A 114216-nucleotide genomic window follows, 5' to 3' on the forward strand; every position below is an offset into this window, starting at 1 on the left:
CTCGATAGCGGAGCTATCGGGGCGTTTCGGCAACGCGGCGAGGCGCCGTGCCAGGCGCCACGGCCCCGGCCATGATCCGCCGGACAGGCCCTAGCGGTCGACACGCCTGAGGACCTCGCCAGGGCCGACCGGTTCCTCCGTTCTCGGCAGCTTCCATGACTGCCCCGGCACCAGTCGCTGCAGTAATTGCATCGTGCCGCTCACACGCGTACCTGTGCGTCCCGCGCCGGATGCGCTGACCTGCGGAAGGCCATCGAGTCGCCTCGGGGATAGTCGGCCGCGCGCGTTCCGCTGGGTCGAGCGGCGCTCCCAGCTCCCCCGCCACCGACGGTTCCAAAGCGCTCACAATTGGATGATCTTGACGCGTCCTGGTTCCGCAGGGGACCGGGGACCGTTCGGCCCCAGCGAGATGCCCGGCCTTGGACGAGACTGATGGTGTCGGATCTGGGAGGTTCACATGAATGCCCAGCCGAGTGTCGCCACGACAGGCGAGCCCCTCTTGCTCGACACGGCCCTGCCCGAGTTCCGGTTCTCCCGCCTCGAGTGTGCCGTGATCGCCGCTGCGCCGGACGTCGTGTACGGCGCAGCCCGAGATCTGGACATGCTGTCCATCCACTCGCCACTGTTCGACGCGGTCATGTGGGCACGTGGAGTTCCGGACCGCGTACGACGCCGGCCCGTGGTCACACCGCCTTCGATGCGAGTGTCCGACCTGTTCGAAACCGCCGTAGGTGGCGATCAGGGGGACCTGGACGCCCAGCCCTGGGTTGCGCTGGGTGAGCGCGCGGGGCGCGAGATCGCCTTCGGGGCGGTCGGCAAGGTATGGAAGCCCACCATCGAGTGGCGCCGTGTCGAATCCAGTGACTACGCAGGCTTCGATGAGCCCGGCTGGGCGAAGATGGCCGCCGCCTTCGTCGTCCACCCCTACGGGGCACGGCGGTCCCTCCTGACCTATGAAGCGCGTACCGCGTGCACCGACCCGGCGTCCACCACGCAGTTCGGCCGCTACTGGACGCTGGTCTCCCCGGGCGTCGGCATCGTCCTGCGCGGAGCGCTGCGGGCGATCGAAGCGGCAGCGGAGGCCGGAGAAGGAAATACCTGAGGAGATGAGTCGTGATGCGCGCTGTGATCGTGTACGAGAGCCTGTTCGGCAACACGCGCGAGATCGCTGACGCGATTGGAGAAGGTGTGAAGGAGACGCACCCGGACGCCGAGGTCGAGTGCGTGGCAGTGGTCGACGCGCTGCCGGAGCGCATCGGCCCCACCGACCTGCTGGTCGTCGGCGGTCCGACCCATATGCGGGGCATGACCACCGGGATGAGCCGGAAGATGGGGCTGAAGGCCGAGAAGCAAGAAGCCGAGAACAGAGAGCGTCCCTTCACTCCCGAGGAGGGCGCCGAGGGCCCCGGAGTCCGAAACTGGTTCCACGACACACTCCCGAAGGCCCACACCGGTACCCATGCCGCCGCAGCCTTCGACACCAGAGCGGACATGCGCCTGGCCGGCGCCGCCGCGAACGGCATCGCCCGTCGGCTGCGCGGTCATGGCTACGAACTCGTCGCGGAACCCGAGGGCTTTGTCATCGAGGACACCGAAGGACCGCTGCGCGCCGGTGAACGAGACCGCGCGAAGGCATGGGGGGCGGCTCTCCAGGTCGCTTGACTGATCCAGCTGGGAACCGCCACTGGCAAGCATGGGGGGCACGTCGAGCAGGACCCGCTTCCGTCGCGGATCCCGCCATGAACAGGCATGTGCCCCCCCTGCCCGTGGAGGTGCTGGTCAAGCTCCCAGGACCAGAGGGTCATGCGTACCGCACCCGGCGGGACGCCACAGGCGGGTTGACGCACCTCGTACGGGCCGACCAGGCCCCCCGAGGGGGCCGTCCGGCCCTCCTCACCCCTCACGCAGCGAGGCCAGACTGGGAGTGGACACCGCCGAGGAGGCCCTCCGATGAGCACACCTCCCAACCCACGGCTCACAGCCGCTCTCTCCGCCGACCAGCGTGACCGGCTGTTGAAGTGCGCCCGCCCGGTGGACTTCCCTGAAGGAACCCGGCTGTTCGAGGAAGGCGGGTACGCCGACCGGTTCTGGATCATCAAGACCGGGACGGTCACCCTGGACGTCCGCGTGCCCGGCAAGCGGGCCGCCGTGGTCGACAGTGTCAACGCCGGGGAGCTGCTCGGCTGGTCGTGGCTCTTCGAGCCGTACCGCTGGCATTTCGGCGCCGAGGCCATGACACGGGTACGCGCGGACGAGTTCGACGCGGCGACCGTGCGCATGCTGATGGACACCGATCCGAGCTTCGGCTTCGCCCTGGACCACTTCGTGGGACAGATGCTCGCCCACCGTCTCTTCTCCGCTCGTGTGCGGTTGCTGGATCTCTACGCCCCGCACGGGAGCGGCCTGTAGGCCCTCATCCCGCTGGGAGAACGTGATGCCCGCCTCTCGCTACGCCGTCAGCGACGTCATGACTCACACCGCCATCGCCATCGGACGGGACGCGCCGTACAAGGAGATCGTCGCGCTCATGGACCAGTGGAAGGTGAGCGCCTTGCCCGTTCTGGAGGGGGAGGGACGGGTGATCGGGGTCGTGTCGGAGGCCGATCTGCTGCCGAAGGAGGAGTTCCGCACGGAGGAGCCCCGTCCGGACGAGTTCGCCGCCGCGTCCAAGGCCGGAGCCGTACGGGCCGGGGAACTCATGTCCAGCCCGGCCGTGACCGTCCATCCTGACGCGACGCTCGCGGAGGCCGCACGGATCATGGCGACGCGGAGGGTGAAGCGCCTGCCCGTGGTGAACGGCGTCGGCATGCTGGAGGGTGTGGTCAGCCGGAGCGATCTGCTGAAGGTGTTCCTCCGTACGGACGCCGAGATCGAGGAGGACATCCGCCATTCCGTCCTCGGGGAGCCGGCCGCCCCCGTGGGGCTGGACGTGACGGTCACGGACGGCGTGGCGACGATCCGTGGCCCGCTGTCCGACCGGTCGCTGGTGCCGCTGGTCGCCCGCGCCGTGCGGGCCGTGGAGGGCGTCGTCGACGTCCGGATGGATCTCGGTGCGACCTGAGACGCTCCGTTGACGGACAATCCATAGGGGGGTGCCCAGCCGATCGACCACAAGGATCGCCATGACGGACCTGCCGGCAGCCACCGCACTCACACGGGTGTTCCTCGTCGACGATCACGAGGTCGTCCGCCGGGGTCTCCGTGACCTGATCGACGACGAGCCCGACATGGAAGTGGTGGGCGAGGCGGCGACCGCCGACCAGGCACTGGCCCGCGGCCCCGCCCTGCGGCCGGACGTGGCGGTTCTCGACGTCCGGCTGCCGGACGGCGACGGGATCTCCGTGTGCAGGGAGCTGCGGTCCCGGATGCCCGAGCTGGCCTGCCTGATGCTGACGTCGTTCGACGACGAGGACGCTCTCCTCGACGCGATCATGGCCGGCGCGGCCGGGTACGTCCTCAAGCAGATCAAGGGGTCGGACCTCGTCTCGGCCGTGCGGACCGTGGCCACTGGGCAGTCGATGCTGGACCCGGCCACCACAGCGCGGCTGATGCACTCGCTCCGAGACCCGGAAACGGCGAAGCCGGAGGACGAACGGCTCGCGGTGCTGTCCGAGCGGGAGCGGTCCGTGCTCGACCTCATCGGCGAAGGGCTCACCAACCGGCAGATCGCCAAGCGGCTCTACCTGTCGGAGAAGACCGTCAAGAACCACATCTCGCGGCTGCTCGGCAAGCTCGGTGTGGAACGCCGGGTACAGGCCGCCGTCATCGCCGCGCAGGCACACGAGCACGACTCCGAGGAGAAGTAGGCATCCGGACCTCACGTCCGCCCTTCCGGCAGCGGGATCCTCCATTCCAGTACCGTCCCGCTCTGCGGCTCCGCTCTCGCACGCACCGACAGGGTCCCGCCCAGCCGCTCGGCCCGTTCGGAGAGGTTGCGCAGTCCGCTGCGGCTGCCGCCCTGCGGGATGCCGGTACCGTCGTCGCGCACCGTCACTGCCAATACGCCGTCCTCGGCCACGACCGACACCTCCGCCCTGTGGGCCCGTGCGTGCCGGGCCACGTTGGTGAGCGCCTCGCCGATGACCGCGATCACCTCCTCGGCCGCCTCATGGGGCACGTCCGTGTCGAGGAGACCCTCCATACGCAGCGCCGGAGCGAATCCGAGCGTGGTCGCGATCTCGTCGACCGCCTTGACCACACGGCTTCTGAGCCTCGGCGCCCCGGCGCTCTCGTGTTCCCGTAGACCGAAGATGGTCGATCGGATGATCTTGATGGTGGCGTCCAGGTCGTCGATCGCCCGGGTCAAGCGATCCACGGCCTCCGGGTGCTCGACGAACCGACGGGCGCTCTGCAGCGTCATGCCGGTGGCGAACAGCCGCTGGATCGCAAGGTCGTGCAGGTCACGGGCAATCCGGTCGCGGTCCTCAAGGAGGACCACCTGTTCGGCGTCCCGGCGGCGGTCGGCCAGCTCGAGTGCCAAGGCTGCATGCCCTGCGAATCCCGGGAGAGCAGTGATCTCCAAGCCGGTGAACGGGGGCCGCCCGTGCTTCCGGGCGAGGATCAGCACCCCGCTCAGTCGCTCCTTGGTGCCGACCGTGACGGCCACCGCCGGCCCGAATCCCCTCCACCGTTCGGGCTGCACCCGGATGCGCGACTCGTTCTCGACGTCGGCGACCGTGAGCAGGCCCTCCTGCGCGAGGGCTGCCTCGGCAAGGGTTCCCTCGCTGGACGGCAGGACGACGCCCCGGTGCGCCTCGGCCCCCTCACCACGAGCGAGCGAGCCCCGCAGCTCACCGCCTGCACCCACCAGGTAGAAGACACCCACATCGGCGCCCGCGATGTCCACGGCCTGCTCCAGCAACCCGTCGAGCACCGTGGTCTCCTCCGCCCCGGACAAGAGGGCACTGGTCAGGTCGGAGCTCGCAGCCAGCCACCGTTGCCTGAGGCGGCCCTCTTCGTAGAGGCGGGCGTTCTCGATGGCGATGCCGGCCGCGACGGACAGCGTCGTCACGACGGCTTCGTCCTCGGCGTCGAATTCAGCCCCTCCGCGCTTCTCGGTGAGGTACAGGTTCCCGAAGACCTCGTCGCGGACCCGGATGGGCACGCCCAGGAAGCTGTGCATCGGAGGGTGGTGGGGCGGGAACCCGTACGAGGCGGGATGCCCGGACAACTCGGAGAGCCGCAGAGGCTTGGGGTTTCGGATCAGCTCGCCGAGCAGTCCGTGCCCCGAGGGCAAGTCGCCGATCTGCGCCCGCAGGTCGTCTCCGATGCCGACGGGGAGGAACTCCGAGAGCTTCCTGTCGTCCCCGATGACGCCCAGAGCGCCGTACTCTGCGTCCACGAGGGTGACGGCCGCCTCCACGATGTCCCTCAGCACCTGGGGAAGGTCGAGTTCCCTGCCTATGGACATGACGGCTTCGAGAAGCCCGTTGAGCCGGTCCCTGGTGCCCCGCACCTCGTCGATGCGCACTTGGACCTCGTCGAGCAGCTCGTCGAGTCGCAGCCGCGGGACCTTGCGGTTCGCAGGCCCCAGTCCCTCCGACACCATCGTCACCTCCGGCCACGCCGAAAACCGGTCCACGCCTGAAGCGCGTCTTCACGGTAGTTCCGATGCCCTGGACCCTCCAGCCGGACGCGTCCCTCGGAAGGCGGTGCGGACGAGTCGTGCGGCCAGGAAGCCGGCGGGTGCGCAGGCTACGGCGATCCCGGCGCCGGCCCAGCCGAGCGCTTCGGTCTCCAGGACCGAACTCAGGAACGGCACGTTGAGCGCCGCCGCAGCCAGGAGGCCGGAGGCGAGGACGGACAGGGGTAGGAACGGGTTCTTCCGGGTGAACAGCCGCGAGCGGAGTCCCAGTACGACTCCTAGCTGCGCGGCGAGCAGGGCGAGGAAGAGGACGCTCTGCCAGGCCAGGTCGAATGTCCTGGCGGCTAGCCCTGCGCCGAGGGAAGCCGCCGTAACGACGGCGGCGAGGACGAGCAGACGCTGCCAGGCACCGCCACCGAGGATGTGCTGGTCCGGCGGCCGTGGCGGCCGTCGCATCGCTCCCGGGGACGCTGGTTCGGCGCCCATGGCCACGCCGGTGAGGCCGTGCGTCAGGAGGTTGATCCACAGGATCTGGCCCGCCCGCAGGGGCAGTGGCAGCCCGAGCAGCGGGCCAATGATCATGACGAGGATCTCGGCGGCTCCGCCGGCCATCCCGTAGACCAGGAAGCGGCGGATGTTGTCGTAGACGCGCCGTCCCTCGTCGACGGCCGCCACGACCGTCGACAGCTCGTCGTCGGTGAGGACAAGGTCGGCGGCCTGACGGGCGACCTCGGTGCCGCGTGCGCCCATGGCGACACCGATGTCGGCCCTGTGTAGCGCGGGGCCGTCGTTGACTCCGTCGCCGGTCATGGCGGTGACCGCGCCCCGGGAGCGCCACGCCTCCACGATGTCCAGCTTCTGCTGGGGGTCCGTACGGGCGAAGACCCGCACCGAGGTGAGGTCGGCGACGCGGCCCGCGGCCACGTCCGCCCCCGTGACGACGTGGCCTTCCGTCTCGCCGCCGTCGCCCAGGAGGGCGACGTGGGACGCGACCGCCCGAGCCGTCGCCGGATGGTCCCCGGTGATGAGGACGGGTGTGATGCCGGCCGCCCGGCAGGCGGCGAGGGTAGCTGCCGCGTGCGGCTTGGGCGGGTCGCTGAGCGCGACGAGCCCGAGGAGAGCGAGCCCCGACTCCGCCGCGGTGATCGGGATCGGGGTGTCGTTCCGCACGCCCGATGCCACGGCGAGCACGCGGTAACCCCGGGCCGCCAGGCTCGCGGCCTCTTGGCGGGCCGCCGCGAGCGCGTCCGGGGGATCGAGCAGGACGGCCGGGTCGAGAACGGCTTCGGGAGCCCCCTTCAGGCAGACGAGCACTCTGTCTCCGCCCGTCTCGTGGAGCGTGGTCATGCGTCTGCGGAGGCTGTCGAAGGGTGCTTCTCCGATCCGCGGCCGGGTCATCGCCAGTTCTGCGGCATCCGGGCAGCCGGTCTTGGCCGCGGCCGTGAGCAGGGCGGCTTCCATGGGGTCGCCCAGGGCCGTCCAGCGGGCGTCGGACGCTTTGCTGTCCGCGGGGCGCAGCGTGGCGTCATTACAGAGCGCAGTCACCGTCAGCAGCTCACGCAGCGACTCGAGCTCGTCCGACGCCGCCGGCCTTCCGTCGACCAGGGCCTCGCCCACGGGCTCGTACCCCACACCCGAGAGCACGGCGCTCACCTGCGGTGTCCAGACGTGGTGGACGACCATGCGGCCCTCGGTCAGGGTGCCGGTCTTGTCCGTGGCGAGTACGGACACCGAGCCGAGCGTCTCCACCGCGGGAAGTCTGCGCACCAGGGCGTGCCGGGTGACCATGCGCCGGGCTCCGAGCGCGAGTGCCAGGGTGACGACGGCGGGAAGGGATTCGGGTACAGCCGCCACGGCCAGGCTGATGGCGGTGACGGCCATCGTGCCGAGCGGGAGCCCCCGCATCAGGCCGAGCGCGAAGACCAGAACGCACAGGGCGAGCGTCACGCCTGCAAGGACGCGTCCCAAGGCGGCGAGGCGGCGCTGCAGCGGGGTGGGCTCGCGGCGCTCGTCGAGAAGGGCCGCGATGCGGCCGAGCGCGCTGGATGCTCCGGTTTCCGTGACAACGGCGACGCCCCGGCCCCGGACGACGACCGTGCCTGCGCTCAGCGTCGCACCGGGGTCCTTGTCGACGGGCACGGACTCCCCGGTGAGCATGGACTCGTCCACCAGTACTGCGGACGCCTCGGCGAGTTCTGCGTCGGCGGCGACGATGTCACCTTCACCGACGAGGAGGACGTCACCAGGGACGACCACCGCAGCGGGGAGGTCGACAACGGCACCGTCGCGCCGCACGCGCGCGTGCGGGGCGGTGAGGGCCGAGAGTGCGGCGACGGCGTTGTCTGCGCGGATCTCCTGCGCCACGCCGACGGTCGTGTTCACGAGGACGACCAGGCCGATCACGATCGCGTCGGGATGGTCTCCGATCGCGAGAGTCAGCACGACGGCCCCGAGGAGCACCATGATCAGCGGGTCTGTCAGCTGGGCCAGGATCCGCTTGTGGAGCCGCACTGGCCTGCTTGCCGTCACCTCATTGGGGCCTGTGTCGGCGAGCCGGCGGGCCGCCTCCTCTTGGGTGAGTCCCGTCGTCTCCCGCACCTGTGCAGGAGCCCGGTCCGGTGCTGACCTCGCCATGGCCCGCTCACACCGCGGGCACCGTGATCACCGGGCAGTGGGCACGATGCAGCAGTCCGTGCACGACGGAGCCGACGCGCATCCCGGTGTATCCGCCCCGGCCTCGACGGCCGACGACGACGGCGAGGGCGTGCTCGGCGGCGTTCGCGAGCGTCTCGACGGGGGAACCGATCAACACCTCGTGGGTGATCCGGACGTCGGGATACTTCTCCGCCCAGCCTGCGGTGGTCTCCGAGAGCATGCGGCGCTCGGCGTGGAACAGTGTGTCACCGCTGTGCAGGGAGAACACCGGAGGCTGCCAGACAGCGATGGCCCGGAGCGCGCAACGCCGGAGGTCCGCTTCCTCGAAGGCCCAGGCCAGGGCTGCTCGCGAGGACTCGCTGCCGTCGACGCCGACGACGAGGTACGGCGCCTCCTGAGTGACATGCTCCGCGTCGCCCACGACGGCCACCGGGCAGTGCGCCTGCGCGGTGACCGGGACCACCAGAGAGCCGGCGCTGAGGAACTCCTCTGTACGGCTGAGGTGCCGGGAACCGAGCACGATCATTCCGGCCTCGGATGACAGACCGTTCAGGACTCCTGCCGGGAAACCGTCGAAGAGGGCGGAGGTGGCGTTCACGGCGGGCTGCCGGGAGTGCGCCCAGGCAATTGCTGTGCGGAGTGCTTCCGTGCCGGTCTGCCGCTGTGCCAGGTGGCGAGGTGTGTCGTCGACGTGCTGGGTGTCGTGCTGCGGTGGAACCGCGACCACGAGCCGCAGTCCCATGCCTCGCAACCGGGCCTCGTCCACGGCCCAGGCAAGGGCCAGGTGCCAGTTCTTGACCGGGTCGATGCCGACGACGATGTCATGGCGATCCGTGGTGCGTGTCATGACGTACTCCCGTGTCCAGGGCCTCGCCGGGGGATGAGCTCCACGGGACAGTGGGCGTGCTGCAGCAGAGTGAGCGTGGTTCGCCCGATACTGGGTCCGAGGTATCCGGGCGACCGTCTCCCTCCGACGACCACGAGGTCGGCGTGGTGTGACGCGTCGACGAGAGCCCCTGGCACGCTGTGGCTCTTCTGGCCGTCGGCCTGCACCGTCAGTTCCGGGAATTCGTTCTGGACCCGGTCGGTGACTTCGGCCAGCGCGTGTACGTGCTCGCTGGCGATCTCCTCGCCTCTGTTGTGCAACAGAGCGCGTGGGCCCGCGGACAGTCCCGCATTCCAGATGTGCAGGAGCCGCAGGGGCACCTTGCGCAGCACGGCCTCACGGGCCGCCGCGAGGGCGCAGCCCACATCGGCCGCGTCCCGGACCGCTGCCAGGACAACGCCCGTCTCGGCAGGCTCGGTGGCCCCGCGAACCACGACCACGGGCGTGGTGGCGGCAGCCACCACGCCAAGCCCGACCGAGCCGAGCAACAACGAGGAGAACCCGCCCAGGCCCCGGTGCCCGACGACGATCGTTCCGGTGACGGCAGCGGCCCGTCGCAGACTGTCAGGGGCAGCGCCGTCGTCGAGTTCTGTGAGAACCGTGAGCTCGGGGTGACGCGTCGCGATCTCCTCGGCAGTCCTGTCGAGCAGTTCCAGCCCTGCTCGCCGACTCGCGACGATCTCCGCCTGGGACAGAAACGGGACCGGTGCGTCCGTGTTCGCCGCGTGGACGACGCAGAGAGAGCTACCCCGCAGGGCCGCCTCCTCCGCCGCCCACATCACCGCCATACGCGCGGATGGTGATCCGTCGACGCCGACAACGACACTGCCGAGGCCCGGACGGGACGTGGATGCCGCCATGGCTCCTCCTCACACAGTCCGAAGGACTCCTTCCACTTTCCCATTCGGTCGCAGGCGAACGGAGGGCCGCTGGGGCCAACGACGGGACCAAAGGGCCCACCACCTGGTCGGGGAAGACCACGGGCCATGCCGAGAGACCGTTCGGTCCTGAGGGTGGACCGTTCGGCCCTCCCCTGCACGCATCCGGAAGGGAAGGGTGATGAAGCAGGACAGCACCGCCGAACCCCTGAACAGGAGGCGTGGCGATGAAGCACATGAAGGTCGGCGGCCTGATGACCGACGACGTGGTTTCCGCCCTCCCTGCGATGTCGTTTCGGGACGCGGCGAAGGCCCTCGCCGAACACGACATCAGCGGACTTCCTGTCGTGGACGAAGACGACCATGTCGTCGGAGTCGTGTCGGAGAGCGATCTCCTGGCCCGCCACGAGCTGACCGTGAAAGACATGATGACGCAGCCGGCCATCACCGTTCACGCCGAGGAGACGGTGGCTGACGCGGCGCGCCTGATGGTACGGCGGGGCGTCGAACGCCTTCCCGTCGTCGACGAGGAGGAACGGCTGGTGGGCATCGTGACCCGCCGCGATCTGCTCTACGTCTATCTCCGACCCGACGCCGAGATACGACGACGCATCCATGAGGACGTCCTCTCGGACGCCATGGACCTGCCGGCCGACGCGGTGGACGTCCACGTCCTCGACGGCGTGGCGACGCTCGCCGGCCGCGTCCGGCGACGCGCTCAGGCCCGGATGCTCGTCGAACTTACCGAGAGGGTGGACGGTGTCGTCGCCGTCGTGGACCGACTGTCCTCCCAGGAGGACGACACGCGGCTCTCGTCCTCCACTCGGACTCCGCACGACAGCCTCTGGTGACTCACCGCAGACAGGACTCACCGTGTCCACCACCCCTCTGACCCGACCGCTCGTGACGTCGCTGATCGAAGACGCCGTCACCGCTCCCTCGATGCACAACGCACAGCCGTGGAAGTTCGTCGCCCGCACTGACATCGGCGTCATCGAGCTGCACGGCGATCCGCTGCGCGGCATGCCGCACGAGGACCCCGATCACCGCGCTCTCCACCTCGGTTGCGGCGCGGCCCTGTTCGGTCTGCGAGTCGGCGCCGCGCACCGGGCCCTGAAGCCGGTGGTACGGCTGCTGCCCACCCCCGACGATCCCTGGCACCTCGCAGACGTACGGTTCGACGGTCCGGACGACGCCGACAGCGACCTGGGGGAGTTCCACGCCGCCCTGCCGCATCGGCACACCAGCCGATTCCCCTTCACCGAGGAGAAGATCCCCTCCGAGGTGATCGACGAGCTCCGCGCCGCGGCTCTGCTGGAGGGCTGCCGGCTGGTCGTACCCGGGGCCTGGCACACCGACACCGTCATGAACCTCGTCCACGCCTCCGAACTGTTCGAAGCGGCGGACGAGGCCGTCCGCGCGGAGATCGCCGCTTGGACGCGCACAGGCGCGGCAGGAGAAGGCTCCGACACCGAGGGCATCCCCTCATACGCCTTCGGTCCACGGCAGTACGACGTGACGTCTCCCGTCAGGGACTTCGGCGCTCCCCGCCAGGTACCCGGACGTGTCTCGGCGCGCTTCGAGAAGAGGCCGCAGATCGCGCTGCTCGGCACGGTCGGGGACACGCCGGAGGAATGGCTGAAGGCCGGCCAGGCCATGCAGCGGGTGCTGCTCCAGGCCACGCTGGACGGTCTCGCCACCTCCCTGATGTCCCAGCCGCTGGAATGGCCCGAACTCCGGTCCGACGCACGCGATCCCGGCTCGGCGATCGGCTTCGTCCATATGGTGTTCCGCCTGGGCTACGGCCCCCAGGGGCGGGCCACGCCGCGCCGGCCCGTCGCCGAGGTGCTCACCTTCGACTGAAGCCGCGCTCAGAGCCGGAACCACCGCTCCTGCCCAGGTGCGACGCTGAGCTTCCGGTCACCGGGAAGCACGACGGCGAGCGGGCCCTCGGGCGAGTCAGGAACCGTGATGGCGAGCCGCCCGGGGAACATCCTCAGCCGCACTCCGCGATGACGGCCGCAGCACAGAGTGAAAGTGAACCGTGGGATCGCCGCCAGTGGCACCGGAGTCACTCGCAGACCTTCCGGTCCCGTCTCCAGGCCGGTGATCCCGCGCTCGACGAGGTCGATCGTGCCGGCCATCGCTCCGAGATGGACGCCTTCCCCGGTCGTACCGCCCTGGACGTCGGCCACGTCGGCGAGCAGGGCCTCCTCGCAGTACCGCCAGGCGTCCGCGCCCTTCTGCCGGGCCAGCACCCAGCCGTGGACGAGGCTGCTGAGCGTCGACCCGTGGCTGGTGCGCCGGAGGTAGTACGAGACGGTCGCCCGCCACACCTCGTCGTCCAGCGCGTAGCCGAGCCGGCCGAACAGGTCGGCCAGCTCCTCGGGCCGGAACAGGTAGCCGAGCATGAGGGTGTCGGCCTGTTTCGACGCCTGGTAGCGGTTGACCGTGTCGCCCTCGGCCTCCAGGATCCGGTCGAGTCTGCGGATGTCGCCGTACAGGTCGCGGTAGCGGTCCCAGTCCAGCTCCGCCAGATCGCCGTACCCCTGGAACTGGCTGACGACGCCTCGGTGGAACGGCACGTACAGGCGGCGGGAGACGTCCTGCCAGCGAGCGAGTTCACCGTCGTCGAGCGACAGTTGCTCCCGGAGCTCCGAGCGGCGGGCCTCGGGCAGTTCGCCGAGGAGGTCGAGGCCGCGAGCGAGTACCCAGGCGGCGGTCGCGTTGGTGTAGGCGTTGTCGTCGATCCCCGGGTTCGCGGCGTCGGGGTAGGCGTCGTGGTACTCGTCGGGTCCTACGACCCCGCGAATGCGGTGACGACCGAGGACCGGGTCGAACACGGCGGCCGTGGACCAGTAGCGGGCGACCTCCAGGAGGATCTCCGCACCGGCGGAGTGCAGGAACCCCCGGTCACCGGTGGCCTGTGCGTACCGCCACACGTTGTAGGCGATGGCGGAGTTCACATGGTGCTGAAGCCTGGAGTGGTCGGGGAGCCAGCGTCCTGATCGCGGGTTGAGGTGTAGGGCCTGGGTCTCCTCCCGGCCCGAACTCGCGCTCTGCCAGGGATACATGGCTCCTCGGCGACCGGCGAGACGAGCGGCCTCGCGCGCGGCCGGCAGTCGACGGTGCCGGTACATGAGCAGGGCCCGGGCCACCTCGGGGAAGTGAAGGTTGAGATAGGGCAGGACGAAGAGCTCGTCCCAGAAGACGTGCCCCCGGTATGCCTCCCCGTGCAGTCCGCGCGCGGGCACGCCCACGTCGAGTTCCGCCGTGTGCGGGGAGAGCGTCTGCAGCAGGTGGAACACGTGCAGCCGCAGGATGCGGCCCACCTCCCCCGGCACCTGCAACTCGCCCTGATCCCAGACGCGCTGCCAGGCCGCCTTGTGGGCGGAGAGCAGCCGGGGGAAGTCGGGAGCGCGGCCGATCGCGTCGACGGCTGCGCAGTGCGGGTCGGCGGCGGGCCAGTCCATCGAGGTGTGGAGGGCCAAGGTCTTCACGACCGTCGCCGAACGGCGGGGGACGACGGGCAGGTGGTACGTCTGCACGGTGCGGGTCACCGTGACCTCCTCCGTCGCGGGCCGGACAGGGCTGGTGACCGTGCGCACGGCGGCTGTGATCCCGATGCCGGGGTCGGCCGTGCGGCAGGTGAGCCAGGCGACGCCGCCAGGCTCGAATCCGGCCCGGTGGCCGGTGAGATGCCGCCCCCGCAAGTGCCGGTATCGGTCGACTCCGGAGTTGGTCACGGCGCCGTCGAGGATGGACTGCACCTCGATGTCACCGCTCCAGCCGTAGGCGCGGAACAGAGTGCACTGGGCCGCCAGTCCGGGGTCTCCCATGTGAACGAGGCGGAGGTGGCTCACGCGCAGGCCGCGCCCAGGGGCGTCCTCGAAGAAGAGGCGCCGGGTGAGAACCCCCGCGCGCAGGTCGAGATGGACGTCGTAGTGGCGCAGTTTCTCGTTGTCGGGCGTCAGCCAGTCGCCGGCCGGACCGTCGTCCGGAAGGCAGCGGTAGCGCAGCAGCGTCCAGTTCGGAAGGTTGACGAGGTCCTCGTTCTCGACCCGCTCCCCCGCGACGAGCGAGGTGAGCCGGTCGTAGCAGCCGGCCAGATAGGTGCCCGGGTAATGCGCGCCACCGGCCGTGCACTCGGGCGCGGAGCCCCGGGTCGCGAACCGGCCGTTTCCGAGGGTGCACAGTGCCTCGACCAACGGCTCGTGTTCCGCGTCGTACCGGTCGTACCTCCATGTCCAGCTCGAGGTCATCCGCGCTCACCCCACACGCTCCGGACCAGTGTCGTGAGATCGGGGACCACCAGGTCGGCGCCCTGCTCGCTCAGCGGGGCGGCGGTACGCCGCAGCGCGGTGCGATCGACGCCGACGACCAGGCCGAAGCCGCCGCGACGCGCCGCCTCCACCCCGGCGAGTGCGTCCTCGGCGACCGCGGTCTCCTGCGGGCGGGCGCCGAGGAGAGCGGCCGCCCGCAGGAAGAGCGCGGGATCGGGCTTGCCGGCGAGGCCGAGGCGGGCGGCGTCCTCGCCGTCCACGATCACGGCAAGGAGATCTGCGAGACCTGCCGCACGGATCAGTTGCCGAGCGTGTCGGGAGGCCGACACGGCAGCGCACGGCACGTCCGCCGCGCGCAGGCCCAGGAGAGCCGGCCGGCTGTCGCCGAAGGCCGCGACTCCTTCGTCACGAAGCAGGTCGACGAACGCCAGCTCTTTGCGGGCGGCTACCGCCCAAATCGTGGCGCGGCCCGGCGGGTCGCCGGGAGTACCCGCCGGGAGTGCGAGGCCCCGGGCTGTGAGGAAGGCCGCCGCGCCCTCGTAGCGGGGTCTTCCATCGACGAACCGCCGGTACTCCTCGTCGGCGTCGAAGGGCGGCTCCTCCTCGCCGGCGACCGCTGCCATGCAGGCGTCCAGCGCGGTCTTCCAGGCCGCCGCGTGGAGGCCGGCCGAGTCGAGGAGCACCCCGTCCGTGTCAAGGACGAGGGCGCGGGGCGAGCGGGTTCCTGGGCCTCGGTCGTCCCCTGCACCGCTGCCTGCCGGGCGAGGGTCGGTGCCGCTCACCGGCGTGCCCTAGGCCCCGCCGAGCGCGACCTTGAGGGCCCCTGTCTCTGCCGCACGCCCGAAGACGTCGTACGCCTCTTCCATCTGCCCCAGGTCGAAACGGTGGGTGATCAGCGACGAGGACGGCAGTCGGCCCGCGGCCATCATGCGCAGCAGCAGAGGTGTGGACGAGGTGTCCACCAGCCCCGTGGTGATGGTGACGTCCTTGATCCACAGGTCTTCGAGGTGGAGCGCCGCCGGCTTGCCATGGACACCGATGTTGGCGACCCTCCCCCCGGGCCGCACCATCCGCGTGCACATCTCGAACGCCTCGGGAACGCCGACGGCCTCCATGACGACGTCGGCGCCCAGGCCGTCGGTCAGATCCGCGACCAGCTGTTCCGGTTCCTCCGTGGCGTGGGCCGTGGCGTGCGCGCCGAGGGCGCGGGCGGCGTCCAGCCGCGACTCGGCCAGGTCGACGGCGACGATGTTCCCCGGGCTGTAGAACGCGGCGGTGGCGACGGCAGCGAGCCCCACGGGTCCCACGCCGACCACGACCACCGTGTCGGCGGGGCTCACGGCACCGTTCAGCACACCGACCTCGTAGGCGGTGGGGAAGATGTCGGCGAGCAGGACGGCGTCAAGTCCGTCCGTGGAGTCGGGCAGTGCGTGGACGGACAGATCGGCGAAGGGCACCCGGACGTACTCCGCCTGAGTTCCGTCGATGGTGTGCCCGAGGACCCAGCCTCCCCCTCCCCTGCACTGGCCGTAGCGGCTCTCGCGGCAGAAACGGCAGCGGCCGCAGGCCGAGATGCAGGAGATCAGGACGCGGTCACCGGGACGGACGGTACGCACGTCACCGCCGGTCTCGACCACCGTGCCCACCGCCTCGTGACCGAGCACGCGGCCCGGCGTCACCTCCGGCACGTCCCCCTTGAGTATGTGCAGGTCCGTGCCGCAGATGGTGACGACGTCGACCCGCACGATCGCGTCGCCGGAGTCCTTGACGACCGGGTCGGGCACGTCCTGCCAGCCCATACGGCCCGGCCCCTGGAAGACGAGTCCCTTCATGGCGTGCACCCACTCTTCATCGCGCGTCGTTGCGGTCTTCGGCACCAGGCTCCGCGGAGTCCCCCTGCGGCGCATGAGCCGGTCGGTCCCAAGACGGGTCCGATTGGACCCTCAAGATCGGATCGGCCGGATGCGAAGGTGGAGACCGGCCCCCACCGAAGGAGGGCTGGCCATGTCCGAAGCAGCCCCGAACCCGGCTCCCACCACCCCTCGCCCGGCACTCCTGAGCTTCCTGGGCGCAGTGGGGACGGTCACCGGCAGCAAGTTCCTCGTCGAGAGCGACCATGCCCGCATCCTCCTCGACTGCGGTCTCTTCCAGGGTTTCGCGACCCTGCGGCGGCGCAACTGGGAGCGTTTCGCCCGCGACGCCGCGGACGTCGACGCCGTGGTCGTCACCCACGCCCACCTCGACCACTGCGGCTACCTGCCCCGCCTGGTCCGGCAAGGATTCCGGGGCCCGATCCTCACCACCGCCCACACCGCCCGGCTCGCCGGAATCGTGCTGCGCGACAGTGCCCGCCTCCAGATGGAGGCCGCCCGGCATGCCGACGAGCACGGCTGGTCCAAGCACCGCCCGGCCAAGCCGCTCTACGACGACTCCGACGTCGAGAAGACGCTGGCGTTCTTCGACCCCGTCCCGGTCGGCGCGGACGTCGAGATCATGGCCGGCAACCGGCTGAGGCTCCACCACGGCGGGCACATCCTCGGGTCGGCCTGGGCGCACCTCACCCTGGAGGACGGCCACACACTGGCCGTCTCCGGAGACCTGGGCCGGCCCGGACATCCGCTCCTGCTGCCACCCGAGCCGTTCTCAGGCGCGGACGCGCTGCTCATGGAGTCGACGTACGGAGACCGCCGCCACGACCAGGAGTCCGCCCGGTCGGAGTTCGCCTCAGTGATCGCGCGGGCCCTCGCACGCAGTGGCACCGTCGTCATCCCGGCCTTCGCGATCGACCGGACCGAGGTCGTCCTGCACGAACTAGGTCTGTTGCGCGACAAGGGCGTCCTGCCTCGGTCTGTGCCCGTGTACGTGGACAGCCCCATGGCCCTGGCCGCCCTCGACGTCTACCGGGACGCCGTACGCGAGCGCTCGGACGAGTTGAGGCCGGAGATCCTCGCCGAAGGAGAGGCCGCGCTGAGCCCCGAACCGTTCCTCGCCGCCCGGACGGTCCAGGAATCCATCGACATCAACAGCGCGCACGGACCCGCCGTCATCGTCTCCTCGGCCGGCATGGCGACCGGCGGCCGCGTCCTGCACCACCTGCACCGGCTGCTCCCCGATCCGCGAAACGCAGTCGTCATCGTCGGATTCGCCGCGGCGGGCACCCGGGCGCGGGACCTGGTGGACGGGGCCCGGGCGCTCAAGATGTTCGGCGAGTACGTGCCCGTACGAGCCGAGGTCGCCGACGTACCCCACTTCTCGGCCCACGCCGACGCCGGCCAGATCATCGACTGGCTGCGCGGCGCCCCTCCCCCGCACACCACCTACCTCGTGCACGGCGAACCGGCCGCGTCCGAGGCCCTGCGCGACCGCATCGACCACGAACTGGGCTGGACAGCCGTCGTACCCCGCTCCGGGGAAGCCGTCCTGGTCCGCTGAGGCGGGGCCCTTCGGGCCCCCAGTGTGACCCGTACGGCCCTCCCGATGCCCACCCGCCGCGCGGAAGTCTGTGGGGAAAGGCGGGAGGCAGATCATGAGCACTATGAGGATGCTGTTGAACGATCTCGCTCCGGCGGCGCGCGACCAGCTCCTGCGACAGGCGCGTCAGGTCCGCTTCGCCGCGGACACGCGCATTTTCCGCGAGGAGGAGCATGCCGACCGCTTCTGGATCATCGAGTCCGGGCGAGTCGAACTGAACAAGCACGTCCCCGGTCCCGGCCCCGCTCTCGTGGACACGCTGGTGGCCGGAGATCTCCTCGGCTGTTCCTGGATGATCCCTCCGTACCAGTGGCTCTTCGGCGCCACAGCCACCACCGAGGTGCACGCCCTGGAGTTCGACGGGAGGACGCTCAGGGGTCGCTGCGCACAGGACATCTCGATCGGCGAGGCGGTGTCCGCGGCCGTCGCCGCGGCGCAGGAGCGCCGACTCCTCGCGTGAGGAACGAGCCATGACACCTCAGCCGTTCACAGTCGCCGACGTCATGACCAAGAAGGTCGTCGCCGTCCTCCCCGGCGCGGAGTTCAAGGAGATCGTCGCCACCATGGAGCGGTGGAAGGTGACGGCCATGCCCGTGGTCGAGGGCGAGGGCCGTGTCGTCGGAGTGGTCTCCGAGGCGGATCTGCTCCACAAGGAGGAGTTCCACGACCACCGCCTCGGCATCGTCGAACAGATGCGCCGTCTCGACTCCACCGCCAAAGCCGGCCTTCACAGGGCCGAGGACCTGATGACCTCGCCCGCCGTCACCGTCGATTCCAAGGCGTCACTGCCTCGGGCCGCGCGTCTCATGGCCGCCCATCGCGTGAAGCGGCTGCCGGTCGTCGACGCCGACGGCACGATCCAGGGGATCGTGAGCCGCTCCGACCTCCTCAAGGTCTTCCTCCGTCCGGACGAGGATCTCGCCGCCGAGGTGCGCCACGACGTCATCGATCACTTGTTCCCGCTCTCCCACCACCAGGTCGACGTCCGTGTCGACGCCGGAGTCGTCACCCTGGCCGGGGAAGTCCGCGACAGCGCACGCATCCCACTCGCAGCCCGCCTGGCCCGCGCTGTCGAAGGCGTGGTGGACGTGCGGTGCGAGCTCACCGCCCAGGGCCGGACGTAGCCATGTCCGGTCCTTCCGACACGGGTCACGGGGGCACCGCGCATTCCCGCAGCATGTCTCAGGTGACCTGCACCGACCTGTACGAGGTCACGATGGCGCTCTCGTACCTGCGGGAGGGCATGCGGGCCCCGGCCACCTTCAGCCTCTTCGTCCGCGACCTACCCCCGGGCCGCGGATTCCTCGTCGCGGCGGGGCTCGAACCGGGCCTCGACTACCTTTCCCGGTTCCGGGTGAGCCGCTCCGACGTCCTGGAGTTCGCCGAGGCGCTGCGTCGGCCGGTCGAGGACCTGGAACCGCTGCACGGCCTGTCATTCGACGGCCAGGTCCGCGCCGTACCCGAAGGGCGGCTCGTCCTCGCGGGTGAGCCGCTCCTGGAGGTCACCGCGCCCCTGCCACAGGCCCAGCTCGTGGAGACGTACCTGCTGTCCCTCGTCTGCCACCAGACGGCGGTCGCCTCCAAAGCGGCGCGGTGTGTGCTCGCCGCCGCCGGGCGGCCCCTGGTGGACTTCTCTCTGCGCCGCGACCACGGACCCGAGGCCGGCATGCAGGCCGCGCGCCTCTGCGCCCTGGTCGGGTTCGCAGGCACCAGCAACGTCGCCGCCGCCACCCGGTACGGCATTCCCGTATCCGGCACCATGGCCCACTCCTACGTCGAGACCTTCGCCTCGGAAGAGGACGCCTTTCGAGCGTTTGCCCGAACCCATCCGGGCCCCGTGACCCTCCTGGTCGACACCTACGACACCGACCGCGGGGTCGCGACGGCCGCGCGCGTCCTGAACGACTTGCGGCTCGGCCCGGGGTGCGGAATCCGCCTCGACAGCGGCGACCTCGGCGCCCTCTCCCGACGCGCCCGTTCCGCACTCGACGCGGCAGGGCTGAGAGACGTGCAGATCATCGCGAGTGGCGGCCTCGACGAGTACGCCGTCGCCGCACTCGTGAGGGACAGGGCACCCATCGACGTCTTCGCCGTGGGGACGAAAGTCGGCACGACCGCCGACGCCCCGTATCTGGACGCGGCGTACAAGCTGGTCGAGTACGACGGCCGGCCCGTCATGAAGCTCTCGCCGGCGAAGGTGACGGCTCCGGCCTCGAAACAGGTGTTCCGCGGCCCCGGCTTCCGCGATGTCATCGGCCTGGCGCACGAGCAGCCACCCGAGGCCACGGAGCCACTGCTGCAGACCATGATGCACGGCGGGCTCCGCACGGAACGGCCCGACACCCTGGCCGCCGCCCGCGCCCGATTCGATGCGGATCTCGCCGCACTGCCGGAGGTGGCGCGCCGCATCGAGGACCCCGTGGCCCCGGTGTCTGTGATGTCGAACCGGCTGTCGGCTCTGACGACCGTCGTACGAGGCCGCATCGAGGCCCGGACACAAGTTGGGCTGTAAAAACAGGGACACGCGGGCGGAGACGGCGCGCCCGATGGAGCGAGCGGGCACGGCCAGTGGCCTGAGATCGAAGCCCGTCGCCGGGACGCCGTCGCCGGTCGTGGGAAGGATGCGGGGATGACGTGGCTTGCGACGCCGGTGGGTGCTGTCCTGGTGCTGTTCATCCTCCGGGACGTGTTCCACACGCTCTGGCACCCGACCCGTCACGGAGGTCTGAGCAGGTTGGTGATGGTGTCCCTTTGGTGGCTGTCCGCACGCCTCGGGGGGCGGAGGCGGCCGGCCGGTCTAGCGGGCCCGCTCGGCATGGTGGTGGTCGTCGCCGCGTGGGCGCTGACGGTGGCCGTGGGGTGGGGGCTCATCTACTGGCCCCACATGCCGGAGGACTTCTCGTACACGACGGGGCTCGTCCCGTCCGAACACGCGGGCCCGCTCGACGCCCTCTACATCTCGCTGGTCACCCTGGCCACGCTCGGACTGGGCGACATCGCGCCGGCCTCCGGATGGCTGCGGGTCCTCGCTCCCATGGAGGCCCTCGTGGGCTTCGTCCTGCTGTCGGCGACCGTCGCCTGGGTCCTCGGCATCTACCCGGCGCTCGCCCGCCGCAGATCGCTGGCCCTGCGGCTGTCCCACGTGCGCCGCAGCAGCGCCACCGCCCAGGCCCTCGACTCCGACGGCGGCGCCGCGCTCCTGGACGGACTCGCCTCCGCCCTCTCCACCATCACCGTCGACTTCCTTCAGTACGCCGAGTCGTACTACTTCCACGACGGGGACGAGAACACGTCCCTGCCCCGGCAGATCCGCTACGCCCTGCGCCTCGCGGACCAAGCCGACGGGGCGCACCACCCGGACGTCAGGCTTTCCGCGTCGGTCCTGCGCAGGGCACTGGAAGACCTGGCCGTGGTGCTCGACGAGAGCTTCCTGCACACGGCCGGGGGACCCGAGCGGGTCTTCGCGGCCTATGCCGGCGACCACGGGCATCCCCAGGGGCCGGACGGCCCTCCCCAGGACGGCGGCAGCGGGCGATCCTGAACGTGGGGGCGCCGGTCGAACGCGTGAGAAGGTGACGAGCGATGAGGCACCGCAGCGTCGCGGATCTCATGACACCCACGGCAGTCAGCGTCGTTCGGGGCACGACGTTCAAAGAGGTCGCACGGCTCCTGGACGAATTCGACATCACCGCGGTGTGCGTGGTGGACGAGTCGAACCGGCCACTCGGCGTGGTCTCGGAGGCGGACCTGGTCCGCCGCCGTGCTTCCGGGGCCGGGCTCGACACCGCAGGCGCCCTCATGTCGAGTCCCGCTGTCGTCGCCCGACCCGAGTGGAGCGTGGTGCGCGCCGCACGCGTGATGGACCGGGCCGGCGTCAAGCGCCTGCCCGTGGTCGACGACGACGGGCGGCTCGTGGGCGTGCTCAGCCGCAGCGACCTCGTCCGGCTGTTTCTACGCAGGGACCGGGCGATCCAGGAGGAGATCGTCGAGGACGTGATCACCCACACCCTGAGGCTGAGCCCGTCCGCCCTGTCGGTCGAGGTGGTGGACGGCCGGGTCACCCTCAGTGGCACGGTCCGCCGCCGCAGCCTCGTTCCGGTGCTCCTCAAGCTCTGCAACAGCGTCGACGGCGTCGTGGGGGTCGTCGACCGACTCACGTACGAAGACGACGACCTGACGAGGAAGTGACGATCATGGTCACCCCGAGTGCCCCGTACGTTCCCGTGAACGTGACGGCCGAGCTGGACAAGGAGCTGTCCCGCTGGCTGTGGCTGGTGAAATGGGTCCTGGTGATCCCCCACTGGATCGTGCTGTTCTTCCTCTGGATCGCCTTCCTCGTCGTGACGGTGATCGCGTTCTTCGCCATCCTGTTCACCGAACGCTTCCCACGGGGCCTGTTCGACTTCAACCTCGGCGTCCTCCGCTGGTCCTGGCGCGTGTCGTACTACTCGTACGGCGCCCTCGGCACCGACCGTTACCCGCCCTTCAGCCTGGGCCCCGAGCCGGACTACCCCGCCCGGCTGGACATCGCCTACCCGGAGCGCCTCTCCCGCTCGCAGGTCCTGGTCAAATGGTGGCTGCTCGCCATCCCCCACTACCTCGTGATCGCCTTCTTCACCAGCGGCATGCACGCAGGATGGTGGAGCAGCGGACTGATCACGCTCCTCACGCTCATCGCGGGCTTCGCCGTGGCCTTCACGGATCGGTATCCGCGCGACCTGTTCGCCCTGATCGTCGGCCTGAACCGCTGGGTCCTGCGCGTCGCCGCATACGCGAGCCTCATGACGGACGCCTACCCGCCCTTCCGTCTCGATCAGGGCGGCACGGAGCCGGGCTGGACCGAGCGCACCGTCGCCGGCCGCTGACGGCGCCGCCTTGCACGCCGCAGTTCGTCCGTGCCCCACACCAGGACCGGGAACGTCGCGATGATCAGGACGACGTCCAGGGGCAGGGCGGCCGTGCCGAAGAGGTGCTGGAGCGGGGGCGCGTAGACGAGGGCGGCTGTGAACGCGAGCTCGAAGGCGATACCGGCCAGCAGCAAGGGGTTCGAGAACAACCCGATGTCGCGCAGCGCCGCGTGGTCGGTGCGGGCCGCGAGGGCTGTGCCGACCTGGCAGGTGACGATGCCGGCGAAGGTGGCCGTGGTGGCCGTCACGTAGTCGTGGTGGAGAGGGCTGCCCGTACCCGTGGGATCGCCCGGCTGCCAACCCGCGCGCCACAGCACGTAGAAGTAGCCACCCATGACGAGGGCTGCCGACACCAGGCCCAGGTAGCCCCAGCTGCGGACCAGCATGTCGCGGGAGATCACACCCTGGTGCCGTGGCCTGGGCGGCCGCTGCATGATGCCGGGCTCGGAGCGTTCCCGGCCGAGAGCGAGTGCGGGCAGTGTTTCCGTGCCGAGGTCGATGGCGAGGATCTGCAGCACGGTGAGCGGGAGTGGGACGGCACCGGCGGACAGTGCGAAGACGAGGAAGGGAACGATCTCCGGGGTCGCGTGGGCAAAGATGTAGACGATGAACTTGCGTACGTTGTCGTAGACGCGACGCCCGGACTCGACAGCGGTCACGATGGTGGCGAAGTCGTCGTCGGTGAGCACCATGGTGGCGGCCTCGCGGGCCACGTCGGTGCCGGAGCGTCCCATGGCCACCCCGATATGGGCGCGGTGCAGCGCCGGGGCGTCGTTGACGCCGTCACCCGTCATCGCGACGATCCGACCGTGGGCCCGCAGGGTGTCGGCCACCTTGAGCTTCGTCTCGGGCGAGGAGCGGGCGAAGACGATCTCGGCGTCCCCCTCCACCAGGAGCCGGTCGAGCTCGTCGTCGCCCAGCGACTCGGAAGCCGCGACGACGTGCAGGCCGGGCACTCCGATGCCCACCTCCCGGGCCACCGCCGCGGCGGTGGCTCCGCTGTCCCCCGTCACGATGTGCACGCGCATCCCGGCCTCGTGGCAGCGGCGGACCGCCTCCGCCACCTCGGGGCGCGGCGGGTCGTACAGGCCGACAAGACCGAGCAGTGTCAGTCCCGATTCGGCTTCCTGACGGTCCGACGGCGACTCCGCGCCCGACGGCAGGTCGCGCACGGCAACGGCGAGGACCCGCATGCCACCCTGGGCCAGCTCCTCCGCCGCCGAGCGGGCCGCCTCCGTGGCGGAGTCGGGACGCACGCGGGTCAGGACGGCTTCAGCCGCCCCCTTGGTGACGATCCGCGGGCGACCCGTCGCCTCGTCGTCCTGCACGACCGACATCAGCCGCAGCCGCGGGTCGAAGCGGAACAGTCTGCGCCGTCCCTTGTCGCGCCGCGTGAGATCCACCGGGACCCCGCGGTCGGCGGACCCGGTGACGAGGGCGGCCTCGGTCGGATCACCGTGCAGCTCACCGTCCTCGTCACCGGTGACCGTGGTGCACAGCGCGCTCGCCCGTGCCAGCTCCCGGGCCCAGGGGCCGGGTTCCGTTCCATGACCCGCAGTCCACAGCACCCTCAGGCTCATGCGGTTGCGGGTCAGCGTGCCGGTCTTGTCCGTGCAGATGACGCTCGTGGAACCGAGTGTCTCCACCGCACTGAGCCGCTTCACCAGGGCACCCTCACGCGCCAGCGCGCGGACGCCGACGGCGAGGGCCAGGGTGATGGTCGGAAGCAGCCCCTCGGGGACGTTGGCGACGAGGAGTCCGATGGCGAACATGAGGGAGTCGGTCACCGGCAGCCCGACAGCCACTCCCAGGACCAGGAACACGCCCCCCATGCCCGTTGCGACGCCGGCAATGAGCCAGGCCACCTTCTTGACCTGCCGCTCCAGGGGGCTGGCCTCGCGCCGGGTTCGCTGACTGAGAGCGGCGATCCGGCCGAGCTCGGTGTGGTTGCCAGTGGCGAACACGACCGCACGAGCCTGTCCTTCGACACAGGTCGTCCCGCTGAACACGAGGTTCGGCTCCTCCAGTAGCGGGGCCCCGAGGAGCCCGGCCGCGGCCATGCGCTCGGCGGGGACCGACTCCCCCGTGAGCATCGACAGATCGACTTCCACTCCGCCTTCGGAGACACGCGCGTCGGCAGGGACCTTGTCGCCCTCCTCCAGGACGATCACATCGCCCGGCACCAGGTCGCGGGCCTCCACGGTGAGCGGCCGGCCGTCGCGTACGACGAGGGCGTGTTCGGGCAGATAGCGCGCGAGGGTCTCCACCGCCCGCTCCGCCTGGCGTTCCTGAAGCAGCGCGAAGGCCGCATTGACGGCGATGACCGCGAGGATCGCCCAACCAAGCACCGCGAGGTCCGCGACGAAGGCCAGCACGGCTGCGGCCCACAGCAGCAGGGCGAGGGGGTGGATCAACTGCCCCACCAGCTCCCTCACGAAAGAGGAGCGAGCCTTGCGCCGTACCTCGTTGGGACCGTGAACGGCGAGCCGGCGGGCAGCCTCGCGAGCGGACAGTCCGTCTGGTCCTGTGGCCAGTTCCCTGCGCAGTCTGGGCAGGGGTTCACTGGGGTCGAAGGGCAGAGCCGGGGCAGGGGTGGTGCTCGCCTCCGCCGCTGCGGCTCGGCCAGCGGCACGATCAGTCATCGTCACCCCCGGCATCGCTGCCCCGGTGCAGGCGGCCTGACCAGACGGGTTCCACCTGCTCCCACTCCCGCTCCCAGGCCGCGAGCCGGTGACCTTCGCCCTGCCGCCGCACGAGGAGCACCACGCCGGCCCCCGTCACCCCGACGGCACCTGCCGCCGCGATACCGCCCGAGAGGGAGGTGAATGCTCGGTCCGCAGCGCTACCCGGGGGCCGGGCAGGGGCCCCTGCGTCGTCCACCCAGATCGTCACGGTGCGGCCCTGGGGAGTCCGGGGCGGGACGTGGATGGTCCCGGATCGGCTGACGTGCTCTGGCTGTTCCCACACTGCCGGTGCGAGGGCCTGCGGCTGCGTGCCGTACCTGGCGGCGGCAGAGGGGTCCTTGGCCGGCCCTGTGGTCGTCGCCTGCACCTGATGACGGTGGGCGGCGAGTTCGCGATCGATCCTGGCTCCGGCGTTCCACAGCATTCCGGCGGCCACGGCGCCGCAGACCAGGGCGACGATCAGGACGAGGACGTAGGCGGCACGCCCGCGGGATCCTTTCGCCAGCGGGATGGACCCGTCGCTCGAAGACTCCGGGTGAGACATGCAGCACCTCCCGTCGGGTGTGGCCGGCTGAAAGATCCGGGACGCCGTTCAGGGGGCGGCGTCGAGTTCCGTTCCGATGTGGTGGGCCCACGCCCGGCTCCGTTCCGGATTACGGAAGTCGCCGCCCTTGCCTCGCTCCACCATGTGCCGGGCGACGGGATCCGACGTCTCGGCCGTCACGGCGCCGCCGAAGGTCATGTGCTCACGAGCACCGAGCTTCTTCATCCGCCGGGCGACCCCTCGCACGGGCGGAATGTCACGCTCGTCCGCGGAGCTGTCGACGGGGCCGCTGCTGAAGAGCCAAAGCGGCCGTTGTCTGAGCTGGTCGGCGTTGCGCCGGGCGCACCGGCGGGCCTTGCCGGTCCAGTGCCCGGCGTAGAGGGCTCCACCGAGGACGACGCCGTCGTAGCCGTTCACGTCGGTGACGGCGTCGGCCGGCAGGACGACGGCGTCGAAACCGTCGTCCCGGAGCGTCTTGCCGATCTCCTCGGCGATGCCGGCGGTCGAGCCGGCCTTGCTGCCGTAGGCGACCAGGACTCGCTTGGGGTTCACGATGTGGCTCCTTCGGGCGGGGTGCCGCCTCGCTTCACCGGGATGGTGCGTACGGCGTCGGCTTTCTCCTCGGGCATCGGGACGCGGATGGTGAGGATGCCGTCCTCGTACGACGCCTCGACGTCATCGGCCGGGATGGTGCCGGGAAGTCGCACGGTCCTGCGGAACGATCCGTAGCGGAACTCCGAGTGCTCTTTGTCCTCCTCGCTCTCGCTGTGCTCCGCACTCACCGTGATCAGGTTGTCGTCGACGGTGATGGTGAAATCGTCGGGGTCCATCCCGGGAAGTTCGGCCCGCAACACGTACATGCCTTCTCCGCCGGTCACCTCGACGGGAATGGAGTGAGCAGCCGTCGCGGGTCGCCACCCGGGCAGCCCCGGGAACTCTCGGTTGAACCAGTCGTTGAAGTCGGGGAAGAGGCTGTGCCTGCGTTCCACCTTGCCTCCGGCCATTGCTCTACTCCTCGTTCGGGGGCCCAGGGCGGTCGCGAGGGACCCGAGTCGGTACGGACGAGCTGCGGACCGGGTTACGGGGCCGGTCCGACTCCGTAACCCCATCGTCCGCCCGCGCGGTCACGCTGCGCAGCATCCAAGGGGGCTGTCCGACGGGGCCGAACGGACCGCACCTGGACCGACCGGCCCATGGCGCCACGGCTCCGTTGCTGTCAGCGGCAGATCTCCTCGACGAAGTGGCCCACCCGTTCCTCCGGAAGGTGCCGGGCCACGTCCGCCTCGCTGATCATGCCCACCAGGCGATGGTCGTCGATCACGGGCACGCGGCGGATGCGGTGGTCCTGCATCGTGCGCAGGACCTGTTCGCTGTCGGCGTCCACGTCCACGGTGATCGGCTTGCCCTGAGCGAGGTGCCCGGCCGTCATGTGATGGGGGTCCTTGCCCTTGGCGAGGCACTTCACCACGATGTCCCGGTCGGTGATGATGCCGTGCAGCCGGTCGTCCGGCCCGCAGATGGGCAGGGCGCCGACATCCAGTTCGCTCATGCGCCGCGCGGCGTCCATCAGCGTCTCGTTCTCCTGCACGCAGCTCGCACCGGCGTGCATCATTTCCCTTGCGGTCGTCATGGCCGCGGCCTCCTTTCGGGCCCCCTACTCTCGATCCGGCCGATTCGCCGTTCATTCAGAGGAAGAGCGTCGACGCCCTGATGGTGTGTACCGGGCGGAGGGGACGCTTCACTCCCCCTGAGGGCGGCTGGGCCTCGTCGGAGCGCCCGCGCCGCGTGTCCGTGGAAGCCGGTCGACCGAGCTTGGCCGTCGGCACGGTGTCCCGGGCAAGTTGCTGCCGTGTCTTCCTGGGCATGGTCACTCCTCCGTTCGTCCGGCGCCGCTCTCGAGCGTCGCCTCCGCTGCGGCCACGTGCCGTTTGACGGCGGCGAAGCTGTCCGGCGCCACGGAGATGGAGTCGAGGCCCGCGTCGACCAGGATCGCGGTGAACGCCGGATCGTCGCTGGGCCGCTGCCCGCACAGCCCGACCGGGCGGCCCGCCGCGTGGGCGCGGGCGGCGAGGGTCTGGATGCTGCGGACGACGGCGGGATCCCGCTCGTCGAAGACGTGGGCGAGGGCCTCGGAGTCACGGTCGACGCCGAGCGTGAGCTGGGTGAGGTCATTGCTGCCGATCGAGAACCCGTCGAAGCGTTCCGCGAAGTCCTGGGCGAGGATGATGTTGGCCGGTATCTCCGCCATGACGTAGACGCGCAAGCCGTTCTCACCTCGTGCGAGTCCCTCCTGCGCCATCACCGCGAGGACCTGGTCCGCCTCGCCGAGAGTCCGGCAGAACGGGATCATGACGACCACGTTCGTCAGTCCCATCCCCTCACGGACCCGGCGCAGCGCACGGCATTCGAGGACGAATCCCTCGCGGTAGCCGTCGCTGTAGTAACGGCTCGCACCGCGCCAGCCGATCATGGGGTTGGCCTCATCAGGTTCGAAGGGCCGACCGCCAAGCAGCTTGGCGTACTCGTTGGTCTTGAAGTCGCTGGTCCGCACGACGACGGGGGTCGGCCAGCGGGAAGCGGCGATCCGGGCGATCCCGTTGGCCAGGCGATCGACGAAGTACTGTCCGCGGTCCAGGTACCCCTCGGTGAGCCGGTCGATCACATCACGGTCATGTGCATCGAGCCGCTCCGGGTGCAGCAGGGCCATCGGGTGGACCTTCACCTGGTGGGCGACGATGAACTCAAGACGCGCGAGGCCCACTCCGTCGGCGGGGAGCCTCCACCAGCGGAACGCGGCCGACGGGTCTGCCAGGTTGAGCATGACTCGGGTGCGCGTGACGGGCAGCTCCGCGAGGTCGGTCAGGATCTCCTCGTACGCGAGCAGCCCGTCGTAGACGCGTCCGCGTTCGCCCTCGGCACACGAGACGGTCACCTGCCTGCTCTCCTGCAGAACCTGGGTGCCGGTGCCCGTGCCGACGACGGCGGGGACGCCGAGTTCGCGGCTGACGATGGCGGCGTGCGAGGTGCGGCCGCCGTGGTCGGTGACGATCGCCGACGCCCTCTTCATGACCGGTTCCCAGTCGGGGTCCGTGATTCGGGTGACGAGAACCCCGCCCTTCGGGAACCGGTCGAGATCCACGGGGGCATCGAGGGCGACGACGGGGCCCTGGCCGATCGCCTCGCCGACCGCGATGCCCTCCACGAGGGCTTCACCGGGGACGGCGGTCAGCCGGCAGCGACGGAGGGTCGTGGACCGACGGCGCGACTGCACGGTCTCAGGACGCGCCTGGACGATCCAGAGTTCGCCCGTGAGCCCGTCCTTGGCCCATTCCAGATCCATCGGGCAGCCGTAGTGCTCCTCGACAGCGGCCGCCCATGCGGCGAGCTCGCGGATCTCCGCGTCACTGAGTACCCGCTGGCTCCGCTCGGCGTCGGGGGTGTCGACCGTGTGCGTCAGCCCGGTGTCCGCGTACACGGTCTTCAGCCGCTTCGTGCCGATCCGCACATCGATCACGGGATTGAGGGAGGGGTCCTTCATGCTGGGCTTGAACACCGTGTACTCGTCGGGGTCGACCTGGCCGCTGACGACGGTCTCGCCCAGGCCCCAGGCGGCACTCACCACGATCACCTCGGGGAAGCCGCTCTCCGGGTCGAGGGTGAAGGCCACGCCGGCGCCGGCGAGGTCGGAGCGGACCATGAGCTGGACGCCGACGGAGAGGGCGACGGCGAGGTGGTCGAAGCCCATCCGCTCGCGATAGTCGATCGCCCTATCGGTGTACAGGGAGGCATAGCAGCGTCGGCACGCCTCCAGGAGCGCCTCGGGTCCTCGTACGTTCAGATAGGTCTCCTGCTGCCCGGCGAAGCTCGCCTCGGGCAGGTCCTCGGCTGTCGCGCTGCTGCGCACGGCCACCTCCGGCACCTCCCGGCCGCTCTCCTCGGCCAGCTGCTCGTACGCGGTCAGGATGGCGTCCCGCAGGGGTTGGGGCAGTGGCTGCGCCAGGAAGGACGAACGGATGGCCGCCCCGACCTCGTCGAGCGGGGCCCCTTGGTGCAGGCGGCCGATCTGCTCCTCGACGGAGTGGCGCAGTCCGTGGCCCGCGAAAAACTCCTCGTACGCCTCGGCGGTGGTGGCGAAGCCCGGCGGTACACGTACGCCCGCAGCGCCGAGCCGGTTGGTCATCTCGCCCAGCGAGGCGTTCTTGCCTCCCACCCGACCGACGTCCGAGCGGCTCAGCTCACTGAACGGTACGACGCGTCGCGTCGGCTCCATGACATCCTCCGTGGCTCGCAGGCTTCCTCAGTACGGGAGCGGTCGGCCGGACGGCGTGCGCAGATCGAGGGTGCTCGGCCGGCGGGGCTGTCGGGGCCGGTGGCTGATCCGGATGCGCTGCATGGTGCTCACCTCTCCGGGGAACCGGAGGACGGACCGGGGTCGTCCTCGCGTCCCACCGTCCCGTGTGGAGGCCGTCGCGCCCCAGTGCCGAGCGGGTCAGCCCGGCGGGGCCGGTCGGTCGTCCTGGAACGGGACCGGTCGGCCCATGCCGGGTCGCCGACACGCTCCTCGCGCTGTGGAAGGGGGACGGTGATCACGGGGCACATGGCGCGGTGCAACACGCCGTGGACCGTCGAACCCAGCCGCATGCCGGAGTAGCCGCCGCGGCCTCTGCGGCCGACGATCAGGGCGAGGGACTCCTGTGACGCCAGGGCGAGTTGCTCGACCGGGTGTCCTCGAAGGACCTCTTGGGAGATGGCGACGTCCGGATACCTCTGCGCCCACCCGGCCACCGACTCGGCCAGCAGCCTACGGCGCTCGGCCAGCCCCTCGTCCACGTCGTCGTGGGCGAGGATGGCAGGGGGCCAGACCCAGACGGCACGAAGTCGTGCCTCGCGCAGGCTCGCCTCCTCGAAGGCGAAGGCGACCGCGGCCCGCGAGGACTCGCTTCCGTCCACGCCGACGACGAGGGTCGGTGGGTGCACGGCACTGTGTTCGGGTTCTCGGACCACGACGACGGGGCATTCGGCCCGGGCGGCGAGCGGGGCGACCACGGAGCTCTCGCTGAAGACTTCGGCCGCCCGGCCGAGACGGCGCGAGCCGATGACGACGAGCGCGGCGTGCGCCGCCAGGTCGCGGAGCACGGTCGCCGGCACACCGTTCACGCGTTCCGTCGCGATACGCAGACCTTCGTGGAGTTCCCGCACGAGGTCCTCCGCATTGGCGATCGCCGACTCCGCGCGGAGTCGCAGGGCGCTCTGGTGGGCAAGCGCGTCGTAACGAAGCCAGTCGTGAGCGGGCGGTACGGCGACGACCAGGCGAAGCGCCAGTCCTCTTCGTACGGCCTCGTCGGCGGCCCAGACGAGAGCGGGGATCGACTGCTCCCGGGGGTCGATTCCGAGCAGTATCTCGTTCACGTCTCTTCGACCCGGGTGGCGAAGGCGGGTGGGACGATCTCCACCGGGCAATGGGAGTGGTGGAGCAGGACGTGGGCGACGCGCCCCAGAGACGGGCCTGCGCCCAGAACTCGGTGTTCTCTGCCCATCACGAGCAGATCGGTGTGGGCTGTCGCCTCCACCAGGATCCCGGGCGTGCTCGTGCCCGTTTCCACGTGATGGCTGACGTTGAGTCCGGGGTAGAAGTCGTGCACGAGGTCAGCGAGCGTCTTGATCTCGTGCACACGCTGCCGCGCGATCTCGTCGAGGTCGTCCAACATCGTCGCGACGCTGCCGACGTGGGTGAGCACGTTCCAGACACTCACCAGGCGCAGCACCGCCTTGCGGGCGTCCGCCTCGGCAGCCGCGACGAGCAGCCAGCCGATGTCCGAGGCACCGTGCACGGCTGCCGTCACCGAGCCCGACTCGGGGCGGTCGCTCTCACCACGGACGACGATCACCGGCACCTCGGCACGGGCTGCCACCCCCAGACCCACGGAGCCGAGCATGAGCGCGGAGAATCCGCCCAGGCCGCGGTTGCCCACCACGATCGTGCCCCGGTGGCCTGCGGCTGCCCGGAGACCGGCGACCGGCTCCTGGCGGCTCAGTTCCCTCGTGACGGAAAGGTCCGGAAAGCGCTCTTGGACCGCGCCCTCGGTCTCGATCAGCAGGTCGCGGCCCGCTTCGCGCACCGCCTGGATCGTCTCGGCATTGGCGAAGAGGGCCCGGCGGTCGGTGTCGGCGGCGTGGACGAGACGCAGCGGCCGTCCGCGTCGGTCCGCTTCGGCGGCGGCCCAGAGTACGGCCGTGCGCCCGGAAGGAGACCCGTCGACGCCCACGACGACGTTGCCGAGCTCCGGTCGAGCGGGGGTCTCGCTGGTCATGGCTCCTCCTGCGGGTACGCCCGGCGCTCGGGAGCATCTCCCGAGGGGCGACACCTCCCACGCTGACACCCTGGCGGGCCTTCTTGGGATGGGCCGTTCGGCCCCGATCGAGACCTGACCGGCCCTGCTGCCGAGAGACACGGGACCACCAGCCTGAAAGTCGGGATGTCCTCTCCGATCCGTATCACGCACGGAACGGAGCGGAGCGGACACGACTGAGGAGGCTCTCCATGACGGCCCAGGTCACCGTCGGTCTGGACGGCTCGGAGGAAAGCCTCGCCGCTGTGGGCTGGGCGGCGACGGCAGCGGTGTTGCGCGAAGAGCCCCTTCGGCTGGTGCACGTGGAGGAGTGGCCGAACACCCCTGAGGTGCCCCTGCCGTACGCACGCACCTTGGCCGAGCGGGCCGAGCATCTCCTGCGGGACGAGGCGGACCGTGTGCGGAAGGACCATCCCGGCCTCGAAGTGCTCACGGAGCGTGCGCGTGGCCGGGCGGCCGACGAACTGACGGCCGCCGCGAACGACGCGGAGCTGACGGTGCTCGGATCGCGTGGGCTCGGTGGGTTCCGGGGCTTCTTCGTCGGTTCGGTCTCCCTTGCCGTCGTCGGCGCGGCCCGCCGGCCGGTCGTCCTCGTACGCGCAGAGGGCACCCCCGGGGCCCCCGAAGGCGGAATCGTGGTGGGCGTCGACATCTTCCACCCGTGCGAAGCTCTGCTCGCGTTCTCGTTCAACGAAGCCGCGCGCAGGGGCCTGCCCCTGCGGTTCCTGCACAGCTGGACGCTTCCCGCCTCGTACGGCTACGCGGCCGTCATGGACCCGGGAATCGGTGAGGAGCTGGGCGGCCGACTCCTCGGAGGTCTGGACGACCTCCTGGAACCGTGGCGGAAGCGCTACGCGGGCGTGGAGGTCGCGGCCAAAGCCATCGTGGGCTCGCCTGCGTACCAGCTGGTCGAGGCGTCACGGACGGCGCAACTCGTCATCGTGGGACGGCGGAACCGGAAGGTCCCCCTCGGCGCACATCTCGGCCATGTCGCCCACGCGGTCATCCACCACAGCCCCGCGCCGGTCGCGGTCATCCCGTTGGTGTGAGCGGGCGTTGATGTGAGCGGACGCGATTGTCGATCCCCTGCCCCATCGGCACAGGGGACTGAGCTGCGCCTCGTCCTCGGCCGTGTCAGCCGTGTGTACCAGGCGCCGCGCGGGCGGGCGGCCGGGCACGCCCGCCGCAGCAGTTTTCGAGCCCGCCCAGCACTCAGGGATCACGTACGCGACCACTCAGGGATCACGAACGCGACGGCCCTCGGTCAGCAGACCCGGACGGAGTGCCGGGCGCGCCCGGCACCCGGATGCGGCGGCCGGTCACCCGGCGCGGCGAGAGCGTCACCAGGGTGTCGCGCCCGTCTCCGGCCCACGGCTCCGGGCTGCCGGCGTCCTTGATCCTCCGTACCGAGGTCTCGTCCGGCACCGTGCGTGCCGGGCCGACCAGAAGCACGCTCCAACCCTGGCTGAACGCCTCGTCCAACCGGTCCTCCTCGAAGGCGACCTCTGAGCCGGACGCCGAGGCGCGCGCGAGGGACGAGTCCGCTGCTGTCATGAAGACAATCTCCCTGTCGACGACCCGGTAGTTCACAGGGAACACCGCCGGCCCTTCCGGCCCCTCGATGGCGACCCGGCCGACGCCATGGCCGCCGAGCAGCTCCCAGCACTCCGCCTCACCTATCTCCTCCATCCGCGCCCGGTACCCAGCACGGGCTGCTCCGGGCGCGAGCTCCACCGTGTACCCGGTGAGATCCTGGACGGTGGTCTCCAGGGCATTCGCAAGCCGGACCAGGAATTCGACACCTGGGGTGGGCACCTGCTGCTCCACGTAGGCGACGTAGCCGGGCGTGGAGCCGGCTCTCTCGGCCACGTCCTCCCAGGACAGGCCGAGTTGTGCACGCCTGGCCGCAACACGGCGGCCGAGGTCGCTCGTGGCATGCGGGGCGTTCCGGTCGCCGTCCCTGTTCATCGCTGCTCTCCTTCCGTGGTCTCGGGACGCCTCTGAGGAACGACCGCGACCGGGCACGAGGCGTGGTGCAGAGCGCGGTGAGCCACCCTGCCGAGTTCCATGCCGACGAGCCCATCCCTGCGTCGAGCCCCGACGACCAGCAGGTCGGCGGCGGCGGAGCGCTCGGTCAGCACTCTGTGGGCGGAGCCCTCGGCCGAGGTCCTGCGCAGGCGTACCTGGGGATGCTCGGACGCCGCGGCCTCAAGGGCCTTGTCGAGCAGTTCGGAGGACCGCTCCGCGAAGTAGGCTCCCTCGTCACCCCTCATCAGCGGGTGGTCGATCGGTTCACGGGCCGGCCGTCGCCAGGTGCGGACGACATCGAGTTCCGCGTCGCGGACGGCCGCCTCTCGGAAGGCGAACCGTACGGCCGGCGAGTCGACGTCGTGGTCTCCGACGCCGAGCAGGACGCGCCCGTGGCGTGCCTCCAGGGCATGACGGTCTCCGCGGACGACGACGACCGGGCAGTGGGCCCGGGCGGCCACGATGAGGCTGACGGATCCGAGCAGAAGGTCGGCGAACTCACCGCGCCCCCTGGACCCGACGACGAGAAACGAGCCCTCCCGCCCCTCCCTGAGCAGCCCGCTGGCGGCGTCCTCGGCGAGGACCTCAGTGGTGAGAGGGAGGTCGGGTGCGCGGCGTCGCGCGCGTTCGGCCGCGGTGCCGACGATGTTCTCGGCGAGGACCTGGCCCGAGGGCCGGTTCGTGGCCCAGGTCGGGACGACTCCTTCGTACCGTTCCCACATCGAGGCGTGGACGATCCGCAGGGAAAACCCGTGCCGTACCGCTTCGTCGACGGCCCAGTCCAAAGCCGTGAAGCTGGCGTCGGAGCCGTCGACCCCTACCACCAGGGGCGCTTCCATCGTGCTCACCGCCTTCCGGGTCGAGTGATGGCCTGCTCCCACGCTCGCACCGGCTGCGGGGGCTGGGTAGGGCCGGTCGGTCCCGGGCACGGTCCGCCCGGACCACGCGGGGAGCGGTGCCGCGACACGACGGGAGGAGGGGCCCATCCGCTTCTCGCGGATCCTGATCGCGCGGTGCGCGGCTCGAAGCCGCTTCCCCGCGTCCTTGGGGCGGGCCCCTCCTCACTTTCAGGAAAGCACCGGTCGACGGTCCGTGCCAGGGCTGCCCGGGTCCGGGCGTGCCCCTTTCGGCCCTTGCCGCTGCCGCCCGGCGGCGACACGCTCTCAGCAACAGGACTCGGGGCGCAGGAGTACTGGAGGCCGGTCATGAAGCACCCACGTACCGTCGACGACGTGATGACCCATGCGGTGGTCTCCGCCAGGCTCGATGCGCCGGTCAAGGAGATCGTCCAGTCCATGCGGCGCTGGGGCGTGAGCGCGGTTCCCGTGCTGTCGGCCGAGGGGCGGGTGGTCGGCGTGGTGTCCGAGGCGGACATTCTCGGCAAGGTTCCGGGAGAGGACCGGGACAGCGTGGGATCGGTGACGGCGGGCAGCTTGATGTCGGCGCCGGCGGTCACCGTGTCGCGCGGTGCCACGATCGCCGGGGCCGCTCGCCTGATGGGTCGGGGCCGTCTCAAGCGACTTCCCGTGGTGGACGAGGACGGCCGCCCGGTCGGCGTCGTCAGCAGGGGCGACCTGCTCAAGGTCTACCTGCGCTCCGACGCCGAACTCGCCGAGGACGTGAGGCACGAACTCCTCACGCACCTGATCCCGGAGGGCGACGCTGCACTCACCGTACGGGTCGCGGACGGCGTGGTGACGTTCACCGGACATCTGCCCCAGTCCGTACCTACGGATCTGGCTCTGCGGCTCACCCGGGCCGTGCCCGGCGTGGTCGACGCAGCGGCGGAGTTCACGACCGCGTAGCGGCGTTCACGACCGCGCAGCGGCCCTCATGTCATGCGGCGGAAAGTGCTGGACCCGCGCGTCCGGGCCCGGGAACACCAGAGTGACCCGGCCCGTGTCCGACCACCGGACGTCGAAGGGGGGAGTGCCGTCCACGTGGTGCAGCCCGACGATCTCACCGTCACGCCCCTCGTCCCCGACCGTGGCACCACCCACGATCAGCCGGTCGCCGATGCGAGCCCACAACCCGGCGCGTGGCTTCACCGCACCCTTCCGTGTTCCGGTCGCAGTCATTGTTCTCGCCTCCCGACCCGCGCGCCTGGCCGCGGCCCTCCCGAGACCGGCGCTCTCGCCATCCAGCGTGCGTCTCGGACGGTGGACCGTCATAGGGGCGAACAGTCCCGGAAGGGGACCATTCGGCACTGCCCGAGGGTGAGCCTCGCACAGCAGGGTGAGAAGTACCGGGGCCGCTTCCCCGCGAAGGAGGACCGTCATGCAGCACCGCACGGTTTTCGAGGTGATGACCCACGACGTGGTCACCGCCGCCCCTGAGACCTCGTTCAAGCAGATCGCCCGTCTCTTCGCCGACAACGACGTCTCGGCGGTTCCGGTCGTCGACCCGGACCGACGCCTGCTCGGAGTGGTCTCGGAGGCCGACCTACTGCGGACCACCGCCGAGCTCCCCGATCTGGAGGGCCGCGCGGCGGGCGTCCGACTGCTGTCCCAGGAACGAGGGCTGCCCGACGCGGAGACGGCCGCCCAGCTGATGACCTCGCCCGCTGTCACGGCCCAGCCGACCTGGAACCTCGTCGAGACGGCCCGAACGATGCACCGCAAGAGGGTGAAGCGGCTTCCCGTCATCGACGAGACAGGTCGGCTCGTCGGGATCATCAGCCGCAGTGACTTGCTGCGTCCCTTCCTGCGCGGCGACACCGCGATCCGTGACGAGATCGAGCACGACGTCCTGGCCGGCACCCTGCGCCTCGCCCCGGACGCAATCCGTGTGACCGTGGACGACGGAGTCGTCAGGCTGACGGGCCGGGTCGACGAGCGCGCCGACATCCCCGTGATCGTTCGGCTCTGCCGCTCGGTCGACGGCGTCGTCGCCCTGCACGAATCGATCGAGTACACCTACGACAACCTCGCGCTCGACGTGGAGTCACCGCAATGAACGTCCGATGGGTGTCACCGGTCATGCCCGACTACGACAGCGCGCGGGCCACGTTCTCCTGGCGACGCGAGCGGTCCCGGCTCGCCGGGCTGCCGGACGGCGGCGTCAACATCGGGTACGAGGCCGTCGACCGCCACCTGCGCGAGGGCCACGGCGAACACGCCGCGCTGCGCTGCGTCGCCCGCGACGGATCCGTCCAGACGGTGACTTTCACCCAGCTCGCGGCCGCGAGCTCCCGCTTCGCGCACGTGCTGGAATCGCTGGGCGTGGAACGCGGCGAGCGAGTGTTCACCCTGCTCGGCCGCCGCTTCGAGCTGTACAGCACCGTCCTCGGAACGCTGCGTGCCGGACGGGTCCTGTGCCCGCTGTTCACCGCCTTCGGCCCCGAACCCGTCTCACTGCGTATGGAGCTGGGCAACGCCCGGGCGCTGGTCACGACCCGGGAGCTGTACGAGCGCAAGGTGGTCCCGGTACGGTCCCGGCTTCCGCACCTGCGCCACGTGCTGCTCCTCGACCCCGGGACCGACCCGCCCCCGGACACCCTCTCCTTCCCGGCTCTCACGTCGGCCGCGCCGGACGGGTACACCGTGGGGCCGACCGATCCGGCCGAGCCGGCGCTGCTGCACTTCACCAGCGGCACGACGGGCACCCCCAAGGGCGCGATCCACGTGCACGAGGCGGTCCTCGCCCACCATGTCACCGCCGCCTACGCCCTGGACCTGCACGACGGCGACGTCTTCTGGTGCACCGCCGACGCCGGCTGGGTCACCGGCATGTCGTACGGCATCATCGCCCCGCTCACCCACGCCGTGACGACCGTCGTCGACGAAGGGGACTTCGCCCCCGCCCGCTGGTACGGGATCCTCGCCGACCAGCGCGTCACCGTCTGGTACACGGCCCCCACCGCACTGCGCATGCTCATGCGGGCCGCACCACGCAGCGGCGACGCGACGCCTGCCACGCGCCACGACCTCTCCGCGCTCCGGTTCGTCGCGAGCGTCGGCGAGCCGCTCAACCCCGAGGCCGTGCACTGGGGACGGGAAACACTCGGGCTACCGGTCCACGACACCTGGTGGCAGACCGAGACGGGGGCGATCATGATTGCCAACTTCGCCGCCGATCCGGTGCGGCCCGGTTCGATGGGCCGACCGCTTCCCGGTGTCGAGGCCACTGTGCTGGCATGCGGCGAGGACGGCCGGGCAGCGGTCACCAGCGGGCACGTCCAGATCGTTGAGAAGCCGGGCGCCCAGGGCGAGCTCGCCCTGCGGGCGGGCTGGCCGTCGATGTTCCGCGGCTACCTTCACGAGCCGAGCCGGTACGAGGCGTGCTTCGCGGACGGGTGGTACCTGACCGGCGACCTGGTGAGCCGCGACGCCGACGGCTGGTATTGGTTCGTGGGCCGGGCCGACGACGTCATCAAGTCGGCAGGGCACCTCATCGGACCGTTCGAGGTGGAGAGCGCGCTCATGGAGCACCCGGCAGTCGCCGAAGCCGGTGTCATCGGACGCCCCGACCCGCTGGCCGGCGCGATCGTCAAGGCGTTCGTGCTGCCGCGCCCCGAGTATCCGCCCGACACCGAACTGCGGCGCGATGTCCTGGCGTTCGCCCGACGGCGTCTCGGCCCGGCCGTCGCTCCCCGGGAGATCGAGTTCGTCGAGGATCTGCCCCACACGCGCAGCGGAAAGGTGATGCGCCGCCTGCTGCGGGCCCGCGAACTGGGCCTGCCCGAGGGTGATGTGTCGACGTTGGAGACACCCGAACCGGCCGGGACGGCCGGCACGTCCGGGAAGGAGCCGTGATGGCCACCGCACGCGGCGGCATGTCTGCCGGGACACCAAAGACGAAGCGCCCCCGTCGTGCTCGTGGCACCCCGACCGCGACACCCTCCCGCACTCCTGCGAACGCCCACGACCTGGATCTCCTGCGGCAGATGCTGCTCATCCGGCGGTTCGAGGAGCGGTGCGTCGAGCTGTACAGCGCGGCGGCGATCCGCGGCTTCGTCCACCTCTACATCGGCGAGGAGGCAGTGGCGGTAGGCGTCCATCAGGCGCTCGACGAGCGGGACGCGGTCGTCTCGACGTACCGCGAGCACGGCCATGCCCTGGCCCGCGGAGTGCCGCCCGAGGCCGTGATGGCGGAGATGTACGGGAAGACCACCGGGTGCAGCCATGGTCGCGGCGGCTCCATGCACCTCTTCGACGCCGCGCGCCGCTTCTACGGCGGCAACGCGATCGTGGGAGGCGGCCTGCCACTCGCGGCCGGCCTGGCGCTCTCCGACCGGATGCGTGGCGAGTCCGGGGTGACCTGCTGCTTCTTCGGTGACGGGGCCTTCGCCGAGGGCGAGTTCCACGAGACCGCCAACCTGGCGGCGCTCTGGGGACTGCCGGTGCTCTTTGTCTGCGAGAACAACCTGTACGCGATGGGGACGGCCCTCGTCCGCGAACACGCCCAGACCGACCTGGCGATGCGGGCAGCCTCGTACGGCATGGCGGCCTGGGCCGTCGACGGCATGGACGTGCACGCCGTGGAGAAGGCGGCGCGCGGGGCGGTCGAGTCCATCCGCGCCGGCAACGGACCGCACTTCCTGGAGATGCGGACGTATCGGTTCCGAGCGCACTCGATGTACGACCCGGACCGATACCGGCCGAAGGACGAGATCGAGGAGTGGAAGCGGCACGACCCTGTCACGGGCCTCGCCGATGGCATGCGTGCCGCCGGTCTCCTCGACGACGCCAAGCTGGAGGCTCTGGACCACGGCGTCATGGAGGAGATCGACGGCGCCGTCCAGGCGGCCGAACGGGCTCCCGAGGAGCCTGCCGAAGACCTGCTGCTCCATGTCACCGGCCTGCACGAGGAGGCTCCGTCATGAGCACGCGTACGCGACCGCGGGCGCATCCCGACGACGGCACCAGGACATACAGGGAGGCCCTGCGGGAGGGTCTGCGCGAGGCCCTGGCCGCGGATGACCGGGTCTTCCTGATGGGCGAGGACGTCGGCCGTTACGGCGGCTGCTTCGGGGTGAGCCTCGGTCTCCTGGAGGAGTTCGGGCCCGAGCGTGTCCGGGACACGCCTCTGTCGGAGTCCGCGTTCGTCGGAGCCGGTATCGGCGCTGCCTTGGCCGGGATGAGGCCGGTCGTCGAGATCATGACGGTCAACTTCAGCCTGCTGGCCCTGGACCAGATCCTCAACAACGCCGCCACCCTTCGGCACATGTCCGGCGGGCAGCTCGGTGTGCCGCTGGTGATCCGCATGACGACGGGCGCGGGACGGCAGCTGGCTGCTCAGCACTCCCACAGCCTCGAAGGCTGGTACGCGCACATCCCCGGCCTCCGTGTCCTGGCGCCTGCCACGGTCGACGACGCCCGCCACATGCTGGCGGCCGCGCTTGCCGACCCCGACCCTGTGCTGATCTTCGAGCACGGCAGCCTCTACAACACGGCCGGCATGCTCGATCCGGCGGTCCATGATGTCGACCTGGACCGCGCGGCCGTCCGCCGCGAGGGCAGCGACGTCACGGTCGTCGCGTACGGCGGTTGTGTGTCCAAGGCCCTCGAAGCCGCAGAGACACTGGCGGGGGAAGGGATCGACGCGGAGGTCGTCGACCTGCGGACGCTGCGGCCCCTGGACGACGCCACGATCGTCGGCTCGGTCCAGCGGACCCACCGGGCGGTCGTGGTAGACGAGGGCTGGCGCAGTGGCAGTCTGTCGGCCGAGATCGAGTCGCGTATCTACGAGCAGGCGTTCTTCGAACTCGACACACCCGTCGAGAGGGTGTGCAGCGCGGAGGTCCCCATTCCGTACGCCCGCCGGCTGGAGGAGGCCGCTCTCCCCCAGCCGGCCGGAATCGTGGCCGCGGCACACCGGGTGGTGAGCTGACATGGCCGAGTTCACCATGCCGTCACTCGGCGCCGACATGGACGAGGGCATGCTCTCCGAGTGGCTGGTGCACCCAGGTGACCAGGTGGCGCGGGGCGACGTCATCGCCGTGGTCGAGACCGCCAAGTCCGCAATCGAGGTGGAATGTTTCGACAGCGGTACGGTCGAGGCCCTCCTCGTCGACGAGGGCACCACCGTGCCGGTGGGCACCCCGCTGGCACATATCGGAACGACCGCCGAGCGCCGGCCCACCGAAAGGCAGCCCACCCGAGGACAGCCCGTCGAAAGCCAGCCCCCGTCGACGCCTCTGGTCCGCCGCCTCGCCGAGGACCGGCACGTCGACCTCGCTGCCGTCCATGGTTCGGGCCCGGGAGGCAGGGTCACGCGCGCGGACGTGGAGCAAGCGGAACCGGAGCCGGCCCGAGCGCCGGAAGCGGAGACGACCGCAGGCCCGGAAGAGCCCACTCGCCCCACGGCCAGACGGCAACGGGGTACGGAGCCGACGACACGGAAGCGCAGTGGATCCAAGGCCACGGCGAAGACTGCGCCGACGCCACGGCCGGCGAAGCCGGTGCGCAGCGACGACTCGGCCGGGAAGCGTCCCGCTCCGGGGCGTGTGAAGTCCTCACCGCTCGCGCGGAGGCTGGCCACGGAACTCGGCGTCGACCTCTCAGAGGTGACCGGCACGGGCCGGGGAGGGACCGTCCGTGCGGAGGATATCCGTTCGGCCGCGGCCGCCGGGAGCGCCCGGCGGCCAGCCGTCCCGGATGCGGCTCGGGCGGCGACCGCCCGGCTCATGAGCCGGTCCAAGCGGGAGATCCCGCACTTCTACCTCTCCACGACCGTGGACATGACAGCAGCCCTGGAATGGATGCACGCTCGCAACCGCGAACTGCCGCTGTCCGCCCGCCTGGTGCCCGCCGCACTCACCTTCAAGGCCGTCGCGATGGCAGCACGCAAAGTGCCCGAACTCAACGGGCACTGGGGTGGCGACGGATTCGTTCCGGCGGACGAGGTACGGCTGGGCGTTGCCGTTTCCTTGCGGGGCGGTGGCCTCGTCGCCCCAGCCCTCGCCCACGCCGACATACTCTCTGTGGCCGAAGTGATGGCCGCGCTCAAGGACCTGGTGGCACGGGCACGGGGCGGTCGGCTCCGAGCGTCGGAGACCGCCGATCCCAGTCTTACCGTCACGAACCTCGGCGACCAGGGCGTCGAGGCGGTCTTCGGCGTCGTCTACCCGCCGCAGGTCGCGCTCGTCGGCCTGGGCAGGATCGGCGAGCGGCCCGTGGCCGTGAACGGGCTGCTGGGAGTGCGTCCCGTGCTGACGGCGACGTTGTCCGCCGATCACCGAGCAGCCGACGGCGCCACCGGAGCGCGCCTCCTCACCAGCATGGACCGGCTCCTGCAACGACCGGAGGAACTGTGAACCACGAACAGGCAAAGGCGTTCGTTCGGCAAGCAGTGCAGCGTGTCGTCCCCGGCGCCGAGTTCACCGGGCTCGATCCGGGTGCCTCCTTGCGGGACACGTTCGAGATGGATTCGTTGGACTTCCTCGAGTTCGTCGAGGCGCTCGCCGAACTCAGCGGGACGGAACTCACCGAGGACGACTATCCGGCACTCGACACCTGGGACGGCTGCGCCGCTCACCTCGTGGGCGAGGCACGTACGTCCGTACAGGGAAGGAGAGGCTGATGCATCACCGCAGGATCAGTCGGCTGATGACCCGTAAGGTGGTGAGCGTCCGCGGCGACGCCTCGTTCAAGGAGATCGCCCGCACGCTCTCGCAACACCAAGTGACCGCGGTTCCCGTGCTGAACGGCGGGGGCCGGGTGGTCGGGGTGGTGTCGGAGGGGGATCTCCTGCGCAAGACAGCCGACCAAGCCGCCACACCGGGTGGCCTGCCGGCCGTCCCGGACCTGGAGGCGTGGGAGCGAGCAAAGGCCGAGGGGACACGGGCCGAGGAACTGATGACCGCCCCCGCCGTGTGCGCCCGCCCCGACTGGACCGTCGCGGAAGCGGCACGGCTGATGGAGGTCCAGGGCGTCAAGCGGCTCGTCGTCGTCGACGAAGAGGACCGCCTGGTGGGCATCGTGAGCCGCCGCGACCTGGTGGGCATCTTCCTCCGCGAGGACGAAGACATCCGCCGGGAGATCGTCGAAGACGTGCTCGGCGACACGTTGCGACTCGAACCGGCCGCCCTCGGCGTCGAGGTGCACGACGGACGGGTGGACCTCAGCGGCAGGCTGCCCTTCCGAGGCATGATCCCGGCGATCGAGCGCATGTGCGCGACGGTGGACGGCGTGGTCTCGGTCTCCTGTACTCGTCTCACGTACGACGTCGATGACACCGCACGAGGAGGTGGACGGTCATGACGCGGAGCATCGTGGTCGGCCTGGACGGAACAGAACAAGCGAAGGCCGCCGCGGAGTGGGCGGCCGAGGAGGCGCTTCTGCGCGGCACAGACGTGCATCTGGTGTATGCGAAGGAACGAGCACCGGGGTCCGCTCTGTCTCTCGTGGAGTGGGAGTCCGAGGAGCCGTGGGTGAGGGAGATGATGGCCCGCACCGCCGGTGAGCTGCGCGAGCGCCATCCCGGCCTGTCGGTGACCTCCCGGGTGCTGTCCGCGGTCCCCGTGCCTGGTCTCGTCGCCGCGGCCGAGGAAGGCGAGCTGCTGGTCCTCGGCTCCCGGGCGCTCGGCAGCGTGGCCGGCTACCTCCTCGGCTCGGTTGGCCTGACGGTCGCCGGTGCCGTCGAGCGACCCGTCGTACTGGTAAGGGCCGTCAGCGCGGCGAGCACTCCACGGGGCCCTATCGTGGTCGGGGCAGACGTGCGGCAGCCCGTGGACTCCGTGCTGGGCTTCGCCTTCGAAGAAGCCGCGCGACGGCTCACCCAGGTCCTCGTCGTGTACGTACAGCAGCTCCCGCTGCACGCGGGAATGGGGCCCGCAATGGTCCCGGACTTCAGGCTTTCCATGGTGCCGGAGATCAAGCGTTCGGTGGAGGCCATGCTGGAACCCTGGCGGGCGAAGTATTCCGACGTCGAGGCGGTCGCCCGCGTAGCGGTCGGATCGGCCGGACTCGAACTGGTCTCGGTCGCCAGGGAAGCCTCCCTCGTGGTGCTGGGGCGGCGTACCCGCCATTCGACGCTCGGCGCGCACATCGGCAGCGTGGCCCACGCCGTCCTGCACCACAGCCCGGTGCCCGTGGTCCTCGTTCCCCACGACTGATCGGTGCCGCTCAGTCGTCGAACACCGTCGGACGCAGCCGTACCGCCGTGACCTTGTACTCCGGGCACGAGGTCACGATGTCGGCGTGCTCCGAGGTGAGGGAGTTGACTCCGCTGGCAGGGAAGTGGAAGGCGCAGAAGACCTGCCCGGGAGCGAGTTCCCTCCCGACGCGGGCGACGAGTCGGGCCTGTCCGTGGCGGCTCTCGACGGTGACGCGGGTGCCGTCCCGGACTCCGAACCGGGCGGCGTCCTCGGGGTGCAGGTCCAGGTGGTCGGAGGCGTCGAGGAGGAGGTTGCCGCCGCGCCGGGTCATGCTCCCGGAGTTGTAGTGGGCCCATCGGCGCCCCGTGACGAGCACCAGCGGATAGTCCTGGTCCGGTTCTTCGCCGGGCGGGAGGTAGGGGGCCGCCGACAGGTGCGCACGCCCGTCGGGCGTGGCGAACCCATCAGCGTACAAGGTGCGTTCGCCGGGTCGGTCCGGCGCGGTACAGGGCCAGGGTACGGCCCCCTCCCGGTCGAGCCGCTCGTGTGAGAGGCCCGCGAAGAGAGGCGTGACACGTCCGCATTCGGCGAGTGCCGCCGCTGGGGTGGGGCAGCCGAGGTCTGCGCCGAGGGCATCGGCGATGGCATGGACGACCTCGAAGTCGGAGCGCGCCGTGCCCGGTGGAGTCACCGCAGCCCGTACGCGCTGGAAGCGGCGGTCGAAGTTGACGAAGGTCCCGTCCTTCTCCAGCCAGGAGGCCACGGGCAGGACGACATCCGCGTGGTGGGCGGTCTCGCCGAGGAAGAGCTCGTTGACGACGACGAGGGGGCAGGCGTCGAGGGCCTCGGCGACGCGTCGGCTGTCGGGGTCGGTCGCGCAGACGTCCTCTCCGATGATCCACAACGCCCGCAGCCTGCCTTCTCGGGCTGCCGCGAACATCTCGGGGATACGCATGCCCGGCTGTTCGGGGACCGGCCGGCCCCACACCGCCTCGGCGCGGGCGCGGGCTTCCGGGTCGGTGACCCGGCCGTACCCCGGGAGCAGATCGGGCAGGGCTCCCATGTCGGAGGCGCCCTGGACGTTGTTCTGCCCGCGCAGGGGGCTGATGCCGAACCCACGGCCGGTGCCTCCGACGGCGCCGCGCAGGATAGGGAGGTTCGCCAGGGTCCGGACGCCGTCGGTGCCGTGCAGATGCTCGGTGACGCCGAGTCCGTACACGACGGCCGGCCGCTCCGCGTGGCCGTAGAGCCGGGCGGCCCTCCTGATGTCGTCGACGGGAACCCCGGTGATCTCGCCGACCCGTTCGGGCGTGTAGTCGGCCAGCAGCTCGGCGAGTTCGTCCAGTCCGGTGGCGCGATCGCGGAGGAAGTCCGCATCGGTCATGCCTTCCTCGACGAGGACGTGGGCGAGGCCGTGGAAGAGGGCCACATTCGTGCCGGGGCGGGGGCGCAAGTGCGCGTCGGCATGGCGGGCGAGTCCGACGGTTCGGGGGTCGGCCACGATCAGGGACGCGCCTGCGAGCGCCCGCTGGAGGAGACGGGCACCGACGACGGGGTGGGCTTCGACGGGGTTGGCCCCGACGACCAGGAGGCAGTCGGCGGTCTCGACGCCGTCGAAAGGGTCGGTGCCCCCGGCACGTCCGAAGGATGCGGTGAGGCCGGCAGCGGAAGGGGCGTGGCAGAGGCGGGAGCAGTTGTCGACGTTGTTGGTGCCGATGACGGTCCGCAGGAACTTCTGGACGAGGTAGTTCTCCTCGTTGGTGGCGCGGGCTGAGGAGATCGCGGCGACCGCGTCGGGGCCGCCGTCACGCACTGCCGCGCGCAGGCCGTCCGCGACCCGGGCGATCGCTTCGCCCCAACTCGCTGACCGCAGAGCTCCGTTCTCCCTGACGAGAGGCTCGGTGAGACGTTCGGCGGAGCTGAGGTACCCGTACGCGAAGCGGCCCTTGACGCAGGCGTGGCCCCGGTTGACCGGCCCGTCCCGGGCGGGGAGGACAGCGGCGACACGGTCCTCGCGGACGACGACGTCGAGGGCACAGCCTACGCCGCAGTAGCCGCAGGTGGTGCGCACGCGATCAGCGGGCGCCTGTCCTGAGGTGAGGCCCTGCCCGGGGCCGGGCTGGGTGATCGCGCCCGTGGGGCAGGTGTCGACACAGCCGCCGCAGGACACGCAGTCGGATGCGGCCCAGGCGCCGCCAGTTCCCGGGGCGACGACCGTGTCGGCGCCGCGCCCGGTGAGGGTGAGCGCGAACGTGCCCTGGACGTCGGAGCACATCCGGACGCAGCGCCCGCAGGCGATACACAGGTCGGGGTCGAGGTGAACGTATGGGTGACTCTCGTCCGGTCCGCGCGTGGAGTCACCGGCGGCCGCATCCGCAGAGATCCCCAAGGCCCGGCACACCTCGGCAAGTTCACTGTGCGCACCATCGGCGAGCGCGCGCGACGGAAGTGCCGAGGCGATCAGGGCGACCGCGTCCCGGCGCAGGTTCCGCACCTCCTCCTCGGTCGTGTCGACGGTGAGGCCCGGTGTCGCGGGTGTGACGCAGGCGGCGACGGTCCGGCCGTCGGCGCGGACCAGGCAGGTCCGGCAGGAGCCGGCCGGCCGGAGGCGGTCGTCGTGGCAGAGGGTGGGCAGATCGGCTCCCGTGGCACGCACCGCGTCGAGCAGCGAGGCCCCTGCGGGCAGTTCGACCGGGACTCCGTCGACCTGGAGCCGTGTCATCGGGCCCACCCTTCCAGGGCCGGCCCGAAGGCTCGGGCCAGGCTGCGGACGGCGGCGGGGACGCGCCTGCCGAAGGCGCAGAGACTCGCCTCGCCCATCAGTCGCGCCAGCCGTTCGTAGGACTCCCCCGGCCCGTCCCGGCCCTGTGCTCGTTCGCGTCCTCGTCGGGTACCGATCCGGCAGGGAGAGCAGGCCCCGCAGCTCTCGTCGGCGGCGAACTCCCAGACATGTCGCAGGAGTTCGTACGGATCAGTGTCGGCGTCGAAGGCGACCATGCCGGCGTGACCGAGGGCCGCGCCGTGCTCGGCGAGCGCTGCCGTGGTGAGGGGGACGTCGAGCGCGTGCCCTGCGAGGAAGCCGCCGAGGGGCCCGCCGATCTGGAGGGCGACGAGCTCACGCCCGTCCTTGAGGCCGCCGCCGAACCGGGTGACGATCTCGTCCACGGGAGTGCCGAGTTCGACCTCGTAGGCTCCGGGCCGGGCGAAGCGTTCGGAGAGGCACACCAGTTTGGTGCCGGTCTCGTCCGGTACGCCGCGTCGGGCGTAGGACGCTCCGCCGTGGGCGACGATCCATGGCAGGGCGGCCAGGGTCTCCACATTGTTGACCACCGTCGGCGTGTCCCACAGGCCGTGGTCCGTGGGGTAGGGGGGCCGCGGTCGCGCACAGCCACGAGCGCCTTCCAGTCGGGCGATGAGGGCGGTCTCCTCGCCGGAGACATAGGAGCCGGCTCCTTCGACGATCTCGACGAACGGCCGCAGACCGGCTGCCCCGACCGAAGGAGCCAGGTCGCCCGCCTCCGTCGCGCGCTCCACCGCCAGGCGCAGCCGGGCCATGGCCTTCGGATACTCGGAGCGCACCAGGACGATCCCGCGCCCGGCGCCGCAGGCGAAGCAGGCCAGGGCGAGGCCCGTGAGGACGCGCTCGGGGTCCTCCTCCATGAGCAGCCGGTCGGCGTACGAGCCGGGGTCGCCCTCGTCCCCGTTCGCGACGACGACCGCGCCCGGCTTTCCCGCCGCAGCGGCCCACTTGTCGGCCACCGGGAATCCGGCGCCGCCGCGCCCGCGCAGCCCTGAGGCGGCGGTCTCCTGCCGTACCTCCTCGGGCCGCAGCCCGGCCACCGCCCGGCGCCACACGTCCCAGGCGTCCTGCCCTCCCACGATGCCGGCGAGCAGGACAGGCGCCCCGGTGGTGTCGGCCGCGGGGATGCCCGGCGTGCGCGGTTCGGCCCGCCCGCGGAGTTGGTCGGCCAGGTCCGGTCCCGTACGGGGAAGGGTGCCGTCGAGGGCGGCTGGGCCCGCGTAGCAGTAGCCGAGGCAGTGCACGGTCTGCAACGAGGTCACGCCCGCCTCGTCGACCGTGCCCGCCGTCACTCCGAGCGCCCGTTCGACCTCCGCCAGATGCCGTCCGCCCCGCGCGGCGAAGCACGCCGTCGCGGTGCAGACGCGCACGTGCCGCTCGCCGCGCGGGGCGGCGAGATCGGCGAAAAAGGTGGCGGGGCCGAGCCCCGCTGCGGCCGGCAGTCCGGCTGCCTCCGCGACCTGGGGCGCCCACGCCCCGGGCCCTTCGGCAGTACCCGCCCTGGCACGCTCCAGCGCGGCCGGCAACAGCCCCCCGCGCCTTCCGTGCCGGGCGGACAGCTCACGGAGCGCGTCTGAGCGTGGGCCCGGCTCCCCGGACATCCTCATGCTCCCAGGGTGACCGGCCGGTTCCCTGCCCGCATCCCAGCCGGCCAAGAGACTCACGGCTCCACGCCGCGCAGGGCGGTCAGGCGCCGACGGTACTCTTCCTCGTCGATCTCACCGCGCGCCAGTCGTTCGCCCAGGATCTGCTCGGCCGACGTGGCGGGCAGAGTCCCCGGCGGCCGTTGCGAGGCGCGATCCAGTGTGCGGAAGAGCATCACCGCGACGGTGATGAGCAGGCCCCAGAACAGCACCATGCCGGCCGACATGGCGAACCAGCCCCATCCGTTCATGCCATCGCCGTACCAGAACATCATCGCCACTCACGCTCCCGGCGGCGGACCGGCAGGAGCGGACGCCCTGGCTCTGGTCCGTTCGCCACTCCCACCGTGCATTGCCCCAGGACGCCCGTACAGGGCCGACCGGCCCACGGCAGGGGTCCGGTCGGCCACGGATGGGAACGAGCGGCCCATGGAGCCGGGATCCCGACGGCCGGAGGGTGGGAAGGAGCGGGGCTCACGTGGCCCCTGCGGATCGCTGCCGGGAGGCCACCATGGTCCGGAACTCGGGGAGCCCACCCGTCACGGATGCACCGCGGCCCTGGCAGATGCTGTTCCTCGCCACCACCGGGTTCGCACTCTGCTTCTGGGCGTGGGCGCTGCTTGCCCCGCTCGGCCCGCGGCTCCGGGACGACCTCGGCCTCAGCTCGTTCGAGCAGTCGCTCGTGGTCGCCGTGCCCGTCGTGGTGGGCGCGCTCGGCCGGATCCCGGCAGGGGCGCTGACAGACCGCTGGGGCGCACGCCGCGTCTTCCCGCTCGTCGCGGCCCTGACGATCCTGCCCGTGCTGTACCTGGGTCACCTGGCCGACTCGTTGGCCGAGGTGCTCGCGGGCGGTTTCCTGCTCGGGCTCGGGGGAACGGCCTTCGCCGTCGGTGTGCCGTTCGTCAACGCCTGGTATCCACCCGCACGGCGGGGCGTCGCCCTCGGAATCTTCGGCATCGGCACCGGTGGAACGGCCCTGTCGGCCTTCACCACCGTCCAGCTCACCGACGCCGTCGGACGGGCCTTCCCCTTCGATCTCGTGGCCGCCTGCCTCGCCGTGTACGCCGCAGTGGCCTGGTTCCTGCTCCTCGACCGTCCAGGGCGTGCGACGGCGGCGGGGTCGATGTTCTCGCGCACGGCGCTTGCCGTGCGTACGCCCGCCACCTGGCAGCTGGCCGTCCTGTACGCCGTGTCCTTCGGCGGATTCGTCGCCTTCAGCGTCTACCTGCCGACCTACCTCACCCGGGCCTACGAGCTCGACCGCTCCGACGCGGCACTGAGAACCGCAGGATTCGTCGTCCTCGCCGTGGCCATGCGGCCCGTGGGCGGCTGGCTTTCGGACCGCGTCCATCCCGTGCCCGTGCTGACGGCTTCGTACGGGCTCGTTTCGACGTGCGCCCTGGTCGCGGCGTTCGAGACGGAACTGGTCCCCGTAGGAACGGTGGCCTTCCTCGGCATGGCCGCGGGCCTGGGCGCCGGGTCCGGGGCTGTCTTCGCGCTCGTCGCACGACTGGTCCCGGCCGAGCGGGTCGGCTCGGTGACGGGAGTGGTCGGTGCGGCGGGCGGCCTCGGCGGCTTCTTCCCACCCCTCGTGATGGGGGCGGTCGACGGCATCGCGCACGACTACACCTGGGGGTTCGCCCTGCTCGCCGTCACTGCGGCGGGCGCGGGGACCCTGTCCGCCACCGCCGTCCGGCGACGCGCGCGAGCGGCAGCGGATGCCTGACCACGACGGCGAACGCGCTCGCGCGGAGCTCAAGGTGAACCGACGATTAGGCCCTTCGGCCCCTCCTCCGGACCTGGATGGCCGTAGCCTTCACTTCCTTCCGGCGGTTGGTATGGACAGCATGAACACCGACCGGGCGCTCCTCGTCGCCACCGGGGTACGCAAGATCTACCGGACGGGCTCCGTGGAGGTCACCGCCCTGCGCGACCTGGATCTCCTCGTGCGCCACGGAGAGATGGTGGGCGTGATGGGACCGTCCGGTTCCGGGAAGACCACGCTGCTGAACTGCCTCTCGGGGCTCGACGACATCGACGGAGGCCGGGTGGAGGTCGACGGCCACGACCTGTTCGCCATGTCGGACGCCGCGCGCACGGAGCACCGCGCTCACACGATGGGCTTCGTCTTCCAGGCGTTCAACCTCATCCCGGTCTTCTCCGCGGTGGAGAACGTCGAACTGCCCCTGCTGCTCGTGGGCACGCGGCCGCGTGAAGCGCGTCGCAGGGCTCTGGACATGCTCGACCGGGTGGGCCTCAACCATCGGGTCGAGCACCGGCCGAGCGAGCTGTCCGGAGGCGAGCAACAGCGGGTGACCATCGCCCGTGCCCTGGCCGGCCGCCCGGCCATCGTCTGGGCCGACGAACCCACCGGCAACCTGGACAGCGCGATGGCCGACCAGGTCATGGACCTGCTGTGCGAGCTCAACCAGGACGAGGGCCAGACGATCGTCCTGGTCACCCATGACAGCGCCATCGGCGCGCGCGTCCCCCGACTGATCCGGATGCGCGACGGGCAACTGGTCGACGACATCCGCCAGGCCGTCACCGCCCCGCCCGCGGTCCCCGACTTCCCTCCGGGCTGACCATGTACCCGAACCTCCTCATCCCGCTGCTCACCGCCCTGGCGCTCGCCCTAGTGGCCCTGGTGCTGGTCGCCGTCCGGCAGCCGGTGTCACGGCGGCTGGCCTTCCGGCAGGTCGCCCGCCGGCGCACCGAGGCTGCGCTGGTGATCGGCGGATCGATGCTCGGAACGGCCATCGTCATCGGGGCCCTGGTCGTCGGCGACACCTTGAACTTCTCCGTACGACAGGAGGCGTACCGCACGCTGGGACCGGTGGACGAGCGCGTCGTCGCACCCCCGGGACCGGCCGGCCGCGCCGTCACCGATCGTCTGGCCGGCCTGGCCGACAACCCCGACATCGACGGAGTGCTCAACGCCCAAGCCACTCAGGCAGCGGTCATCAGCGGCTCCGCCGACCACGAGGTCGCCGAACCGCGCGTCCTGGCCTGGCAGATGGACTTCGGCGAGGCGTCACGCTTCGGCTCCGCGGGCGGAGACTCCGGTCTCGGCGGACCGAACCCGAAGCCCGGCCAGGTCGTGGTCAACGAACCGCTGGCCCGGTCGCTGAGCGTGGGAGCCGGCGATCCGGTCACGGTGTACCTGTTCGGGACACCGCAGACGTACCGGATCGAGCGTGTGGTGCCGGAGCAGGGCCTCGCCGGTGTGGGCCTCGGCGGCAGGCTCAACCGCGACGTCTTCCTGCCGCCGCAGGCCCTGGACTCCGCCGCCCGGGCCGCCGGTGCGGAGCCGCGCTCGGTCACCTTCGTCTCCAACCGGGGCGGCGTCGAAAGCGGCGAAGCCCTGACCGACCGCGTGACCGCCGACATCCGGCAGACTCTGGGACCGCTCGCCGACCAGACGGCGATCGACACACCGAAGCACACCGTCCTGCGGGACGCGAAGCAGGCCGGGGACTCCCTCGGAGCCCTGTTCCTCATGATCGGCAGCTTCAGCATCATCGCGGGCGCCCTGCTCCTCGTGAACATCTTCGTCATGCTCGGCGAGGAGCGGAAGTCCCAGATGGGCATGGTGCGGGCGGTGGGAATGAAGCGCTCGCGCCTCGTTGGGTCCTTCACCCTCGAAGGCGCGGCCTACGCGTTGTTGTCCGCGTTGCCGGGCGTGGCCATCGGGGTCGCCGTCGGCTGGGGCGTCGCCGTGGTCGCAGCGCAGATCTTCCAGGGCTGGTCGGTCGGCGGCAGCAGCATCCGCATCACGTTCGCCATCACCCCCACCAGCGTCCTCAACGGACTCTCCATGGGCCTGCTCATCGCCTTCGCCGCGATCCTCGCGACCAGCGTGCGCATCAGCAGGTTCAACATCATCGCCGCAATCCGCGACCTCCCGACGACACCCGGTCAGCGACCGCGCCGCCGCCTGCTCGCAGTCTCCACCGCCCTGGCGATCCTGTGCGCGTTCGCGGCCGTTCCTGCCGTGGCACGCAGCCAGCCCGACGCCACGTACCTCCTCCCGGCGCTCGCCCTCGCCTTCGCCACCCCGGCGCTGCTGCGCGTCCTCCCCCGCCACACGGTAACGACCCTGGTGGCAGGAGCCGTCCTGGCCTGGACGCTCTTGGCACCTGTCATCCGCCCCCGGATCTTCGACACGCCCTCGATGTCCGTGTACGTCATCCAGGGCACCCTGGCCGCCTTCTCCGCGGTGGTGCTCGTCAGCGACAACCAGAAGACATTGCTCCGCCCCGTACGGCGACTCCTCCAGCGCCCGACGGAAGGCGGCCTGGCGGCGCGCCTCGCGGTCGCGTACCCCTTGGCCAAACGGTTCAGGACCGGCGCGACACTGGTGATGTACACCCTGATCGTGTTCGTCCTCGTACTGCTGACGGAGATCTCGGGCATCCTCCGCGCCGGAGTCGACGGAGTCGTCGCCGACGCCACCGCCGGATACTCCCTGCGACTGGACTACAACCCCCAGGTCGCTGGCGACCGACTCGTCCACGATCTGCGCGGCGGCCCGTCGGCCGCCGGGATCTCCGCCGTGTCACCGCTGCTCAACGCCACAGGGCGGGCCACCGATCCGGGTGGACGCAGCCCCCAACCTCTGGACACCGCCGTCGTCGGCGTACCCGACGGAGCGATCACCGGCATCACCTTCCGCGAACGGCTGCCCGGCCTGGCCGACGACCCCGCGGTATGGCGGGCCCTCGCCTCCGACCCCCGCTACGTCGTGCTCGACGGCTTCTTCGGCAGCACCGGCGGCCCGGCCGGCGACTACTACGACCCCGGCGACACCCTCACCCTGACGGATCCCCGCACAGGCCGCAGCGAACAGAAGGTCATCGCCGGTGTGCTCAGCAACGGGCTGGTCTTCTACCCGGGAACCGGCGCCAGTTCCACCACGTACCCCGTGGTGATGAGCGAGCGGGCGACGCGCGAACTCTTCGGCACCCAGGCACAGAACGCCTCCGCACTGGTGAGGACCAGCCCCGGCACCGCACCCGACGCGCTGGCGACCCGACTGCAGGGCGAGCAACTCTCCTCCAGCCTGGTCGCCACACCCATCGAGTCGGACATCCGCCAACAGTTCGACTCCAGCACCGCCTTCTTCCGCCTCATGCAGGGCTTCCTCGTCCTGGGCCTCGGCGTGGGCATCACCGGCCTCGGAGTGGTCATGGTCCGAGCCGTACGAGAACGCCGACGCACCATCGGCATCCTCCGGGCCCTCGGCTTCCGGGCGCGGACCGTCCAGCGGTCCTTCCTGTGGGAGAGCACCTTCGTCGCCGTGGAAGGAATCGTGCTCGGATCACTCCTCGGCGTGCTCACCACGTGGCTCATGTACAGCAACAGCGCCGCGTTCGAGGGCCTCGAAGGAGGGTTCCCCGTCGAATGGGCCAGCATCTGCGGCCTGGCCGCAGCCACCTTCGCCGCGTCGCTCCTGGCCACAATCGGCCCAGCCCGCCGCGCGGCCGCCATCCGCCCCGCGCTCGCTGTCCGCGTCGCAGAATGACCGGCCTCAGCAGCGGCAACACCCTTGCCTCCGCCAGGTAGTGCTCGCTTTCCAGGTGGAACCCGCGATCGGGGCCCTCGGCGACAGCACCGCCAAGGGCCCCGCCCTCGTGCAGGAACGCACGGAGCCGGTGTCGGGGCTCGGCGCTACTTCAGGTACGGTCCGTCCGCGCCGATCTTGCCGGGTGCCGCGTTGGCCCCGGCGAGGTCGAGGACGTAGACCCGCAGGTTGCCCTTACCGGAGGCGGGGGCGGTGAGGGTGCCGTTGGTGACGGTGACGGTCTGGCCGGTGACGGCCTCCTTGTAGGTGCCGTTGAGGACCCCGCTGAAGGTCGCGCCGTTGCCGACGGAGACCAGGGCGTAGCTGTCGACGCCCGTGGCCGTGTCGGTGTAGCGGCGCTTGAAGGCCATGCCACCGCTGACGCCTTCGGTGGAGTACTGGCCCATCTGGAGGGCGGGGACGGCCCGGCGGATCTGGTTGAGTCGCTGGAGGTGCTTGACGAGAGGCTGCTGGAGGGTCGTGGCGACGGCGCCGCTTGCGCTGGTGACCTGCGAGAAGTCGCCGGCCGTGACGTCCCCCGCGATCCTGTCGCCGTAGTACGCGCGCCCCGTGGTGGCCAGTGGACAGGTGGGCCCGCAGTCGATCTCCTTGCCGGCCTGGAACTCGATCTCCGATCCGTAGTACAGGGTGGGGATGCCGCGGAAGGTCCACATCAGCGACATGTTCTCGGCCCAGGCGTCGGTGCCGCCCGTGTAGCGCTCCTTGGACTTGTTGGGTCCGTAGTCGTGGCTGTCGACGTAGACGACGTTGTAGGTGGCGTCGTTGACGCTGTCGTCGGAGTCCTTGCCGTTGTCGAAGGCGTTGGACGCGTAGCCGAAGTTCATGTGCATGCGCATGTCGATGATGTTCATGCCGCTGAACCGGCTGCGGTCCGGGGTGTGGTAGCTGTTGCCGGCGAGGAAGGCGTTGTTCGAGGTGGGCTGGTTGCCGGTGCCCTGCTGCTGCTCGTAGTCGTACATCTCCAGGGCGGCCCCGGTGTCGTCGGCGTCGTACTCCTTGCGCTCCTTCCAGGTGAAGAACTGCGCGGAGTGGTTGACCGAGCCTCGGTTCCACTTGTCGTTGACAAAGGCCCCGACTTCACCGAAGACGAAGAAGTCCCGCGCCTTCTGCGCGCCGAACCTGCTCGTGACCCGGTCCTGGACGGCGGGCAGGAAGCGGCGGTTGAAGGTGGTGCGGGGGATGTGGACGGCGGTGTCGACACGGAAACCGTCGACGCCCATGTCGATGTACTTGTTGTACGCGCCGATCAGGTAGTTCTGCACCGGAGTGCTCTCGGTGTCGAAGTCCGCCAGGTCGTCGTGCAGCCAGCAGGAACGCGAGTCCTCGCCCTCCCAGTTGCCGAGCCAGCACTGGTGGTAGTACGCCGACGGGAACATCTTCGACGTGGGGCTGGGCCACTGGCAGTTGTAGATCGTGTAGCCCTCAGGGCTCTTGGCGCCGGTCGGCACGCCCCAGTTCAGACACGTGTTGCCGCTGGGTTCGGCCGTCGACCAGAGGTCGCCGTTGTAGTACGACTTCCCGGAGACGGGCTCGACGGTCAGCCCGTCGTACTCGAAGCCGGAGTTCGGCTGGTCGTAGTACCAGCTCCACTGGGCGTCCCGGACGCCGTACACCTTCGGCGTGAACAGGCCCTTGGCGCCCCAGCGGGACGAGTGGTTGTAGACCACGTCCTGGTAGATCTTCATGCCCTTGGCGTGGGCGGCGTTGATGAGGTCCTGGTAGCTCGCCCCGGCGGACTCCAGGCGGGGGTCGACCTTGTAGAAGTCGTAGCCGTGGTAGCCGTGGTAGTCATAGTCCGAGCGGTTGAGGACGACCGGGGTGATCCACACGGCGGAGAAGCCGAGGCCCTTGATGTAGTCCAGCTTCTGCACCAGCCCCTTGAAGTCGCCCCGGAACATGGGGTCGTTGTTGGCCGCGTTGCCGGACTTCGTGTGCTGGCTGCCGCCGCGGTTGTTGGAGCTGTCGCCGTCGTTGAAGCGGGCGGTGAGCACGAAGTAGATCGGGTCCTTGCGCGGATCGCCGCCGAGCGGGGTGCCGGGGGAGGCGGGTGGCGGGGCGTCGCCGGTGGTGGCGCACTTCTGCGCGCTCGCGGCGGAGATGTTGCCGGCCGCGTCCAGGGCCTTGACGGTCCAGCAGTACGCGGTGTGCGCCGCCAGGCCGGTGACGGAAAGCACGGTGGAGGAGGTGTTCACCACCGACGTGCCCTGACCGCCACCGGTGCGGGTGACCTGATAGCCGGTGACGCCCTCGTCGTCGGTGGACGCGTTCCAGCTCAGCACGGCGGAGGTGTCGGTGACGCTCGCGTCCAGGCCCGAGGGCACGGTGGGTGCCGTGGTGTCCGGCACCACGGCCGCGCAGGGGTCGGTGGCGCTCGCCGTCACCACCCTGTCCTTGACGGTGGAGTTTCCCGTGCCGAGCGGGTAGTTGGCGCCGTTGTTGTTGTCCCAGACGCCGTTGCCGTTGTTGAAGGTGGCCTGCCAGGTCGTGGCCGTGCCGATGTCGACCGTCTTCCTCACCCACCCGGCGCAGGCGGGTTCCATACCGGTGCCCGGCGCGGTGGTCCAGGTGCCTCCGGTGGGCGCCCAGTGCAGGTTGACGGTGGTCCACCCGACGGTGGCGGTGGAGTACCAGACGGTCGCGGCGTTGCCCTGCGGTGGCTGCGTCGAGCCGCACGGGTCGCTGTGGGCGATCACACCGTCCCTGACGGTGATCGTGCCGGTGCCGAGCTGGTGGTTGGCGCCGTTGTTGCTGTCCCAGGTGCCGGAGCCGTCGGTGAAGGCGGCCTGCCAGCCGGTGGCCCTGCCCAGGTCGACGGTCAGCTTGACCCAGTCGGTGCATGCGGCGGTCATCCGCGTACCCGGGGCCGTCGTCCAGCTGCCGCCCGCGGGTGCCCAGTGCAGGTAGTACGCCGACCAGTTCCGCGTCGGCGTGTAGTAGTACACGGTTGCGGAGGCGGGCTCGGCGGCGGCGCACGGGTCGATGGTGGTCACCGCGCCGTTGTCGACGGCCGAGATCCCGCTGCCGAGCTGGTAGTTGGCGCCGCCGTGGTTGTCCCACGTGCCGGAGCCGTTGTTGAACGTGACGGCCAGGCCGGAGGCCGTTCCCAGGTCGATCGACTTCTTGTACCAACCGGCGCAGGCTGCCGTCATGGGCAGACCGGGAGCGGTGGTCCAGCTGCCGCCGGTCGGGGCGTAGTGGATGTTGACGGTGGTCCAGCTCGCGGCCGGCTTGTAGTACACGGTGGCGGTCGTCGCCGCGTGAGCGGTCACGGCCGGCAGCAGCGCTGCCAGCATGCCGAGCAGCGCGACGAGAAGGCCGAGGCCGGTCAGGGGGCGGGCTTCCCCGCGTGGCGGATTGCTCATGAGGGCGGCTCCTGAGGGGAGAGGGGAGGCGTGCGGGTGCCCGCCTCCCCGACAGCTACTTGGCGATCAGCAGGAGGGTGGAGCGGCCGTTCAGGCGGTAGACGGTCCCGGCGCCGCCGATCAGCGCCTCGCCACCCGGTTGGGCGAACTGACCCGCGCCCTCGGCCCAGGTGGACGTGTCGGTGACGCGGTACCAGTTCTTGCCCGCGCCCGGGGAGGGGAGTGTGAAGTCGACAGCCCCGGACCAGCCGTTGTAGCCGACATAGACCGCGCTGTTCGGGTCGCCGAGTTCGGTGCCGTCGTAACGCCAGGCCAGAGCGTGGTTGTTGACATTGCTCCAGTACGCGCCGTCGGGCGCCGCCCCTGCCGGGGTGAACCAGTCGAGCTGGCCCATGCCGTTGCCGTTGCCGTCCGAGGCGTTGTAGAAGGCGGCCGGGCGGAGAGCGGGGTGGGCCTTGCGGAAGGCGATCAGGCGCTGTGCGTAGGTGCGGAACGTGGACTGGTCCGATGTCCAGGACGTGCTCAGCCAGTTGGCGGACGAGTCCAGGTTGTAGGGGTTGTTGTTGCAGTTGACCGAGCGCAGGTACTCGTCGCCGCCGGTCATCATCGGGGTTCCGGCGGACAGCATCAGCAGGGCCAGGCCGTTGCGGGCGGCCTTGCGCTGGTCGGCGGCGATGCCGGCCTGGTCCCAGGAGAGGTTGTGGTCGGAGCCGCCGTCGGACGGTCCGTACGGCCAGGCCTGACCGTTGTTCTTGGCGTTGCAGCGGTACAGGTCGGCGAGGGTGAACCCGTCGTGCGCGACCACGAAGTTGACCGAGTTCCAGGGCGCCCGACCGCTCGATGCGTACAGGTCGGAGGAACCGGCGAAGCGGGTCGCGAGGTCGCCGGGGGTGACGTTCTCGTTGCCCATGGCGTTCTGGTCGCGGCGCACGGTGTCGCGGAACTTGTCGTTCCACTCCGACCATCCCGCGGGGAAGTTGCCGACCTGGTACGTGCCGCTGCCCAGAGCCCAGGGCTCGGCGATCCAGTCGGTGCCGGAGCCGCCGCCCGCGGGCCGCGGGGGCATCAGGGCGGTGATGCGGTTCAGGGCGGTGTTCGGGTCGGTGCGGCTGTACTGGAAGCAGCCGTGCTCGCAGGTGTTGCCGAGGACGGGAGCAAGGTCGAAGCGGAAGCCGTCGACGCCCAGGGTGTCCTTCCAGTGGGCGAGCGAGTCGGTGATCAGGTTCCTGGTGACGGGGTTGTACGTGTTGAGGTTGCCGTTGACGCCCGTGTTGTCCCAGGACGCCTGCCTGTCGCTGGTCAGCGAGTAGTAGGTGGGGTTGTCCAGGCCGCGCAGGTTGAACAGGCTGTAGGTGTTCTTGTCGCCCGCGGTCCACGGCCCGCCCTCGGCGGCGTGGTTGTACACGACGTCGGTGAAGACCTTGATCCCGGCGTCGTGATAGGCCTTCACCATCTCCTTGAACTCGCGGGTCGGTCCGCCGGGGCTCTTGTCGGCGGCGTAACGGCGGTCCGGGGCAAAGAAGTTGAGGGTTTCGTAGCCCCAGTAGTTGTCGCCCGCGGTACCGGTGGAGTCGACGTCGTTGGTGTCGTTCTGGGCCTCCTGGAGGGGCAGAAACTCCACCGCGGTCACCCCGAGGGCCGCGAGGCCGGCGGCCTTGAGGCCCGCGCCCTTGTAGGTGCCCTGATAGGGGGCAGGCACGGATGGGTCGTTCCTGGTCAGCCCCCTGACATGCACTTCGTAGACGATGTCGTCCTTCAGCGCCCGGGTCGGTCTGCTTCCCGTGCTCGTCGCGTCGGCCGCCAGCACGATGCCCTTGGGTGCCTGCGTCCCGTTGTCGACCGCGCGGTGCGCGGGGCCGGTGCCGTAGACGGTCTTCGAGGGGCCGCCCGGGGTGAGCGGGTCGTGGCTGAGTTCCAGCGCGTACGGATCGGTGAGCAGCTTGTTCGGGTTGAACCGGTTGCCCGCGCCGTCCACATCCGAGACGAAGCCCACCGTGGAGCCCTTGGTCCACGCCGCGTCGTACGGCCAGTTCGGGCCCCAGGCGCGGTAGCCGTAGTGGACCGGGCCGGTGATGCCGTACTGCTGGCGGATCGTGGCGACCGGCACGGTCACGGACCAGACGCCCGTGCCGGAGTCCTTGGTGAGCGTGAGCGCGGCGGCCTCGTGGACTCCGGTGGCCGCCGTGTAGAGGTACAGCTGGATGCGGGTGGCGCGCGAGGAGTGGATCCGGAACTCCACATTGGCGCCGGTCGCGTCGTACCGCGCACCCAGCGGACCGCCGACGGCGGCCGCGGCGGGCGTGACGAGGGGCACGGGGACGACTGCGCCGGTGAACGCGGCCGTCGCCGCGAGGCCGACCGTCGCAGCGCGCAGAACCGTGCGGTGCTTTCTCCGGGGGCGGGCAGGGTGGAACGCGGACATGGCGGCTCCTGAGGGCAGGCAACGGGAAGCCTTCGGCGTCGTCCCGGACGCCGCTGGCTGAAATCCCTTGCTGAATCTTGCCGAAAATTAGTGCAGCCATCTGCGCGCGTAAAGACCCGCCGCACAGCTTGTTCCAGCGCGACAGCGCCAACCCCCGCCCACTCTCCAGAAGGCGCCTCCCTGCCCACCCCTTGCAACCGAGGCGGTCCTTGCAATACCGAACCGCTCGGTTTAGATTTCAGGAGCACGATGCCTACTGTCGTGTCTCATCACTCCCGGAAGGACCTCTCCCGTGCGCTACGCAGTTCTCGGCACCGGCATCGTCGGCCGGACCATCGCAGCAAAGCTGGCTTCCCTCGGCCACGAGGTCGTCATCGGCACCCGCGACCCGAAGGCGACGCTCGCGCGCACCGAGCCCGACGGCTACGGAAACCCGCCGTTCGCCCAGTGGCTTGCCCTGCATGACCGGATCCGCTTGGAGGCCTTCGCCGACGCCGCCTCCTGGGGCGAGACGGCCGTCAACACCACCGCGGGCGCCGGCAGCCTGCAGGCCCTGGAAGCGGCCGGTGCGACGAACCTGGCGGGGAAGGTGCTCATCGACATCGCCAACCCGCTGGACTTCTCCCAGGGCGTGCCCCCGTCGCTGAAGCCGGTCAACACCGACAGCCTCGGCGAGCAGATCCAGCGCGCATTCCCCGACTCCAGGGTCGTGAAGACCCTCAACACGATGAACTCGCAGATCATGGTCGATCCGACGCGCGTCCCGGGCGACCACAGCGTGTTCGTCTCCGGTGACGACCCGGGCGCCAAGCAGGCCGTCACCGACCTGCTCGTCTCCTTCGGCTGGCCCGAGAGTAGCGTCCTCGACCTCGGTGACATCAGCACCGCCCGCGGCGCGGAGATGCTGCTGCCGATCTGGCTGCGCCTGTGGGGTTCGCTCGGCCACGCCGACTTCAACTTCCACATCGCCGGCGCCTGACGAGGAGCTGATCGGCCGCCGGAAATCCGTACCGAACCGCTCGGTGCGGATTTCGCCTTATCCTGACGGGATGGGTGATACGGAGAGCAAAAGTGCCGGGCGGCCGCGATCGGCCGAGAAGGACGCCGCCATCCTCCAGGCGGCGCTGGAGCTGCTGGCCTCGCACGGCTACACGCGCATGAGCCTCAGCCAGGTCGCCGCCGCCGCGCAGGTCAGCAAGTCCACCATCCACCTGCGCTGGAAGACCAAGGCCGACCTGCTCACCGCCGCCCTCGCCGCTCTGCGCATGGCCGACGCCCCGCCCACGAGCGGGGACACCCGCTCCGACCTGATCGCCATCCTGCAGGACTTCGCCGCTACCGTCGAACGCGTGCGCGGCATGGCTCTCATCGGCACCTGCCTCGCCGAGGAGGCCCACACCCCCGAACTCCTCACTCTTCTGCGTGAACGGACCGTCCTGCCCAGGCGCGCCCTGTTGCGCGAGGTCCTCGAACAGGCCCGCGACCGAGGCGAGATCCGCTTCGGGACCGACCTCGAAGCAGCCGTCTCCGCGCTTCTCGGCCCCTTCTACGCCGACTACATGGCCGGACGTGGCGGTCGTGCCGACTGGGCAGAGGCCGCCGTCGACCTTGTCCTGGCCGGCCTGCCCCCGACGAGCAGTCAGGGCCCTTCCTCCGGCACAACGGAGTGACGTCGTCATCGGCGGGAGGTCCGCCACGGCAGGCGCGCTCGTCGCGGCCCGCGTGCGCGATGGAACAACCTGAGGTACTTCTCTGAGGGGAAGCGGTGCGCTCCCCTGCGGATACGCCCGCACGCCCGTCCGTCCCGTCATCGCACGGTTAAGGAGGCGGTCGCCATGGAGCCAGCCCTCGAACCGGCATGCGTCCCTTCGGAGTTCGTCCGGAAACCACGGAAGAGCGCGGCCGAGGAGCGTCCGGGTGACTGAACCGGACGACACAAGGGGGCAGGCCACGGCGGGCCGTCCGGATCACGAGGACGCGCTTGGGGCGGGCACCGGGCTCGACACCGGCTCGCTCCCGCGGGCCGAGGTGATCGAGACCCACACGGCAGTCGTACTCTTCGTCGGCGATCGCGCCTACAAGCTCAAGAAGCCGGTCGACCTCACGTTCCTGAACTACACCGCCGTGGCGGCACGGCGGACCGCGTGTGAACGTGAGGTCGCGCTCAACCGGCGCTTCGCGCCCGACGTCTACCTGGGCGTGGGCGAGATCCGTGCCCCACACACAGAGGCACCTGAACCTCTCGTGGTGATGCGCCGTATGCCGGCGGACCGCCGTCTGTCCCGGCTCGTGCGAGAAGGGGCGGACGTCGGCGACTGCCTGCGGGCAGTGGCCCGCCTCCTCGCCACCCGGCACGCGGACGCACCCCGCACAGCGGACGTCGACGCCCAGGGCACGCGGGACGCCCTGTCGTCGCGCTGGGAAGCGAGCTTCGCACAGGTGCGCGACCTGGTGGCCGAAGGCATGGCCCTGCCCGACGGCTTGGAGGAGATCGAGAAGCTGGTCCGAAAGTACCTCACCGGCCGGGACCCGCTGTTCGACATGCGCGTCGGGCAGGGCCGTATCGTCGACGGGCACGGCGACCTGCTCGCCGAGGACATCTTCTGTCTCGACGACGGCCCGCGCGTCCTGGACTGTCTGGAATTCGACGACCACCTCCGCTACGTCGACGGTCTCGACGACGCCGCCTTCCTGGCCATGGACCTCGAACAGCTCGACGCACCGGAGTCGGCGGCCTCTTTCCTCACCTGGTACAGCGAGTACTCCGGCGATCCCGCGCCCCCCTCCCTGCGCCACCACTACGTCGCCTACCGTGCCTTCGTCCGCGCCAAGGTCTCCCTGATCCAGGCACGCCAGGGTGCTCCCGGCGCGGAGTTCGCGGCGCGGCGACTGATCGCGGCGACCCTGCGCCATCTGCGCACGTCCGCCGTCGGCCTGACCCTTGTCGGCGGCCTCCCCGGCAGCGGCAAGTCCACGCTCTCCGGAGCGCTGGCCGACCGCCTGGGTGTCACGCTGCTCAGCAGCGACCGCGTACGCAAGGAACTCGCCGGCATCCCGGCGGACCAGCCCGCCGCCGCCCCGTACGGCGAGGGCCTGTACACACCGGAGTGGACCACCAGGACGTATGCGGCCCTGCTCGATCGCGCATCCGCCCTGCTGTCTTGCGGCGAGTCCGTCGTACTGGACGCCACCTGGTCGAACGCCGCACAGCGCGAGGCCGCACAGCGCATGGCCGAACGCACCAGAGCCGACCTCGTGGCCCTGCACTGTCACGCCCCGGAGGCGACGGCGGCTGCGCGCCTGGAAGCCCGCACGACCGGACCGTCCGACGCGGACTTCGACGTGGCGATCGCCATGGCGGAGCGCGAGTCGCCGTGGACCGAGGCCGTCTCGGTCGACACCAGCGGCCCTCTGGAGGCCGCGGTCGACCGTGCGCTGGCCGCGGTACGCCCGTACGGCACGGGCCCTCTGGTCTTCCGCCGCCCCTACCTGGAGGCGGGATGAAGGTCTCCGAGGTCATGAGCCGTCCGGCGGTCTCCGTTCCTGCGGGGACACTCCTGGGCCAGGCCGCCCGGGAGATGGCCGGGTACGAGGTCGGCTCAGTCCTGGTCACGGAAGGCGGAACGCTCCGCGGCATCGTCACCGACCGGGACCTCGCGGTGCGCGCTGTCGCCCGTGGATGGGACGCCGACGAGAGGGTGGACTCGGTGATGACCTCACCCGTGATCACGGTCGACGTCACCGACGACATCCACGTCGCCTACCAAACCTTCCGCAGGTCCGGGTTCCGCCGCCTGCCCGTCCTCGACGGTCACCGGATCGTCGGTGTCCTGACCGTGGACGACATGCTCATCGACGTCTTCCAGCGCCTGGCGGACCTGCTGGGTCCGATCGCGTGGAGCGTCCTCGAGGAACCGCCCGAGCCGCCCTCGGCGAGCACGGGACCGAGCGGGACCTGACGATCCGGTCGGCCACCGTCCTCGTGGCCCCCTGGGCGCCTGGCGTCACAGAACGTCACGGCCAAGAAGCGAGCGGACGGGGAAGCACACTGCTCGACCGCCCGCCTCCCCGCCCCCAAGGGGCGCGGGGGGTCCGAGACCTGCGGGTTCCATGTGTGAGTCAGCCTCGTCCAGGACCGAGATGGAGCGCGGCCAGCCGTGGCGGACGTCGGCGCATCTGCGAAGTCGCAGCTCTGATCGAAGAGTTGGATCGAGGCGTGCGCCGTGGAGGCCTGTTGGCCCGCCACTCGTTTGCGTGTCGGCTCGCCGCCGCCACGGGCCATCGGTCAAGGAGCCCAACCCGTGACCAAAATCCGGGCCATTCGCGGACCAGCCGCCTGCGGCCTGGCCGAATCGAGGTCGTTTCCGCTGGTCAGCGGCCATACGAGGCGTGCACCACCAGTACCCGAAGAAGGTGCTGGGAGGCGACACCACGAGCATCCGCGGCAGGGTCCACGATCACGGCCTCCATGGTGGGTCCAGACGCGCCCGCCTACGCAAGCAGACGGGCGCCGGATCGTCCGCCATGGCCCCCTTGGCATTCGCGTCCCGCAGGATCGTCTTGAGTACCCGGAAGATGTTGACCTGGTTGCCCCGGCCGACCCCGTCGCCCTCCATTTCGTCCAGGAACCGTTCGACCACCATCGGGTTGACTGAGTTCAGCTTCCGCGCTCTCAGACGCGGAGCGATGTGGACGTTGATCGAGCTGTCGACGTGCTCCCCCGTGGAATAGTCCGTCATCCGGCGCTGCCGCGGCCGCCACTGCCTGGCGTACTCCTCGACGGTTAGTTGCCCCAGTTCGCGGCGGGCCGCCGCCACGGACGGCGCCGTGGTCTTCTTCTCCGCATACAGATGCGTGAGGCGTTCAATCGCGTCGTTCTGCGTGGCGTAGCCGGACTCCTCACGCTGCTTGCCGAGCGCGTCGCGGAAACAGATCGAGTACGGGTGGGGGCAGCGGGTGGGCTTGGAGCAGCCGCAGTCCTTGAAGAAGGACCCCATGCCGCGGGCGAGCTGTCGGGCCATGTACGCACCATCCGTTCCAGCCCAAGAACCCACTCAGGCGCCGCACTGTAGGTCGCAGGTCAGCAAGCGGGGACACGTCCGGGACGCATGCTGACCGTTTACTGACCTGAGGGGGGGCACATGATGCCCCTGACCTGCGACAACACCAAATAGTCAGATCTTGGACTTGCACAGCTCTGCCCGCCGCAGGTCAGGTCACGCCGTGCTGGGCTCGCGAACCACGACGGCACAGAACAGAAGCAGCGCGTCTCACGCCAAGCCCACGGGCGACCGGTGGCAGGACGCGATGGCTTGTATTTCGTCGGCCACTGCTGCAACCCCGGCGGTCATGAGGGGCCGCACGGAGCTCGCTTCGCGAGCGTCCCTCCAAACGCCGGTGTTGGGAGTCACGAAGGGCACAACGCTCAATCCATGTACGTCGAACGGCGCGGTGGCCAGGTAGCGCATTCCACCGGGTCCGCACAGGTAGCCGCGCGCGCCCGTGACGGCGGCGAGGTCTGCGAGCCGCTCCGAGCGCTCCGCCCGGGCCGGCAGGCGGCTGCTCCGCAGAATGCGCCCCTTCCACCCCAACAAGCTGAGCAAGAGCCTCGTGGACTCCTCGGCGACATCGGCCACGCTCCCGCCCCCGAACCGGTGAAGCACCGGGTCCAGCCCGTAGCGGAGCATCGGCCAGTCGGGACTCTTCGCGTAGTACTGCGTCAGCATGTGGGTGACGCGCCGACGAGCCAGCTGCGGGTCGACCACCACCGCGTCCTTGATGAGGGTGGACCGGCCGTGTGGCAGGTGGGTGGGAACGGAGAGCCACTGGAGCCGGGACGGGCTGGACATGCTCCCGAGGCGGGCACGGTGCTGAAGAGGAAGGGGTTGGTGCCGTTCTGTTCGCCGCACACGGCGAGACCGTGATCGTCGCGCACACCCTGCTCCTGGTGCTCCCGATCGGTTCACCGGCCGGGTTCGCGGTCTCCCATGGGTCCATCACCCGCTGGCAGTACCACCTCAACCGACTCGGGCAGGGACGGTGGATGCTCGACCGCCACAACGACACCGAGCACCTGGCCGCCTTAGCGCAGGAGGCCGCCTCGTGATCACGTTGTTCGACGACCCGCGTCTGAACCTGGCCCGTGGCGCGCTCGGAGCCGTTCGGGTCGTGCACGACCCGCTCCTCCCGTCCCGAGTCCTGCGCCTGGTCGACGCCGAGGGCAACGAGTTCTTCGCCAAGCAGCACAGCGAGCGCGACCGGTACGTCCGAGAGCTCCGGGCCTATCTCGCCTGGGGAGCCCACTTGGTCGGCCACACCCCCCATGTCGTGGGTCAGCAGGACATGACGTGCACGCTGCTGCTCACCGCCGTTCCCGGCATACGGGCGGACACACTCGCACCGGGATCGCCCGAGGACGAACTGGCCCACTACGAGGCCGGTCGCGTGCTGGGCAAGCTGCACCGCGCCACCTCGGTGCCGCCCAGCGGAGCCGTCGGCACGGAACTCGCCCAGCGACTGCGCGACTGGATCGCCCGTGCGGACCGGGCCGGCCTCATCTCCGCGGTCGAACGCAACGGCCTGAGCCACAGCGCCGACGACCTGGCGAACACGCCCATGGACAGCGCGGCATGCCACCTCGACTACCAACCGCGGAACTGGCTCGTCGGTGACACCTTCGGGCTGTGCGACTTCGAGCACATGCGCCGCGACGCCCGCATCCGCGACTTCGCCCGGCTCGAGTTCCGCCGCTGGCAGGCAGCACCCAACCTCCGCACGGCCTTCTTCGCCGGGTACGGACAGCCGCTGAACGACACCGAACAGCGGCTGCTGGAGTCCTTCGGCGCGATCGAAGCCGTCACCGCCCTGGTGCGTGGACACGAGCAGGACGACCCCGCCCTCAGCACCCACGGCCGCACCGTGCTGGCCCGCCTCTCCTGAACGTCTCCCTTCGCCACCTTCTGGAGATTCCCGTGTCACAGAACTCGCCCGTCCACCTGACCACCACCGTCCCGCGTCGGGCCGTCGTAACCGGCGCCGCCGGCTTCATCGGCTCCCACCTCGCGCGCGCCCTCGTCCAGGCCGGCGCCATCGTCATCGGCGTCGACCGGCGCGACCCGGCGACCGACCCCACGGCCGCCGCCAACCTCGCCGCTCTGCAGGGGATCCCGGGATACATGCACGTCACCGCCGACCTCCTCAGCTGTGCGATCGAGCCGCTTCTCGTGGAAGCGAACGCCGTCTTCCACCTGGCCGGTATCCCTGGGGTACGCCCCTCCTGGGGACCGAAGTTCAGCGACTACGTCGCCTCGAACATCCTCGCAACCCATCGCGTCATGGACGCCGTCGCCCGCATGGGCGTGCCCAGACTCGTGGTGGCTTCGTCCTCCAGCGTCTACGGCGCCACGGACGGCGGTGCGAGCCTGGAGACCGACAGGCCCCAGCCGACGTCCCCGTACGCGGTCACCAAGCTCGCCGAGGAGCAGCTCTGCCTCGCGCACTCCACACAGGCCCACTGCCCGACCAGCGTCGTCGCCTTGCGGTACTTCACCGTCTACGGACCCCGGCAGCGGCAGGACATGTTCACACGCCGTGCCCTCACGGCGGCCCTGACCGGTCAACCACTCCGTCTGTACGGTGACGGTCACCAGCGCCGGGACTTCACGTACGTCGACGACGCAGTCTCGGCCACCATCGCCGCGGCCACCGTCCCGACGGCGCAGGGTGTGATCAACGTGGGCGGCGGTTCGGGCGCCTCCCTTCTCGAAGTGATCAGCATTGCGCGCAGCCTCACCGGGCACGAGGTCCAGGTTCACCAGGAGCACCCTCGCAGCGGCGACGTCCTCACCACTCGTGCCAACCGGGGCCGCGCCCAGGAGGTCCTGGGCTGGAAGCCCCAGATCGACCTTCACAACGGCATGCACGCCCACATGCAGGCTCTGGCCTCCGAGCTGCACGCGGCAGAGCCGAGGAGCCATGGGTTGCGCTCGCTCGACGACTCCGCCGCCCCGACCACCCGAGCCGACCTGGCCCTCCTCCCTCGCCCCACCCATTCCTGACACTCACGAACGGGAGTACGCCGTGGCCGCCACCACGACCGCACCACCGAATACCGCACGGCGCCATCATGTGGCGTTTCCGGGAAAGCCCCTCGCTCAGCTCGGGGACAAGCCGCTCTGGCACGTCCACCAGCGCTGTCTGGAGGCCGAGCGTCTCGACGGCGTGGTGGTCGCCACTGATGACGAGCGCATCGAGAGGGTGTGCCACGAGCTGGGCATCGAGTGCATGCGCACGGACCAGCACCTCACCGGTACGGGCCGCGTCGCGGAGTGCGCGGCGCGCCTGCCGGCAGACGCGTACATCAACGTCCAGGGCGACGAACCGTTCATCTCCCCTGCCGCTATCGACGCAGTCTCCGAAGCCCTGGAACACCTCGTACCTCGCGGTGAACGCGTACACGGTGTTGGACGACGGCGGGATGCCCTGGGCATCGGACAGCACGTAAGGCTTGCTGCCCTTATTGCCACGATCGACCGGGTTCGGCACGGTCAGCGATCCCCCGTTACCGTCTGCGTGGCCTCGCAATGAGGCTCCCGGCCTTCGGTCCCGGTATGACTTGAGCCCCCAGCCGGGCGCGGCGGGTTCGGGGCTTGCCATCGCCAGCGCGGACTATGCGGCGGTCCCGGCGACGGTGTGATGGTGAAGGTCGCGGCGAGAGTGGCCGGTGCAACACGGGTGAGGAGCATGCCGCGCGCGGCGAGGATCGGACCGAGCAGAGAGCCGCGGGCGGGGCACAGGGTGCGCAGGCACAGCCACGCCCCGAGTGGCAGCAGCAGGGCCGCGACCAGCATCCGGAAGGTGCCCGGGCCAGGGAGATGAGACGGCGAAGCGGCCCGTGCCAAGGCCGGCAGTACCTCCCCAGCCTGTGCGCAGCGTGGTGTGGTGGAACCCTATGCACACGTCGTTCGACGCAGCCGGTGACCTCGACGAGCTGAGCGAACTGTTGGACGAGGGAGCCCTGCACGCCGGGTTCCTCCTCACCCGACGCGCGGTCGCGGTCGGCGACCTGCGCGAGCTGCAACGGATCTCCGACGCCGGGTACGACGAGGCCGGGAGCGAGCTGGAGCGGCTGCTGGAGGCATCGGCTGACAAGAACCGGGACTGACCCCGGCCCGCCCGTGTCAGGTGGTCGTCTCGGCCGCCAGGTCCGGGAGGGACGGTGGGGAGCCGTCGACCATCCGCAGGCTCACCGTCATGGTCAGGCCGCCGCCGGGGGTGTCCTCCGCCGTCAGGGTGCCGCCCATCGCTTCCACGAAGCCCCGCGCCACTGCCAGGCCGAGACCTACGCCCGATCCGCGTGGGACGTCGCCGTAGCGCTGGAAGGCGCCGCAGATGCGGTCCTTGGCCTCGTCGGGGACTCCGGGCCCGCGGTCGACGACCCTCAGTTCGACCCGGACACCGAAGCGAACAGGCCCACCACGACGCCGCCCTGGCCACCCGGCCAACAGGCGGAGTTCCCGGAGACGCTGGGGTGGTTCAGCGCGCTACCTGCGCGGAGCCGCGTCCTGCGGATCCGGCTGCATGACACCTGCCTGCGGGCGCTGCGCAGGCGTGTCACCGGCACAGCGCCGTGGCGGTCCGCCCCCGTCGCCCAGCCACAGACGTCTCCGGCGGCGGAGACCTTGACTGACCCGCCGTCTCAGGAGCCCCGACACGGTCAGGAGTACCAGTCGGCCTCCGTCGGCCGCGCCCGCCGGGGCACCTCCCGGGCGGCCATGGGCATGCGTTCGCCACCCGCAAGCAGGGTGCTTGCCGGATCGTCGCCAAGAGCGCCCGGGAGCGTCACCTCGACCTCGATGCCGCGAGGCGGCTCGGTGGGCAGGATCGTGGTCATCACCGCCTTCTGGGCGTGGTGGCCATGGGCGCGGGCGGCGGCGACCTGCTTCCCGTCCACGAGGAGCTCCAGCTCCCGCCTCCCACCTATCCGCAAGCCCACGGTGACCGAGCAGCCGGCATGCTCGCAATGAAAGTGATACTCGCGGCCCATGATCGCCTCCCTGAAGTGCCCTGCAGCAAAGCCCTTCCCTCCAGCGTGGCACCGGACGGTGGCTACGTCAGCCCTAAATCTCGCTCCCGCGGTCGCCACCGCTACGCCACCTCTCCCAACGACCGCATCACCGTCGCCGAGCACCGGAGGGCCTGGCGTCGTTCCTCTCGGACACTGAGCCCCCGCCAACTTGAAGTAGCAGGTCAAAGGGCTGGTGTGATCGGCGCTCAGGGTGCTCACGCTGGTCATGGGCGGCTGTCTGCGCAGTAGATCGTCCGTCAGCGGTTGGTTGCCGGTTTTCCGATGCTCGAAATCGGTGGCGGACGTGCGCTTCCCGACCAGTGACAGGCGTGACTCCGACGCCGTGGTGTTCCGCCGCAGAGCCTCCTCAAAAACCCGTTGGCGGAACCACGGCAGCCACTGCTACGTTTCCGGAGGCCGTGCAAGAGAGCGAGGAGGTGGTACCCGTGAACGTATCGACATGGGTGCTCCCCTCCGGGGTCACGGTCGGGCGGTAGGTCGTCCGGGAGCGCCGTTCCATGGCACTCCCGAAAGGCATGACCATGCAATTCACTTCTGAACAGCGTCTCGACGACGCTGTCCTTGAGCGCGAATTCACCCTCGGCGAGATCCCCGGCATCCTGTGGACGCCCGGATCTGCATCCGCATCCGCACCGGCGCCGCTGATCCTGCTCAGCCCCCCTCCTCTCGGGCTGCGCAAGATGTACCCCCGGCTGCTGGCCCGGGCCCGGCACTCCGCGGCGGACGGCTTCGCCACGGCCACCATCGAGCTCCCCGGAAGCGGCGACCGGCCCCGCCTGCCCGCAGCCGAGCAGGCCGTCGCCGACCTGCGCCGGGCTATGGAGGCCGGCGGCCCGGTCAGCGACGAGATCATCGACGCCCTTATCCTCCCCCTGGTCGACAAGGCGGTCCCGGAATGGCAGGCCGCCCTGGACGCCCTCCTGTCGCTGCCCGAGATCGGCGGCCCGGTCGGGTACTCGGGGGGAGTGATCTCCATCGGGACCCGGCTGGCGGTGGTCGAGCCGCGTATCTCGGCCGCTGTTCTGTTCGCCGGGAGTTTCGTCCCTCGCGCCATGTTCGAGGAGGCCCGCCAGGTCACCATCCCTCTGCACGTCCTGCTGCAGTGGGACGACGAAGGGAACGACCGGCAGGCGGCCCTGGACCTGTTCGACGCCTTCGGCTCCCAGGAGAAGACGCTGCACGCCAATATGGGCGGGCACACCGGCGTCCCGCAGTTCGCGGGGGACGCCGCGGCCCAGTTCTTCACCCGACACCTGAAGTGACGCCGGGCCGTCAGGCCACCAGCAGACGGTAGCCGTGTTGGCCAGGATGCTGCTCATCTAGGGACGGGTCCCAGCCCCCCTCGGCTCCCTACACCACGGGCCCCTGCCAGACTCTTGGCAGGGACCCGTGCTGCCCGAAGCCATGAATTGCTCGACGTCTGCAGAGCTTCGAGTGCTGCCCAAACCCGTGTACAGGCGCTGTCGGCTCGTGAACAAAGCCACTCGATCACACCCATTTCCGGAAAACCCCATCAACGGGCTTCTACGATCTGTGCATGCTGGATCCCGAGCTGCTGGAACGGATCACCGCGCGGCGCGCGGAACTGGACGAACTCGAAGAACGGCTGGCCAAGGAGCTGGCGGAGGTGCGGGCTGAGCGGGATGAGCTCGCTGTCGCCGAACGGGTCCTTGAACGGGTGTCCGGGCAGCTCGCCGAGGAACGCGCCTCAAACCTGCCGGCGCCCGGGCAGGTGGCCGGACGAGCGGTGATGCTGATCCCGCACCGCGAACCGGGCGTGGAGGAGAGCACGCTGCCGCCGGACTATCAGCGCATTCTCACCGTTGTGCGGCAGGCCGCGGGACCGGTCATGGCCCGCGAGGTCGGCGAGGCGGTGGGCGTCGACATCCGTGTGCGGGCCAAGCTGGAACCGCTACGCGGCAAGCTGGTCAGACTCGTCGATCGCGGCTGGCTGCGGAAACGCCCCGACGGCCGGTTCACCACGCGCCTGTGACCAGGGGCACCGCCGCCCGGAGCGGTGCGGCACGGGCGTAACCAGGTTGCCCCCGGCGGCCGTTGGAATTGTGTGACGAATACCAAGAAGCACGCCGAGGACACCTGCCCGATTGTCTACCAGTGCCGTCTGTCGCTGTCCACGCGCACCGTCAACCACCTCGCCGATCTGCTCAGGCGCCATCTGAAGGCGATCAGGTCCCGGTGGCGGATCCTGCCACCGGGGAAGATCGCGGTGATCGTCCTGGCCGTACTTCGCCACGACGAACGTCTGGCCGACATGGCAGGCGGCAACGACGTGTCCGAGTCCACCGTCCAACGCCGGCGGGACGAGCTGATCGCCCTGCTCGCCGCCCAGGCGCCGCGCCTGGACCGCGCCCTGAAGAAGGTCGTCAATCAGGGCGGGGAGGTGGTTCTGATCGACGGCACCCTCATCCGCACCAGCGCCGCACCGGACCGGCCGACCGTCGCAACTACTCCGGCAAGCACCGCAGCCACGGCCTGCACTTCCTCGCCCTGACCGACGAGAACGGCCGCCTGATCTGGATCTCCGCCGCCCGGCCCGGCCGCACCCACGACAACACCGCCGCCCGCCACGACCACATCCTGGCCCACCTACGTGCCGCCGGCCTCGGCGCTCTGGCCGACCTCGGCTTCCGCGGCCTGGACAACGACATCCGCGACCCCGTGATCGTCACCGGCTACACCGCCAGCCGCACCCACAAAGTCACCGCCGGTCAGAAGGAAGCCAACCGCGTCCTCGCCGTCGGACGCGCACCGGTCGAGCACGGCTTCGCCCACCTCAAGAACTGGCGGATCCTCACCAAACTCCGTACCGATCCCGCCCACGCCACCCAACTCCTGCGTGCTCTGCTCGTCCTGACGAACCCTCAACCGCCAGGGACACCACCGCGACGCTCTTCCCGAGACGTTTCACCTCGCCCGGCTCGGCCGCTCGCTCTGGGTCCGCCAGGTGGTCCGCCAGGACGAATTCGCTTCGGAACAGGAAAGGTGCCTTCTCCCAGACGAGAACATCGCGTACCCAGCGGCCGTATCCGCGCCGCCACTTGGCGGACAACCCCGCCACCTCGCCGTCGACCACCCGGATCGCCCCCTTGAAGGAGTTCGGCTGACGGCGGATCCAACGTCGACGCGCCAGCACTCCAGTCATCAGGAAGACAATCACGATCAGGTTCACTCCCAGCACGGCAAGCAATGCGATCAGCATGCTGCAAGTCTGCTGTGGACCTGAGCAGTGCGCCTCCCAGCCGCAGTCGGGGATGACACGGCAGCTCGGATGCCGCAGCGTGCGCCCAGGGAGGCGCCTCGGGTGTAGTGGGCGGGACGTGTGCCGATGCGGGTGTCGATGGCTGCCGGCGTGCGCGTCGGTGTACGCCGCCCCTCTCTGGGCGACAACCGATGGAGGCCACTGATGCCGCCCGTGATGCCGCCCCGCCGCACCACCCGCAGACGGCATCTGCCTCCTCCAGTCCCGGACTTCAGCCAGGATGCGGGCCCACAGCTACCGTGCGAGGCTGGCACGTGGGAAAGCCTGCCGAGGGACCCAATCCGACGAGCGAGGACCGATCCCGATCACGCGCGCGGGGCCGGCCATGATCGCCGACGCCTTCTGGCCGCCCTTCCACCTCTTCGGGGACACCGTGCCCATCGCCGTCGACACTTTTGTCATGTGGGCGCTCTGCGCCGGACCGGCCGAAGAGACAGGCAACTCCGACCGTGAGGCCTCTGACCCGTCGGCTGCCGAAAAGGCCCCCATTCTCGAACGGGTGCTCATCGAGAGAACGGAACGCAGACATGACATCACCTGACACCGACGAACTGGGACCGGTCGACTACGTCGTGGTCGAGTTCCCGCCGGCCACCTCGCACTTCACCGGCGAGATGGCCGAAGAACTCGACAAGCTGGTCACCTCGGGGACGATCCGGGTCCTGGACCTGGTCATCCTGACGAAGGGGGCAGACGGCGAGATCGACGTCATGGAGGTCGATGCCCCAGACAGCGTCGGCGAACTGCGCGCCGCGGAGGCGCAGCTGGCCGGCCTGCTCGCCGAAGAGGACGTCGTCAACCTGGCCGCCGCCATGGAGCCCGGCACGACAGCGGGCGTGCTGGTCTGGGAGAACGTGTGGGCGGGGCCCTTCGCCTCCGCCGCACGCCGCTCGGGAGGCCAGCTCATCGCCAACGGACGTATTCCGATCCAGGCGATCCTGGCCTCGATCGAAGCCGACGAAGAAGGAGAATGAGATGCCTATCGGACCGATGCGCAGAGGGCGACGTGGGGTCATCGGCGCCCCTGTCGCTCGCACGGCGGCCGTCGCCGGCACGGCAGCTGTCGTCGCCCATGGGGTCGGCCGCCGCAGTGACCGCCGGGAGGACCGCCGGGACGACCGTGAAGACCGCCGGGAGGACCGCCGGGACCGGCGCTGATCCGAGCCTCACCGGCCGACCCAGGTCACACGAAGTGGACCCGCGCGGCCAGGGGCGCCGTGCTAGGCCGCGACGCACGCCGGGACCGCGACTCCCGCCAGGAACAGGTGGTCGAGCCCGTCCGGTGCTCCGGTCGCATTGCGGACCGTACGGCCGGGGCGAGCGATCCGGGCGTGCGCCCGCGTGCCTGCCGCAGTCCCCGCGGAGCGGGTCGACCAGCGCGAGTGACCCCAGCATCGCAGAGGGGGCCCTCCGTGTCGGTCATCCATCAGCCGGGCCCGCGCAACGGAAGCCGATGTTGCCGGTGGAGGAGTCGGGCGTGTTGGGCATCCGGGCGGAGACCCGGTAGCGGCGGCAGTACGAGGCGTGGCAGAGGTAGGAGCCGCCGCGAAGGGCGCGCGCGGTGCCGGTCGGTGGGCCGGCCGGGTCCTCGCGGGGGCCAGTGGCGTGCCAGACGGGGTCGAACCAGTCGGCTGTCCACTCCCAGACGTTGCCAGTCATGTTGTGGAGCCCGTAGCCGTTCGGGGGGAAGGCGTCCACGGGACAGGTGCCGAGGTAGCCGTCCTCAAGGGTGTTCTGGTCGGGGAAGGATCCGTTCCACACGTTCATCCGGTGCCGGCCGTCCGGGCGGAGTTCGTCGCCCCACGGGAAGGGCTGCTGTTCGAGCCCGCCGCGGGCGGCGTACTCCCACTCGGCCTCGGTGGGCAGCCTTCGGCCGGCCCAGGTGCAGTACGCGAGGGCGTCGTTCCAGGACACGTGCACCACCGGGTGCTCCGTGCGTCCGTCGAGGTCGGAATCGGGGCCGTGCGGGTGCCTCCAGTCGGCGCCGAGTACCTCGCGCCACCACGGGGCGGCGGCGACCGCCCGGGTGGGCGGGAAGTCGTCCGGCAGCAGGCCGCCGAAAACGAACGAGGCCCCGTAGCGCTCGGCATCGGTGACATGCCCGGTGGCGGCCACGAACGAGGCGAAGCGGGCGTTGCTGACGCAGTGCGGTTCGATGCCGAAAGGGCTGACCCGGACCCGCCGCACCGGACCCTCGCCGTCCGCGGCGTAGGCGAGCGCGTCATCGCTGCCCATCCGGAACCAGCCACCGTCCAGCCGGATCGGTCGCGGGCCGGCGGAGGGCACACCGGACGGCTCGGCCGGCCGTGTCGAGAGAGCCGAGGCTTCCGGATCACCGGGCGTCTCCGGGCGGCGGCCGGGGGTGCAGCAGGAGGAAGTGTCTCGTGTCATGTGCTCCGCTTCTCCGTTTCCTGGTGGCCGAAGGAGTCCACGTCGTGCATGGTCTATTCCTCGCATACCGGACCGGCTGCCGCAGTTCAGGGCTGTCGCGTCATCGAGAAGCCTGCCTGAGCCGCCTCCGTGCGAACCACCCCACGAGGCACCGGCACACGGCCCATCCGCCAAGGGCGGACGAGGCCGTCAACGACGTGGTCAACAAGGCGGTGACCCACTTCGTCGAGAGCGACAGGTTCGAGACCATGTGGACCGATGCCAACCGCGCCGCGCACAACGCGGTTGTGCACGCGTTCTCCGGCCACGGCCGGGGCGCGGTGGACGTCAGCGACGGCACCGTCACATGGGATGTCGGCACCACCGCAGAGACGGTCAAACAGGAGTGTGGAAGTCGGCGGCGTACGGAACGCCGTCACCAACCTCGGCGCCTCGATCGGTACGGCACTCGCCGGATCGATCATGCTCGCCACACTCACGACGTCCTTCCTGACCTCCATCGAGGCGAACCCCGCAGTCCCGGACAGCGTCACGAGCCAGGCGACCGTCCAGCTCCAGAGCGGCGCGCCGTTCCTGTCCGACGCCCGGCTCGAGACCACTCTCGACGAAGCGGGCGTGAACCCGGAGCAGTCCCAGGCGGCGGTGGACGCGAGCGCCGAGGCCAGGATCGACGGCCTGCGCGCGGCGCTCGCCATCCTCGCCCTCGCCGCGCTCATGCCCTGTTTCTTACCCAGCGGATCCCGTTGGCCCAGCCTCGATCGCCGGAGTCGTCGCCTTAGCCGCTGCGCGCATGCGTGGGCCGGGCCGGACACGCAGCATGGAAGCACGGCCGCCGGGACCGAGGCGGGCACCACGATCGGTGCCTGTCGGGCCCCTGCTTCCATGCCCCCGTACGCCTGGAGCTCCGTATGCCCCACCGCCTGCTGTACGGCCCGCCCAGGACCGCCTCCGTAGCCGTCGCGGCCCTCTTGGCGGCCACCCTCACCGCCGTGCCGAGCGGCCCCGCCCATGCCTTCACCGGTGACAACCACGAGGACATCACCCGGGCCGCACTGCCCTGGGAACCGATCACGCTGACGGCAATGGCCGACGCGCGCGACGGGGCGGTCAATGCCGACGACCACCGTCCCTACTTCAACGTCGGACCCCTTCACTGCGACAACGCCGACTACCTCGGCCCCCGCTACGCCACCGGCTACCCCCGCACCCGGGACGAGGCCACGACCGAGCTCCTTGCCTGCATCCGCACATCCGTCACCCGCTTCCGCAACGCGGTCCGGGCCGCCGACGGCCTCGTCGACGCCGACGGCGAAGTGCGCGCCGACCAGAGCGACCTGTCTTCACCCTGCACGTGGGACGGACGGCCCGGACGGGCCAAATGTGCCGTGCTCGAGCAGCTCGGCCGCGGCTGGCACCCGATCGAGGACTTCTACTCGCACTCCAACTGGAGCGACCGGGCCGCCCCCGGCCCGATCGGCCTCGACAACCCGCCCGGCCTGGAGCGCACGGGCCTCGCGCCGTTCCTCGACATACGCCGCTACAGCACCATGACGGACGCCGACTGGACCCGGGAAGCGAGCGAGCACATCCCCGCGGATCTTGCCACCGGCTGCTACACCGACATCGATTCCACCGGCGTCAAACCAGCCGACTGCGACGGCCGCGTCCCCCACAACCGGGTTCTGAACAAGGACACCGCCGCATCCGACCGTTCGAAGACAGGCGACAACTTCCGCCATGCGACGGCCGGAGCGACCGCCGAGATCACCCGCCAGTGGAACGACTTCAAAGCCGAGCTACTCAGGGCCTACCCCGATCACGGGCGCGGCGCGCAGATGGTCTGCGCGCTCGTCCACGACGACCCGGCCACCGACTGCCCCTGACGCTTGCGTCTCCCGCCCGACGCGACCTCAGGAGGTGAGCTCGTAGAGGCTCCTGACCACGATCCACAGGCCGAGGCAGGTGAGGACGATCGCCGGCTACTTGTGCCCTGCCATCCGTGCGTGCAGGTTCAACAGCGCGTCCGTCAAGGGCCGTGGAGCCGCGCACCCATGATCGTGTCCGACGGCGCCGCCGGCTGCCGGCCTGCCCCTCGGTGGGGGTTGGGCGGCGTCGACTCCCATAGGTGTCCGGCCCGTTGATGTGAATGTCTCTCAACCCGGGGGCGTGGCTGCGTCCCTGAGGGCTCGGGGGCAACCCGGGCCCCCGCGGTACAACGGCTTCCGTTTCCCGGCCGATCCCGCTCATTCGTCGTGGGCTTGGACTCGGACGCTGGTTGGGCTGGACCGCTGGTTCACTTCGCACCGCCCTGTCGAATGGTCGGTCACACAGAGCTCGACCACCGACGCGGCCTCGGCCCGGTCGGCCGACACAGACTGGCCGTTCAGCCGGGACTGCCGAAGGGTGCTTCATCCTGCGGGTCGCCTGGCGGTATGACGTCAGCTCCCAGGAGATCGACGAGCCGTCCGTGGAGCCGCGAGCGAGCTCGACTGACGGCCGTTCCCGCTCCCGGACCGGCGCGACACACGGCGGTCCTCCGCCGGTGCCCGGCCGCCGCCTCCAGTCTGATTCCGGATCGGCCGTCGACGCAGGCGCACGGGGATTCACCCGAGCGAGCACAGCCAGTAGCGCATGCATCACTCACAGTATCTCCTGGAAAAGGCGCGTCGTCAGTGCGACTGCCAACCGCCTCTGCCAGAGGACCCGACGCAGGGAGCATGCCATGCCGAGCGGCCAGCCCGATCCGGCTTCCGATCCGACGGGCGACAACAGCCCGCAGCAGGGCCGGTCCGACGGAGAACAGCCCGAAACCGGCCGACCCCCACACACCGCGCCCGAGCCCCCGCTCACCGCGGGCGACCGCTCCGAGCTCGACGAACTGCGGCAGCGGCTCGCCGCGCTCGAGGCGTCGAAACCACCGCCCCGGGCACGTCACCACCTACTTCGAACGTCCGGCTCGGTCGTACTGATCGTCATCTCCTCCCTGCTGGCGCTGCTCGCGGTCGTCGCCGTGTGGACCGACTCCATCGTCGGCGACACCGACCGGTACGTCGCGACCGTCGCGCCGCTGGCGAGCGACCCCGATGTCCAGGCCGCGGTCACCAACCGGGTCACCACGGAGGTCCTGTCCCACATCGACGTGAAGGCCGTGGTGGACCAGCTCTCCCAGGCCGCCACCGAGCAGGGTGCGCCACCCCGGCTCGGCAAACTCATCGGAGACCTGACCGGGCCGATCACCAGCGGCCTCACCCAGCTGGTCAGCAGCACCGTGAACAAGGTGGTGACCAGCGACCAGTTCGCCACCCTGTGGGTCAACGCCAACCGGGCCGTGCACTCCACGCTCGACAAGGCCCTGACGGGCAAGGGCGGCGGCGCGGTCTCGCTGGAGAACAACCAGGTCGCCATCGACATCGGGCCGTTCGTCGCCAAGGTGAAGGACGAGCTGGTGAGCTCCGGCTTCGGACCCGCGGCGAAGATCCCGGAGGTACACACCAACTTCGTGGTGTTCGCCTCGAAGGACGTCGGCAAGGTCAAGACCTACTTCCGACTCCTGCAGATCATGGGCACCTGGCTGCCGATCATCGCCGTACTGGTCGCCGCCGCCGGCGTGTTCACCGCCGTCAACCGGCGGCGCGGCCTGATCGGCGCGGCAGTCGGGGTGGCCGTCGCCATGCTCTTCCTGGGCGTCGTGCTGACGGTCTTCCGGTCCTTCTACCTCGACCATCTGCCGCCCGGAGCGTCCCAGGCCGCCGCCGGCTCAATCTACGACACCCTGATCCGCTTCCTGCGCGCGGCCATCCGCGCCGTGGGTGTCACCGCACTGGTGACGGCCGTCGGCGCCTTCCTGATCGGCCCGTCGAGGGTCGCCGTTTCGATCCGCACCGCCTGCAGGTCGGCGATCGGCGCGCTTCGGGACGCCTCGACGGCACACGGGCTGCGCCTCGGGCCGGTCGGCCGCTTCGTCAACCACTACAAACGCTGGATCGGGGCCGGGATTCTCGCCATCGCGGCCGTCGTCCTCGCGACGTGGAGCTACCCGACCGCGGCGGTCGTGGTATGGATCGTCGTCGTGGTCCTGGTCGGCTTCGCCATCCGCGAGTTCCTCGACACGGGACCGGCGACCTCCCACGCATCGCCGACCGGCACCGGCCGCACAAGCACCTCACCCCCCGGTGAGTGATCCGTCGCATCCGATACACGGGGCCTTGGCACATGCCCTTGCCCGGGTGCCGCGCCGCCGGGAGCCGGCGGCGCGGCACCGTGTGAGCGGGTTCAGTGGAGAATCTTCTCCTTGGCCCGCTGAAACTCCGCATCGGTGATGTCGCCCTTGGCGCGGATCTCGGAGAGCTTGGCGAGTTGATCCGCCTCGCCGCCGGGCCCAGCCCCGCTGCCGGCGGTCTCGCGCACGTAGTCGTCGAAAGCCTGTTGCTGGGCTTGGACGTGTCTCGCCTCGCGCTTGCCCATGCCCTTGCCCCGGGCCAGGACGTAGACGAACACGCCGAGGAAGGGGACCACGACCACGAAGATGAGCCATCCCGTCTTCGCCGCCCCGCTGAGCTCGTCGTCCCGGAAGATGTCGCCGATGATCCGGAAGAGCAGAACGATCCACAGGACCCACAGGAAGATCCACATGACCGTCCAGAACGCTCCGAGGACCGGGTAGTCGTAAGCCAGGTTCATGTCGTCGCTCCTTCTCCCTCGACTTCTCCCCCGCGTTCTCCCCCGCCCCCGTCGGACGGCAAGGCAGCGGGTTCAGTCCGAAGACCTATTCGATGCCACGGGCCGCCGTCACCACTCGGGCGCTGCCGACCACGGGGGCGATGGTCACGAGGGTCGCGGCCATCGTCCGGCTCCCTTCCTCCAACTCCTTGTTCGTGGGCGTCCCGCGTTCAGTCGATCATGAACCAGCCGCGTACCTGCGCCTCGTGGTCGACGTAGCGTTCGCCGGAGACGTCCACGACGACCTTGTCGATCGTGCCGCCGGTGAAGGGGAACGGCCCCTGGTAGTCGGGGGTGACGGGTGAGGCGTCGTCGCGGCCGACGCAGATCCCGTCGCCGACGACGCAGAAGTTCCCGGGCTGGGTGACGATGTCGTCGCGGCCCACCTCCTGGTCGTCCATGTAGAGGGTGAGGGTGCCCGTGGCGCCGGGCATCGCGGGGTCGGTGCTCCGCCCGTTCGCCGCGAACTCGGCCGTGAGAACGTGCTTGCCCGGCGGGATCTCCCGGTCCGCGTCCACGACCTGGAGGGTGCTGCCGACCCAGTTGTACGCGTAGTGCAGACGATGGTCCTTGACGTAGAGGCTGTGGCCGCCCGCCACACCACCGTGGGCGTAGAGAACGCCCTCGGCGTCGGCCGACCCGACGTCGACCCCGGCGGCGATGGTGTACGACCGGCCGCTGGTCACCACGCCGGACTGTTCGGGCACCGCAGCGGAGTCGGGGTAGTACACGTAGCGGTCGCGCTCGGGACTTCCGTGCGGGCGCTCGGCCACTACCTGTTCCAGTGCGCTGCGGTCGTCCAGCGGTAGCCCGTTGTAGATGCCCGCGTAGTAGTACCAGAGGCTCTTGAGGGTCTCCAGCCGTTCCGGTTCCCGCTCGGCCAGGTCCGTCGACTGCGCGCGGTCGGTGGTGAGGTGGTAGAGCTCCCACACGTCGTTCGCGAAGTTGCCCCAGCCGCTCAGTGGCGGGTGAACCGTGCAGGCCAGCCACCCTTCGTGGTAGATCGAGCGCTGTCCCAGCATCGTGTAGAACTGGGTCTGGCGTCCCGGCGCATCGGGGTCGGTGAGCGAGGCTTTAAAGCTCTCGCCCTCGATCGGGTTCTGCGGGTAGCCCTTGACCACCTCGGGCGGCTCGATGCCGAGCAGGTCGTAGAGCGTGGGCGCGACGTCCACCGCGTGGACGTACTGCCGGCGCACCTCCCCCCGGGCCTCGATGCCCGCGGGCCAGGCGACCAGACACATGTCGGCCACGCCGCCCTCGTAGCCGGCCCAGCGCTTCCAGTACGGGAACGGTGTGTCGAACGCCCAGGCCCACCCGGTGTTGTAGTGGTTGTACGAGGTCGGGCCGCCGAGCTCGTCGATGTGTTCCAAGGACAGGGCAGTCGGCGTGGACATGCCGTTGAAGAACCGCCACTCGTTGAAGGTTCCGTCCGGTCCGCCCTCACCACTCGCCCCGTTGTCGGAGACGGCCACGATGATCGTGTTGTCGAGCTCGCCGGCCGATTCGAGGAAGTCGAGCACCCGGCCCAGCTGGTCGTCGGTGTACGAGACGTATCCGGCGAAGACCTCGGCCATCCGGACGAACAGCCGTCGCTCGTCGGCACTGAGCTCGCCCCAGGGCCGGACCGTGTCGAGCATCGGCCACAGCTGGCCGTCCGGTCCGGTCACCTCGGGCTCGCCGTGCGGGTTGATCGCGGAGAGCTCCGTGTCCTCCGGCAGCAGACCCATGTCCTTCTGGCGGCGCAGAATTCCGGGCCGGATCGCCTCGTAGCCCTCGTCGAAGACGCCCTTGTACCGGTCGGCCCACTCCTTGAACACATGGTGCGGCGCATGGGCCGCATCGAGGGAGAGGTACATGAAGAACGGCTTGCCAGGGTCGACGACCTTGGCGTCGCGGATGAACTCGATGGCCCTGTCCGAGAAGTCCTTCGCGATGTGGTAGCCCTCTTCGGGTGTGGCCGGCGGGTCGATCGGGTGGTTGTCGTGGATCAGGTCCGGGTACCAGCAGCTCGATTCACCGCCGAGGAAGCCGTAGAACCGCTCGAAGCCGCGCCCCAGGGGCCAGCGCCCCTTGTAGGCGGCCATGTTGATCTCCTCGCCGGGGGTCAGATGCCATTTGCCGACGCAGTACGTGTTGTAGCCGCGCTCGCCCAGCACCTCCGAGATGAATCCGTTCTCGAACGGGATGCGGGTGGAGATGCCGGGGAAGCCGGAGCTGAACTCGGCGATCGTTGCCATCCCGTTCGACGTCGCGTTCCTGCCGGTCAACAGCGAGGCCCTGGTCGGCGAGCACAGCGCCGTGGTGTGGAAGTTCGCGTAGCGCACCCCCAGGTCGGCGATGCGTGACATCGTCGGCGTCCTCACCGGACCGCCGAAACAGTCCATCGTCCCGTAGCCGACGTCGTCCCACGCGATGACCAGCACATTCGGGGCGTTCTCAGGTGCCTTCGGGGCGAGGTACGGAGACCAGTCCGGCTGCGCGTCACGGATGTCGAGGGCGACCTTCCCTTTGAAGCGCTTACCCATGACGGTTCTCCTCGCTGCCCCGAGTCCGGACCGGATGCCCCTCCACCATCGCCGGGGACGGCCCGTCTCACCTCACCCCCCACGGGTGACAGCGCCCAGGAGCGGAGCAGGCGTACGACGTCATCGAACGGCGCTGCGCCGCCCCCGTTGCCTGCGCCGCTCCCAGCAGCCTGCCGCCGCACGCGCCGACCAGGAGCACCCCGCAGCCGACGACACCGGTGTCGTGGCCAGCCGACGGGAGCCCGCCGCGTACGCGGCGGCACCCGCCACCGCCACACCTGTCCAGGCTTCACCGCTCATCTCCGGGCCTTACCGTCCCTGGGCCTTCGCAGCTCTAGCGATCCTGCACGCGGAGCTCACCCGCCGCGGGTGATCGCCCCTGCCCGGCCAAGTCACATGCTCAAAGAGGTAGTGCCGGCTGCTCCATCGCACCGAGGAAGTGAGGAAAACCCATGGTCACGACCCACAACCGCTCGGATGCGTCCCCAACGGGGGCGGGCGGACTGACGACGTTCGCCGGTGTCCTGCTGTTCATCGCGGGCGTCCTCGACCTCCTCCGGGGAATCATGGCGATCGCCGAGGACGACGTCTACGTGTCCACCCCCAACTACCTCTTCAAGTTCGACCTGACCAGCTGGGGCTGGATCCAGCTCATCCTCGGAGTGATCGCCATCCTGGTGAGCATGGGTCTCTTCGCACGCGCCACGTGGGCCCGGTTCGTCGGGGTCGGCATCGCGGGACTGCTGATCATCGCCAACTTCCTGTCGATCCCGTACTACCCCGTCTGGTCGATCATCCTGATCGCGCTGTACGCCTTCGTCATCTGGGCCCTGTGCGTCGTACGGCGGGAACCCTGATGGAGGGTGCCTAGCCACCGGCCACGGTGAGGGGGTGAAGGACATGCCCGCCGGCTCGCTCGTCGGCCGGGCGTGTTCCAAGACGCCGCGTGGATCGTGGAAGGGCGGATCGTGGAAGGCGAGTCGGAGGGGCCGCACAGAGCGAGGCGGTCCTGCTACGGCCGGTGAGGCCGGGACGTCTTTCGTCTGAACCCCGCATCGCTGCCGCCACGGAACGCGTTGGTGCCCGTGGACGCCGTGAGTGTTCGTACACCCCCTCAACCCCGGGGGAGGTACGGCGCCCGTGCCACCTGACCGCGGCGACCACACTGACCGGCCTGATCTCTGACGTCATACGACGGAACCTTCCGCTTTCAGGTGCACACAATCCCCAGCCACCTCCATTCCCGGCCTATGCCATCCCTCCTCGGGATCGACGGGTTCAGCGCCATCGGGCAGGCGCCGCCCTCACCCAGCTCACCCTGCTCCTCGGCTTTGGTGGCAAGCAGGCTGACGACCCCGCCAGGGCCGTCGCCAGTCACCTGTTCCGGGTGATGTGGAGCTGTGCTCATCGGTCCCATAGTGGAGTGCGCCCTATCGGCGCAGCAGTCACCGCGCCTCCTTCCAGAGGTGTCACATCACTGTGGCCGCGTGGTTCAGAAGATCATGAAGGTGATAGCCGATGTGCCGGTGGTTCGCTTATATGGGCACGCCTGTCTTGCTCGACACTGTTCTTTACAAACCGGTCCACTCGCTGATCGATCAGAGCCTGCACGCTCGGATGAGCATTGAGACGACAAATGGTGACGGATTCGGAGTCGGCTGGTACGCCACATTCAACAGCACCCCTGCGGTCGTCCGGGACACCGGCCCGGCATGGAGTAGCTGCAACCTGTGGGAGATCGCCAGCCATGTCCGCTCCCCGTTGTTCTTCGCTCACATCCGTGCTTCGACCGGTACCCCGGTGCAGCAGACCAATTGCCATCCGTTCCGTTACGGCCGCTGGATGTGGATGCACAACGGCGTCATCATCGGCTTCTCCCGTATACGGCGCGATCTCGCCCTGGCGGTCGATCCGGAGCTTTTCCGCAGCATCGAAGGATCGACAGACTCGGAAATGATGTTCTACCTGGCGCTCACCTTCGGTCTGGAGCAGGACCCGCCGGGCGTCGTCGCGCGGATGGCCAACCTGGTGGAACGGACCGGTCATGACCATGGAGTGGAGTTCCCCTCTGGAGATGACGGTCGTCGTGACGGACGGGCAACAGACGTGGGTCTTCCGCCACTCCACTCAGGGAACCTCTGGCTCGCTGTATTACAGCACCCAAGTGGAGACGCTACGAGCACTCCATACCGACGTGGCGTTTCTGCGGGAAGTATCCGACGAGACCCGTCTCATCGTGTCCGAGCCGCTGGGGGATCTGCCCGGCGTCTGGAACGAGGTCCCCGAGAGCAGCTACGGCATTGTGCGGCCAGGAAAGAACGACCTGCTTCCCTTCGCCTCGCTATTCGTATAGCGCTCCTCATCCTCGATACGGAATGACATACCGGCGCCATAATCTGCCGGCCGCTCCTCAGGCTCGACCTGGGGCAGTACCACGCCCTCGCGCTCTTGGCCCGGCACCCGGCCGGGAACGAGGTTGTCGGTCACACGGTAGGCCCAGACGGGTCTGCCGCGCCCTGGACACCTGCCACCGACGTGGCCACGCGCTTCGACCACCGTCGCAGTCGAGACGTTCATGACCGAGCTGTCCAGCACCATCACGAACTGACCGGGCGCACCCGCATCGGAAGGGCGTCTGTCGGGCGGACGCTCCGGTCGTGAATCCTCATGGCGAAGGGCGAGAGCGACATCCTCATAGGCTGGTGTCCGATGAGTCATGCACCTCAGGGAGTGGTCCTGCGCATCTCCACCACGTGGAGGCCCAGCGACTGGCAGCGCGCGAGCAGCCCGTAGAGATGTGCCTCGTCGATGAGCTGGCCGAACAACAGGGTCTGTCCGGACAGGGTGCAGCTCTCCAGCTCCGGGAACGCGTCGGTCATCGTCCTCGACATCTGTCCCTCCACACGGATCTCACATTGCATGAGCGCATCCCTCGCGCGAGTGTCGTCCTCCGAGGACCCAGGTACTCATGCTCTGCCGTCGTACAGAACGCCGCATCACCCCGGCCGGGTGACCTCGGCCGCCTCGCCGGAAGTCGTCACAGCAGGCCCAGTTCCCGAGCCTGGCGTACGGCCTCACCACGCCGGGTCACCGCGAGTTTGCAGTAGATGTGCCTCAAATGGGTCTTGACCGTGTTGACGGAGAGGAAGAGCTCGGCGGCGATCTCCTCTGTCGACATCATCTGCGCCAGCTGCTCCAGGACTTCGCGTTCGCGGTCGCTGAGCGGCTCGATCACGGAGGCGAGAGCAGCCCCGCCGCTCTCCATCGCAAGTGGCTCCACGACCGGACCGGTCGTGAGCCAGCCATGCGCCTGTCCCGGCGACGGTCGGCGGGCAAGCAGCTCCCGAAGCCAGGGCCCTGCCTCCAGGAACGGTTGCCTCAGGCGTTCGGGCCGGGCGACGGCCAGGGCGCGGGCGACGAGGTGCCGGGCCGCCACCTCGTCGCCCAGCACGCGGCCGACTTCGGCCCGTACCAGCAAGGTCCGAACCGTAACGGCCGGTCCGTGACGGCCGGTTCCGGGCAGGGTGTCAATGAGGGAGCGTGCGGCATCGGTGTCGCCGGCGGACAGCCGTGCACGGGCCGAGGCGATCAGGAACTCCGGTCCGGCGTCCGGCCGCCCTGCCAGTGCCTCGGCCGCGGCGCTCGGGCGCCCCATGGCGATGTGCGCGGCGGCCGCGGCAAGCGCCCTCTGGGCATCCACCCATGGTGAGGGCACCTGTGCGGACGGCCCGTCCTGTACGTCATCGAGCACGCGGAGGGCCTTGTCGGGGCTGCCCCCGGCGAGCAGCAGCCGCGAGCGGGTGATGGTCAGCCAGGAGTCTGTGACCGAGTCGTGGGAGTGGGACGGCGGCAGGCTCGCACGGTGAAGAAGCGCCTGGGCAGAAGTGAGATCGGCGCGCTCGACCTCGACGGCCGCCAGCACCAGGTGCCCCAGCGAGGTGCCCGCCGAGGGCAGGCCGGACCGCTTCGCCTCGACGATCGCCCGCCTCGCGTGTGCCTCGGCCCGACCCGGCCATCCCTCCAGGAAGTCGATCAGAGCGAGTCGAGACAGGGAGTCGTAGCGGAGGAAGGCCGTCGAAAGGTCGTCGGACGTCTCGACCGTGGCGGTGAGCGCCGTCCGAGCCGCGTCGAAGCGGCCCGCCCACAACCGGGCCGCTCCCAGAGCGGCGAGCCTCAGCGTTCGGATCTCCGGATGCGCTTCCAGACGCGTCGCGAGGACCTCCCGTGCCTCGAGCACCTCGGCGCGCCGGGCAGCGGTCTCGGCCATGTCCGCCGAGCCGAGGAACCAGCCCGCCAGCACCCGCAGCAGCGCGCCGCTGAGATGGGCCGCCGACGCGTCCGGTGCCTCCGCCGGTGGTAGGTGCGCCTCGGCACGTCGCAGGTCGGTGAGACCTCGCTCGATGTCGTACCGCGCCATTGCACGGGCAGCGCGAACCAGGTGGGCGGCCGGGCCCGGCGTGTCCGCCGGCATCCCAGCGAACAGCTCGCCGAGACGGTCCGCGTCCAGCCCGGTGAAGAGACGGCCGATGGCCAGGTCGTCGACGAGCCGGTCGACTGCGAACGTCCAGTCTCCCGCTTCGACGGCATGGGGCAGCGCCTCCGTGAGCAGGCCGGCATCGCTCAGCCATCGGGCGGCCACGCCGTGCAGCTCGCGTTCCAGTCCGGGCTGCCTGGTGTTCAGATGGGCGCGCAGGATATCGGCGAACAGTGGATGAAGCCGGTACCACGAGTGACCGATCGGCTCGACGAACGCGTTCGCACGCTCCAGCTCCTTGAGAACGAGAGCGGCATCGTCCCGTCCGGTGAGGGCGTCCGCCAGCCCCGGATGAGTCCGCTCGCAGATGCTGGCCCGCAGGAGCAGGTCCTGGCTCACGGCGGACTGGGTGTGCAACACCTCGGCCAGCAGGAAGTCCGCGACGGGGCTCTGCCCGGACTCGAACTCCTTCAGGAAGGTCTCCGGGTCGTCCGCCTGCTGCGCCGCGAGGATGCACAGCCGTAGCCCTGCGGCCCAGCCGCCGATCCGTTCGGTCAGCGCGTGGGCGCCCGCCTCCGGCAGAGGCAGACCGTGCCGACGCAACAGATCGGCCGTCTCCTCGGGCCTGAACGCCAGGTCGGCACTGCGGATCTCGGTCACTTCGCCAGTGGCGCGGTACCGGTGCAGCGGCAGCAGCGGCTCGGTACGGGAGACGAGGACCAGGCGCAGCCCCGCGCCCGCGTGGTGGAGCACGAACTGCAACCCGTCGGCGACCTCCGGCGCGGAAACCCGCTCGAACTCGTCGAGAACGAGAATCACCGGCTCGGTCCGGCCGTTCAGGTACGCCGCGAGCCGGGACAGGAGCGAGTCGTCCACCTCGCCGGGGCGAGCGGGACTGCCGATACTGTCGGGAAGGGAGATCCCGTGGTGTCGCAGGGCTTCCAGTACGTAGGCCCAGAAGATTCCCGGGGCGTCGTCCCCGGACTCCACCGTCAGCCACACCACCTGACCAGGCAGGGGCGGTCGGTCGGCCCAGCTGGCGACCAGCAGTGTCTTGCCCGCCCCCGCCGGACCGTTGACCAGCACCAGACGGCACCGACCGGCCAGAGCGAGGGTGAGGGGTTCGGTCAGGCGGCTCCTGCTGACGAACATCGGGGGGACGCCGGGGACGGTGAACCGAGCAGCGAGAACGGGGGCGCCGTCAGGCGCCAGGGCCCCGGCGACGCCTTCGCGAGCAAAGCCGCGGGATGCGTGAGGCATGACACTCACCACACTGGCAGAGCTGCCCGCCGAGTCAAATCGGGACCTGCTCCGATGCGTACCCGTTCTCCGCGGGTGCGGGTCACAGGCGGAGGACGACCAGCGCCGTGTCGTCGGTGTTGCCGTCGGACGGGAGCAGGTCGGCGAGGAGAGCGTCGGCCAGGTCCTCCGGTCCGGCTCGTCCATGTCGGGTGAGGGAGGCGGCGAGGCGGCCCAGCCCGGTGTCGATGTCCTCCGTGCGTCGTTCGATCAGGCCGTCGGTGTACAGCACCAGGGTGGCGCCTTTGGTGAACGCCACGCTGTCCTCCGGTCGCGGAACGTGCTCGGGGCGCACGCCAAGAGGTGGATCGGTCGCCTGATCGAGAAAGGTCACGGTGCCGTCGGGATCGAGCAGGGCCGGCGGGGGATGGCCCGCGCTGCTATACGTGAGGGTGTGGGTGCCCCAGTCGATGAAGGCATTCACCACAGTGGTCGACTCGGCGCCCTCGATGCTGCGGGCATACAGCCCGAGGGCTTCCAGGGCTCGGGCCGGGCCGTCGGCGACACGGGCGGCGGCGCTCAGCGCGCTGCGCAGCTGCCCCATGACGCAGGCTGCTTCCAGGCCGTGGCCGACGACATCGCCGACGGCGACCGCGATGCGGTCACCGGGCAGGTCGACCAGGTCGTACCAGTCGCCGCACACGTTCAGGGCGTCGACGGCGGGCCGGTAGCGGACGGCTGCCCGGTGATGGCCGACCGGCGTGGGGGCGGGCAGCATCGCCGCCTGCAGGGCCAGGGCGACCTTACGGTCACGCGCCTGCGAGAGGCGCAGGCGTTCGTTGATGTCCTGCAGCTCACGGGCGCGGGTGAAGAGCTCAGCCTCCAGAACACGGGCGCGGGCGTCTCCGCCCGCGCCGCCGCGGGCTCGGATGAGTTCGGTGACCTCCTCCACCCGGTGCACGATCAGCACCACGCTCCCGTCCGGGCCGAACACGGGTGCGTTGACCGGACTCCAGAAGTGCTCCACCCAGCGCCCTGGCCGTCCGGTGTCCTCGATGTCATACCGCAGCAGCGCCATGGTGTCGCGCTCGCCGGAGGTCACCACACGCAGCATCGACTCCCGGGTCTCCCTCATGCCGGCCGCGGCCGGTTCGTCGGGGTGCTCGGGAAAAACGTCGAAGATGTAGCGGCCCACCAGTTGGTCCCGGGTGCGCCCGGCGAGCCGGAGGAAGTCCTCGTTGGCGTCCGCGTACAGCAGGTCAGGAGTGAGCAGAGCCACCATGCCGGGCAGGGCACGGAAGACCGCCCCGTAGTCGATCTGCGGATTCCTCATGCACTGCCCGCCTCGGCGCCGCCCGTCGGATTGCTGATGCCCCACAATAAGAGCGACGCGCCGTGGATGCGGGGCACCACTCCCCGGGACCCCTGTGTCCGCTCCGAGGGCCGACCGGCGGCGGTGTTGATGTGGCCGAATTTCGTGGGTGTGGAGTTCGGCTGGAGTTTCCGCTGATGCTGCCCTGGGCGCGAACCGTGGTGGCCCGCCGATCAGCACGAAGCCTGTCGCCGAACGGGTCGCCTGCGAACGGGGCGGGCCGCCCCCAAGATCCGGACCGTTCTCGGACCAACCCCTTCCGAGGAGCCGTCCATACTGCCGTTTCCCTTGGTCAGCATGGGTGCAACCGCTGTACCACCAGTAGACAAAGAACCTGCTCTTCTCCGGAAGCGGTGAAATCAGGCTGCTTCCCAGAGGCCGGCATCGAGGATCCGGGCGGCCTTGGTGATGCTGCCCGGCATCAAGTGCCGGTAGGTCCGGTAGGTCTCCTCGATGGACTTGTGGCCCATCCACTCCGCCACGTCGGTGATGGGGATTCCGTTCCCCAGGGCGTTCGAGGCGAAGTAGTGCCGGAAGCCGTACATCCCCACCCCTTCTTCCGGAGGAAGGTCCGCGAAGAGCTTCCTCACCCGACGCCGCTCCATGCCTTCGGTGAAGTAACCGCCCGGGCCGCGCAGCAGGTAGCCGTCCTTGGTGGTGCCGTGCTTCTCCGCGTAGCGCTCGATCGCCTCCCGCACCGACCGTGGCAGAGGCACCTCACGGAACTCCCCCGCCTTGCGGTGCTTCAGCTTCGCCGGCTTCAGCGTGTTGGAATGGATCTGCTCGCGCACCCGGTACACATCCTGCGCCACGACATTGTTGACGTTCACCGCCCGCGCCTCACCATTGCGCAGACCACACCCCGCCATCATGACGATCTCCAGCGCCAAGTCCTCGTCGGCAACGGCCAGTGCTTTCGTCACGTAGCCGAGAGACGGAATGGCGACCGTTCCCCGAACATATTCGGGTTCCTGGACCCCCTTCACCGGATCGTCCGCCATGGCCCCCTTGGCGTACGCGTCCCGCAGGATGGTCTTGAGGACCCGGAAGATGTTCACCTGGTTCCCGCGGCCGACCCCGTCGCTCTCCATCTCGTCCAGGAAACGCTCGACCACGATCGGCGTGACCGAGTTCAGCTTCCGCGCTCCCAGGCGCGGGACGATGTGCGCGTTGATCGAGCTGTCGACGTGCTCCCCCGTGGAGTAATCCGTCATCTTGCGCTGCCGGGGCCGCCACTGCTTCGCGTACTCCTGCACCGTCAGCTGCCCCAGCTCTCGGCGAGCCGCTGCCACTGACGGTGCCGTGGTCTTCTTCTCCGCGTACAGATGCGTGAGGCGTTCAATCGCGTCGTTCTGCGTGGCGTAGCCGGACTCCTCACGCTGCTTGCCGAGCGCGTCCCGAAAACGGATCGAGTACGGGTGGGGGCAGCGGGTGGGCTTGGAGCAGCCGCAGTCCTTGAAGAAGGACCCCATGCCGCGGGCGAGCTGTCGGGCCATGTCGCGAAACCATCCGATCCAGCCCAAGAATCATGCTCAGGCGCCGCGCTGTATGTCGAAGGTCAGCAAGCTCGGACACCATGCGGACGCATGCTGACCTGAGGGGGGCACATGATGCCCCTGACCTGCGGCGACGCCAAATAGTTAGATCTTGGACTTGAACAGAGTGCGCAGCACTTTGGACTCCTCTGAGACGGCTCCCTGCCTGCTTTCTGCAGGTCAAGGGCGGTCTCGACTGTACACCGGCACGCGCCGAACGATGTTTGTGAGGAACATCGCTTCCGTCAGACAAAGGGGTCCCCACCTGGGCTTTTCCGCTGTCATCGACGCTTGTTCAGTCAATCCTTTGGGAACGCCCGACGACTCGCGCTGACCGAATGCTGACTTACCTGATGAGCCATCAACCGTGCGGGAAACCCTTCCGCACCGTTTCATGGAAGAAGGTCCCTTTGGCCGTCGGCCGGACGTCGCCGGGCCGCGCCGGAGCACTCAGCGGGCGCAGGGAATCACGAACTCGTCTCTGGCCGAGGGCGGCCGGAGGAAGCGCTCTTACCCTGCGGACGCCGCGCCACCGCCGGCGCGGTCCTCGTCCTCGATGGACCGGAGGGCGGCGCGCCAGCCGCCGTACGTGGTGATCTCGCGGGCGCCGTCGATGGCCTCCGGCTCGCAGAGGAAGCCGGGCACGAAGCCGCCGTCCGCGAGTTCCACGCTGCCCAGCGCCATCGGGCGGGGCAGCGACGAGAGGAGTGTGCCCAGCCCCTCGGCAGGGAGCTGCCACACCTCGGCCTCGATCGCGGCACCGCTTTCGCGGACCCGGACGAGTCCCGGCTTGGGCGGGACCGTGTCCAGCGCGTACAGCCGGTAGGCGGGCGCGGTGGCGGTCGTGCGTTCCAGGCGGCCGCCCAGGGCGAGCAGTTGCCCGTTCAACGGCTGTCCGGAGAGATGCGCGCCGACCACCACGAGACGCGCCGGCGGGGCGGTGAGCAGGCCGGCGATGCGCGCGAGCCGCTCGTCCGTGAATGCCCGGCCGATCAGCATGACGCCGAACGGCCGCCCCTTCACCTCGCCGGCAGGGACGGCGACCGCCGCCATGTCGAACAGGTTCGTCGAGTTGGTGAACCGGCCGAGGCGGGCGTTCGCGCCCAGGGGGTCGACGGCGACCTCGTCGAGGGTCGGGTGCCCTGGTGTCGTCGGGAGGAGGAGCGCGTCCGCGTCGCCCAGGGCCGCCAGCGCCCTGGCGCGGAGGGCGGACAACTTCGCGCGGTCCGCGTGGAGCCGGTGGGCCGGGATGTCGCGGGCCCGGGAGATGATCCCGGCCACGGTCGGGTCGAGGTCCGCGGAGCCCGCGTGGCCGTCGACGAAGGTGCCGACGGCGGTGTAGCGCTCGGCGACGAACGCGCCCTCGTACAGCATCGCGGCAGCCTCGGTGAACGGCGCGAGGTCGACGGGGCGGAGTTCGGCGCCCGCTTCGGCGAGCCGGGCCGCGGCGGCCTCGAATGCCTCGGCCCAGCCTTCGTCCAGCTCGCCCAGGTGCCCCGGCTCGGGTACCGCGATCCGCCACGGACCCGGTCGGCGCTGCTCCAGCGCGGGGAGCTCGCGACCCGTCGGTGCCGCCATGGAGGACAGCGCCCGCTCGGCCTCCGGGAGGGTGCGGGCGAAGACGGTCACGCAGTCGAGCGACGCGCAGGCGGGGACGACGCCGTCGGTCGGGACCAGGCCGAAGGTCGGTTTGATGCCGACGACGCCGTTGAAGGCGGCCGGGACCCGGCCGGATCCCGCGGTGTCCGTGCCGAGGGCGAAGTCCGCGATGCCGAGGGCGACCGCGACCGCCGAGCCGGACGAGGAGCCGCCGGAGACGTACGTGGGGTCGACGGCGTTGCGGACGGCGCCGTACGGGCTGCGCGTGCCGACCAGGCCGGTCGCGAACTGGTCGAGGTTGGTGGTGCCGAGGAGCACGGCGCCCACCGCCTTCAGCCGCGCCACCGCAGGGGCGTCGTCCTTCGGCGCGTAGGCGTACGAGGGGCAGCCGGCGGTGGTGGGGAGCCCGGCCACGTCGATGTTGCCCTTGACCGCGAACACCGTGCCGGCGAGCGGCAGTCGCTCGCCGGCCGCGACTCTCGCGTCGACCGCGGCGGCGTCCGCCTCCGCTTCCCGCCGGGGGCGCAGATCGATCCACACCTCGGGCCGGTCCACCTGGGCGACACGGGTGTACGCGGCCCGTACCCGCTCCACTGTGGTGATCATGCGGCTGCCTCCGCGGGCTCGACGGGAGCGAGGACGACGAGCGCGGTGCCGGCCTCGACCTGGCTGCCGGGTGCGACCAGGACCTCCGTGACGACGCCGTCGGCTGGTGCCGGTACCGGCGCCTCCATCTTCATCGCCTCCAGCGCCACCAGCTGCTGACCCGCCGACACCCGGTCCCCGGTCCGGACGTCGACCTGCCAGACGCAGGCGGTGAACTCGGCTTCGACCAGCCGGCCGCCCTCGGGCACGGTGATGTCGGCGGCCGGCGGCGTGACCTCGGCGGCGGCCTCGGCGCGGGCGAACTCGCCGGCGGCCTCCCAGGCGTCGCGCTCGGCGCCGAACGCCCGGCCCAGCCGGTCGCGGAAGGCGGTGATCGACTCGTCGTTCTCGTCGAGGAAGGCCCGGTACTCGGCGAGCGAGAAGGTGCCTTCCTCCGTCTTCGGCACGAACCTTCCGGAGATGATGTCCGCGCGCAGCTCCAGGAGTTCGTCGGCGTCGACCGGGTACCACCTGATCCGGTCGAAGAAGCGCATCAGCCAGGGCCTGCCGGGTTCGAAGGCGCCGCGCTGCTGCCAGCCCGACCACACCTGCGTGGTGCGGCCGAGGAACTGGTACCCGCCCGGACCCTCCATGCCGTAGACACACAGGTACGCGCCGCCGATGCCGACCGAGTTCTCCGCGGTCCAGGTGCGGGCCGGGTTGTACTTGGTGGTGACCAGACGGTGTCGCGGGTCGAGAGGGGTGGCCACGGGCGCTCCGAGGTACACGTCGCCCAGGCCGAGGACCAGGTACTCGGCGTCGAAGACGGTCCGGTACACGTCGTCGACGGTTTCGAGGCCGTTGACGCGGCGGATGAACTCGATGTTCGAGGGGCACCACGGGGCGTCGTCGCGCACGCCGGCCGTGTAGCGGGCGATGGCCTCGCGGGTCGCCGGGTCGTCCCAGGACAGCGGCAGGTGCACGGTCCGGCTGGGCACCACCAGCTCGTCGGTGGCCGGGAGTTCCTCCTCCACGCGCAGCACGGCGTCGAGGAGGGCCTGCGGGGACAGGACGTCGGGGTTCGTCTGGATCTGTAGTGAGCGGATGCCCGGGGTCAGGTCGACGACGCCCGGGAGGCCCCGCGCGGCCAGCGCCTCCGCGAGCGCGTGGACGCGCATGCGCAGGGCCAGGTCGAGTTGCATGGGCCCGTATTCGATGAGGAGGTTGTCGTCACCGCTGCGCCGGTACGTGACCGCCGGGCGGCCTCCGCTTTCGTCCAGGCGCGCGAGGACGCCCCCGTCGACGATGGCCTCGCGGTCGGCCCGCGGCTCCGAGGCGGGGTTGCGCCGCAGCTCCCCCGCCGCCGCCGTGGTGATCGGGACGAAGCGGACGGTGTCGCCGGGGCGGAGCTGGCCGAGCTTCCAGCGCTGTCCGGTGACGACCGTCGCCGGACAGACGAAGCCTCCGAGGGAGGGGCCGTCGGGGCCGAGGAGGACGGGCATGTCGCCGGTGTAGTCGACGGCGCCGACGGAGTACGGCGTGTCGTGGATGTTGGAGGGGTGCAGCCCCGCCTCGCCGCCGTCCGGGCGTGCCCAGCGCGGCTTGGGGCCGACGAGACGGACGCCGGTGCGCGCCGAGTTGAAGTGGACCTTCCAGTCCGCGGTGTAGAAGTCGCGTATGTCGTCCTCTGTGAAGAACTCCGGTGCGGCGTGCGGTCCTTCGACCGCGCCGACCCGCCACACGGTGTCGAAGGAGGGACGCTCGTCGACGGGGACGACGGCGGTCTCCGTACGCGCCTCGCCGCCGTGCAGTACGTCGCCCGCGCGCAGGGCGCGGCCACCGTGCCCGCCGAACCGGCCGAGGGTGAAGGTGGCCGCGCTGCCCAGGAACTCCGGTACGTCCAGGCCGCCCGCGAACAGCACGTAGGTGCGCAGTCCCCGTTCGTCTGGGGTGCCGACGGCGAGCGTCTGTCCGGCGTCGACGGTGATCGGCTCCCACTGCGGCACGGGAAGGCCGTCGATCGTCACTCCCGCCGGGGCTCCCGTGACGCAGACCGTCGTCGGGTGGGTGAAGCGCAGGGAGGGGCCCTGGAGGGTGCACTCCAGACCGGGTGCGCCCTCGTCGTTGCCGAGCGCGGTGTTGCCGAGCCGGAAGGAGAGGTCGTCCATCGGGCCGCCCGGGGGAACGCCGACCTGCCAGTAGCCGGTGCGGCCCGGCCAGTCCTGCACGGTGGTCAGGGTGCCCGGCGCGACGACCTCGATGCGCGGAGTGGGGTCGACGATCGCCGCGAGCGAGGCGGTCGAGTGGCCGGCGGCGCGCACGTCGCCGTGGCGGAGCGCGGCCCGCACCAGGCCGAGGTTGGTCTCGATGCCGTCGACGCGGGTCGCGGCGAGCGCCGCGTCCAGCCGGTCGAGCGCCTCGGCGCGGTCGGCGCCGTACGCGATCACCTTGGCGAGCATCGGGTCGTACGCGGTGGTGACCTCCGTGCCGGTCTCCACCCAGGCGTCCACGCGGACGTCCTCGGGGAAGGACACGCGGGTCAGCAGGCCTGCGCTGGGGCGGTGGTCGCGGGAGGGGTCCTCCGCGTAGATCCGGGCCTCGACGGCGTGGCCGGTGGGCGTCGGAGGCTCGGTGACGACCGCGGTGTCGCCCTGCGCGAGCCGCAGCATCCACTCGACCAGGTCGACGCCGTGGATCTCCTCGGTGACCGGGTGCTCGACCTGGAGGCGGGTGTTGACCTCCAGGAAGTAGGCCTCCTCGCGGGCGGCGTCGTACACGAACTCGACCGTGCCGGCGGAGCGGTAGTCCACCGACGCGCACAGGTCCCGGGCGGCCTCGGCGAGCCGGTGCCGGACGTGGTCCGGGAGGCCGGGTGCCGGGGCCTCCTCCAGGACCTTCTGGTTGCGGCGCTGGAGAGAGCAGTCGCGGTCGCCGAAGGTGACGACCCCGCCCCGCCCGTCGCCGAAGACCTGCACCTCGACGTGCCGGGCCCGCTCCACCAGCCGTTCCAGGAAGACGCCGGCGGAGGAGAAGGAGGCCGCGGCCACGCGCTGGACCCGCTCCCAGGCGTCGGCGAGGTCGGCCGCGCCGTGGCACGCCTGCATGCCGATGCCGCCTCCCCCGCCGGTCGCCTTGAGCATCACCGGATAACCGATCCCGTCGGCTGCGGCCAGCGCGGCCGTCACGTCCGGGAGAAGCTCGGTGCCGGGGGCGAGCGGGACGCCCGCGGCCTCGGCGGCGGCCCGCGCGGTGTGCTTGGCCCCGAAGAGCTCCAGCTGTTCGGGGGTGGGGCCGACGAAGACGATGCCGGCGTCGGCGCAGCGGCGCGCGAAGTCGGCGTCCTCGGACAGGAAGCCGTAGCCGGGATGGATGGCGCCCGCGCCCGTGTCCTTGGCGGCCTTGAGGACCAGATCGGCGTCGAGGTAGGACTCCTTGGCGGGCGCCGGACCGAGGCGGACGGCCTCGTCGGCCAGCCGTACGTGCTCGGTGGCGCGGTCGGCGTCGGAGTACACCGCGACGGTGCGCAGGCCGAGTCGACGGGCGGTGCGGATGACGCGTGCCGCGATCTCGCCGCGGTTGGCGACCAGCAGGGTGTCGAACGTCATCGTGGTCAGACCTCGTCGCTGTCGTCGGGGCGGGTGATCGTCATCCGTACGGCCGTCGGGTCGAATCCGTTGCAGGGGTTGTTGATCTGCGGGCAGTTGGACAGCAGCGCGAGGACGTCGGTCTCGGCGCGCAGCACGACCCGCAGGCCGGGTGCCGAGATACCGTCGACGATGCCGAGGGTGCCGTCCTTCTCGACCGGCACGTTCATGAACCAGTTGATGTTGGAGACCAGGTCGCGCTTGCCGAGTCCGTGCTTGCTCCCCTCGGCGAGGAAGTTCTCCACGCAGGCGTGCTGCGACCAGGTGTGGTGGCCGTAGCGGAGGGTGTTGGACTCCTTGGAGCAGGCGCCGCCGATGGTGTCGTGCCGACCGCAGGTGTCCTCGACGACGGTCATCAGCGGGGTGTGCTCGTTGGACAGCAGCACCGAGCCGGTGGTCAGGAAGACGGTGCCCTGCGCCTGGATCGTGTCGGGGGCGCTGTAGCGGACGGAGGTGTCGTGCGCGTCGTACAGCAGGAAGTCGGCGGCCTGGTTGCCGTACAGGTCGGTGACGGTCAGCAGCTCGCCCTTGCGGACGACCCCGGACCAGGCGGCGCGGGCGGGGACGGGGTCGTCGGAGACGACGCGGCCGGGAAGGGCGGTGACGGTCATGCGATCCCCCGGGCGGTGAGGTGGTCGACGGTGTTCAGGAAGGCGCGGCGGCCCTCGGGCGTGGCGTCCCACAGCGGGTCGCCGGCGGAGGTCGGGCGGGCCCGGTACGCGAGGACGCCGAGGTTCCCGCAGCGGTACTCGGGGCGTGGGTCCAGGGGGTGCGGGACGTTGGCGATCAGGACGACGACGTCCTGTTCGGCGCGGAGCGTGACAGTCCCGCCGGGGCCGGCCGAGCCGGTGAACTCGGTGGAGCCGTCCTCTGCGATCCGTACGCCCTGGAAGAAGGAGACGGACGGCGGGAGGTCGCGCGGGGTCAGGCCGTTCTTGAGGGCGGCGAGCTTGAACAGCTCGCGGCCCGCCGGCGAGGCGGACTGCGGGGTTCCGTCGCCGTACCGGGCGGTGTTGCGCGTGAGGCTGGAGGTGCCGGTGAGGGCGTCGTGCCGGCCGGAGGTGTCCTCGACGACGGAGGCGAGCACCCGGCCCTGGTCGGAGAGGAGCAGGTGCCCCTCGCCGAGGTATGCGTTCCAGAGCACCTTGACGGTGTCGGCCGTGTTCAGCCGCTCCCAGGGGCGGTCGGCGCAGTGGAGCAGCAGGTGCGCGCAGGCGTCGCCCGTGAGGTCGGTCAGCCGGAGTTCGGTGCCCCGGGCGAGGACCTTGTGGGTGTAGGAGCCGCCCGCCACCGTCTCGGCCCACACGACGTCCCCGGCGGCCACGCCCTCGGGAGGCGTCGGCCAGTTGCTCGCGGGCAGGACGGGCATGGTGTCGACCCGTGTGCCCTCCTGGGCGCGGGCATGGTCACGCGCGCCGTGCGTCGACGCTGTCGCTGACGGTGTCGCCATGGATCGACCTCCGGTCGGAACTGATTTCTGTCGCTTGACAGAAATTAGGGAGAGGTCGCTTCGCCGCCATTGCCCGCACGTTTCGCCTCGGTTACCGGAAACTCACCCGGGAGCTCGGCCCGGAAGGAGGCTCCGGCCCTGTGCGAGGATCACCGAGTGACCACGCCCACCAGCAGAAAAGTCGGCCGCCCCAGGGTGCAGGAGCGTCCTGCCAGCGGACTGGAGCCGCGCGACGAGGTCCTGGCGGCGGCGGCCGAGCTGTTCACCGTCCGTGGCTACACGGCGACTTCCACCCGCACGATCGCCGAGCGGGCCGGGCTGCGGCAGGCGTCTCTCTACCACTACTTCGACGGCAAGGAGGCGATCCTCGCGGAGCTGCTCGAAGGAACCGTCCGGCCCTCCCTGGAGGTGGCGCGCCGCCTGGTGTCCGAAGCGGAGGCGGCCCCCGAGGCACGACTGTGGGCCTTGTGCCACTCCGACGCGGCGCTGCTGTGCGGCGGACCGCACAACCTCGGGGCGCTCTATCTGCTGCCCGAGGTGCGGACCGACCACTTCGCGGTCTTCCACCGGATCCGCGCCGAACTCAAGCGGTGCTACGCGGAGCTGCTCGCCGCCACGGAGCCGGGAGCGGCGCTCGACGCGGACGGCCTGGCGCTCCGCACGGACCTCCTCTTCGGCCTGACCGAGAGCGTCATCCTCATCCGGCGCGCCGACCCCGAACGCGACCAGCGGGCCCTGGCGACGGCGACGGCCGACGCGGCGCTCCGGGTGGCGGGCGTGCCGCAACGCTCCCTGGCACGGCTGCGCCGCGAGGGGCAACGGCTCCTCGCGGCGGACGGCTGACCGGGGGTCGGGCGGTGGATCACACCAGGACGGGCGAGTCCTCCTTCGACGCCTGACCGGGACCCCCGCGGCGGCGGTACCAGCGGTACGCCGCGCCTGTCGCGACCGTCGCACCGACGACCAGGACGGTGAACCACTGGAAGTACCAGTGGCCCCCCTCGGGGTCGTACACCTCGGCGCGCGGCCAGGAGAGGTTGACCGTCATGAGGAGGCCGTAGCCGACCGCGAGGACGTTGACGGGCAGTCCCCAACGGCCGAGGGAGAACAGCGGCCTGCCGAGTTCGTCGCGCTCACCGTCGGCGGCCGGCGGCCACTCTCCCCTCAGCCGCCGGACCAGCATCGGCCCGGTGACCATCGCGTACGCCAGGTACACCATCGCGATGCACGTGGTGCCGATGGCCAGGAATGCCTGCGGCGAGGCGAGGTTGAGCAGGAGCAGCAGCCCCGCGCAGACTCCGACCACCACCGCGGCCGTGCCGGGCATCCCGGTCCGCGCCGGCACCCGGGCCAGTCGCGCCGAGCGGGGAAGGACGCCGTCGCGGGCCATGGAGTACAGCATGCGGGTCGCCGAGGTCTGGATCGCGAGGGTGGCCGCGCAGATGGCCAGGGCCACGTCGGCGAGCAGGACCCGGCCGAGGCCGTCGCCGAGAGTGCTGGTCAGCACGTATCCCAGGCCCTCGGTCGCGAGGCGCCCGTCGGTGAGGCTGGGCGCGGCGAGCAGGCCTCCGAGCAGCAGGAGGCCGCCGCAGACGCCGGACGTGGTGAGGGCGCTGAGCGTCGTACGGGGAGCGGTGCGCCGGGGGTTGACGGTCTCCTCGCTCATCTCGCTCGCGCTCTCGAAGCCGATGAGGACGTACGCGGCGGTGAACGAGCCCACCAGGAGCGACGCGATCAGGCCGCCCTGGCCACCGGTGTGCAGGGTGATCCCGGGATCCCGCTCCGCGTGGGTGGCGAGGAGGGTGACGATGAGGGCGACTCCGGCGATCTCGGCGGTGACGCCGACGGTGTTGACGGCCGAGAGCGCCCGGTTGTCCAGGACGTTGAGGAGCGTGGTGAGCGCCAGCAGGACGAGGCCGAGGACGGCGGCGTTGGCGGCTCCGCTTGTCGTCGTCGGCGAGGGGTCCCCACCGACGAGCTGGAAGCCCGGCCAGACGGCGGGGAGCACGACCTGGAGCGCGAGTGCGGCGGCCGCCACGACCACGATCCGCCCGATCACCATGATCCACCCCGCGTACCAGCCGAAGGCCGGGGTGCCGAGCCGGCTCGCCCACTGGTAGATCGCCCCCGCGATGGGCATCCGGGCCGCGAGTTCGGCGAAGCAGGCGGCGACGAGGAGCTGGCCGACGAGGACGAAGGGCCAGGTCCAGAAGAAGCCCGGGCCCCCGAAGGAGTAGCCGAGGGAGAAGAACTGGAAGACCGTGGTCAGTACGGAGATGAAGGAGAACCCCGCGGCGAAGGAGGCGTACCGCCCCATCCGGCGCCGCAGCTCCTGGGGGTAGCCGAATTCGGCGAGCGAGCCGTCGCCCGCGGCGCCCGGGGAGGGAGGCGCCTGCCGAGCGGGATCGGTGGTGACGGTCATGGCGGTCCCCTGTCGCGTAGGCGAGTTCCTGCGAATACCTGTCGGGTGACAGAAACTAGGGACGGCCGGTTTCCGCCGCGTGTCGCGACCGTGTCTCCGCCGTTAGCGACCCCTCTCCTGACGCCCCGTCCGGCCCGAGGACCGGAGCGCGGCGGCGGCCTGCCCCGGCACGTTCTCCCCAGGAGCGCGACGGTGCCACCGCCCCGAAGGAGCGGTGGCACTGTCATGTCGTCAGCGCGGGGTCACCCGACCGGAATCGCCCTGGGGAGCGCCGTGTCCACGGTGTTGCCGCTCCGGTCCTCCGCCGCGACGCGGACGCCCAGGAAGCCACCGGACCTCAGCGCCGTGCGCGGTGCGAGGAACCGGTACGAGGTCGGAACCACCGCAGGACCCCGGAGCACCGCCGACCCGGTGGCGAACAAGCCCCGGCAGCGCCGGTCGGCGTTCCGGCGCCACTTCGAAGGGGCGGAAGGTCACCCCACGCCGCGCGTCGTCGAGCGGGCCTTCGGCCGACGCCTGCAGATCCGCCGCCTCGCCCGCGACGACGAAACCCGCCACACCGCCCGGAAGCTGACCCGCCTTGCGGTGATCGACCTGACGAGTCAGGGGCGGCGGTGCGTGCGCCGGGAGGGACGTGGCCCCACGTCTGGGCTTCAGCCTCGCCCTTGGGGCTCGCCGAGAATCCGACTGGGTCGGGGCGGAACACCGTTGCCGTTCCGAACCACCGTTCCCGCTGGCGAGAAGGATGCCGTGCCCGTACTACCAGCTGACCAAGAACCTGCTGTTCCTCAGCGGTGGAGGAATCAGGCGGCTTCCCAAAGGCCGGCTTCCAGGATCCGGGCGGCCTTGGTGATGCTGCCCGGCATCAGATGCCGGTAGGTCCGGTACGTCTCCTCGATGGACTGGTGGCCCATCCACTCGGCGACGTCGGTGATGGGGATGCCGTTGCCGAGGGCGTTCGAGGCGAAGTAGTGCCGGAAGCCGTACATCCCGACACCCTCCTCCGGCGGAAGGTCCGCGGAGAGCCTCTTCACCCGCCGTCGCTCCATGCCCTCGGTGAAGTGGCCGCCCGGGCCACGCAGCAGGTACCCGTCCTTTGTGGTGCCCTGCTTGGCCTCGTAGCGCTCGATCGCCTCCCGCACCGACCGAGGCAGGGGCACTTCCCGGAATTCCCCGACTCTGCGGTGCTTCAGCTTCGCCGGCTTCAGCGTGTTGGAATGGATCGGCTCGCGTGTGAGGCTCTTCAGCAGGGCCGGCTCGTCCGCAAGTTCGGAAATGTAGTGGATGCAGGCGTGCAGGTCTGTGCGTGCCTGGCGGATGCGCTCCTTTGGCCATGGTGCGGTAACGGGCCTGACCGCGGTTGGTGCGCGGCCCGTCGACCCCGATCAGGAGCTGTCTGAGGTAGAGCGAAGCCGCCGGGGGCGCTTCGCAGAACCGTCATTGCGCCTTAACGCCAGATCGTTGACCGGTCCCCTCGGGCTTGCGAGCATCGGGGCATCAGGTCGTCGAGCTGTCGCCCCGCCTCCGTCGGCCCTCGGTTGCCGAGGCCGCCGTGCCACCGTACGACCGACTCCCGGACCGAGGAATCCCGATGCCACCAGCGCTCATCGCGACGCCGGGCGGTAAGCCCGCCGCCGACCAGCCCGACGCCGCCGTCCTGCGGGCCATCCTGCGCGGAGGCCCGCTGGCCCGCACCGCGATCATCCGGGAGACGGGCCTGAGCGCGGCCGTCGTGTCACGGCACGCAGCCGAGCTGCTCGCGATGGGACTGGTCTGTGAGCCGCCCGAGCCGCACCGGCCGCCTCGGCCGGGACGCCCCCGCATCCCACTGGACATCGAGACCGCGCACCACGTCGCGGCGGGCGTGCACATCGCCGTCCCGCGGCTCACGTTCTCGCTCACCGACCTGCGCGGCAACGTCATCGCGTACGAGCACGTGCCCCGGCAGCCCCAGCACGGGGCGGTCCTCCGAGACGTCGCCGCACGACTGCCCGGCTTCCTGCGCAGACACCTCGGCGGGCGCTCCGTCCTCGGCCTCGGCGTGGCCACCGGCGGCTGGGTCGATCCCGACGCCGGGGTCCTGGTCGAGAACTCCGCGCTCGGCTGGCGCGACATCCCACTGCGGCGCTCGCTGCAGCGAGCGGTGGGACTGCCGGTCCATGTGGAAGGCCACGCCCGGGCGCTGGCCCAGGCCGAGCTGCTGTTCGGCGCCAACCGCGGCGGCGACCTGGTGCACCTGTTCGTCGGCAACGCCGTGGACGCGGCGATCGCCAACGGCGGCGTCCTGCTGAAGGGCCGGCGGTACGGCGCCGGCGGCATCGCCCACCTGCCCGTCCCGGGATCGGCGGAGCCGTGCCCGTGCGGCCGCACCGGCTGCCTCCAGGTCACCGTCTCCGACCGTGCCGTCGCGCGGCGCGCCGTCGCCGAGGGCGTCATCCCGCACCCCGATCTGCAGTTGCTCGTGCGTGCCGCCCGCGCGGGCGACGTCCGGGCGCTCGACCTGATCGGCACCCGCCTGCGGCTGATCGCGCACGCGGTGCGGCCGCTGCTCGACCTGATCCGCCCGGACGACCTGGTGCTGACCGAGTTCGCCACCCTCCGTCTGCCCCGGCTGCTCGACGAGCTGACCCGCGAGCTGGCGAGCGGCGGCGACCAGGTGCGGACCGGCTCCTTCGGCGCGGACACCCTCGCGGTGGCGGCGACCGCGCCGGTGCTCGCGGCTGTCTACCAGGACCCGTTGGGGCTGCGTACCAGCGGCGGCGCCCGATGAGCCGGGTGGGGCGGGGCGGGTTTCTTCCGCGCCGCCAGAAAATATTGTCCGTACCGGCACGGGAGCAGCACACTCTTCCCATGGACGCACAGCAGAGGGCCACGATCCGGGCAGCCGCAGGCCGGCACCCCGTGAACGCCTTCCGCGCGCACCACTTCGCCGGATTGGGCTGTCGCGCCCACTGACCGGCTCTCCGCCGGCGCGCACCGCCGCGCCGGGGCACTGGGCACCGCCCCCCGGCGTACGACTCCGCGGAACTCCGTCCTGGCTCAGGCAGGTTCACCGGCTGAAGCACGGCCGGAGCCCAGCTGAGCACCGGCTGGAGCACCAGCACGGCTGAGCACCAGCACGGCTGAGCACCGCCTGGAGCTCTGGCTGAAGTACCGGCTGCAGCACCGGCGGCGACCCCTCTTTCCCGGCCTCGCCGCGTACCTGACACCGGCCGGCGCCCTTCACATCCGTGAGCCCGCGCCCGGCAGGTGACCCCGCGTACCCCGACACCGTCCCGGTGCGCCCGGTCGCCTTCCTCACCCGTCCTCGTTCGTCATGCCCGAAAGGACTCGCCCCATGAGCACGCTCACCGTCCGTCCCGTCGCCGGTCACATCGGCGCCGACCTCGACGGCGTGGACCTCGCCGGCCCGCTGGCCGTCGAGACGGTCGACGAGATCAAGCAGGCCCTCCACCGTCACAAGGTCGTCTTCTTCCGGGGGCAGCGGCTCGACCACGCCTCGCAGATCGCCTTCGCCCGCCACTTCGGCGAGCTCACCTACGCCCATCCGCACGACGACGCCCCGCCGGAGGGCCACCCGGAGATCTTCACCATCGACCCGCGCCGCTTCGAGGAGCGCTACGGGAAGAACTTCCGGGCGGAGTACCGCAAGCGCCAGTACAGCTACTTCGACGGCTGGCACACCGACGTCACCGCCGCGGTGAACCCGCCCGCCGGGTCCATCCTGCGCGCGGAGACGGTCCCGGAGTTCGGCGGCGACACGCAGTGGACCAACCTCGTCGCCGCGTACGAGGGGCTGTCCGCCCCCGTCAGGGCGTTCGTGGACACGCTGCGCGCCGAGCACCGGTACGGCGGCGACCGGCCGGTCGGCGAGGACGGCGCGTACGCCCGCCGGATCAACGACAACCTGCTCGTGTCCGTACACCCCGTGGTGCGGGTGCACCCGGAGACCGGGGAGCGCGCGCTGTTCGTCAACCCGGGGTTCACCAGCCACATCGCGGGCGTCACCGCCGCGGAGAGCCGACGGATCCTGGACCTGCTGTACGCCGAGATCACCCGGCCCGAGTACACGGTGCGCTTCCGCTGGGAGCCGGGGCACGTGGCGTTCTGGGACAACCGGGCCACCGCGCACCTCGCCCCGCGCGATCTGGAGCACCTCGACGTCGAGCGCCGGCTGCACCGGGTCACCCTGATCGGCGAGGTCCCCGTCGGACCGGACGGACACCCGTCCGAGTCGGTCGCCGGGCGCCCGTTCACCGCCGATCACCGGGTCGCCGCCGCCTCCTGACACCCCCGGGGGCCGCCGACGCCCGTGCCGCCGCTTGCCGCCGCCGACGCCGGTGGCCCCGCCGCCCCCTCGCTCCGCCCTTCGGTCCACCCCGCCGGCCCTCCGCCGGTCTCCTCCGCCGGCCCCTCCCTCGCCGGCACGTGAAAGGCCCCCGTATCGCCATGTCCCTGCACACCTCAAGACCCTTGAACCGCCGGGGATTCCTCGCCCTGGGCAGCGGCGCGCTGCTGGCACTCGCAGGCTGCGCCTCCCCCGACCAGGCCGGCTCCACGCAGCTCGGCGCGCTGCCGACCGTCGCGCCCGACAAGAAGACCACCCTCAGGATCGGAACGGCCACGACGCAGGCGCAGCTCGTCGCGGAACCCTCGCTCGGCCCGCTGCCGTTCTCCGTCGAGTGGGTCCGGCTCAACGGCGGCCCCGAGACCATCCAGGGCTTCCGGGCGGGCGCGGTCGACCTGGCGAGCAACGCCGGGATGCCGCCGATACAGGCGCACGACATCGGCTTCGACGCCAAGATCGTCGCCATCGCGCACAACACCGCAGTCACCTACATCCCCACCACCCGGCCGGGCAGCGACATCCGGACGGCGAAGGACGTCGTCGGCAAGCGGATCGCCTTCTCCCAGGGCCAGGCGCAGGGCGTCACGATCCTCAAGTGGCTGAACGAGAACGGCATCTCCCACAAGGACGTGACCCTGGTGCCGCTGCCCAGCGCCCAGTTCCTGACCGCGCTCCAGGGCGACCAGGTCGACCTCGCCCCGCTGACCGAGCCGTCGCTGACGAAGTACCTGAAGCAGTACGCGAAGGACGGCGCGCGCACCCTGCCCACCGACGTCCAGGACCTCCTGAGCCTGCTGTGGGCGCCCACGTCAGTGCTCGCCGACGAACGCAAGGCGGCGGCGATCCGGGCGTTCATCCCGATCTGGGTCCGGGGCAACAACTGGTCCTGGGAGAACCCTGAGCAGTGGATCGAGTCGTACTACGTCAAGGATCAGGGCGTCAGCCGCGAGGACGGCGAACGGATCGTCAAGGCCCGCAGCAAGCCGCTGTATCCCACGAACTGGGACTCCTCCATCGCCTGGGAGCAGTCGATCGCCGATCTCATGTCCGGCGCCGGCTTCGTGAAGAAGTTCGACGTCAGCGTGCTGTTCGACCGGCGGTTCGAGAAGGTCGCGGCGGAGGCCGCGCCCGCCGCGTACCGAGGGCAGGCCTGAGATGGGCGAACACCTCTGGTACATCCCGAACACTGTCGAGCCCGGGCATCGCGGCGACGACACCGTCGAGGGCTGGGGCACGCTGGACCACTCCACCGAGCTGGCCCGCGCCGTCGAGGACCACGGCTGGGCCGGGGCGCTCCTCGGCACCGGCTGGGGCCGTCCGGACACCTTCACCGTCGCGGCCTCCCTCGCCGCCCGTACGACGACGTTCAAGCCGCTCATCGCCATCCGGCCCGGCTACTGGCACCCGGCGAACTTCGCCTCCGCCGCGGCCACCCTCGACCGGCTCAGCGAAGGCAGGGTCCTGGTCAACATCGTCAGCGGCCTCGACCACGCCGCGTCCTACGGCGACGGTGAGTTCGACCCCGGCCGCCGCTACGAGCGCACCCTGGAGTTCCTCCGGCTGGTGCGCCGCTTGTGGAACGACGAGGAGGTGACGTTCCGGGGAGAGTACTACCGGGTGGAGAACTCCACGGTCCGGCCGCGTCCCTGGCGCGCCGAGGAGGGCCGGCACCCACGGCTGTACTTCGGCGGCGCGAGCCCGGCCGCCGAGCGGGTCGCCGCGCAGGAGGCCGACGTCCAGCTGTTCTGGGGCGAGCCGCTGGACGGCGTGGCCGAACGCATCGACCGGCTGCGGACGCTGTCCGACAAGGTCGGGCGCAGCCACCGGCCGCTGGAGTTCGGGCTGCGCGTGACGACCCTCGTACGGGACACCACCGAAGACGCGTGGCGCGCGGCGGAGGAGAAGGTCGGCCGCATGGCGCGGCAGGTTCCGCGCGCCCGGGAGGCGTTCCGGCGCGGCACGGCCGCCGGCCAGCGACGGCTGCTCGACCTGGCGGACCGGGGCGACGTCCTGGACAGCTGCCTCTACACGGCCCCCGGCCGCTACGGAGGCGGCGGCGCCGGTACGACCTGGCTGGTCGGCTCCGCGCGGGAGGTCGCCGACGCGCTGCACCGGTACCGCGAGCTCGGCGTGACCCACTTCGTGCTGTCGGACACCCCGTACCGGCAGGAGATCGCCCGCGTCGGCGACGCCCTGCTCCCGCTCCTGACGGAGCCGGCCGCGCCCCCCGCCGGATCAGCCCTGCGGCGGCTGTCCGCCGCCCACTCCTCGGAGGCTCTCGCATGACCGCGGTCCTGCACGACACCACCTCCCTGCGTGCCGTGTACGGCGCGTTCCCCACCGGCGTCACGGCGATCGCCGCCCTGGTCGACGGCGAGCCGGTCGGGCTGGCCGCCAGCTCGTTCACGACCGTGTCCCTCGCGCCCCCGCTGGTCTCCGTCTGCATGGCGCACACCTCCGGCACCTGGCCGGTGCTGCGCCGCGCCGGCCGTCTGGGCGTCAGCGTGCTCGGCGCGGTCCAGGGGGCGCTGTGCCGGCGGCTCGCCGGTCCGGCCGGCGAGCGTTTCGCCGGGGCCTCGTGGCAGGCGGACGAGGACGGCGCGGTGCTGCTGAACGGCGCCGCCGCCTGGTTCACCAGCTCGGTCGACGACGAGATCCGGGCCGGTGACCACGACATCGTCGTCCTCCGCGTCCACGACCTGCGCCTCGACCGGGACGTGGACCCCCTCGTCTTCCACGCCAGTTCGTTCCGCTCCCTCCTCCCCCGACCTCAGGAGCCCCGATGAACCTCGATCTGACCTCCCGAACGGGCGGTGGCACGGCCACCGTGACCGCCGGGCCGGAGAAGGAGCCGCCGTCCTCGGCGCCCCCGGCCGCCACACCGCCGGCGGACGCGACGACACCGGGCACGGCGGCGGCCGCCGGTCTGGTGCCGGCGATCCAGCGCCGCCTCGGGCGCGGCAAGTCGATCCCGTTCGGCCGGCTCCTCGGCCCGCTGCTGCTCGTCCTCGCCTGGTGGGGCGCCTCGGCGGCCGGCTGGCTGGACCCGCGCAAGCTGTCGTCGCCCACCTCGGTCGTGACCTCCGCCCAGGAGCTGTGGGTGAGCGGGCGTCTGCAGGAGAGCGTGCAGGCCTCGCTGTCGCGTGCCCTGCTCGGTCTGCTCATCGGCGTCGCGGTCGGTCTGGTGCTCGCGCTGGCGTCCGGGCTCTCTCGCATCGGTGACGCGGTCGTGGACGGCACGCTGCAGGTCAAGCGCTCGATCCCCAACCTCGCGCTGCTTCCGCTGCTGATCCTGTGGCTGGGCATCGGCGAGACGATGAAGGTGGTCGTCATCGCGCTCGGTGTGACCGTCGGCATCTACATCAACACCCACGCCGCGCTGGTCTCCATCGACGCCCGCTACGTCGAACTCGCCGAGGCACAGCGGCTGTCACGCTGGCTGTTCCTGCGCAAGGTCGTGCTGCCGGCCGCGCTCCCGGGCTTCTTCACGGGGCTGCGGCTGGCGGTGACCGCGGCCTGGCTCGGTCTGATCGTGGTCGAGCAGATCAACGCCACGTCGGGCATCGGCTACATGATGTTCCAGGCCCAGCAGTACGCCCAGTCCGGGATCATCCTCGTCGGTCTGGTGCTGTACGGCACCTTCGGCTTCGCCTCCGACGCCCTTGTCCGCCTGGTGGAGGGGAGGGTGCTGTCGTGGCGACGTACGATCACCGCCTGAGCGACGGCGGCCCGATCGCCGAGACGGTGGACTCCGCCGCCGTCCGCGTCAACGGCCTCACCCGGTCCTTCGGTGACCGCCAGGTGCTCCGGAACGTCGATCTGACCCTCGCCCGCGGCGAGTTCACGGCGCTCCTCGGACGCAGCGGCTCGGGCAAGAGCACCCTGCTGCGCGCGGTGGCGGGACTGGACCACACCACCGTCGGCACGGGCGAGATCCTGGTGCCGCGGCGGGTCTCACTGGTCTTCCAGGACTCGCGGCTGCTGCCGTGGCTGAGGATCCTCGACAACGTGGTGCTCGGTCTGCCCGGCGACGACGCCAAGGAGCGCGGCCGTGCCGCCCTCGACGAGGTCAGCCTGGGCGGCCGGGCGTCGGCCTGGCCGCACGAGCTGTCCGGCGGCGAGCAGCAGCGGGCCGCGCTGGCCCGGTCGCTGGTGAGCGAGCCCGAACTGCTGCTCGCCGACGAGCCGTTCGGCTCCCTCGACGCACTGACCCGTATCCGGATGCACCGGCTGCTGCGCCGACTGTACGAGCGGCACCGGCCGGCCGTGCTGCTGGTGACCCACGACGTCGACGAGGCGGTGACCCTCGCCAACCGGGTGCTGGTCCTCGACGACGGCGACTTCGTCCTGGACCTGCGCATCGACCTGCCGGCCGAACGCGACCCGGGCGACCCGCTGTTCCAGCGGCACCGCACCACCCTGCTGGGCGCGCTGGGCGCCCTCCCCGACGACCGTACGAAGGACACGAGGGAACCGTCATGAGCAAGCGCGCCGAGAAGCTCCATCTGAACGCCTTCCTGATGGGCGTCGGCCACCACGAGGCCGCCTGGCGGCTGCCGGAGTCGGACCCGTACGCCTCCTGGGACGTCGAGCACTACCGCAACCTCGCCCGGATCGCCGAACGGGGCAGACTGGACTCGCTGTTCCTCGCCGACAGCCCGGGCCTGATGGGCGATCCCGCCCGCCGGCCCGGCGGGCGGCTTGAACCGACGGTGCTGCTGACGGCGCTCGCCGGGGTGACCGAGCACATCGGTCTGATCGCGACCGCCTCGACGTCGTACAACGAGCCGTACAACCTGGCCCGCCGGTTCGCCTCCCTCGACCACGTGTCCGGCGGGCGGGCCGGATGGAACATCGTCACGACCGCAGGAGCGGACGCGGCCCGCAACTTCGGCCTGGACGACACACCCCTGCACAAGGAGCGGTACGAGCGCGCCGACGAGTTCCTCGAGGTGTCCACCAGGCTGTGGGACAGCTGGACGGACGACGCGATCGTGGCCGACAAGGACACCGGCGTCCACGCCGACTCCGCGAAGGTCCGCGGGATCGATCACGCCGGGCGGTTCTTCCGGGTCGCCGGACCGCTGAACGTGCCCCGCTCGCCGCAGGGTCACCCGCTGCTCGTGCAGGCCGGTTCGTCGGAGGACGGCAAGGCGTTCGCCGCGCGGTGGGCGGAGGCGGTCTTCACCGCGCAGCAGACCCTCGAAGAGGCACAGGCGTTCTACGTCGACCTGAAGAAGCGGGCCGTGGCGCACGGCCGCGATCCCGGGGCCATCAAGATCCTGCCCGGGATCGTGCCGGTCATCGGTGACAGCGAGGCGGAGGCGGAGGAGCTGGACCGCGAGCTGGACCGGCTGATCAGCCCGGAGTTCGCCAAGCGGCAGCTCGCCCGGCTGTTCCGCATCGACCCGGACGCGCTGGACCTGGACGGACCGCTGCCGGACGACCTGCCGTCCGAGGACGAGATCGAAGGGTCCAAGAGCCGGTACACGCTGATCGTGGAGCTGGCCCGGAGGGAGCGACTGACTGTACGTCAGCTGATCGGCCGGCTCGGCGGCGGCCGGGGGCACCGCACGTTCACCGGCACGCCGGTGCAGGTGGCCGACGCCATCGAGGAGTGGTTCGACGGTGACGCCGCGGACGGGTTCAACATCATGCCGCCGGTCCTGCCGTCCGGTCTGGAGGCCTTCGTCGACAAGGTGGTGCCGATCCTCCAGGAGCGCGGCAGGTTCCGCACCGAGTACACCGGCAGCACGCTGCGCGACCACTACGGACTGCCCCGCCCCGCGGACTCGCTCGCGACCCCGCAGGCCCTCGGGGCGTCCGCGTGACGATCGCACCTTGTCGCACCCCGGACCGTACGTCCCCGGCGCCACCCGGGCCGGTCGGCGCGGGCTGGGTGCGCCGGCTGGTCCGGTACTGCCTGGCCCACCGCTCCGACCTGGCCTGGGCGTACGGCGCCGCGCTCGTCGCCGCGGTGGCCACGGCCGTACTGCCGCTGGTCCTGCGCCATGTCGTGGACGGGGTGGCGTCACCCTCGGCCGCGCTGACCCCCTGGGTGGTGCTGCTACTCGGTCTCGGCGCGCTGCGATTCGGGGCGAGCTTCCTGCGCCGGTACTGCTCCGGCCGGGTGTCCCTCGGAGTGCAGTACGCGCTGCGCAACGACACCTTCGCCGCGCTGCTGCGGCTCGGCGGCCGCCAGCAGGACGAGCTGCACACCGGCCAGGTCGTCAGCCGGGCCGTCTCCGACGTGACGCTCGTCCAGATGCTGCTGCAGTTCCTGCCGAACATGTTCGGCAACGCGCTGATGTTCGCCCTGTCGGTGGCGCTGATGTTCACGCTGACGCCGCTGTTGACCCTGGTCGCCCTCGTCGTCGGCCCGGTGCTGTGGCTGATCGCGTACCGCAGCCGCCGCCACCTGTTCCCCGCCAACTGGCACGCGCAGCAGGAGGCGGCCGAGGTCGCGTCGACCGTGGAGGCGGCGGTCGCGGGCGTCCGCGTGGTCAAGGGGTTCGGACAGGAGGAGCGTGAACTGGCGGAGCTGGAGCGGCGGTCGCGCGGGCTGTTCTTCTCGCGGTTCCGGGTCGCCCGGCTCACCAGCAGGTACAACCCGGCGCTACAGGCCGTGCCGGCCCTCGGGCAGGTCGCCGTGCTCGCGCTGGGCGGCTGGCTGGCGCTGCACGGCAGCATCTCCCTGGGCACCTTCGTCGCGTTCAACGCCTATCTCGGCTCGTTCGTGACGCCCGTACGCCAGGTGGCCATGCTGCTCACCGTCTGGCCGCAGGCACGCGCCGGGGTGGAGCGGGTCCTCGACATCGTCGACACGGCTCCCGAGATCACCGACGCCCCGGACGCCGTCGCCGTGCCGGACGGGGCGCCGGCCCTGGAGTGGGACGGTGTGGTGTTCGGCCATGACGCCACGGCCGCCCCGTTGCTCGACGGGTTCACCCTGAGGGTGGAACCCGGGGAGACGCTGGCCCTGGTCGGCGTGGCCGGGTCGGGCAAGTCCACGGCGGCGGCGCTGCTGCCCCGGTTCTTCGACCCGGCCGCCGGGACGGTACGGGTCGGCGGCGTCGACGTCCGCGGACTGCGGCTCGCCGAACTGCGTGCCCGGATCGGCTTCGTCTTCGAGGAGCCGCATCTGCTGTCCGGCACCATCGCGGCGAACATCGCCTACGGGCGTCCCGACGCCGGGTCGGCGGAGATCCGCCGCGCGGCGCGGCTGGCGCAGGCCGACGCGTTCGTCAGCGCCCTGCCGGACGGCTACGACACCGTGATCGGCGAGCAGGGCCTCACCCTGTCCGGCGGGCAGCGCCAGCGCATCGCCCTGGCCCGGGCGATCCTGCCCGACCCTGCCGTCCTGGTGCTGGACGACGCGACCTCCGCCATCGACGCCCAGGTCGAGGCGGCCATCCACGCCGGTCTGCAGCAAGTGGCGCGGCAGCGCACCACGTTGGTCATCGCCCACCGGGCGTCCACCCTCGAACTGGCCGACCGGGTCGCCGTCCTGGACCGCGGCCGGGTCGTCGACATCGGCACGCCCGACGAACTCCGGGAGCGCAGCGCGCTGTACCGGTCGCTGCTGTCTCCCGATGAGCAGCCCGGCGAACTCGGCGTGGACGAGGCGTCGGCCGCAGAGCCGCCGCGGCCGCGCGGTGTCACCGAGGAGCTGTGGCGCCCCGCCCCGGACGCCCCGTCGGCCGGCCCGGACGTCGGGGCGCGGGTCGCCGCCGTCTACGCGCAGGCCGCCGCGACATCCGGGCCGGGCCGCGCGGGGCCGGGCGGAGGGCTGCTCGGTGGGGCCCCGGCCGGCGAGGAACTCCGGGAGCGACTGGCGGCGTTGCCGCGCGTGGACGTGGATCCGAAGGTCTCGCCCGAGCAGGCCCGCGCCTGGGACCCGGACTTCGGACTGCGCACGCTCGTACGGCCCTTCCGGCTGCCGCTGCTCGGCGGTCTCGCGCTGGTCGGCGCGGACGCACTCGCGCAGCTCGCCGTACCGGTCCTGGTGCGGCACGGCGTCGACGGCGGCGTCAGCCGGTCCGCACCGGCGGTGCTGCTGGCGACCTCGGCCGTCGCGGCGGTGGTCGTGCTGCTCGGCTGGCTGGTGAACGTCGCCCAGGTGCGGGTGACCGGCCGCACCGGCGAGCGTCTGCTGCACACGCTGCGGGTGCGGACGTATGCCCAGTTGCAGCGGCTCGGTCTGGACTACTACGAGCGCGAGCAGGGCGGCCGGATCATGACCCGGATGACCACGGACGTGGACGCGCTGTCGGCGTTCCTGCAGACGGGTCTGGTGACCTTCGTGGTCTCCCTGCTGACGATGCTCGGTGTGCTCGTCGCCCTGCTCGTCATCGACGCGGAGCTCGCCGTCACCCTGCTCCTCGCCCTGCCGGTCCTCGTCGCCGCCACGGCGGTGTTCCGGGCGC

94 protein-coding genes and 5 pseudogenes (1 of these 99 only partly in view) are annotated in these 114216 nt (G+C 70.7%); 57 read left to right on the plus strand and 42 right to left on the minus strand.

Annotated elements, in window-relative coordinates; all coding sequences use genetic code 11:
• Window positions 1-457 precede the first annotated feature (457 nt).
• The 5 genes from AB0F56_RS13325 (at window position 458) to AB0F56_RS13345 (ending at window position 3806) form a co-directional block, all read left to right on the plus strand.
• The gene (locus AB0F56_RS13325) at window positions 458-1102 is read left to right on the plus strand and encodes a hypothetical protein (protein WP_362007917.1); all 645 of its coding nucleotides are present in this window, start codon (window positions 458-460) and stop codon (window positions 1100-1102) included.
• A gap of 14 nt (window positions 1103-1116) precedes the next feature.
• Window positions 1117-1662 carry a flavodoxin domain-containing protein gene (locus AB0F56_RS13330; protein ID WP_362007920.1) on the plus strand — a complete coding sequence of 182 codons (546 nt, stop codon included), beginning with the start codon at window positions 1117-1119 and terminating at the stop codon, window positions 1660-1662.
• A 288-nt stretch (window positions 1663-1950) separates the two neighbouring features.
• Window positions 1951-2409: a cyclic nucleotide-binding domain-containing protein gene (locus AB0F56_RS13335; protein WP_362007922.1), complete on the plus strand. Its 459-nt coding sequence runs from the start codon at window positions 1951-1953 to the stop codon at window positions 2407-2409.
• A gap of 25 nt (window positions 2410-2434) precedes the next feature.
• Window positions 2435-3061 carry a CBS domain-containing protein gene (locus tag AB0F56_RS13340; protein ID WP_362007925.1) on the plus strand — a complete coding sequence of 209 codons (627 nt, stop codon included), beginning with the start codon at window positions 2435-2437 and terminating at the stop codon, window positions 3059-3061.
• A gap of 61 nt (window positions 3062-3122) precedes the next feature.
• The gene (locus AB0F56_RS13345; RefSeq protein ID WP_362007928.1) at window positions 3123-3806 is read left to right on the plus strand and encodes a response regulator transcription factor; all 684 of its coding nucleotides are present in this window, start codon (window positions 3123-3125) and stop codon (window positions 3804-3806) included.
• Window positions 3807-3817: 11 nt separating this feature from the next.
• On the opposite strand, the gene AB0F56_RS13350 is transcribed toward AB0F56_RS13345, so the two are convergent.
• The 4 genes from AB0F56_RS13350 to AB0F56_RS13365 are packed head-to-tail and all read right to left on the minus strand — an operon-like array spanning window position 3818 to window position 9985.
• Complete coding sequence (locus AB0F56_RS13350; RefSeq protein ID WP_362007930.1) at window positions 3818-5548, minus strand: GAF domain-containing sensor histidine kinase; 1731 nt, start codon at window positions 5546-5548, stop codon at window positions 3818-3820.
• 48 nt (window positions 5549-5596) lie between these two features.
• Entirely contained in the window at window positions 5597-8218 is a 2622-nt protein-coding gene (locus tag AB0F56_RS13355; RefSeq protein ID WP_362007932.1) for a cation-translocating P-type ATPase, read from the minus strand.
• A 7-nt stretch (window positions 8219-8225) separates the two neighbouring features.
• Entirely contained in the window at window positions 8226-9086 is an 861-nt protein-coding gene (locus AB0F56_RS13360; protein WP_362007935.1) for a universal stress protein, read from the minus strand.
• Complete coding sequence (locus AB0F56_RS13365; RefSeq protein WP_362007938.1) at window positions 9083-9985, minus strand: universal stress protein; 903 nt, start codon at window positions 9983-9985, stop codon at window positions 9083-9085. The genes AB0F56_RS13360 and AB0F56_RS13365 overlap by 4 nt, the downstream gene beginning before the upstream one ends.
• A gap of 245 nt (window positions 9986-10230) precedes the next feature.
• Here AB0F56_RS13365 and AB0F56_RS13370 point away from each other — a divergent pair, with 245 nt between their 5' ends.
• A complete protein-coding gene (locus tag AB0F56_RS13370) occupies window positions 10231-10854 on the plus strand; it encodes a CBS domain-containing protein (RefSeq protein ID WP_362007941.1) in 624 nt (207 codons plus the stop codon).
• A gap of 22 nt (window positions 10855-10876) precedes the next feature.
• A complete protein-coding gene (locus tag AB0F56_RS13375; protein WP_362007944.1) occupies window positions 10877-11866 on the plus strand; it encodes a nitroreductase family protein in 990 nt (329 codons plus the stop codon).
• A gap of 8 nt (window positions 11867-11874) precedes the next feature.
• Here the strand turns inward: AB0F56_RS13375 and AB0F56_RS13380 are convergent, their stop codons facing one another.
• From AB0F56_RS13380 to AB0F56_RS13390, 3 genes are read right to left on the minus strand one after another with little or no spacing between them, the layout of a single operon-like run.
• Window positions 11875-14265 carry a glycoside hydrolase family 65 protein gene (locus AB0F56_RS13380; protein ID WP_362007946.1) on the minus strand — a complete coding sequence of 797 codons (2391 nt, stop codon included), beginning with the start codon at window positions 14263-14265 and terminating at the stop codon, window positions 11875-11877.
• Entirely contained in the window at window positions 14262-15068 is an 807-nt protein-coding gene (locus AB0F56_RS13385; protein WP_362007949.1) for an HAD-IA family hydrolase, read from the minus strand. Before AB0F56_RS13385 ends, AB0F56_RS13380 begins: the two co-directional genes overlap by 4 nt.
• A gap of 9 nt (window positions 15069-15077) precedes the next feature.
• Entirely contained in the window at window positions 15078-16118 is a 1041-nt protein-coding gene (locus AB0F56_RS13390) for an alcohol dehydrogenase catalytic domain-containing protein (protein ID WP_362007952.1), read from the minus strand.
• A 172-nt stretch (window positions 16119-16290) separates the two neighbouring features.
• On the opposite strand from AB0F56_RS13390, the gene AB0F56_RS13395 reads away from it, so the two are divergent.
• The 7 genes from AB0F56_RS13395 to AB0F56_RS13425 all read left to right on the plus strand — a co-directional run bounded on the left by AB0F56_RS13395 (window position 16291) and on the right by AB0F56_RS13425 (window position 22622).
• Complete coding sequence (locus AB0F56_RS13395) at window positions 16291-17718, plus strand: MBL fold metallo-hydrolase (RefSeq protein WP_362007955.1); 1428 nt, start codon at window positions 16291-16293, stop codon at window positions 17716-17718.
• A gap of 94 nt (window positions 17719-17812) precedes the next feature.
• The gene (locus tag AB0F56_RS13400) at window positions 17813-18217 is read left to right on the plus strand and encodes a cyclic nucleotide-binding domain-containing protein (protein ID WP_362007958.1); all 405 of its coding nucleotides are present in this window, start codon (window positions 17813-17815) and stop codon (window positions 18215-18217) included.
• A 10-nt stretch (window positions 18218-18227) separates the two neighbouring features.
• Window positions 18228-18881: a CBS domain-containing protein gene (locus tag AB0F56_RS13405; protein ID WP_362007961.1), complete on the plus strand. Its 654-nt coding sequence runs from the start codon at window positions 18228-18230 to the stop codon at window positions 18879-18881.
• 53 nt (window positions 18882-18934) lie between these two features.
• Complete coding sequence (locus AB0F56_RS13410; protein ID WP_362007964.1) at window positions 18935-20269, plus strand: nicotinate phosphoribosyltransferase; 1335 nt, start codon at window positions 18935-18937, stop codon at window positions 20267-20269.
• A 117-nt stretch (window positions 20270-20386) separates the two neighbouring features.
• Window positions 20387-21298 (plus strand): potassium channel family protein, encoded by a 912-nt coding sequence (locus tag AB0F56_RS13415; protein ID WP_362007967.1) that lies wholly within the window; start codon window positions 20387-20389, stop codon window positions 21296-21298.
• A gap of 41 nt (window positions 21299-21339) precedes the next feature.
• Window positions 21340-21945: a CBS domain-containing protein gene (locus tag AB0F56_RS13420; protein ID WP_362007970.1), complete on the plus strand. Its 606-nt coding sequence runs from the start codon at window positions 21340-21342 to the stop codon at window positions 21943-21945.
• 5 nt (window positions 21946-21950) lie between these two features.
• Window positions 21951-22622 (plus strand): DUF4389 domain-containing protein, encoded by a 672-nt coding sequence (locus tag AB0F56_RS13425; RefSeq protein WP_362007973.1) that lies wholly within the window; start codon window positions 21951-21953, stop codon window positions 22620-22622.
• Here the strand turns inward: AB0F56_RS13425 and AB0F56_RS13430 are convergent.
• The 8 genes from AB0F56_RS13430 to AB0F56_RS13465 all read right to left on the minus strand — a co-directional run bounded on the left by AB0F56_RS13430 (window position 22571) and on the right by AB0F56_RS13465 (window position 32203).
• Window positions 22571-25243, minus strand: a complete 2673-nt coding sequence (locus AB0F56_RS13430) for a cation-transporting P-type ATPase (protein ID WP_362008650.1) — start codon at window positions 25241-25243, stop codon at window positions 22571-22573. The two genes, AB0F56_RS13425 and AB0F56_RS13430, sit on opposite strands and share 52 nt — an antisense overlap.
• A 55-nt stretch (window positions 25244-25298) precedes the next feature.
• On the minus strand, window positions 25299-25892 hold the full coding sequence (locus AB0F56_RS13435; protein ID WP_362007975.1) for a hypothetical protein: 594 nt from the start codon (window positions 25890-25892) through the stop codon (window positions 25299-25301).
• Between the two features lie 48 nt (window positions 25893-25940).
• A complete protein-coding gene (locus tag AB0F56_RS13440) occupies window positions 25941-26444 on the minus strand; it encodes a flavodoxin domain-containing protein (RefSeq protein WP_362007978.1) in 504 nt (167 codons plus the stop codon).
• Window positions 26441-26896 (minus strand): Hsp20/alpha crystallin family protein, encoded by a 456-nt coding sequence (locus AB0F56_RS13445; protein WP_362007981.1) that lies wholly within the window; start codon window positions 26894-26896, stop codon window positions 26441-26443. The genes AB0F56_RS13440 and AB0F56_RS13445 overlap by 4 nt, the downstream gene beginning before the upstream one ends.
• Window positions 26897-27108: 212 nt before the next feature.
• Window positions 27109-27522, minus strand: coding sequence for a CBS domain-containing protein (locus AB0F56_RS13450; protein ID WP_362007984.1), 414 nt, complete (start codon window positions 27520-27522; stop codon window positions 27109-27111).
• Window positions 27523-27759: 237 nt separating this feature from the next.
• Entirely contained in the window at window positions 27760-30162 is a 2403-nt protein-coding gene (gene ppsA, locus AB0F56_RS13455) for a phosphoenolpyruvate synthase (RefSeq protein WP_362007987.1), read from the minus strand.
• Window positions 30163-30290: 128 nt separating this feature from the next.
• Entirely contained in the window at window positions 30291-31301 is a 1011-nt protein-coding gene (locus tag AB0F56_RS13460) for a universal stress protein (RefSeq protein WP_362007990.1), read from the minus strand.
• The gene (locus tag AB0F56_RS13465) at window positions 31298-32203 is read right to left on the minus strand and encodes a universal stress protein (RefSeq protein WP_362007992.1); all 906 of its coding nucleotides are present in this window, start codon (window positions 32201-32203) and stop codon (window positions 31298-31300) included. The genes AB0F56_RS13460 and AB0F56_RS13465 overlap by 4 nt, the downstream gene beginning before the upstream one ends.
• 230 nt (window positions 32204-32433) lie before the next feature.
• On the opposite strand from AB0F56_RS13465, the gene AB0F56_RS13470 reads away from it, so the two are divergent.
• On the plus strand, window positions 32434-33291 hold the full coding sequence (locus tag AB0F56_RS13470; RefSeq protein ID WP_362007995.1) for a universal stress protein: 858 nt from the start codon (window positions 32434-32436) through the stop codon (window positions 33289-33291).
• 193 nt (window positions 33292-33484) lie between these two features.
• On the opposite strand, the gene AB0F56_RS13475 is transcribed toward AB0F56_RS13470, so the two are convergent.
• Both AB0F56_RS13475 and AB0F56_RS13480 read right to left on the minus strand, forming a co-directional pair.
• Window positions 33485-34210 carry a pyridoxamine 5'-phosphate oxidase family protein gene (locus AB0F56_RS13475; RefSeq protein WP_362007998.1) on the minus strand — a complete coding sequence of 242 codons (726 nt, stop codon included), beginning with the start codon at window positions 34208-34210 and terminating at the stop codon, window positions 33485-33487.
• Window positions 34207-35109, minus strand: coding sequence for a universal stress protein (locus AB0F56_RS13480; protein ID WP_362008653.1), 903 nt, complete (start codon window positions 35107-35109; stop codon window positions 34207-34209). The genes AB0F56_RS13475 and AB0F56_RS13480 overlap by 4 nt, the downstream gene beginning before the upstream one ends.
• A gap of 366 nt (window positions 35110-35475) precedes the next feature.
• Here AB0F56_RS13480 and AB0F56_RS13485 point away from each other — a divergent pair, with 366 nt between their 5' ends.
• Window positions 35476-36075: a CBS domain-containing protein gene (locus AB0F56_RS13485; RefSeq protein WP_362008001.1), complete on the plus strand. Its 600-nt coding sequence runs from the start codon at window positions 35476-35478 to the stop codon at window positions 36073-36075.
• Window positions 36076-36120: 45 nt separating this feature from the next.
• Here AB0F56_RS13485 and AB0F56_RS13490 read toward each other — a convergent pair.
• Window positions 36121-36300: pseudogene (locus AB0F56_RS13490) on the minus strand (DUF1918 domain-containing protein); the annotation flags it as partial.
• A 247-nt stretch (window positions 36301-36547) separates the two neighbouring features.
• Here AB0F56_RS13490 and AB0F56_RS13495 point away from each other — a divergent pair.
• The 8 genes from AB0F56_RS13495 to AB0F56_RS13530 are packed head-to-tail and all read left to right on the plus strand — an operon-like array spanning window position 36548 to window position 44327.
• Window positions 36548-37225, plus strand: coding sequence for a CBS domain-containing protein (locus AB0F56_RS13495; RefSeq protein ID WP_362008003.1), 678 nt, complete (start codon window positions 36548-36550; stop codon window positions 37223-37225).
• On the plus strand, window positions 37222-39024 hold the full coding sequence (gene acsA, locus AB0F56_RS13500; protein ID WP_362008006.1) for an acetate--CoA ligase: 1803 nt from the start codon (window positions 37222-37224) through the stop codon (window positions 39022-39024). The genes AB0F56_RS13495 and acsA overlap by 4 nt, the downstream gene beginning before the upstream one ends.
• Complete coding sequence (gene pdhA / locus AB0F56_RS13505; protein ID WP_362008009.1) at window positions 39024-40094, plus strand: pyruvate dehydrogenase (acetyl-transferring) E1 component subunit alpha; 1071 nt, start codon at window positions 39024-39026, stop codon at window positions 40092-40094. Before acsA ends, pdhA begins: the two co-directional genes overlap by 1 nt.
• On the plus strand, window positions 40091-41101 hold the full coding sequence (locus AB0F56_RS13510) for an alpha-ketoacid dehydrogenase subunit beta (protein WP_362008011.1): 1011 nt from the start codon (window positions 40091-40093) through the stop codon (window positions 41099-41101). Before pdhA ends, AB0F56_RS13510 begins: the two co-directional genes overlap by 4 nt.
• Before the next feature lies 1 nt (window position 41102).
• Entirely contained in the window at window positions 41103-42527 is a 1425-nt protein-coding gene (locus AB0F56_RS13515; protein ID WP_362008014.1) for a 2-oxo acid dehydrogenase subunit E2, read from the plus strand.
• A 35-nt stretch (window positions 42528-42562) separates the two neighbouring features.
• Window positions 42563-42793 (plus strand): phosphopantetheine-binding protein, encoded by a 231-nt coding sequence (locus AB0F56_RS13520; protein ID WP_362008017.1) that lies wholly within the window; start codon window positions 42563-42565, stop codon window positions 42791-42793.
• A complete protein-coding gene (locus AB0F56_RS13525; protein WP_362008020.1) occupies window positions 42793-43473 on the plus strand; it encodes a CBS domain-containing protein in 681 nt (226 codons plus the stop codon). The genes AB0F56_RS13520 and AB0F56_RS13525 overlap by 1 nt, the downstream gene beginning before the upstream one ends.
• Window positions 43470-44327 (plus strand): universal stress protein, encoded by an 858-nt coding sequence (locus AB0F56_RS13530; protein ID WP_362008022.1) that lies wholly within the window; start codon window positions 43470-43472, stop codon window positions 44325-44327. The genes AB0F56_RS13525 and AB0F56_RS13530 overlap by 4 nt, the downstream gene beginning before the upstream one ends.
• Before the next feature lie 10 nt (window positions 44328-44337).
• Here the strand turns inward: AB0F56_RS13530 and fdhF are convergent, their stop codons facing one another.
• Genes fdhF through AB0F56_RS13545 form a run of 3 tightly spaced genes read right to left on the minus strand, consistent with a single transcriptional unit; the run spans window position 44338 to window position 49027 of the window.
• Window positions 44338-47031 carry a formate dehydrogenase subunit alpha gene (gene fdhF, locus AB0F56_RS13535; RefSeq protein WP_362008024.1) on the minus strand — a complete coding sequence of 898 codons (2694 nt, stop codon included), beginning with the start codon at window positions 47029-47031 and terminating at the stop codon, window positions 44338-44340.
• Window positions 47028-48716 (minus strand): NADH-ubiquinone oxidoreductase-F iron-sulfur binding region domain-containing protein, encoded by a 1689-nt coding sequence (locus AB0F56_RS13540; RefSeq protein ID WP_362008027.1) that lies wholly within the window; start codon window positions 48714-48716, stop codon window positions 47028-47030. Before AB0F56_RS13540 ends, fdhF begins: the two co-directional genes overlap by 4 nt.
• 53 nt (window positions 48717-48769) lie before the next feature.
• Complete coding sequence (locus AB0F56_RS13545; protein WP_362008656.1) at window positions 48770-49027, minus strand: SHOCT domain-containing protein; 258 nt, start codon at window positions 49025-49027, stop codon at window positions 48770-48772.
• A 236-nt stretch (window positions 49028-49263) separates the two neighbouring features.
• On the opposite strand from AB0F56_RS13545, the gene AB0F56_RS13550 reads away from it, so the two are divergent.
• From AB0F56_RS13550 to AB0F56_RS13560, 3 genes are all read left to right on the plus strand, one after another.
• Window positions 49264-50478: an MFS transporter gene (locus AB0F56_RS13550; RefSeq protein WP_362008659.1), complete on the plus strand. Its 1215-nt coding sequence runs from the start codon at window positions 49264-49266 to the stop codon at window positions 50476-50478.
• 121 nt (window positions 50479-50599) lie between these two features.
• Window positions 50600-51337, plus strand: coding sequence for an ABC transporter ATP-binding protein (locus AB0F56_RS13555; RefSeq protein WP_362008030.1), 738 nt, complete (start codon window positions 50600-50602; stop codon window positions 51335-51337).
• A gap of 2 nt (window positions 51338-51339) precedes the next feature.
• Window positions 51340-54276, plus strand: a complete 2937-nt coding sequence (locus AB0F56_RS13560; RefSeq protein WP_362008032.1) for an FtsX-like permease family protein — start codon at window positions 51340-51342, stop codon at window positions 54274-54276.
• Between the two features lie 146 nt (window positions 54277-54422).
• Here AB0F56_RS13560 and AB0F56_RS13565 read toward each other — a convergent pair whose 3' ends face one another.
• Together AB0F56_RS13565 and AB0F56_RS13570 are read right to left on the minus strand one after the other, a co-directional pair.
• A complete protein-coding gene (locus AB0F56_RS13565; protein ID WP_362008034.1) occupies window positions 54423-57698 on the minus strand; it encodes a carbohydrate binding domain-containing protein in 3276 nt (1091 codons plus the stop codon).
• A 55-nt stretch (window positions 57699-57753) separates the two neighbouring features.
• Entirely contained in the window at window positions 57754-60120 is a 2367-nt protein-coding gene (locus tag AB0F56_RS13570) for an isoamylase (protein ID WP_362008036.1), read from the minus strand.
• Window positions 60121-60412: 292 nt separating this feature from the next.
• Here AB0F56_RS13570 and AB0F56_RS13575 point away from each other — a divergent pair, with 292 nt between their 5' ends.
• From AB0F56_RS13575 to AB0F56_RS13590, 4 genes are all read left to right on the plus strand, one after another.
• Entirely contained in the window at window positions 60413-61099 is a 687-nt protein-coding gene (locus tag AB0F56_RS13575) for an NAD(P)-binding domain-containing protein (RefSeq protein WP_362008038.1), read from the plus strand.
• Window positions 61100-61169: 70 nt separating this feature from the next.
• Entirely contained in the window at window positions 61170-61790 is a 621-nt protein-coding gene (locus AB0F56_RS13580; RefSeq protein ID WP_362008040.1) for a TetR/AcrR family transcriptional regulator, read from the plus strand.
• A gap of 358 nt (window positions 61791-62148) precedes the next feature.
• Window positions 62149-63624: an AAA family ATPase gene (locus AB0F56_RS13585; protein WP_362008662.1), complete on the plus strand. Its 1476-nt coding sequence runs from the start codon at window positions 62149-62151 to the stop codon at window positions 63622-63624.
• The gene (locus AB0F56_RS13590) at window positions 63621-64079 is read left to right on the plus strand and encodes a CBS domain-containing protein (protein ID WP_362008042.1); all 459 of its coding nucleotides are present in this window, start codon (window positions 63621-63623) and stop codon (window positions 64077-64079) included. The genes AB0F56_RS13585 and AB0F56_RS13590 overlap by 4 nt, the downstream gene beginning before the upstream one ends.
• Before the next feature lie 498 nt (window positions 64080-64577).
• Here the strand turns inward: AB0F56_RS13590 and AB0F56_RS13595 are convergent, their stop codons facing one another.
• Both AB0F56_RS13595 and AB0F56_RS13600 read right to left on the minus strand, forming a co-directional pair.
• Window positions 64578-65141: a hypothetical protein gene (locus tag AB0F56_RS13595; RefSeq protein WP_362008045.1), complete on the minus strand. Its 564-nt coding sequence runs from the start codon at window positions 65139-65141 to the stop codon at window positions 64578-64580.
• Window positions 65142-65390: 249 nt separating this feature from the next.
• Window positions 65391-65969 carry a WbqC family protein gene (locus AB0F56_RS13600; RefSeq protein ID WP_362008047.1) on the minus strand — a complete coding sequence of 193 codons (579 nt, stop codon included), beginning with the start codon at window positions 65967-65969 and terminating at the stop codon, window positions 65391-65393.
• 71 nt (window positions 65970-66040) lie between these two features.
• On the opposite strand from AB0F56_RS13600, the gene AB0F56_RS13605 reads away from it, so the two are divergent.
• Genes AB0F56_RS13605 through AB0F56_RS13620 form a run of 4 tightly spaced genes read left to right on the plus strand, consistent with a single transcriptional unit; the run spans window position 66041 to window position 68706 of the window.
• On the plus strand, window positions 66041-66226 hold the full coding sequence (locus tag AB0F56_RS13605) for a hypothetical protein (RefSeq protein WP_362008050.1): 186 nt from the start codon (window positions 66041-66043) through the stop codon (window positions 66224-66226).
• Window positions 66223-67059 carry a phosphotransferase gene (locus AB0F56_RS13610; protein WP_362008053.1) on the plus strand — a complete coding sequence of 279 codons (837 nt, stop codon included), beginning with the start codon at window positions 66223-66225 and terminating at the stop codon, window positions 67057-67059. Before AB0F56_RS13605 ends, AB0F56_RS13610 begins: the two co-directional genes overlap by 4 nt.
• A 32-nt stretch (window positions 67060-67091) precedes the next feature.
• On the plus strand, window positions 67092-68177 hold the full coding sequence (locus tag AB0F56_RS13615) for an NAD-dependent epimerase/dehydratase family protein (protein WP_362008056.1): 1086 nt from the start codon (window positions 67092-67094) through the stop codon (window positions 68175-68177).
• 22 nt (window positions 68178-68199) lie between these two features.
• The gene (locus tag AB0F56_RS13620; RefSeq protein ID WP_362008059.1) at window positions 68200-68706 is read left to right on the plus strand and encodes an NTP transferase domain-containing protein; all 507 of its coding nucleotides are present in this window, start codon (window positions 68200-68202) and stop codon (window positions 68704-68706) included.
• 113 nt (window positions 68707-68819) lie between these two features.
• On the opposite strand, the pseudogene AB0F56_RS13625 reads toward AB0F56_RS13620, so the two are convergent.
• Window positions 68820-68993, minus strand: a pseudogene (locus tag AB0F56_RS13625) (sulfite exporter TauE/SafE family protein); the annotation flags it as partial.
• A 77-nt stretch (window positions 68994-69070) separates the two neighbouring features.
• On the opposite strand from AB0F56_RS13625, the gene AB0F56_RS13630 reads away from it, so the two are divergent.
• Entirely contained in the window at window positions 69071-69283 is a 213-nt protein-coding gene (locus AB0F56_RS13630) for a hypothetical protein (RefSeq protein WP_362008062.1), read from the plus strand.
• 16 nt (window positions 69284-69299) lie between these two features.
• Here the strand turns inward: AB0F56_RS13630 and AB0F56_RS13635 are convergent.
• Window positions 69300-69578: pseudogene (locus AB0F56_RS13635) on the minus strand (sensor histidine kinase); the annotation flags it as partial.
• A gap of 257 nt (window positions 69579-69835) precedes the next feature.
• Entirely contained in the window at window positions 69836-70072 is a 237-nt protein-coding gene (locus AB0F56_RS13640; protein ID WP_362008065.1) for a hypothetical protein, read from the minus strand.
• A gap of 656 nt (window positions 70073-70728) precedes the next feature.
• Between AB0F56_RS13640 and AB0F56_RS13645 the strand changes: the two genes are divergently transcribed.
• The 6 genes from AB0F56_RS13645 to AB0F56_RS13670 all read left to right on the plus strand — a co-directional run bounded on the left by AB0F56_RS13645 (window position 70729) and on the right by AB0F56_RS13670 (window position 74461).
• Window positions 70729-71469 carry an alpha/beta hydrolase gene (locus AB0F56_RS13645; RefSeq protein ID WP_362008068.1) on the plus strand — a complete coding sequence of 247 codons (741 nt, stop codon included), beginning with the start codon at window positions 70729-70731 and terminating at the stop codon, window positions 71467-71469.
• A 275-nt stretch (window positions 71470-71744) separates the two neighbouring features.
• Window positions 71745-72200, plus strand: a complete 456-nt coding sequence (locus AB0F56_RS13650) for a hypothetical protein (protein WP_362008071.1) — start codon at window positions 71745-71747, stop codon at window positions 72198-72200.
• Window positions 72201-72272: 72 nt separating this feature from the next.
• Window positions 72273-72719 carry a hypothetical protein gene (locus AB0F56_RS13655; protein WP_362008705.1) on the plus strand — a complete coding sequence of 149 codons (447 nt, stop codon included), beginning with the start codon at window positions 72273-72275 and terminating at the stop codon, window positions 72717-72719.
• Window positions 72701-73318 carry a transposase family protein gene (locus AB0F56_RS13660; RefSeq protein ID WP_362008665.1) on the plus strand — a complete coding sequence of 206 codons (618 nt, stop codon included), beginning with the start codon at window positions 72701-72703 and terminating at the stop codon, window positions 73316-73318. Before AB0F56_RS13655 ends, AB0F56_RS13660 begins: the two co-directional genes overlap by 19 nt.
• 494 nt (window positions 73319-73812) lie before the next feature.
• Window positions 73813-74028, plus strand: a complete 216-nt coding sequence (locus tag AB0F56_RS13665; protein ID WP_362008074.1) for a hypothetical protein — start codon at window positions 73813-73815, stop codon at window positions 74026-74028.
• Entirely contained in the window at window positions 74015-74461 is a 447-nt protein-coding gene (locus tag AB0F56_RS13670) for a DUF6325 family protein (RefSeq protein ID WP_362008077.1), read from the plus strand. Before AB0F56_RS13665 ends, AB0F56_RS13670 begins: the two co-directional genes overlap by 14 nt.
• A gap of 445 nt (window positions 74462-74906) precedes the next feature.
• Here the strand turns inward: AB0F56_RS13670 and AB0F56_RS13675 are convergent, their stop codons facing one another.
• On the minus strand, window positions 74907-75878 hold the full coding sequence (locus tag AB0F56_RS13675; protein WP_362008080.1) for a formylglycine-generating enzyme family protein: 972 nt from the start codon (window positions 75876-75878) through the stop codon (window positions 74907-74909).
• Between the two features lie 335 nt (window positions 75879-76213).
• Between AB0F56_RS13675 and AB0F56_RS13680 the strand changes: the two are divergent.
• The 3 genes and pseudogenes from AB0F56_RS13680 to AB0F56_RS13690 form a co-directional block, all read left to right on the plus strand.
• Window positions 76214-76657 (plus strand): annotated as a pseudogene (locus tag AB0F56_RS13680) (MFS transporter); the annotation flags it as partial.
• A gap of 129 nt (window positions 76658-76786) precedes the next feature.
• A complete protein-coding gene (locus AB0F56_RS13685) occupies window positions 76787-77761 on the plus strand; it encodes a hypothetical protein (protein WP_362008083.1) in 975 nt (324 codons plus the stop codon).
• A gap of 839 nt (window positions 77762-78600) precedes the next feature.
• Window positions 78601-80058, plus strand: coding sequence for a hypothetical protein (locus tag AB0F56_RS13690; RefSeq protein ID WP_362008086.1), 1458 nt, complete (start codon window positions 78601-78603; stop codon window positions 80056-80058).
• A gap of 92 nt (window positions 80059-80150) precedes the next feature.
• On the opposite strand, the gene AB0F56_RS13695 is transcribed toward AB0F56_RS13690, so the two are convergent.
• Both AB0F56_RS13695 and AB0F56_RS13700 read right to left on the minus strand, forming a co-directional pair.
• Window positions 80151-80558 (minus strand): SHOCT domain-containing protein, encoded by a 408-nt coding sequence (locus tag AB0F56_RS13695; RefSeq protein ID WP_362008089.1) that lies wholly within the window; start codon window positions 80556-80558, stop codon window positions 80151-80153.
• 209 nt (window positions 80559-80767) lie between these two features.
• Entirely contained in the window at window positions 80768-83122 is a 2355-nt protein-coding gene (locus AB0F56_RS13700; protein ID WP_362008092.1) for an arylsulfatase, read from the minus strand.
• 452 nt (window positions 83123-83574) lie between these two features.
• Here AB0F56_RS13700 and AB0F56_RS13705 point away from each other — a divergent pair, with 452 nt between their 5' ends.
• The gene (locus AB0F56_RS13705) at window positions 83575-83979 is read left to right on the plus strand and encodes a hypothetical protein (RefSeq protein WP_362008094.1); all 405 of its coding nucleotides are present in this window, start codon (window positions 83575-83577) and stop codon (window positions 83977-83979) included.
• 661 nt (window positions 83980-84640) lie between these two features.
• Window positions 84641-85475 (plus strand): annotated as a pseudogene (locus AB0F56_RS13710) (class II glutamine amidotransferase).
• Window positions 85476-85845: 370 nt separating this feature from the next.
• Here the strand turns inward: AB0F56_RS13710 and AB0F56_RS13715 are convergent.
• The 8 genes from AB0F56_RS13715 to AB0F56_RS13750 form a co-directional block, all read right to left on the minus strand.
• Window positions 85846-86043: a hypothetical protein gene (locus tag AB0F56_RS13715; protein ID WP_362008097.1), complete on the minus strand. Its 198-nt coding sequence runs from the start codon at window positions 86041-86043 to the stop codon at window positions 85846-85848.
• A 116-nt stretch (window positions 86044-86159) separates the two neighbouring features.
• The gene (locus AB0F56_RS13720; protein WP_362008100.1) at window positions 86160-88748 is read right to left on the minus strand and encodes a LuxR C-terminal-related transcriptional regulator; all 2589 of its coding nucleotides are present in this window, start codon (window positions 88746-88748) and stop codon (window positions 86160-86162) included.
• Between the two features lie 190 nt (window positions 88749-88938).
• The gene (locus tag AB0F56_RS13725; RefSeq protein ID WP_362008103.1) at window positions 88939-90168 is read right to left on the minus strand and encodes a SpoIIE family protein phosphatase; all 1230 of its coding nucleotides are present in this window, start codon (window positions 90166-90168) and stop codon (window positions 88939-88941) included.
• 398 nt (window positions 90169-90566) lie between these two features.
• Window positions 90567-91730, minus strand: coding sequence for a tyrosine-type recombinase/integrase (locus AB0F56_RS13730; RefSeq protein ID WP_362008106.1), 1164 nt, complete (start codon window positions 91728-91730; stop codon window positions 90567-90569).
• Between the two features lie 522 nt (window positions 91731-92252).
• Window positions 92253-93947, minus strand: coding sequence for an allophanate hydrolase (gene atzF / locus AB0F56_RS13735; RefSeq protein WP_362008109.1), 1695 nt, complete (start codon window positions 93945-93947; stop codon window positions 92253-92255).
• Window positions 93944-97531: an urea carboxylase gene (gene uca, locus AB0F56_RS13740; RefSeq protein ID WP_362008116.1), complete on the minus strand. Its 3588-nt coding sequence runs from the start codon at window positions 97529-97531 to the stop codon at window positions 93944-93946. Before uca ends, atzF begins: the two co-directional genes overlap by 4 nt.
• A 5-nt stretch (window positions 97532-97536) precedes the next feature.
• Complete coding sequence (locus AB0F56_RS13745) at window positions 97537-98181, minus strand: urea amidolyase associated protein UAAP2 (RefSeq protein WP_362008118.1); 645 nt, start codon at window positions 98179-98181, stop codon at window positions 97537-97539.
• Window positions 98178-99020, minus strand: a complete 843-nt coding sequence (locus AB0F56_RS13750; RefSeq protein WP_362008121.1) for an urea amidolyase associated protein UAAP1 — start codon at window positions 99018-99020, stop codon at window positions 98178-98180. The genes AB0F56_RS13745 and AB0F56_RS13750 overlap by 4 nt, the downstream gene beginning before the upstream one ends.
• A gap of 156 nt (window positions 99021-99176) precedes the next feature.
• Between AB0F56_RS13750 and AB0F56_RS13755 the strand changes: the two genes are divergently transcribed.
• Complete coding sequence (locus AB0F56_RS13755) at window positions 99177-99863, plus strand: helix-turn-helix domain-containing protein (protein WP_362008124.1); 687 nt, start codon at window positions 99177-99179, stop codon at window positions 99861-99863.
• 19 nt (window positions 99864-99882) lie between these two features.
• Here the strand turns inward: AB0F56_RS13755 and AB0F56_RS13760 are convergent, their stop codons facing one another.
• From AB0F56_RS13760 to AB0F56_RS13770, 3 genes are all read right to left on the minus strand, one after another.
• The gene (locus AB0F56_RS13760) at window positions 99883-101442 is read right to left on the minus strand and encodes an amino acid permease (protein ID WP_362008126.1); all 1560 of its coding nucleotides are present in this window, start codon (window positions 101440-101442) and stop codon (window positions 99883-99885) included.
• Window positions 101443-101684: 242 nt separating this feature from the next.
• Window positions 101685-101825: a hypothetical protein gene (locus AB0F56_RS13765; RefSeq protein ID WP_362008129.1), complete on the minus strand. Its 141-nt coding sequence runs from the start codon at window positions 101823-101825 to the stop codon at window positions 101685-101687.
• A gap of 420 nt (window positions 101826-102245) precedes the next feature.
• Window positions 102246-102761, minus strand: a complete 516-nt coding sequence (locus AB0F56_RS13770; protein ID WP_362008667.1) for a tyrosine-type recombinase/integrase — start codon at window positions 102759-102761, stop codon at window positions 102246-102248.
• A 272-nt stretch (window positions 102762-103033) separates the two neighbouring features.
• On the opposite strand from AB0F56_RS13770, the gene AB0F56_RS13775 reads away from it, so the two are divergent.
• The 9 genes from AB0F56_RS13775 to AB0F56_RS13815 form a co-directional block, all read left to right on the plus strand.
• Window positions 103034-104212, plus strand: coding sequence for an ROK family transcriptional regulator (locus AB0F56_RS13775; RefSeq protein WP_362008132.1), 1179 nt, complete (start codon window positions 103034-103036; stop codon window positions 104210-104212).
• Window positions 104213-104779: 567 nt separating this feature from the next.
• The gene (locus AB0F56_RS13780) at window positions 104780-105730 is read left to right on the plus strand and encodes a TauD/TfdA family dioxygenase (RefSeq protein ID WP_362008135.1); all 951 of its coding nucleotides are present in this window, start codon (window positions 104780-104782) and stop codon (window positions 105728-105730) included.
• 185 nt (window positions 105731-105915) lie between these two features.
• Entirely contained in the window at window positions 105916-106944 is a 1029-nt protein-coding gene (locus tag AB0F56_RS13785; protein WP_362008138.1) for an ABC transporter substrate-binding protein, read from the plus strand.
• A 1-nt stretch (window position 106945) separates the two neighbouring features.
• A complete protein-coding gene (locus AB0F56_RS13790; RefSeq protein WP_362008140.1) occupies window positions 106946-108076 on the plus strand; it encodes an LLM class flavin-dependent oxidoreductase in 1131 nt (376 codons plus the stop codon).
• On the plus strand, window positions 108073-108576 hold the full coding sequence (locus AB0F56_RS13795; RefSeq protein WP_362008142.1) for a flavin reductase family protein: 504 nt from the start codon (window positions 108073-108075) through the stop codon (window positions 108574-108576). The genes AB0F56_RS13790 and AB0F56_RS13795 overlap by 4 nt, the downstream gene beginning before the upstream one ends.
• Window positions 108573-109508 (plus strand): ABC transporter permease, encoded by a 936-nt coding sequence (locus AB0F56_RS13800; RefSeq protein WP_362008145.1) that lies wholly within the window; start codon window positions 108573-108575, stop codon window positions 109506-109508. The genes AB0F56_RS13795 and AB0F56_RS13800 overlap by 4 nt, the downstream gene beginning before the upstream one ends.
• A 14-nt stretch (window positions 109509-109522) precedes the next feature.
• Window positions 109523-110272 carry an ABC transporter ATP-binding protein gene (locus AB0F56_RS13805; protein ID WP_362008669.1) on the plus strand — a complete coding sequence of 250 codons (750 nt, stop codon included), beginning with the start codon at window positions 109523-109525 and terminating at the stop codon, window positions 110270-110272.
• Window positions 110269-111621, plus strand: coding sequence for an LLM class flavin-dependent oxidoreductase (locus AB0F56_RS13810; protein WP_362008148.1), 1353 nt, complete (start codon window positions 110269-110271; stop codon window positions 111619-111621). Before AB0F56_RS13805 ends, AB0F56_RS13810 begins: the two co-directional genes overlap by 4 nt.
• 2 nt (window positions 111622-111623) lie before the next feature.
• Window positions 111624-114216: the 5' portion of an ABC transporter transmembrane domain-containing protein gene (locus AB0F56_RS13815; RefSeq protein ID WP_362008672.1), read on the plus strand. 1337 nt of this gene lie beyond the right edge of the window; only the first 2593 of its 3930 coding nucleotides appear in the window; the start codon lies at window positions 111624-111626; its stop codon lies beyond the right edge, outside the window.

This window comes from Streptomyces sp. NPDC026092 (assembly GCF_040638605.1).
Classification (GTDB): domain Bacteria; phylum Actinomycetota; class Actinomycetes; order Streptomycetales; family Streptomycetaceae; genus Streptomyces.

What these genes read in the sequence shown, in the direction of transcription:
- AB0F56_RS13325 (WP_362007917.1), top strand. Translation starts at nt 458, where the DNA reads ATGAATGCCCAGCCGAGTGTCGCCACGACAGGCGAGCCCCTCTTGCTC.
- AB0F56_RS13330 (WP_362007920.1), top strand. Translation starts at nt 1,117, where the DNA reads ATGCGCGCTGTGATCGTGTACGAGAGCCTGTTCGGCAACACGCGCGAG.
- AB0F56_RS13335 (WP_362007922.1), top strand. Translation starts at nt 1,951, where the DNA reads ATGAGCACACCTCCCAACCCACGGCTCACAGCCGCTCTCTCCGCCGAC.
- AB0F56_RS13340 (WP_362007925.1), top strand. Translation starts at nt 2,435, where the DNA reads ATGCCCGCCTCTCGCTACGCCGTCAGCGACGTCATGACTCACACCGCC.
- AB0F56_RS13345 (WP_362007928.1), top strand. Translation starts at nt 3,123, where the DNA reads ATGACGGACCTGCCGGCAGCCACCGCACTCACACGGGTGTTCCTCGTC.
- AB0F56_RS13350 (WP_362007930.1), bottom strand. Translation starts at nt 5,548, where the DNA reads ATGGTGTCGGAGGGACTGGGGCCTGCGAACCGCAAGGTCCCGCGGCTG.
- AB0F56_RS13355 (WP_362007932.1), bottom strand. Translation starts at nt 8,218, where the DNA reads ATGGCGAGGTCAGCACCGGACCGGGCTCCTGCACAGGTGCGGGAGACG.
- AB0F56_RS13360 (WP_362007935.1), bottom strand. Translation starts at nt 9,086, where the DNA reads ATGACACGCACCACGGATCGCCATGACATCGTCGTCGGCATCGACCCG.
- AB0F56_RS13365 (WP_362007938.1), bottom strand. Translation starts at nt 9,985, where the DNA reads ATGGCGGCATCCACGTCCCGTCCGGGCCTCGGCAGTGTCGTTGTCGGC.
- AB0F56_RS13370 (WP_362007941.1), top strand. Translation starts at nt 10,231, where the DNA reads ATGAAGCACATGAAGGTCGGCGGCCTGATGACCGACGACGTGGTTTCC.
- AB0F56_RS13380 (WP_362007946.1), bottom strand. Translation starts at nt 14,265, where the DNA reads ATGACCTCGAGCTGGACATGGAGGTACGACCGGTACGACGCGGAACAC.
- AB0F56_RS13390 (WP_362007952.1), bottom strand. Translation starts at nt 16,118, where the DNA reads ATGAAGGGACTCGTCTTCCAGGGGCCGGGCCGTATGGGCTGGCAGGAC.
- AB0F56_RS13395 (WP_362007955.1), top strand. Translation starts at nt 16,291, where the DNA reads ATGTCCGAAGCAGCCCCGAACCCGGCTCCCACCACCCCTCGCCCGGCA.
- AB0F56_RS13400 (WP_362007958.1), top strand. Translation starts at nt 17,813, where the DNA reads ATGAGCACTATGAGGATGCTGTTGAACGATCTCGCTCCGGCGGCGCGC.
- AB0F56_RS13405 (WP_362007961.1), top strand. Translation starts at nt 18,228, where the DNA reads ATGACACCTCAGCCGTTCACAGTCGCCGACGTCATGACCAAGAAGGTC.
- AB0F56_RS13410 (WP_362007964.1), top strand. Translation starts at nt 18,935, where the DNA reads ATGTCTCAGGTGACCTGCACCGACCTGTACGAGGTCACGATGGCGCTC.
- AB0F56_RS13415 (WP_362007967.1), top strand. Translation starts at nt 20,387, where the DNA reads ATGACGTGGCTTGCGACGCCGGTGGGTGCTGTCCTGGTGCTGTTCATC.
- AB0F56_RS13420 (WP_362007970.1), top strand. Translation starts at nt 21,340, where the DNA reads ATGAGGCACCGCAGCGTCGCGGATCTCATGACACCCACGGCAGTCAGC.
- AB0F56_RS13425 (WP_362007973.1), top strand. Translation starts at nt 21,951, where the DNA reads ATGGTCACCCCGAGTGCCCCGTACGTTCCCGTGAACGTGACGGCCGAG.
- AB0F56_RS13435 (WP_362007975.1), bottom strand. Translation starts at nt 25,892, where the DNA reads ATGTCTCACCCGGAGTCTTCGAGCGACGGGTCCATCCCGCTGGCGAAA.
- AB0F56_RS13445 (WP_362007981.1), bottom strand. Translation starts at nt 26,896, where the DNA reads ATGGCCGGAGGCAAGGTGGAACGCAGGCACAGCCTCTTCCCCGACTTC.
- AB0F56_RS13450 (WP_362007984.1), bottom strand. Translation starts at nt 27,522, where the DNA reads ATGACGACCGCAAGGGAAATGATGCACGCCGGTGCGAGCTGCGTGCAG.
- ppsA (WP_362007987.1), bottom strand. Translation starts at nt 30,162, where the DNA reads ATGGAGCCGACGCGACGCGTCGTACCGTTCAGTGAGCTGAGCCGCTCG.
- AB0F56_RS13465 (WP_362007992.1), bottom strand. Translation starts at nt 32,203, where the DNA reads ATGACCAGCGAGACCCCCGCTCGACCGGAGCTCGGCAACGTCGTCGTG.
- AB0F56_RS13470 (WP_362007995.1), top strand. Translation starts at nt 32,434, where the DNA reads ATGACGGCCCAGGTCACCGTCGGTCTGGACGGCTCGGAGGAAAGCCTC.
- AB0F56_RS13475 (WP_362007998.1), bottom strand. Translation starts at nt 34,210, where the DNA reads ATGAACAGGGACGGCGACCGGAACGCCCCGCATGCCACGAGCGACCTC.
- AB0F56_RS13480 (WP_362008653.1), bottom strand. Translation starts at nt 35,109, where the DNA reads ATGGAAGCGCCCCTGGTGGTAGGGGTCGACGGCTCCGACGCCAGCTTC.
- AB0F56_RS13485 (WP_362008001.1), top strand. Translation starts at nt 35,476, where the DNA reads ATGAAGCACCCACGTACCGTCGACGACGTGATGACCCATGCGGTGGTC.
- AB0F56_RS13495 (WP_362008003.1), top strand. Translation starts at nt 36,548, where the DNA reads ATGCAGCACCGCACGGTTTTCGAGGTGATGACCCACGACGTGGTCACC.
- acsA (WP_362008006.1), top strand. Translation starts at nt 37,222, where the DNA reads ATGAACGTCCGATGGGTGTCACCGGTCATGCCCGACTACGACAGCGCG.
- pdhA (WP_362008009.1), top strand. Translation starts at nt 39,024, where the DNA reads ATGGCCACCGCACGCGGCGGCATGTCTGCCGGGACACCAAAGACGAAG.
- AB0F56_RS13510 (WP_362008011.1), top strand. Translation starts at nt 40,091, where the DNA reads ATGAGCACGCGTACGCGACCGCGGGCGCATCCCGACGACGGCACCAGG.
- AB0F56_RS13515 (WP_362008014.1), top strand. Translation starts at nt 41,103, where the DNA reads ATGGCCGAGTTCACCATGCCGTCACTCGGCGCCGACATGGACGAGGGC.
- AB0F56_RS13525 (WP_362008020.1), top strand. Translation starts at nt 42,793, where the DNA reads ATGCATCACCGCAGGATCAGTCGGCTGATGACCCGTAAGGTGGTGAGC.
- AB0F56_RS13530 (WP_362008022.1), top strand. Translation starts at nt 43,470, where the DNA reads ATGACGCGGAGCATCGTGGTCGGCCTGGACGGAACAGAACAAGCGAAG.
- fdhF (WP_362008024.1), bottom strand. Translation starts at nt 47,031, where the DNA reads ATGACACGGCTCCAGGTCGACGGAGTCCCGGTCGAACTGCCCGCAGGG.
- AB0F56_RS13540 (WP_362008027.1), bottom strand. Translation starts at nt 48,716, where the DNA reads ATGAGGATGTCCGGGGAGCCGGGCCCACGCTCAGACGCGCTCCGTGAG.
- AB0F56_RS13545 (WP_362008656.1), bottom strand. Translation starts at nt 49,027, where the DNA reads ATGATGTTCTGGTACGGCGATGGCATGAACGGATGGGGCTGGTTCGCC.
- AB0F56_RS13550 (WP_362008659.1), top strand. Translation starts at nt 49,264, where the DNA reads ATGGTCCGGAACTCGGGGAGCCCACCCGTCACGGATGCACCGCGGCCC.
- AB0F56_RS13555 (WP_362008030.1), top strand. Translation starts at nt 50,600, where the DNA reads ATGAACACCGACCGGGCGCTCCTCGTCGCCACCGGGGTACGCAAGATC.
- AB0F56_RS13560 (WP_362008032.1), top strand. Translation starts at nt 51,340, where the DNA reads ATGTACCCGAACCTCCTCATCCCGCTGCTCACCGCCCTGGCGCTCGCC.
- AB0F56_RS13565 (WP_362008034.1), bottom strand. Translation starts at nt 57,698, where the DNA reads ATGAGCAATCCGCCACGCGGGGAAGCCCGCCCCCTGACCGGCCTCGGC.
- AB0F56_RS13570 (WP_362008036.1), bottom strand. Translation starts at nt 60,120, where the DNA reads ATGTCCGCGTTCCACCCTGCCCGCCCCCGGAGAAAGCACCGCACGGTT.
- AB0F56_RS13580 (WP_362008040.1), top strand. Translation starts at nt 61,170, where the DNA reads ATGGGTGATACGGAGAGCAAAAGTGCCGGGCGGCCGCGATCGGCCGAG.
- AB0F56_RS13590 (WP_362008042.1), top strand. Translation starts at nt 63,621, where the DNA reads ATGAAGGTCTCCGAGGTCATGAGCCGTCCGGCGGTCTCCGTTCCTGCG.
- AB0F56_RS13595 (WP_362008045.1), bottom strand. Translation starts at nt 65,141, where the DNA reads ATGGCCCGACAGCTCGCCCGCGGCATGGGGTCCTTCTTCAAGGACTGC.
- AB0F56_RS13600 (WP_362008047.1), bottom strand. Translation starts at nt 65,969, where the DNA reads ATGTCCAGCCCGTCCCGGCTCCAGTGGCTCTCCGTTCCCACCCACCTG.
- AB0F56_RS13630 (WP_362008062.1), top strand. Translation starts at nt 69,071, where the DNA reads ATGCACACGTCGTTCGACGCAGCCGGTGACCTCGACGAGCTGAGCGAA.
- AB0F56_RS13645 (WP_362008068.1), top strand. Translation starts at nt 70,729, where the DNA reads ATGCAATTCACTTCTGAACAGCGTCTCGACGACGCTGTCCTTGAGCGC.
- AB0F56_RS13650 (WP_362008071.1), top strand. Translation starts at nt 71,745, where the DNA reads ATGCTGGATCCCGAGCTGCTGGAACGGATCACCGCGCGGCGCGCGGAA.
- AB0F56_RS13665 (WP_362008074.1), top strand. Translation starts at nt 73,813, where the DNA reads ATGATCGCCGACGCCTTCTGGCCGCCCTTCCACCTCTTCGGGGACACC.
- AB0F56_RS13670 (WP_362008077.1), top strand. Translation starts at nt 74,015, where the DNA reads ATGACATCACCTGACACCGACGAACTGGGACCGGTCGACTACGTCGTG.
- AB0F56_RS13675 (WP_362008080.1), bottom strand. Translation starts at nt 75,878, where the DNA reads ATGACACGAGACACTTCCTCCTGCTGCACCCCCGGCCGCCGCCCGGAG.
- AB0F56_RS13685 (WP_362008083.1), top strand. Translation starts at nt 76,787, where the DNA reads ATGCCCCACCGCCTGCTGTACGGCCCGCCCAGGACCGCCTCCGTAGCC.
- AB0F56_RS13690 (WP_362008086.1), top strand. Translation starts at nt 78,601, where the DNA reads ATGCCGAGCGGCCAGCCCGATCCGGCTTCCGATCCGACGGGCGACAAC.
- AB0F56_RS13695 (WP_362008089.1), bottom strand. Translation starts at nt 80,558, where the DNA reads ATGAACCTGGCTTACGACTACCCGGTCCTCGGAGCGTTCTGGACGGTC.
- AB0F56_RS13700 (WP_362008092.1), bottom strand. Translation starts at nt 83,122, where the DNA reads ATGGGTAAGCGCTTCAAAGGGAAGGTCGCCCTCGACATCCGTGACGCG.
- AB0F56_RS13705 (WP_362008094.1), top strand. Translation starts at nt 83,575, where the DNA reads ATGGTCACGACCCACAACCGCTCGGATGCGTCCCCAACGGGGGCGGGC.
- AB0F56_RS13715 (WP_362008097.1), bottom strand. Translation starts at nt 86,043, where the DNA reads ATGCAATGTGAGATCCGTGTGGAGGGACAGATGTCGAGGACGATGACC.
- AB0F56_RS13720 (WP_362008100.1), bottom strand. Translation starts at nt 88,748, where the DNA reads ATGTTCGTCAGCAGGAGCCGCCTGACCGAACCCCTCACCCTCGCTCTG.
- AB0F56_RS13725 (WP_362008103.1), bottom strand. Translation starts at nt 90,168, where the DNA reads ATGAGGAATCCGCAGATCGACTACGGGGCGGTCTTCCGTGCCCTGCCC.
- atzF (WP_362008109.1), bottom strand. Translation starts at nt 93,947, where the DNA reads ATGATCACCACAGTGGAGCGGGTACGGGCCGCGTACACCCGTGTCGCC.
- uca (WP_362008116.1), bottom strand. Translation starts at nt 97,531, where the DNA reads ATGACGTTCGACACCCTGCTGGTCGCCAACCGCGGCGAGATCGCGGCA.
- AB0F56_RS13745 (WP_362008118.1), bottom strand. Translation starts at nt 98,181, where the DNA reads ATGACCGTCACCGCCCTTCCCGGCCGCGTCGTCTCCGACGACCCCGTC.
- AB0F56_RS13750 (WP_362008121.1), bottom strand. Translation starts at nt 99,020, where the DNA reads ATGGCGACACCGTCAGCGACAGCGTCGACGCACGGCGCGCGTGACCAT.
- AB0F56_RS13760 (WP_362008126.1), bottom strand. Translation starts at nt 101,442, where the DNA reads ATGACCGTCACCACCGATCCCGCTCGGCAGGCGCCTCCCTCCCCGGGC.
- AB0F56_RS13775 (WP_362008132.1), top strand. Translation starts at nt 103,034, where the DNA reads ATGCCACCAGCGCTCATCGCGACGCCGGGCGGTAAGCCCGCCGCCGAC.
- AB0F56_RS13780 (WP_362008135.1), top strand. Translation starts at nt 104,780, where the DNA reads ATGAGCACGCTCACCGTCCGTCCCGTCGCCGGTCACATCGGCGCCGAC.
- AB0F56_RS13790 (WP_362008140.1), top strand. Translation starts at nt 106,946, where the DNA reads ATGGGCGAACACCTCTGGTACATCCCGAACACTGTCGAGCCCGGGCAT.
- AB0F56_RS13795 (WP_362008142.1), top strand. Translation starts at nt 108,073, where the DNA reads ATGACCGCGGTCCTGCACGACACCACCTCCCTGCGTGCCGTGTACGGC.
- AB0F56_RS13800 (WP_362008145.1), top strand. Translation starts at nt 108,573, where the DNA reads ATGAACCTCGATCTGACCTCCCGAACGGGCGGTGGCACGGCCACCGTG.
- AB0F56_RS13810 (WP_362008148.1), top strand. Translation starts at nt 110,269, where the DNA reads ATGAGCAAGCGCGCCGAGAAGCTCCATCTGAACGCCTTCCTGATGGGC.